Source organism: Blastococcus sp. SYSU D01042 (assembly GCF_054050515.1).
Genome location: NZ_JBJGZM010000001.1, coordinates 730,312 through 828,020, shown reverse-complemented (window position 1 = coordinate 828,020; position 97,709 = coordinate 730,312). Strand labels below are relative to the sequence as shown.

Below are 97,709 nucleotides of genomic sequence, written 5' to 3'. Positions count from 1 at the left end.
AGTTACGGCGGCCATGGCGAGAGGGAAACGCCCGGTCACATTCCGAACCCGGAAGCTAAGCCTTTCAGCGCCGATGGTACTGCCCTGGAGACGGGGTGGGAGAGTAGGACGCCGCCGGACAACCATTCCCGGAAGGGCCCCAGCACACGTGCTGGGGCCCTTCCGTCGTCGTCGTGGAGTGCCCCGCCTTTCCGCGGGGAAGCGGCCCGCACAACCGCGGAAAAGCAGGAGTGCAGGGAGGCGTCAGCGGCGGCAGCCGGGGACGAGGGTGCCGTCGAGGACGGCGCTCGCGCTCTCTGCCGCGGCGACCACCGTGGAACAGCGGCACTAGGGTTGCGCAGGAACCGCCCGAACCGGAGGAGTGCCGTGCCCCGTCGTCTGCTGCTGGCGCTCGCGGTGGTCGTGGCGCCCGCCGTGAGCGCGTGCGGCGCCGTCGAGCTGGCCGGTGAGACCCTGTCGGCCTCCGAGGTCGCCACCACCGCCGAGAACGCCCTCGAGGCGGAGGTCGGCGCCCGGCCGGACGTCACCTGCGAGGAGGGACTGGACAAGGAGGAGGGAGCGTCCACGCGGTGCACCCTCACCGCGGGCGACGACCGCACGAAGTACGGCGTCACCGTCACGGTCACCTCGGCCGAGGACGACGACACCCGGCTCGGCGTCGAGGTCGACGACGAGCCGATGGACTGACCGCTAGAGCGCCGCGGCCAGCGCCTCGAGGTCCTCCACCGTGACGTCGAGGTGCGGCGAGACCCGCAGCACGGGACCGGTCATCTCCCCGGGGGCTCGCTCGGGGCCGAGGGCGCTGAGCACGATGCCGTGCTCGGTGAGCAGCCGCGTCCGGGTGGCGACGACGTCCACACCGTCGGGCGGCCGCAGCGTCGTGGTCGCCGTCGGCTCGTCGGCGGGCTCCACCACCGTCCAGCCGGCCACCCCGTCCAGCGCGGCCCGCGTCGCACGCCCCACGCCGGCCAGTCGCGCACGGACCCGGTCGGGGCCGGCGGCCAGGTGCTCGCCGACCGCCACGATCAGCCCGATCCGGCCGGCGACGTGCCCCTCGCGGCTCTCGAACGCCCGCATGGTCGGGTCCTCCGGGGTGTCGGGCAGCACGGGGACGAGCTGGGCGGCGATCGCCGGGCGGGCGACCAGCACGCCGACCCCGCGCGGACCGGCCAGCCACTTGCGCGACGTGCCGTAGACGACGTCGGCGCCGACGTCGGCGTCCGCGTGACCGAGCGACTGGGCGGCGTCGAGGACCAGCGGCACCCCGGCCGCCCGGCACAGCGCGGCCACCTCCGCGGCGGGCTGCAGGACGCCCCGGTGGCTGGGGATGTGCGTCAGGTGCACGAAGCGCGGCGGATCGGTGCGCAGCAGGTGCTCCAGCCCGGCGAGGTCGACCCGGCCGATGCCGTCCACCGGCAGCGGCTCCGGGCTGAGGCCGTAGGCGCCCAGCAGCGCGATGTTCGGCGCGTACTCCCCCGGCAGGCAGGCCACCCGCGACCCGGCCGGCAGCCGCCAGCCGGTCAGCAGGGCGGACAGCGCCGCCCGCGCCGACTCGACGAAGGCGACGTCGGCCGCCGCCATGCCGACCAGCCCGCCGATCACCGAGCGCCCCTGTTGGAGCAGGTTCTCCGCCGCGGCCTCGGCGACGTAGCCGCCCAGCTCCGCCTCGTGCCGGGCGTGGTGGGCCGCCGCCTCCAGGGCCCGCGAGCCCTGCCGGCTGCTCGACGCGCTGTCCAGGTGCCGACCGGCGGGGCGGGGCCGGGCCTTGCGCCAGGATGCACCCAGGTCCGCGAAGGGGATCGTCACGCCGGCGGCCCCGTGCAGGGGCCCGCCGCGAGCGTGCGATTGGTGGGGGGCACGGGGTCCTTCATCTAGGCGTCGAGATCCCCCCGGGCCACCGAGACCCCCGAGTGCGTCGGATCGCCGTCCAGCGGCTCCACCGAGACGTCGAGCAGCGGGAACTCCGCCAGGTCGACGCCGGCGGGCAGCTCGACGGTCTGCCGCCCGGGCGTGACGACGCCGAGCGGGAACATCCCCTCGACCGACCGGTCGATGATCCACACCTCGTAGTAGGCGTCGTCCAGCTCCGGGGCCTCGAGCTCGAGCTCGAGCACGCGGGAGCCGTCCGCCCGCACGACGACGTCGGCCGAGCCGGAGGCGTCGGCGTCGGGCAGCGGGGCGAGCGCGACGGTGGTGACCGCCTCGCCGTCGTCGGACCCGCTCCGCTGGACCACGGCCACCGCGCCGGCGCCGACCACGGCCCCGGCCACGACTGCGGCGGCCGCCAGCAGGAGCGGGCGGCGCCGGGAGCGCAGCGGCACCACGGTGCCCCCTGCCGGCTCGTCCGGCACGCGGACGTCGGGCGCCACGGGCTCGGGCACGGCGGAGAAGGCCGGGGCGGTCCCGGCAGGGACTGCGGTGACCGCCGTGGCCGCAGCGATCGCGTCCCAGACCCGCGGCGGGGGTGCCACGGCCGGGCCGGCGGTGCTGAGCTGCGGCACGGACAGCAGATCGGGGGCCCGGCGGAGGGCGGCGATCTCGGTGCGGCAGGCGTCGCAGGCCGCGACGTGCGCCGTGTCGGCGGCGGGCAGGGGTTCGCGCAGCGCCGCGAGGGCGAGCTGCTCAGGCGTGCAGTGCTGCACCGTCCACCTCCAACCGGGTCCGCAGGCGCTCCAGTGTGCGCCGGATGTGGCTCTTGATCGTGCCCAGCGGCAGGCCGGTGCGTTCGGCGATCTGCGCGTGGGTGAGGTCCTCGAAGAAAGCGAGCTCGATGATGCCGCGCTGCGGCTGGCCCAGGTGGTCCAGCTCGTCCAGCAGCAGCACCCGGTCGGTCGCGGCCGTGTCGACGCCGGCGGTGACCGGGCCGCCCGGACGTGCCTGCGCCTCGGTCATCGCGGCCTCGGCCTCGCGGCGCTGCTTGTCGCGGCGGGCCCAGGCGTCGGCGATCTTGTGCCGGCAGATGCCCACCAGCCACGCGGGCAGGGGCGAGTCGTCGGGCCGGAAGCGCGCCCGGCCGGTCCAGGCGGCGACGAACACCTGCTGGGTGACGTCCTCGGCATCGGGGCCCGGCCCGAAGGCGCGCACGGCCATGCCGTGGATCTGGCCGGCCCACCGCGCGTACGCGTCGGCGAGCGCCTGCTCCTCGCCTGCGACGAAGCGGCGGCCCAGCTCGACGTCGTCCGGGTCGGCGCCCGCACGCGCCCCGGGTGCCTGGTCCACGGCCCAGACGCTACCCAGGTTCGTGCCGCGGACGGCCAGTGCCCCGCTCACGGGATCGGCTCCGCCACCACGACGACGTTGTCGCGGTAGCTGCGGTACTCGGGGAGGAACGGGCCGCCGCAGGTCACGACGGTCAGCCGTGGGGCACCGTCGCGGGCGAAGATCCGGTCCAGCGGCAGCGCCTGCTTGGTGATCAGCTCGCGGGAGACCACCCGCCAGCGGGTCGTCGTCCCCGCTGCGTCGGTGACGGCCACCTCGTCCCCGACGGCGGCCTCGCGCAGCGGGAACAGCGCCCCGGCGCCCTGCTCGCGGTCGTCGACGTGCCCGGCCAGGACCGCCGAGCCCGCCGAGCCCGGCGCCGGGCCGTAGCGGTACCAGCCGACGCGCGAGACGTCGTCGGGGAGCTCCATCTGGCCGTCGGCGGCGATGCCGACGGGGTCGACCAGGGCGTCGACGCCGCGCGCCGGGAGGGTCAGGCGGACCGGTGCGGGGGCGGTGCGCGCCGCGGCGGGGGAGGCGTCGCGGGTCGTGACGGGTGGGAGGGAGGCCGCGGTCCCCGCGCCGGCCTCGGCGGCCGGCGCGGGGAGGGCCTGCTCCACGGGGATGCCCGCCGCCGCGTCCGGCCGGGTCAGCACCCAGGCGGTCGGGGCGCCGACGGCCAGGGCGAGGCCCAGGACGGCGGAGGCGGCGGCGGGTCGCACGGCTGCGGTCCGGTCAGCCGCGGCTGCGGGCGAGGCGGACCGCGCCGGCACCGGCGACGGCGAGGCCGGCGACCGAGAGCGCGGCCACCGCCGGCAGCGAGCTGCCCTCGTCGGCCAGGCCGGCCGAGCCGCCCGGGACGCCGGAGGGCGACGAGTGCGTGCCGCTGATCGTCTGGACGGCGAGGTCGTAGCCGGCCTCCTGGCTGCCCCAGGCGTAGACGACCGTCGAGGTGCCCTCGGCCAGCGCCAGGTCCGCCGGGCCGATGGCCACGGTGCTGGTGCCCGCGAGGACGACGTCGGCGCTGACCGTGCTGGCGGGCACGGTGAGCGTCCGCTCGTCCGGGTTCGTCAGACCCTGGATCACCGGGGTGCCACCGGCGCGCACGTCGACGGCCGGAGCCGCGGCGGTGTGCCGGACGGTGACCCGCGCCTGGCCGGCGGGGACGGCGGAGGTGTCGTTGACGAACGGCGTCAGCGTGGGGGAGCCGTCCTCCTTGAGGTGGGCCACCACCGTGGCGTTGGCGCCGGCCGGGACGGCGACGTCGTCGGCCTTCAGCAGCGGCTCGCCGGAGCCGTCGGGGGCGTCGGCGGGGAAGAGCGCCAGGTCGTAGGCGCCGGCGGGGAGGGTCAGCGGGTCGGTGAGGGTGCCCGGCTGGAAGTCGTCGATCAGCCGCTCGCCGTTGGCGTAGACGTCGACGGGGGTGTCCGGGACGCCGTGCAGGACCGAGACCGTGGCGGTGTCCGCCGCCGTCGCCGGGGTGGCGACGAGGACCAGACCGCCGACGACGGCAGCCGCGCCGGCGGCGCTGCCGAAAGTGCGCAGGGTGCTCATGGATCGTCCTTCCAGAGGGTGGAGGTGCCTGTCACACCCTCTTTCCGGACCGCTTCCCGATCCGGATGCAGTTGAGAGCAGAACTTGTTCCCGGCCGACGCGTGGGGGGCAGGATGGGCTCGTGACCACCCGCGACCGGGATGCCGAGGGCCGTGCCCGGAACGCCCGTCCCCGGGACGCGCTCGGCCGGCCGCTGCCGCACGACGCGGTCGGCGAGCCGCGGGCGCCGGAGGGGGTCGTGCGGGCGCCGCAGGTCGCGCTGGCCGAGGCGCAGGAGCTGCTCGACGCCGGCCGGCCGTTCCACGCGCACGAGGTGCTCGAGGACGCCTGGAAGTCCTCCGTGCCCGAGGAGCGGCAGCTGTGGCGCGGGCTGGCGCAGCTCGCCGTGGGGCTCACCCACGCGGCGCGGGGCAACGCCCGCGGGGCGACGACCCTGCTGGAGCGCGGCGTGGGCAACGTCGTCCCCTACGCGGAGGCGCCGCCGCACGGCCTCGACGTCGCCGGGCTGGTCGCGTGGGGTCGGGCGCTGGCCGCCGACCCCGCGTCCGTCGCCGATGCCGCGGCGGCCGCGCCACGGCTCCGGGGCTGAGGACCGCTCAGCCGGCGCGGACCCGCGCGTAGCGGTCGAGGGAGACCTGGCGCTCGTGCGCGTGGTCGACGACCGGCTCGGGGTAGCCGTCGGGGATGCCGCCGGGCGCCGTCCACGGCTCGTGCACGTGCCGCGGGTCGAGGTCGCGCAGCTCCGGGACCCACCGCTTCACGTAGGAGCCGTCCGGGTCGAACTTCTTGCCCTGCGTGATCGGGTTGAACACCCGGTAGTAGGGCGAGGCGTCGGTGCCGGTCCCGGCCACCCACTGCCAGCCGTGCTGGTTGCTGGCCAGGTCGCCGTCGACCAGGTGCTGCATGAACCAGCGGGCGCCGAGCGTCCACTCCTGGTGCAGGTCCTTGACCAGGAACGAGGCGACGATCATCCGGACCCGGTTGTGCACGTACGCCTCGCCGAGCAGCTGCCGCATCCCGGCGTCGACGATCGGGAAGCCGGTGCGGCCGGTCTGCCAGGCGCGCACCAGCGCGTCGGCCTCGGGGCCGCTGTCGTACCCCATCCGCTGCAGCTCGGGCTTGAGGTACTCCCGCGCCGACTCCGGGCGGTGCCAGAGGACGTCGGCGTAGAAGTCCCGCCAGGCGACCTCGTCGGTGTAGCGGCGGGCGGACTCGGACTCCACCCCGGCGAGGTCGGCCACCAGCGTCCGGGGGTGGACGCAGCCGTACTTGAGGTAGGCCGACATGCGGCTGGTCCCGGCCGTCCCGGGGAGGTTGCGGCCCTCGGCGTAGCCGGTCAGCCGTTCGTCGCGGAACCGGGCCCAGGCATCCAGCGCGGCCTGCTCGCCCGCGGGCGGGAGGGCGGCGTCGACCTCGGGCGCCGGAGGCGGGTCGTCGGAGCGGACCCCGGTCCGCCAGCGGATGCCCTCGGGGGCGCCGGCCGGTGCCCGCCAGCCGTGCTCGCGCCAGGCGCGGGCGAAGGGGGAGAAGACCTGGAAGGGGGAGCCGTCCCGTTTGGTGACCCGGCCGGGGGTGACCAGGTAGGGCGAGCCGGTGCGCACCAGGGGGACGTCGTCCAGGGCGCGCTCGACGGCCTCGTCCCGGCGCCGGCCGTAGGGCCCGGCGTCGGCGCTGATGTGCACGCTCGTGGCGCCGACCTCGCGAGCGAGCTGCGGCAGCACGGCGGCCGGGTCGCCGGAGCGCAGCACCAGCGCGCCGTCGAGGTCGGCGTCCAGCGCGGCGAGGCAGTCGAGCAGGAAGCGGCGTCGCGGCTCGCCGGAGGGGCCGTAGAGGCGGTCGTCGAAGACGAACACCGGGACGACGTCGCCGTCGGTGCCGGCGGCGTCGCGGGCGGCGAGCAGCGCCGGGTGGTCGTGCAGCCGCAGGTCGCGCCGGAACCAGAGCAGCGACGTCGGCACGCGGCGAGCCTAGGAGCGCCTGCCTCCCACCGCTCGCCGGGAAGCACCCGATCGGGGACGGCGCGCCGCGCCGATCCGCGCGATCATGGTCGACGTGCCCGAGTTGCCCGAGGTGGAGGCGCTGGCCGCCTTCCTGCGCGCGAACGCCGTCGGCCGGGTCCTGACCCGGGCCGACCTGGCCGCCGTCCAGGCGATCAAGACCTTCGACCCGCCGCTGTCCGCGCTCGGTGGGCTGGAGATCACCGGCGCCGGGCGGCACGGCAAGTTCCTGGACCTCGACGTCTCCGGCGTGCACCTGGTCGTGCACCTGGCCCGGGCGGGATGGCTGCACTGGCGGGAGAACCTGCCCACCGCGCCGCCCAAGCCCGGCAAGGGCCCGCTCGCGCTGCGCGTGCACCTCGACGACGGCAACGGCTTCGACCTCACCGAGCAGGGCACCCGCAAGGGGCTGGCGATCTACGTCGTCCGCTCGCCGGCCGAGGTGCCCGGCATCGCGCGGCTCGGACCCGACGCCCTCGAGGTGGACCGGGAGACCTTCGCCGCGCTGATGGCCGGCCGGTCGGGCCAGCTCAAGGGCGCGCTCACCGACCAGACGCTGGTCTCGGGCATCGGCAACGCCTACTCCGACGAGATCCTGCACGCCGCGCGCCTGTCGCCGTTCAAGATGGCCGACAAGCTCAGCGACGACGAACTGGTCCGTCTCTTCGACGCGGCGCGCGCCACCCTCACCGAGGCGCTCGAGCGCCAGGTGGGGCAGCGGGCGGCCACGATGAAGGGGGAGAAGCGCTCCGGGCTGCAGGTGCACGCGCGCACCGGGCTGCCCTGCCCGGTGTGCGGCGACACCGTGCGCGAGGTGAGCTTCGCCGACACCTCGCTGCAGTACTGCGCGACCTGCCAGACCGGCGGCAAGCCGCTGGCCGACCGCCGGATGAGCAAGCTGCTGCGCTAGGTCACCCGAGGATCGCGCGGGTGACGGCGGACTGCTCGGTCAGCACACCGCTGATCACCGTCTGCGTCTCGTTGATCCGCTCCACCGCCGCGCTGATCGCGGCCAGCGCCGTCACCACCTGCTCGACCTGACCCTGGATCGCGGTGACCTTGGCGTCGACGTCCGTCGTCGCCCGGGCGGTCTCGGCGGCGAGCTCCTTGACCTCGTTGGCGACGACGGCGAAGCCACGGCCGGCCTCGCCCGCGCGGGCGGCCTCGATGGTCGCGTTGAGCGCCAGCAGGTTGGTCTGGTCGGCGATGCCGCGGATGGTCTTCACGACCTTGCCGATGTCGGCGCTCGACTCGCCGAGCCCGGCGATGTGCGCGTTCGCCTCCTCGGTCAGCCGCCGTCCGTCGCCGGCGACGGTGGAGGAGGTGAGCACGTTGCGCTCCACCTCGGTGATCGACTCGAGCAGCTCCCGGCCGGCGCGCTCCAGCGCGTCAGCGGCGGCGAAGCGCTCCATCGCCTGCCCGAGCAGGAAGGCCGTGTTCCGCAGGGCGTCCTCGCGGCTGGCGGAGAGGGTGAGGGTGGTGGTCGCGAAGAAGTCCATGGTGCCGACGACCTGGCCGCGCACCACGATCGGCAGGCAGACGCCGGACTTCACGCCGGCCCGCTGCGCCGCCGGTGCGCGGACGCAGTCGGTCACCTGGGCCAGGTCCTCGACGAAGACCAGGTCGCGGGTGCGCCAGGCCCGGCCGGAGAGTCCCACCCCCTCGGCGAACGAGGCGCGGAGCGTGACGTCGCGGAACTCCTGCCCGGCCGTTCCCGACTCCTGGACGAAGCGCAGGGTGCGGTCGGCGTCGTCCACCCGCCAGTAGGAGCCGTACACCCAGCCGAAGCCGTCACGGATGGTGTCGAGCGCGCGGGCCATGGCGTCCGCCGCCGACGGAGCCGCGGAGACCTGGCGGAGCACCTGGTTGACCGCCGCGGTGTCGCGGGCGGCCTCGGCCTGGACCTCGGCGGCGAGGACCCGCTCGAGCGCCTGGGAGACCAGCCGGCCGATGGCCCGCAGCGTCTCCAGCCGCTGGGGCGAGGGGGCGAGGGTCTCGGTGGCGAAGAAGTCCATGGTCCCGGTGACCTCGCCGCCCTCGAGCAGCGGGAAGCAGATGCCGCTGCGCACGCCCACCCGCTGGGCGGCCGGCGCCCGCACGCAGTCGGCCAGCTGCCCCAGGTCGGGCACGAACACGAGGTCGCGCGTCCGCCAGGCACGGCCGGCCAGGCCGACGCCCTCGCGGAAGGAGGCGGCGAGCGTGACCTGGCGGAACTCCGCTCCGGCGTCCCCCGACTCCTGCACGACGTGCAGCGCCCGGTCCTCGCCGACCCGCCAGTAGGACCCGTAGGCCCAGCCGAACCGCTCGCGGACGACCGACAGGACGGCGGCGACGGCGTCGGTGACGGTGGCGGCCTCGGCCACCACCTGCACGACGGCGGTGATGGCGGCGGCGTTGGTCTGCGCCTCGTCCGCGGCCTCGACCTCTGCGACGGCGGTGCTCCGGCGGCCGAACTGCAGCATCACGGGGTTCCTCTGCTCGTGGTCATGCCTCGGGGGTCGGCGTCGTGACCAGGGGGAAGGAGCACAGGGTGGCGCGACCACACCCGTATTGGTTGTGCGCCACGCAGTTGAGCGGTCAAACGGAACGTGAAACCCTAAAACTCGTGGGCTGCGTCACGCTCAGGCGCGCGGCAGCAGCGCCGTGAGCCGGGTCAGGGTGCGGGCGAGCACCGAGCTGCCGACACCGTCCCCGCCCGCGACGGCGCCGGTCGCATCGGCCGAGCCGACGGCGCTCCACCAGTCCCTCAGCGGCGGCGGGTCCAGGACGTCGACCCGCTCGCCGGGGCGCGGGACGACGACGGTGAGGTCGCGCGGGCGCGCCGCCGCGAGCAGCCGCTGCACCGGCTCGGGCCAGCGGTGGAAGGCGAGGTTGAACGTGGCCCAGTGGATGGGCAGCAGGACCGAGCCCCCGAGGTCGCCGTGCGCCCGCACCGCCTCCTCCGGGTCCATGTGGATGGCGTGCCAGGCGTCGTTGTAGGCACCGATCGGCAGCAGCGTGAGGTCGAAGGGCCCGAGCCGGGCACCGATCCCGGCGAAGGCGGGGGTGTAGCCGGTGTCGCCACCGAAGTAGACCCGGTGCCGGGGGCCGGTGATCGCCCACGAGGCCCACAGCGTGGTGTTGCGGTGCAGGTACCGGCCGGAGAAGTGGCGCGCCTCGGTGCAGGTGAGCGTCAGGCCGGCCACCTCGACGGCGCCGTCCCAGTCCAGCTCGACGATCCGCTCCTCGGGCACGTGCCACTTGCGCAGGTGCTCGCCGATGCCCAACGGGACGACGAACGGCGCGTCCTGCGTGGCGAGCAGCGCCCGGACGGTGGGCAGGTCGAGGTGGTCGTAGTGGTCGTGCGAGATGAGGACGGCGTCGACGGGCGGCAGGTCCTCGACCGGCATCGGCGGCTCGTGCAGCCTGGTCGGCCCGAACACCGGGGAGGGCGAGACGCGGTAGCCCCAGACCGGGTCCACCAGCACCCGCCGGCCGTCCACCTCGAGCAGCGCGCTGGCGTGCCCGAACCAGGTCACCGCGAGCTCGGCGGCGTCCTCGGGGAGGTCGGGCTCGGCCAGCGGGATCGGACCGCCCGGCAGGCCGACGTGCCGCTCCTCGTGCCACTGCCGCAGCAGCCCGTCGCGGGTGTTGGCGGGGGCCAGCGCCGGCGTGGGGAGCGTGTTGGAGAAGACCCCGTCGGCGAAGTGCGGTGAGCCCGCGACCACCGGCCGCAGGCGGCGGCGGTGGGCCCCCAGCGCCGTCGGCAGCCCCCACGCGGCGGCGGTCAGCCAGCCGACCGGCCCGGCGAGCACGGCGGCGGTGACGGCGGCACGGCGGAGGCGGGACGACACGAGTTCAGTGTCCCAGCCGCCGGCCGGGCCGGACGAGGTTCCACGTGCAACGTCACACCCCTGCTTTTCCGCGGTAAGGCAGGCTGCCTTACCGCGGAAAAGCAGGGTCAGACGGCGGCGATGGCGGCCACCGGTGCGGTGCGGGCCGCCCGGCGGGCCGGCAGCACCGAGGCGAGCAGCCCGGCCACGGTGGCGACGACGACGATCGCGGCCACCTGCAGCCACGGGACGTCGAGCACGATGTCGCCCATCTCGCCGAGCACGGAAGCTGCGCCGATGAGCCCGTAGGCCCCGCCGACCAGCACGCCGAGCACCGCCGCGACGCCGGCCACGAGCACCGCCTCCCACGCGAGCAGGCCGCGGAGCTGGCCGCGGGTGAGCCCGAGCGCCCGGAGCAGCCCGTTCTCCTGCCGCCGCTCCACCACCGAGAGCGCCAGCGTGTTGCCCACACCGATGAGCGCGATGACCACGGCCACCGACAGCAGCCCGGTGACCACGAGCAGCAGGATGTCCAGGATCTCGTCGAGCTCGATGCGCATGGTGACCAGTCCGGTCACCTGCGCCTCGGGGGCGGCCTCGCCGACGAGGTCGGTGACCTCGTCCACCGCGGCGACCTGCGCGTCCGGGTCCGACCCGGACAGCATCACCCAGACCTCGGCCAGACCGGTCGCGCCCGCCAGGGAGCGCAGGTCGCCGGCGTCGAGCAGCGGCACCTCGTCCTCGTCGGTGACCACGACCCGGAGGGCCAGCGAGCGCTCCTCGTCGGTCAGCGTCAGGGTGTCGCCGTCCCGCACCGCGTAGGCCTCGCTCGCCCACTCGGAGAGCACGATCTCCCCCGGTCGCGGCAGCACCGCCTCGTCCGTCGAGCGCATGACGGCGGCCGCGGCGGCGGCGTCCACGCCGTGCGCGTAGAACGGTTCGCCGTCGGGGTCGGTGACGTCGGCGGCGATCACCGGCGCGGTCCGGGTGACCTGCTCGAGGTCGCCGAGCGCACCGGGCAGCGAGGTGGGCAGGTCGTCGGAGAAGTCCTGGACGACGACGTCGGTGGGGAACTCCGCGTCCAGCCCCGCGGTCGCCGTCGCCCGCGTCGAGGCGGCGCCCACGACGAAGGCGCTGGTGAGCGTCACGCCGATGAGCAGCGCGGTGGCCGTCGCCGCCGTCCGTCGCGGGTTGCGGGTGGCGTTGCCCGACGCCAGCCGGGCGGGAACCCCGCCGAGGCGGGCGGCCAGCCGGCCCGCTCCCGCGACGACCGGCGGCACCGCCCGCTGCGCCAGCAGCACGATGCCGAGGAAGCTGAGCACCCCGCCGGGGAGCGCGACCAGCACCTCCTGCACGAGCGCTCCGCCGACCAGCAGCGCGGAGCCCGGGACGGCCAGCAGCAGGCCGAGCACCAGCCGGAGCAGGCCGGGGCGGGAACGCAGCGGTGCGGGGTCGGTCGGGCGCAGGGCCGCCAGCGGCGCGACCCGGGTGGCCGCCCGCGCCGGGGCCAGCGCCGCGAGCACGGTGACGACGGTGCCGACCAGCACTCCGGCGAGCACGGCGTACGGCGGCACCGCGACGCCGGAGAGCGGGATCGCGGAGTTGCTGCCCACCACGGCCGAGATGAGCGCGGCCAGCCCGATGCCCGCCGCGACACCGACCGCCGAGGAGACCAGGCCGGTGACCAGCGCCTCGCCGAGCACGCTGCGCCGCACCTGCCGGGCGGTCGCGCCCACGCAGCGCAGCAGCGCCAGCTCGCGGGTCCGCTGGGCGAGCAGGACGGCGAAGGTGTTGGCGATGACCAGCCCGGCGACGACGACCGCGACGGTGCCGAACACGAGCAGCACGGTGGCCAGCGCGGTGGCGTTGCCCATCAGGTCGGCGGCCGTCTTCTCCGCCTGCTCCTCGCCGGTCCGCACGACGGCGTCGCCGGACACGGCGGCCGCGACGTCTCCGCGGACCTGTTCGGGGGCGAACCCGGGGCCGGCCGCGATCCGCAGCTCGACCGGGTCGGCGGCGCCCCAGGCCAGCGCCTGGTCCTCGGTCACGAAGGCCCGGCCGTAGAGCCCGGCCTCGGGGTCCCCCTGCAGGTCGACGACGCCGGTGACGGTGACCTCGGCCGCCGTCGTCTCGCCGTTCTCGTCGTGGAGGGAGACGGAGAGGACGTCGCCGACCCGGGCGCGGGCGCGGTCGCTCACGGCGACCTCACCGGTGCCGGAGGGGAGCCGCCCGGTGGAGAGCTCCTGCCAGCGCAGCTGCGGGGCCTCGGCGATCGACTCGACGAAGAGGTACTGCGAGCCGGTCCGCCCGGGCACCTCGGCCTGGACGGAGGTCTCGTAGGAGGGTGCGACGGCGCCGACCGAGTCGAGCGCGGCCAGGGGTGCGACGTCGGCGGCCAGGGACTCGTAGGACGGGGAGCTGACGACGGCGGCGGAGTCGACGTACCGGGCGCCGACGGTGTCCAGGACGGTGCTGCGGGAGGTCTCGTTGAGCACCAGCGTGGCGACGACGAAGCCGACGGCGATGACGACGGCGAGCGTGGAGGCGATCAGCCGCGCGGCGTGGGTGCGCAGCTGGGCGAGGACGACGGTGCGCACCGGTCAGGCCCCCAGTCCGCGCAGCGCGTCGAGCACCGTCTCGGCGGTGGGCTCGGCCAGGTCGCCGGCCAGACGGCCGTCGGCGAGCAGGACGACGCGGTCGGCGTAGGCGGCCGCCGACGGGTCGTGGGTGACCATGACGACGGTCTGGCCGGTCTCCTTGACGCTGGAGCGCAGCAGGCCGAGGACCTCGGCGCCGGCCCGGCTGTCCAGGTTGCCGGTGGGCTCGTCGGCGAAGACGACGTCGGGGCGGGGCAGCAGGGCGCGGGCGATGGCCACCCGCTGCTGCTGGCCGCCGGAGAGCTCGTGCGGGCGGTGGCCCAGCCGCTCGCGCAGCCCCAGCCGGGCGATGACGGCGTCGAACCAGGCCGGGTCGGGGCGCAGGCCGCCCAGCTGCATGGGCAGCACGATGTTCTCGCGGGCGTCGAGCACCGGCAGCAGGTTGAACGCCTGGAAGACGAAGCCGATCCGCTTGCGGCGCAGCGTGGTCAGCTGGTCGTCGCGCAGGCTGGTCAGCGGGGTGTCGCCCAGCCAGACCTCGCCGGCGGTGGCGGTGTCCAGGCCGGCCAGGCAGTGCATGAGCGTCGACTTGCCGGAGCCCGAGGGCCCCATGATGGCGGTGAACTCGCCCGCGGCGAAGGTGACGTCGACCCCGGCGAGGGCGTGCACCGCGGTCTCCCCCGTCCCGTAGGTCTTGCGCAGCCCGGCCGCGCGGACGGCGGCGGTGGTCCCGGCGGCGCGCGGCTCGCCGGGGACGGTCATGACGGGGACGGACACTTCGGACCTCCGGTACGGGGGGAGCGGGAACGGTGATCACGCTCCCGCCCCGGCCCGTCCTCCCGCATCGGAGCGGAGGCTGGTCCTGGCGGGCCCGGTCGTGCCCCCCGGGACGGACGACGCCGTCCCCCCTCGGTCGTACGACCCGGACCTCCTGCACCGGAAGTCCGCTTCTCCGCGGAAGAGCCGGCTGCCTTTCCGCGGAAAAGCGGGTCTAGGCGTCGCGGAGCAGGTCGGCCGGCTGCACGAGGCCGGTCCGGTAGGCCAGGACGACGGCCTGCACGCGGTCGCGGGAGCCGGTCTTGGCCAGCACCCGGCCCACGTGGGTCTTCACCGTCGCCTCGCTGACCACGAAGGTCTGCGCGATCTCGGTGTTCGAGGCGCCCAGCGCCATCTGCACCAGCACCTCGCGCTCGCGCGGGGTGAGCTCGGCCAGCGCGGCGTCGTCGCCACCGCCGGGGGCCGACGCCGGCGCGCCGCGCAGCATCGGCGCGACGTGCTGCAGCAGCCGCCGGGTCGAGGACGCCGCGATCACCGAGTCGCCGGCGTGCACGGTGCGGACGGCGGACAGCATCTCCTCGGGCGGGGCGTCCTTGAGCAGGAAGCCGCTGGCCCCCGCGCCGATCGCGGCGACGACGTACTCGTCGAGGTCGAAGGTGGTGAGGACGACGACGCGCGGCGCGTCGGGCAGCGCGGTGACCTGCGCGGTCGCCTCGATGCCGTCGGTGCCGGGCATGCGGATGTCCATGAGGACGACGTCGGCCGGGGTGCCGCGCACGAGCTGCACCGCGCTCGCGCCGTCGCCGGCCTCCCCCACGACGGTGAGGTCGGGCTGGGAGTCGATGACCATCCGGAAACCGGCGCGGACCATCTGCTGGTCGTCGACGAGGAGGACGCGGATCGGGGCGCTCATCGACCTGGACCGTAGGGCAGCGCGGCGTGCACGCCGAACCCGCCGCCGTGCCGCGGCCCGGCCTCGAGTCGCCCGCGGTGCAGCTGCGCGCGCTCGCGCATCCCGCGCAGCCCCTGGCCCCCGCCGTCGGCGGCGGCCCCGTGGTCGGAGCTCAGCGCCGCCGAGGCGCCCCGGCCGTCGTCGAGCACCGACAGCTCCAGCGCGTCGGGCCGCCACTGCAGCCGCACCCAGGCGCGCGAGGCCGGGCCGGCGTGCTTGAGCACGTTGGTCAGCGACTCCTGCACGATGCGGTAGGCGGCCAGCTGCGGGCCGGCGGGCATCGGGCGCGGCTCGCCCTCGACGATGAGGTCGACGTCCAGGCCGCTGGACCGCACGTCCTCGACCAGCGCCGGGATGGCGTCGACGTCGGGCTGCGGGGCGTATTCCTCGCCGCCGCCCTCGCGCAGCACGCCCAGCAGCGAGCGCATGTCGGTGAGCGCCTGCCGGCCGGTCGCCGCGATCGCCTCCAACGCGCCGGTGGCCGCCTCGGGGTCGGCCTTCCCGGCGTACCGGCCGCCGTCGGCCTGCGCGATCACGACCGACAGGGAGTGCGCGACGACGTCGTGCAGCTCGCGGGCGATGCGCGCCCGCTCGGTCGTGGCGGCCAGCCGCATCTCCTGGTCCCGCTCCAGCTCCAGCAGCTGCGCGCGCTCCTCGAGCGCGGCCAGCTGCTCCAGCCGGGCCCGGCGCAGGTTGCCCAGCGCCCAGGCCGCGACCACCGAGACGCCGATGGCGGCCGCCGTCGGCACGAGGGAGGACGCCAGGTCGCTCCAGTACCGCGCCGCCGCCAGCACCGCCCCGGCCAGCCCGGTGGCGAGGCCGGCCTGCGAGGCCCAGCGGGGTGCGTAGGCGGCCAGCGCGTAGACCATCAGCAGCACCGCGACGTTCGCGACGAGGAAGTCCGGCGAGGCCACCAGCTCGAGCAGCCCGGCCACCACCACGACGGCGGCGGCCGGCACCGGGGCCCGCCGGCGCCAGGCCAGCGGGGCGACCAGCAGCGTGCCGAGGAGGAAGGCCGGCACCCGCTCCTGCCAGTAGGTCTCCGCCGGCACCACGACCGCGAAGAACCAGACCGCCCCGGCGAACGCGGCGTCGACCGCGAACGGATGCCGGCGCCACCGGTCGGCCGGGCGGTCGAGGGCGTCCACGGCGTCGAGCCTAGGCAGCGCCCGCCCGGATCTCGTCGTCCCCAGGAGGGAACCGCGCGTCCACCCCAGGTCTGATCAGGTCGGGTCCTCGGCCGGGTCGGGGAAGTCGAACGGCGCTGCGGGGTCCTGCCCCTCGGCGGCCACCATCGCGTCCACCGTCACGGAGCCGGCGTCGTCGAAGACGAAGGTGACGGGGATGGACTGGGACGAGCGGAGTTCACGCCCGAGGTCCTCGAGCACGATCGTCGGGGCACCTTCGGCGCCGACGTAGACGTTGTCGTCCTCGGGGACCGGGATGCTGCCGGCTCCGTCCGGGCCGGTGAGCGCGGCGTCGGCGAAGTCGGGTCCCCGGACGTCGACGAGCTCCACCGGCTGGTTGCCGCTGTTGGTGACGGCGAGGTACAGCTCGGCGTCGTCCCCCGCCGCGTGGACGCCGTCCTCGGGGAAGGCGAGCTGCACCTGGCGCAGCCCAAGGTCGTCGGTGACGTCGACGTCCGGGCCGACGGCGCCGCCGCGCACCTCCTCCCCGGGGACGTCGAGCGGGGCGTCCTCGCCGCACGCGGTCAGCGAGAGGCCGACCGCCAGGACCGCGGCGGAGGCGCGCGTGCGCGCGGACATCGGGATCCCTCCTCTGGTGCTGTGCATGCCTGAGGGGTACCCAGGGCCGTGCGGGCAGCGGCCGATGTCACCGGACCGCAACGGGATCGCAAGGAGCGCGCATGAGCTCGAGCGACGAGGAGGGCGGCGACCCGGCCTGCTGGCTGCGCCGGGTCTGCCCGGAGTGCGGCCGGATGGCCGACGAGGACCCGCCGACGACCTGCGCCGAGTGCGGCGCGCGGCTGCCGGCCGGCTGACCCGGGCTCAGGCGGCGGCCTCCCGCCGCCGGCCCAGCGCCGCGAAGTCGCACAGCGCCTGCCGCAGCGCCACGCCGCGGGCATCGGCGGGCACGTGCACCTCGTCGCGCGGGTCCAACGGCAGGCCGGGCAGCTGCAGCGCGGCCTGCGAGCGGATGTCCTCCTCGAGCACCTGCCGCTGCAGCGCCACCTGCTCGGTGAGGGTCGCGGGCGCCGGGAGCCGCTGCCCCGGGCCGGCGGCCAGGAGCAGGCAGACGTAGATGCGCGTGGAGTCGGCGTCCTCGGGCTGCAGCAGGTAGAGCAGCGTCGTCGTCGCACCGGAGTCGAGGAACTCCTGCCGGAGGCGCAGCTGGAACGGCGCGCGGTGCACGTAGGTCGTGCGCCGGCGCTGCCGCAGCGGGCGCTCGCCGGTGGCGACACCGGGGTCGACCGGGTTGTCGACCTCCTGCTCCTGAACGCTGCGGAATCCGCCGGGCTCGCGGACCAGCTCGTAGGGCCCGCTCGCGGGCAGCGCGGCCAGCGTCGTGGGGTGCACGAACGGGCCGTGCGTCGCGTCGAGGAACGTGTCCGCCAGCGGGCCCGCCGGGCCGGGGGAGCGCAGCGGCGGCAGCCAGCCGGCGACGAAGGAGCGGTCGCCGGCCTCGGGGACCTCGAGCTCCGCGTCGAGCGGCTCGGCCGGCGCCAGCCAGATGACACCCAGCCGCTCGCGGACGCCGAACGCGGGCGGCGCGGCCCGGACCGAGCCGTCGTCGTCGCGGTGCAGGGTCCAGGTGCGGCCGAGCAGGCGGACCTGCAACCAGCCACCGGGTCGCAGCTCGCGGACGAGCGCCACCGGGTGCCAGGCGTGCCCCAGCGACGGGTCGAGGTTGCCGAACACCGTGCCCCGCGGCGGGCGGGGCGCGCGCGGCGGCTCGGGTGCCGGGGCGGCCGAGGGCCGGGGCGGGGAGGTCGCGGTCCGCTCGGGGGCGATCCACACCCAGCCGTGCCGCACCTCGACCGCCCACGGGGTGGGCAGGTCGGCGCGCGGGGGCGGCGTCCCGTCGGCATCCAGCGAGGGGATCTCCGTGCAGCGGCCCTCGCCGTCGAAGCGCCAGCCGTGCGCCGGGCACTGGAGGCGCCCGTCCACGACGGCCGCCGTCGCCAGGGGCACCAGCCGGTGCGGGCACCGGGCCGGGAAGGCGCTGACCTCACCGCCGGGGCGCAGCCGGACGACGACGTAGCGCTGGTCACCGGCGGTGACCGGGACCGGTGCCGTCCCGACCTGGGCGGCGCGGGCGACGGGGAACCACCGGGGAGGAACAGCCATGAGGCATCGCAGCACCGCCGCGTTGTCGGGCGGTTACGGCTGCGGGACGGTCGTGGGTCGTCCTGGCTGGTCCAGCCCGCGTCCGCGCTCTTCCCTACGCGCGGGTAGGTCCTAGAGTGACCTGCGCCACACCCAGCCGACGGGGAGGACCCAGTGACCACACCGACCGAACGCCGGAAGCTGACGCCGGAGGAGTATCTCGCCGCGCAGAACTCACCGGAGTTCCAGGAGCTCAAGCGCAGGTTCCGGCGCTTCGCCTTCCCGATGACCTTCGCCTTCTTCGCCTGGTACCTGGTCTACGTCCTGCTCTCCACCTACGCGCCGGACTTCATGGCCACCGAGGTGTTCGGCAACGTCAACCTCGGGATCCTCCTGGGCCTGGCGCAGTTCGTGACCACGTTCGTCATCACGCACCTCTACGTGGCGCACGCGGACAAGCAGACCGACCCGATCGCCGACGACATGCGCGAGCGCCTGGAGCGGCACGACTTCGCGCCCGGGGACGCCGGTACCTCTGCGGGGACCACCGCCGGCACCACCGAGGAGGCCACCCGTGCCTGATCTCCTCGCCGCCGAGGACACCATCGGCGAGCCGGCCGTCAACATCTCGATCTTCGGCGCGTTCGTCCTGGTCACGCTGTTCATCACCTTCCGCGCCAGCCGCACCAACAAGAGCGCCGCGGACTACTACGCGGCAGGTCGCAACATCAGCGGCACCCAGAACGGCCTGGCCATCGCCGGTGACTACCTGTCGGCGGCGTCCTTCCTGGGCATCGCCGGCGCCATCGCCGTCTACGGGTACGACGGCTTCCTGTACTCGATCGGCTTCCTCGTGGCCTGGCTGGTGGCCCTGCTGCTGGTCGCCGAGCTGATGCGCAACACCGCCCGCTTCACCATGGCCGACGTCCTGGCCTTCCGGATGCAGCAGCGGCCGGTGCGCATGGCGGCGGCGATCTCCACCCTGGCGGTGTCGCTCTTCTACCTGCTGGCGCAGATGGCCGGCGCCGGCGGTCTGGTCGCCCTGCTGCTCGGGGTCAGCGGGGACGCCGCCGAGGCGCTCGTGGTGGTGCTGGTCGGCGCGCTGATGATCTTCTACGTGCTGGTGGGCGGCATGCGCGGCACCACCTACGTGCAGATGATCAAGGCGACGCTGCTCATCGCCGGCGCGTTCGTGATGACCGTGTGGGTGCTGGGCGAGTACGGGTTCAACCTGTCCTCGCTGCTGGGCGGCGCGCAGGACGTCGCCGTCGAGGGCCGCGACGTCCTCGCCCCCGGTGCGCAGTACGGCGCGACGGACACCTCGAAGCTGGACTTCGTCTCGCTCGGCCTGGCCCTGGTCCTGGGGACGGCAGGGCTGCCGCACGTGCTGATGCGCTTCTACACGGTGCCCACCGCCAAGGACGCCCGGCGCTCGGTGGTCTGGGCGATCTGGCTGATCGGCATCTTCTACCTCTTCAGCCTGGTGATCGGCTACGGCGCCGGTGCCCTGGTCGGGCCGGGGGAGATCCTCGCCGCCCCGGGTGCGGTCAACGCCGCGGCACCCCTGCTGGCCTTCGAGCTGGGCGGCACGGTGCTGCTCGGCATCATCGCCGGCGTCGCCTTCGCCACGATCCTGGCGGTGGTGGCCGGCCTGACGATCACCGCCTCGGCCTCGTTCGCGCACGACGTCTACGCGTCGGTGATCAAGCGGGGCAACGTGCCGCCCAACGGCGAGGTGCGGGTCGCCCGCATCACCGCCGTCGTGATCGGGGCCATCTCGATCGGGCTGGGCATCCTCGCGCTGCAGGCCGGCATCAACATCGCGTTCCTGGTGGCGCTGGCGTTCGCGGTGGCGGCCTCGGCGAATCTGCCGACGATCCTCTACACGCTGTTCTGGAAGAACTTCACGACCCAGGGCGCGCTGTGGTCGATCTACGGCGGGCTGATCGCCTGCATCGGGCTGATCATCTTCTCGCCCGTGGTGTCGGGCGCGCCGGTGAACGAGCTGACCGGGAAGAGCACGTCGCTGATCCAGGACGTCGACTTCTCCTGGTTCCCGCTGAACAACCCGGGCCTGGTCTCGATCCCGCTGTCGTTCTTCCTCGGCTGGCTCGGGTCGAAGCTGTCGAAGGAGGAGCCCGACGAGCTCAAGAACGCCGAGCTCGAGGTGCGCGCCTTCACCGGCATCGGGGCGGAGAAGGCCGTCCAGCACTGACGACGGCGCCGTGCCGGGATCAGCTCACCTGATCATCGAGCGTCCTCCCTCACCTCCCACGGTGAGGGAGGACGCTGCACGCTCAGGTCCGCTGATCGTCGGGCGCCCGGGACGGGGTCAGGCGGCGGCAGCGGGGGCGACGGCGGGTTCGGACGGCAGGACGGCGTCCACGGCGTCGGCGCCCGCCGCGACGGCCAGCGGGACCGGGGCGGCAGCGGGACGGCGGCTGCGCAGCGTCCAGCGGGCGACCAGCCCCGCGAGGACGACGAGGCCGGCGAGGGTGTGCGCGCCGGGATGGGCGAGCGCCACCGCGACGGCCGCGGCGTGGACGACCGAGAGCAGCACCGCGGGAACGGGCAGGTGCGGGAGATGCAGGTGCACGGCAGGACCTCCGGGGCGGGCGTCCCGCCGGCCGGCGACCGGGCCCTGTGCGGCCCGGTCGCCGGCGCGGCGACGGCGCGGTGGAACGGGGGGAGCAGACCCGGAGGGCCTACTTGAGGAGGTCCTTGGCCTTCTGGAGCATGGTCTGGGCGTCGGTCTGCGGCGTCGCGTACAGGCGCGGGTCACCCGGGGGCAGGATCGGCGCGTCCGCGGTGGCCTCGATGGGGCGGGCCGCGTACTCGGCCCGGCCGTCGTAGGACGGGCCGCTCGCCCAGCGCCCGGAGGCGGCCAGCGGGCCGTCGGAGGCGTCGATGAACGTGTAGCCGAGGTCGCCGATCTCGTCCGTCAGCGGGAACGCCTCGGGTACCGGCACGCCCTCCAGGCCGTCCTCCTTGAGCTCCTCGAGCGCGTGCAGCCACTGCTGCTGGTGGTAGTGGTCGCGGGTGATGAGGAACCGCAGCATGTCCTTGACGCCCGGGTCGTCGGTCATGTTGTAGAGCCGGGCGACCTGCAGCCGGCCCTGCATCTCGGCCGTGGCGTTGTACATGAAGTCGGCGTACAGGTTGCCGCTGGCGGTGACGTAGGCGCCGGTCCAGGGGTTGCCCATGCTGTCCATGTACGACGCGCCGGCGCCGTTGACGATCGGGTGCTGCGGGTTGTGCTGGCCGTAGCCCGCCGCCGCCTCCTTGGTGCGGTCGGCGGCGTCCGGCTTCAGCGGGATGTGGTCGAGCAGCCGGTCGATCATCGTCACGATCATCTCGACGTGGGCCAGCTCCTCCGTGCCGATCGCGAGGAGCAGGTCCTTGTACTTGCCGGGCAGCCGGCAGTTCCAGCCCTGCAGCAGGTACTGGGTGGCGACGGTCATCTCGCCCCACTGACCGCCGAGGACCTCCTGCATCTTGCGGGCGAAGTCCGGGTCGGGCCCGTCGGGCTTGGCCTCGTACTGCAGGGCGTGGGTGTGCGTGAACATGCGGGCTCCCTGGTGCGTCGTCGCGCCGCCGCCGATGCGGTGGCACCAGGGATCTGCCCGCCCCCGCTGGCCCGCCCGTGCCGTCCCGTGGCCCGCCGGTGCCAATGTGCCGGAGGCACGGTCGTGGCGAGTGGGGCCCGGAGGGTTGCACGCAGCCGCGACGGACGCGCTCGTCGCAGGCCGGGACGGCTCCTGGCCGCGGTGTCGTCCGGAGGACGACGATGTCATCGGTCGGGGAGCGCGACGGTCAGCGTGAAGAGCCCGCCGTCGTCGTCCCACGTCAGGCAGCCGCCCAGCTCGTGGGTCTGCCGCTGCACCGACCACAGGCCCAGGCCGGTGAGGTCCAGCGGCGGACGGGTCTGCCGCAGGTGCCCGACCACCCGGTCGACCGGGACTCCTGCCTGGGTCACCGACAGGCGCACCCAGCCGCCGCGGAGCGTGATCCGCAGGCCTACCGGGCGGCCCCCGCCGTGCCGGTGCGCGTTCTCCAGCAGGTTGGTGAGGATCCGCTGGACGCGGGCGTCGGCGACGGGGACGTCCCCGGCTCCGTCGAGCACCTCCACGGCCAGCTGCGCCCGCGGGAGCCCGGCGGCGCCGACCGCCGCGACGACGACGTCGCGGAGCAGCCGCGGACCGGTGCGGCGGACCGCGCCACCCGTGGCGTCCGCCGTGCGCAGCATCGAGGACAGCTGCGCGGTCTGGGCACGCGCGAGGTCGAGCAGCTCCCGAGCGCGGTCGGGCGGGCCGTCCAGCGACCCCAGCGCCGCCTCCAGCGACGCCAGGGGGCTGCGCATGTCGTGGCAGAGGGCGCGCAGGACGGCGTCCTCGGGCGTGGGCTCGTCGCCGGCGTCGACGGCCGGCCGGCGGCGCGGCAGGTGGGTGCGGAGCACCCGGGTGAGGTCGGTGAGCAGGGCGCGGATCGGGCGGGACATCGGTGCGTCAGCAGCGAGCGTCATGGGCAGTTCTCCCGGAGAGCCGGTCGACAGCGCCCGGCACGCGGCGGTCGACGGGAGGGTGATGTCGGAGACCGACGGCGCGCTCGCTGCTGAACGCGGGACCCCGGTGGACGTGGTCGTCGTCGACGACCACCCCCTCTTCACCCGGGGGCTGAGCCTGCTCCTGCCGGGCCTGAGCGGCGGCAGGGTGCGCGTGGTGGGGACGACGGACGACGCCTCGGCGGCGGCCGCGCTCGTGCGCCGGCACCACGCCGACGTCGCGATCGTCGACCTGCACATGCCGCCGCCCGGCGGGACCAGGGCGATCGCGGCGATCCGCCGGGCGGACCCGATGGTGCGGGTGGTGGCGCTGTCCGGGCTGGCCGAGGCCGACGCCGCGATCGAGGCGCTACGAGCCGGCGCGGCGGGGTTCCTGCCCAAGACGGCCGACCCCGAGTCGCTCGTGCGGCCGCTGCTGGCGGTCCTCGACGGCTGGTCGGTGGTACCCGAGGCGCTGCTGCGCCAGCTGCTGGAGGAGGCGACGCCGGCCGGCGAGCAGGGCATCGCCGACCAGCTGACCGCCGACGAGCGCCGGTTGTGGCGGCTGGTCGCCGAGGGCGTCAGCACGGTCGAGATCGCGACGACGCTGCACGTCTCGGAGCGGACGACGAAGCGGCTGGTGGCCCACCTGCTCCGGCGGCTGGACGTGACCACCCGGGTGGAGGCCGCCGCGCTGGCCGGCCGCGTCGGCCTCGAGAAGGGCCCCGGGCACACCCGCGCAGCGGGGGGCTGGGCCGGGTGAGCGGGGCGCGACCTCATCGAGGGCCCCGCTACCCGCTCAGGTGACCCTCACTCCTGGTTCCGGAACGGTTCGTCACGCGTTCGCCTGCGGGTCGTGGGGGACGGCGCCGCTCGGCAGCAGCTGCGCGGCCCACGGTTCCGACGCGGCGACCGCGAAGGCGGCGACCTCGTCGGCGGCGAGGTCGAGCGCGATGTAGCCGCCGCGGCCGGCACCCACGCAGGCGACGGCGGAGGCCAGCCCGGCCCGCCGCTGGAACCAGGACTGCCTCACCTGCCAGCCGACCACGGCCCGCCGCTCCAGCACGGCCCGTTCGCGCACCAGCCAGCCGACGCGCACGGCGAAGGTGCGGGGCCCGGTCGCGTGGCCGAGCGAGGCGTACCGGCCCAGGCCGAGGGGGACGCCGAGGACGCTGAGCACGACGCCGGCGACCAGCAGCGGCCACCAGCCGGAGGTGGCCGTGAGCACCGCGCCGCCGGCGGTCACCAGCAGACCGGCGGCGACCGCGCGCGTGATCCGCCGGCGACGGGCCGCCGGAGGGTGGGCCACCAGCGGCCCGGGGTCCTCGACCAGGCGCCGGCTCAGGTCCTCCGCCGCCGCGCGCGGCCCCAGCGGCAGCAGCTGCCCGCGGCGCTGGGCGTCCCCGAGCCCGGTGACCAGGGCGTTGACCCGCGCGGCGCCGACCAGCCGCATGCCGGCGCCGTCGGCCACCGCGACGCCGCGGATCCGGTCGACCTCCAGCTCGGTGTGCCGCCGGGTGAGCAGGCCGCGCACCGCCACCAGCGAGTCCCCGCGCCGGACCAGCCGGAACCGCCAGTTGACGACGGCCGCGCCGATGACCGCGCCGGCGGCCAGCAGCACCAGCGCGATCGCGATGGAGGCGACGACGAGGCCGGGGGTCACCGCGGGGCCGTCCACGTCGGGCAGCACGCTGTCGGGGACCTCCTCCAGCACCCGGGACAGCGCGCCGACCGCCGCCAGCGGGACGGCGAGGTAGCCCCCCACCAGCGGCGCGTACAGCAGCCAGCGGTTGTCGAAGCGGGCGAAGGTCTCCTCGGGCTGCTCGACGGGCGCCGGTCGCGCGGCGCCGTCCCCGGACGGCGGCTGCGGCAGGCGGCTGCGCTTGGTGAGCACCGCGGTGCGGAGCCGGTCGCCCTCGACGCGGGGGAGGCCGTCGATGAAGACCTCCTCGTCGCTGCTGCCCGTGCCGCCGGCCGCGGCGTCGATGCGCACCCGGACCAGGCCCAGCAGCCGGTGCAGGGGGGGTGCCTCGATCTCCACGCCGCGGATCCGGTCGTTGGGGACGGTCCGCACGGAGCGGGACACCAGGCCGCGCGTGACGACGACGGAGCTCGGGCCGTCCAGGTAGCTGAACCGCCACCAGGACAGCGCCGCCGTCGCCAGGGAGACCAGGGTGACCGCCACGACCAGGCCGACCACGGTCCACCGGCCGCCGCCCAGGCCGATCGCGGCGAGCGCCGGGATCGCGTAGGGGACCAGCCGCCGGGCCTGCCGGAAGGTGACGGTGTGGACCAGGACGACCCGCGGCGACGTCCGCCGGGCGAGCGGCGGGGCGACGGGCGGAGCGGGGGCCGGCTCGCTCACGTGGCCTGGTCCCGCACCCGCTCGGCGCGGGCGGCCAGGTCGTCGGCGACCCGCTGCGCCATCCCGTGCTCGAGGTGCCAGATGCGCACGGTGCCCTGGCTGGAGGCGGTGAAGACGGCGACGGTCGCCAGCCCGAAGACCTGCTGCAGCAGCCCGCGGGTGACGTCGACGGTCTGGATGCGGGAGACGGGGACCAGCGTCCAGGTCTGGCTCAGCCAGCCGGTGCGCGTGGAGGCGACCTCGTCGGTGACCTCCCACCGGTAGGTGCGGTGCTTGAACCGCGGGCGGACGCCGATCGCGACGACGGCGTAGAGGACCAGCGCGATCGGGGCGGCCCAACGCAGCAGCGGGAGCGGGCCACCGGCGTCCGAGGGCACGAAGACCAGGAAGGCGCCGACGCCGAGGGCCAGGAACAGCGTGCTGATCACGCTCTCGGCGACCCACAACCCGATCGCGGACCGGGGCAGCGACCAGGCGGGCTCCCGCACAGGAGTGGAGGCGGTGATCATCGTGGGCCATCCTCGCAGTCCGCGGCCGCCGGGCGCCCCGTGCCACGATGGAGCGCGTGATGCCGCAGCAGGTTCCCACCGTGTCCGTCAGCGACCTGCCCGAGGACGCCGTGATCCTCGACGTCCGCGAGGACGACGAGTGGGTGCACGGCCACGTCGAGGGCGCCACCCACATCCCGATGGGCCAGGTGCCGTCGCGGCTGGACGAGCTGCCCGAGGGTGACCCGCTCTACGTCACCTGCCGCAGCGGCGGGCGCTCGGCGCGGGTGGCCGCGTGGCTGAACCAGAACGGGTTCGACGCGGTCAACGTCGCCGGCGGCATGGGTGACTGGGAGGCCGCCGGCCGCCCCATGGTGAGCGAGACCGGCCAGCCGCCGTTCGTCAGGTAGCCGTCCTCAGAAGTCGAGCAGCTCTTCCAGGATCGACTTCCGGCGCTTCTTCTTCGCGTACCTCTCGTCGTAGCCGCGGCCGTAGTACCGCTCGTCGTAGCGGTGCTCGCCGTAGTGCCGCGGGTCGCGGTCGTAGGGGTCGGGCACCGGCGGGCGCGGGGCCTGCGGTGGCGCGACCGGCAGGCCTTCCTCGGCGTCGATGTAGGCCCGCTCGGCGGCGATGAGGTTCTCGAGCTCGCCGCGGTCGAGGAACAGGCCCTTGCACTCGGTGCACTGGTCGACCAGGACCCGGTTGCGCTCGTACTGCGCCATCACGTTGTGGCACTTCGGGCACAGCAGCTGCATGGCGCCGAGGCTACCGCTGCGCCGCCGTCCGACCCCCGTCCCACCTGCTTTTCCGCGGTAAGGCACCCCGCCTTACCGCGGAAAAGCGGGTCAGGACTTGAGCTCGTACTCCGCGAACTTCGCCCGCAGGTCCTTCTTCGAGAACTTGCCGACGCTGGTCTTGGGCACCTCGTCGATGAACTCCACGGCGTCCGGCAGCCACCACTTGGCCACGAGCGGCTTCAGGTGCTCGAGGATCTCCTCCTCGCTCGCCGTCTCGCCCTGCTTGAGGACGACGCAGGCCAGCGGGCGCTCGTCCCACTTCGGGTGCGGCACCCCGACGACCGCGGCCTCGGCGACCTTCGGGTGGCTCATGATCGCGTTCTCCAGGTCGACCGAGCTGATCCACTCCCCGCCGGACTTGATGAGGTCCTTGGTGCGGTCGGCGATGCGGATCGAGCCGTCGGGGCTCATCGCGGCGACGTCGCCGGTCTTCATCCACCCGTCGGCGGTGGTGAGCTCCACGCCCGCGTCGGGGTTGTAGTAGTCCTTCGCGCACCAGTTGCCGCGCACCTGCAGCTCCCCGGTGGCGGTGTCGTCCCAGGGCTGGGGCTCGAGGGTGTCGGCGTCGACGATCCGGGCCTCCACGCCGAACAGCGGGATCCCGGCGCGGGCGCGCACGTCGGCCTTGGTGGCGTCGTCGGCGTCCTCGTAGCGCTTCGGCAGCACGCCCGAGGAGGCCACCGGCGAGGTCTCGGTCATGCCCCAGGCCTGCAGGATCGGCAGCCCGACCTGCTCGCGGTAGGCCTCCGACAGCGCCTTGGGCACCGCGGAGCCGCCGCAGCCGATCTCGCGCAGCTTGTGCTCCTTGCCGGCGAGGTGGGGGAGGACGCCCTGCCAGATGGTCGGGACGCCGGCGGTGAAGGTGACGCCCTCGTCGACGATGATCTTCGCCAGCGCCTCGGGCTGCATCATCGGGCCGGGGAAGACCAGCGCGGAGCCCGCCGCCGGGGCCGCCTGCGCGATGCCCCAGGCGTTGGCGTGGAACATCGGCACGACCGGCATGGCGACGTCGCGGACGCTGAGCCCGAAGGCGTTCGGCGAGAGCGCGGCCATGGTGTGCAGCACCGTCGAGCGGTGCGAGTAGACGACGCCCTTGGGGTTGCCGGTGGTGCCGCTCGTGTAGCACATCGAGGCGGCCAGGCCCTCGTCGCGGACGTCGAAGTCGACCGGCGAGGCGGCGGCCAGCAGGGTCTCGTAGTCGCTGATCCGCGGGTCGTCGGGGAGCTCGGCGTCGCCGCCGTCCTCCATGACCACGACGTGCCGGACCGTGGTCATCGTGTCGACCAGCGGCCAGAACAACGGGAAGACCGACCGGTCGACGAAGACGACCTCGTCCTCGGCGTGGTTGGCGATGTAGGTGAGCTGCTCGGGGAACAGCCGGATGTTGAGTGTGTGCAGCACGCGGCCGGTGCAGGGGGCGGCGAAGTAGAGCTCGAGGTGCCGCTGGCTGTTCCAGCCGAACGTGCCGACCCGGCCGTCGGCGCTGATGCCGAGGGTGTCCAGCACGCCACCGAGCCGGCGGGTGCGGTCCGCCCACTCGCCGTAGGTGCTCCGGGTGGCGCCCTGGGGGCTGTTGGTCACGATCGCCACGTCGCCGTAGTGCTGCTCGGCGTGGCGGAAGATCGTGTCGATGGTGAGGGGGCTGTCCTGCATCAGGCCGCGCATGCTGCGGATCCTGCCAGTGACGGCGCTCACGATCTAGCCGAGGACGACCGGCAGCGTCTCCAGGCCGCGGATCACGAACTCGGGACGGCGGACCGGCTCGCCGCCCAGCTCGAACGTCGTCGTCCGGTCCAGCAGTGCGCCGAAGGTGGCCTGCAGCTCGACGCGGGCCAGGGGCGCCCCGATGCAGAAGTGGATCCCGGCGCCGAAGGTGATGTGTCCGTTGTCGGTGCGGCCGACGTCGAAGGTGTCCGGGGCGTCGAAGACGGCGGGGTCGCGGTTGGCCGCACCCAGCAGCGCGGCGATCTTCCGGCCGCGTTCGACGGTGACGCCGCCGATCTCGACGTCCTCGGTCGCGGTGCGCTCGAACAGCTGCAGCGGGGAGTCGTAGCGCATGAACTCCTCGATCGCCGTCGGCAGGAGCGCGCGGTCCTCGCGCAGGCGCTGCAGCTGGTCCGGGTGGCGGAGCAGCGCGAGCGTTCCGTTCCCGCTGACGTTCACCGTCGCCTCGTGGCCTGCGTTGAGCAGCAGGATGCAGGTCGTGACCAGCTCGTCCTCGGTCAGCTTGTCACCGTCGGCGTCGCGCATGGACACCAGGTGGCTGACCAGGTCCTCGCCGAGGCGCTTCCGCCGCTCGGCGGCCAGCGCGCGCAGGTAGGCGACGAACTCGTCGGCGGCGCGCTCCGCGGCGTCCTCGGTCTGCGCCGTCCGCCCGTACTCGTACATCTTCACGATCGCGTTGGACCAGGGGCGCAGCAGCGGCCGGTCGGCGTCCGGCACGCCCAGCAGTTCGGCGATGACCGCGACCGGCAGCTGCTCGGCCATGCCCGACAGCAGGTCGACCGGCTCCGAGCCGCCCGAGCGCTCGACCAGCTCGTCCACGAGCCGGCGAGCGAGGTCCTCGACCCAGGGCCGCAGCCGCTCGACGTGCCCGCGGGCGAACGCGGAGCTGATCAGCCGCCGCAGCCGGGTGTGCGCCGGCGGCTCCATCTCCAGGATGGCGTTGCGGTGGATGAGGTTGAAGCTCTCGAAGCGCTCGGCGGGCGCCTTGTCCGACCAGATCCGGCCCAGCCGCCGGTCGCGCAGCACCGCGTTGGACTCCGCGTGGGTGAACGCCAGCCACAGCCCCATGCCCTCGTGCCACTGCACCGGCGCCTCGGCCCGCGCCCGCGCGAACGACGGGTAGGGATCGGCCACGACGGCGGGGTCGGTGAGGTCGAGCGGTGCAGCGGGTCCCATGGCCCGCAGCGTAGGTCGGCGCGGTCAGCCGGCCTTCGCGAGCGCGGCGACCCCGAGGACGGCGGCGGCGATGGCGTCGGGGCGGTCGACGGGAACGAACGTCGCCGCCTCGTCGACCCACGTCACCGAGGTGCTCAGGAGCGCGGCCAGGCGCTCGGCGTCGCGTGCGGGGAACACCCGGTCCCGGCGTCCCCACACGACCGCCGCCGGCGCCGCGAGGCCCCGCAACCCGGCGGCAGCGGCCAGCGAGGCGGAGGGGTGCACCGTCCGCAGGAAGGCCACCAGGTCGGCGCGGACCGCGGCATCGGTGCGGGCCGGGTGGAGCAGATCCCCGGTCAGTTCCCTGCCCAGGCCGCGCGTCGAGAACAGGTTCGCCCGGCCCGGGTCTGCGAGCACAGCGGGAACGGAGAACAGCCGCAGGAGGAGGGCCGCCGCGCCGGGGACCGGGGCGAGCCACGGCAGCGGGCGGATCAGGGGCGGTGGGAAGTGCTCGAAGGCGTCGCAACCGGTCAGCACCAGCCCGCTCACCCGGTCCGGTGCGTCGGCGGCCGCGATCTGCGCGAGCGCCCCGCCGGTGTCGTTGCCCAGCAGTACGGCGGTGTCGACGTCGAGCCCGTCGAGCACGTCGACCAGCGCGCCGGCGACGCCGTGGGGGGTGAGCAGGCGCCGGTCCGGAACCGCCCGGCGGTGCGCCCCCAGGGGCAGATCGGGCATCACCAGCCGCACGCCGCTGTCGAGGTGATCAGCGGTCGCGTCCCACAGCCGTCCGTCCAGCAGCAGGCCGTGGACCGCCAGCACCGCCTGCCCCTCCCCGACGACGCGCACCGGCAGCGGCCCCAGCCTGGTCTGGATCTCGTGGCGCTCCATGGCTCCTCCTCGCTTCGTGTAGCGGTCGCTACATCCCCTTGAACGTAGCATCTGCTACATGGGTGGGGAAGAGGAAGCCGGCGGGGGCGGACGCGGCCGTCCGGAGCAGCGGGCCGCACTGCTCGACGGCGTCGTCGAGTACGTGCTGCGCGAGGGGGTGGCCACGCTGTCCCTGCGGCCGCTCGCCGCGGCGCTGGGCACCAGCGACCGGATGCTGCTGTACTACTTCGGCTCCCGCGACCGGATGCTCGTCCTCGTCCTCACCGCCGTAGGGGAGCGCCTCCGGGCCGGCCTCGAGGCGGTGACGCCGGCGCAGCGTGCAGCACCCGGTCGCCTGCTGGCCGCCCTGCGCGCGGCCTTCGAGCTCGACGGGGCCGAGCCGATCCTGCGGCTCTACGTGGAGGTCAGCGGACTGGCCGCCCGGGGGCGCGAGCCGTTCGGCGCCATCGCCGCCGCCATCGCCGAGGACTGGCTGAGCTGGGCCGAGCAGCGCCTGGACGTGCCCGCCCCCCGGCGTCGGTCGGCCGCTGCCGGTGTCCTGGCGGTGGTCGACGGGTTGCTCCTGCTGCGCTTCGTCGCCGGTGAGACGGCCTACGAGCAGGCCGCCGACTGGCTGGCGGGCACGCTGGACCTCACGGAGCCGGACTGACCTCGCAGGCTGACGGGGCGAGCCACATACGCTGGCGGGCATGTCGTCCCGCAAGCGCTCCACCGCCCCCGCCGCCGCGCCGGAGGGCGTCAACCCCAAGGCTCCCTGCCCGTGCGGGTCCGGCCGCCGCTACAAGCACTGCCACGGCTCGGGCTACGCGCCCCCGGTGATCCGCGCCTTCGAGGGGCTCCCGGGCGAGGCCGACTGGGTGGCCCTGCGCGAGCTCGTCCCGGCAGCGACGGCGGCGCTGCGGACGACGGAGGGCCGTGACGTCACCCTCGCCAGCGTGCTGCCCGGCGGCGCCCCCGCCCTGGTGCGGGCCAACGGCGAGATCGTCCTCGGCGTCCAGCTGCAGCAGTCCTCCGACGACGTCAGCCGCGACCTCGGCACCGCCCTGGCCGCCGCGCTCGAGGCCCCCACCGGCGCGCCCGTCGACCCGGGCCCGATCGGTGGCGCCGGGTCCGCCGGCCCGCGGCTGCAGGAGCTGCTCGACCTCACCGCACCCTTCGAGGTGACGGTGCACGACGACTTCGGCTTCTGGCTGGAGGGCACCGACCCCAACCCCGCCGCGCAGGCCGGGCTGCAGGCGGCCAACGAGGCGATCCTGCCGACCGTCCGGCTGGCCGGGCTCGAGGCGGCCTACTGGGTGCGCCCCGGCGACGAGCGCGCCCACCTGCGCTGGGTCCGCCCGGAGCCGGAGGAGAAGCTGCTCGACGCGCTGGCCCGGCTGCGCGCGGCCGGCGAGCCGATGCTGCTGGGCGAGGGCACCCGCTACGCCGGCGCCTTCCGCGCCCACGGGCTGGTCGTGCCGGTGTGGGACCTGCCCGCCGGCACCCCCGCGGACGAGTGGATCGAGCCGGCCACCCAGTGGCAGACCCGCGTCGAGCAGGCCCTGGCGGTGACCGAGCCGCTGGACGCCGACGAGCGCCGCGCCCGCGCCGGCCTGCTGTCCCGCCAGATCACCATCCGCTGAGTCGCTCCCCGGTTCCCGGGTCGGCCGGCTGGGGGAGCGGCGCCCGGGACACCGGCGAGGACATGCACCGCGGTCCGCCGCGGCCGCTGCCCAGCTCGGAGCCGGCGATCCGGATCACCTCGATCCCGGCGGCCTCGAGCGCCGCGTTGGTGACGGTGTTCCGCTCGTAGGCGACGGTCAGCCGGGGCGCCAGGGCCAGGGTGTTGTTGCCGTCGTCCCACTGCTCGCGTTCGGCGGTGACCGGGTCGAGCCCGGTGTCAATCACGCGCAGCTCGTCGATGCCCATCGAGTCGGCGGCCGCCTCGACGAACGGCCGCGGGCCGGTGACCGTCAGCTCCACCGGGTCGTCGTCGTCGGCCACGCCCTCGGGTGCGGTGACCGTCCACGCCCGCAGCGAGTCCGCGACGGCCGGGTACATGACCATCGCGTCGACGTCGACCATCGTGGCGATCGTGTCCAGGTGCATGGTCGCCCGCTGCTGGGCGATCGGGACGACGAGCACCGTGCGCGCGAGGCCGCGGGCGAACAGCCGGCGGGCCAGCCGCTCCGCCCCGCCCGGCGTCGTCCGCTCACCGACCCCGACGGCGACCACGCCCGGGGCCAGCAGCAGGACGTCGCCGCCCTCCAGGTGCTCGAGGTTGGCGGCGTAGAGCTGCTCGACCCCGGCGAACCGGGGGTGGTGGGTGTAGACGGCCGCGGTGATGGTGCTCTCGCGGTGCCGGGCCGGCATGGCCAGCGAGGTGACCGCGACCTCGTCGCCGATCCACACCGAGGAGTCGCGGGTGAACAGCAGGTTCGGCAGCGGGGGGACGACGAAGTCCGAGCGGTCCATGACCTCGTAGGCCAGGCCCCGGCCGCCGCGCAGCTCGTCGTGCGCCAGGCCGGCGATCAGCGTGGCGGCGAGGTCCTCGGGCGGGAGCCAGGCCAGGTGCCGGGTCGCCGCGCGCTGCAGGCCGGCGCCCAGCCGCGGGTCGTCCACCGCGGCGCCGATCAGCTCCGCCCGCGCCGACGGGAAGGACAGCACCTCGGCCAGCAGCCGGTCCAGGTGCAGCACCTCGACGCCCCGGGCCGTGAGCGCCTCGGCGAAGGCGTCGTGCTCCTCCTGGGCGCGGTCCACCCACGGGACGCCGTCAAAGAGCAGCTGGTCGTTGTTGCGCGGGGTCAGCCGGCGCAGCTCGTCGCCGGGGCGGTGGAGCAGCACCGTCTGCAGCGAGCCGACCTCGCTGGTCGCGCCCGGCACGGGGGACGGGGTCATGCGCCGAGGCTGGCACAGGCCCGCGGACCGCACGCTCGCGGGAGGGGCCGGAGGCGGCTGGCTAGGGTGCGGGACGGGCCGGCAGCGCTGCCGGGCCCCGACGACGGAGGTGCGGCGTGGACCTGTTCGACCTGACCGGCAAGGTGGCCGTGGTGACCGGGGGCACCCGGGGCATCGGCCTGATGATCGCCCGGGGCTTCCTGCAGGCCGGAGCGGCCCGCGTCTACATCAGCTCCCGCAAGGCCGACGCGGGCAAGGCCGCCGTGGCCGAGCTGGCGGAGTTCGGCACGGCCATCTCCATCCCGGCCGACATCTCCACCGAGGCCGAGTGCATCCGGCTGGCCGAGGAGGTGAGCAAGCGGGAGGAGCAGGTCGACATCCTGGTCAACAACGCCGGTGCGACCTGGGGCGAGGACCTGGAGAAGTTCCCCGAGTCCGCCTGGGACAAGGTGCTCGACCTGAACCTCAAGGCGCCGTTCTTCGTCACCCGCGCGTTCCTGCCCCTGCTGGAGAAGGCCGCCTCGCACGAGGACCCGGCCCGCGTCATCAACATCGGCAGCATCGCGGGCCTGCAGCCCTCCGCGGCGCGCACGTACTCCTACTCGACGTCGAAGGCCGCGATCCACCAGCTCACCCGCAACCTGTCCAAGGAGCTCGCCGCGCGCCGGATCACGGTCAACGCGGTCGCCCCGGGGCCGTTCGAGTCGAAGATGATGGCCGCCACGCTGGCCGCGGCCGGCGACGAGATGACCAAGCGGGTGCCGCTGGGCCGCATCGGCCGCCCCGACGACATGGCCGGCATCGCGGTCTTCCTGTCCTCGCGGGCCGGCTCCTACCTGACCGGCACGATCATCCCGGTGGACGGCGGCATCGCGACCTGAGCGCCGGGCGCGCGTGCCCGCGACGCCGGGGTTGGCACGCGCGCGAGGTGCGAGTCGGCCAGCGCCACCTGGTGCGGCGAGCCGACGAGCACGCCCTGTTCCCGGGCGCCGGTCCACCAGCGCCGGGCGCCGTCGAGGTCCCCGCGGCGCTCGGCGATGCGACCCAGGAGCTCGTCGTAGGCGCCGAGGGTGAGCGCGGGCGTGCCCAGCACCGCCTGCCGGCCGCGGAAGGGCAGCAGCGACTCCGCCGCCGCGGCCCAGTCCGGCTCGTCGCCCAGCCACAGCGAGCTCTCCGCCTGCAGGTACAGGGCGACGTCGCTGGCCCAGTCGCGCACCAGGGTCCGCCCCCAGCGGGCCCGCAGCCGGCGCGCCTCGGCGACGTCCCCGGACTCGGCTGCGGCGAGCACCGCCATCTCCTGCAGCAGCGGGTTGCCCTCGTCGCCGGTCTCGACCAGCAGCGGCAGCGCCGCGGCCTCCCGGTGGTCGGCCCGCCGCAGGGTGAACTGGTGCGCCGCGTAGGCGTGCCGCGCGTGCGGGGTGACCCGCCGGAACAGCTCGTAGGCCTCGGTGGTCAGCTCCTCGGCGCGGGCGGCGTTCCCGCGGAGCCAGGCCAGGCCGCCGGCCTGCCACAGCACGTGCGGCCGCACCTCCGGCCCGCTCAGCGAGACGGCCAGCCGCCGCGCCGAGTCGTGGTCGGCCTCGAAGCCGGCCTGGTCGCCCAGGTGCAGCCGGATGGCCGCCCGGTGCACGTGCGCCATGAACTCCGTCCGCCGCGGCAGCCCGCGGCCGGACAGCGCCAGCGCCTCGTCCGTGGCGGCCAGCCGCAGCTCGGCGGCGCCCGGCCGCCCCCACACGGCGAGGCAGAAGTTGTTGAGCGTGCGACCCAGGAGCTCGGTGTCCCCGATCCGGCGGGCCATCGCGATCGCCCGCTCGGCGGCCCGCACCCCGCGGTCGTCGGGCCCGAAGGCCAGCTCCACGCCCAGCGTGCCGAGCAGCCGGGCGGTGGTGGGGTCGTCGCGGTCCCCGCGCTCGGCGAGCAGGTCCTCCAGGACGCCGACCATGTCGGCGTCGACCACCCCGTGCGGCCGCCAGTTCCACAGCGTCACGCTGCCCCACACCGCCGCCGACTCGGCGAGGCACTCCCGGTCGTCGAGCTGGCGGGCCAGGCCGATCGCCTCGGCGACGACGCCGCGCGCCTCGGTCAGCTGGCCGCTGCGCAGCAGGTCACCGCCCAGCGCGGTGAGCAGGTCGTGCCGTGCGCGGGCGGCGTCGGGGGCCTCCGGGTCGAGCAGCGCCAGCGCCTGCCGGCCGTGCGCCGCCGCCTCGCCGTGCGCCAGCCGCGCACGGGCCGCGCGCGCCGCCGCCCCGAGGTAGACCAGCGCGGGACCGGCGCCCACCACCGGCAGCGCCGCGACGAAGTGGTGGGTGAGCCGCTCGACCAGGCCGTCGTCGGTGGACCCGGCCAGCCGGCGCTCCAGCGCCTCGCCGATCCGGGCGTGCAGCCGGGCCCGGCGGATCGCCGGCAGGTCGCCGGCCAGCACCTCCTGCACCAGCGCGTGGGTGAACCGCCAGCGCCACGGCCGGGAGCCCTCCACCACCAGGCCGACGGCGAGCGCGGAGTCCATGGCGGTCAGCGCGTCCTCGGCCGGGGTGCCGGCCGCCTCCAGCAGGTCCAGCGACACCTCCCGCCCGGCGACGGCGGCGAGCTCGAGCACCTCCCGCGTCCCCTCCGGCAGCCGGCCCAGCCGCGTGCGGAGCACCTCCCCGACCGACGGCGGCACCGGGACGTCGTCCAGGTGGAGGTCGTGGGCGCCGCCCATCCAGCGGGACAGCTCGACGACGAAGTACGGGTTGCCGCCGGTGCGGTCGTGCACCGCCGCCGCCAGGGCCCGGTCACCGGGGGCGCCGAGCTGCGCGGCCAGCAGCGCCCCGACGTCCTCGGCCTCCAGCCCGCCCAGCCGCAGGCTGGTCGCCGCCGGCTCGCGGGCCAGCCGGCCCAGGCAGTCCGCGACGGCCTCCGGCAGCTGCTCGCCCACGGTGCGCGCGGTGACGATGAGCAGCAGCGGCGCGCGGGGGAGGTGGCGGGCGAGCAGGCCGAGCAGCGCCACCGTGGTGGTGTCGGCGCCCTGCAGGTCGTCGAGGACGACGAGCGTCGGGCGGACCGCGGCCGCGGTGAGCCGGGCGCGCAGGTCCTGGAACAGCCGGAAGCGGGCGGCGTCGGCGTCGTCCCCGGGCGCCGCGTGCGGAGGATCGAGCTCGGGCTGGCCCAGCTGCTCGAGCACCTGGGTCCACGGCCACAGCGCGGGGGCGCCTGCATCGTCGGCGCACCGGCTCCACGCCACCGGCCAGTCCAGCAGCCGGGCGCCGTCGGCCACAGCCTCCGCCAGCCGGGTCTTGCCGATGCCCGCCTCGCCCTCGACCACGACGACGGCCGCGCGGCCGCCGGCCACCTGCTCGGCGACGGCGCGCACCCGGTCCAGCTCGGCCCGCCGCCCCACCAGCGCGTCCACCGACGTGCTCGGCACCGGGGCGGGCGCCGCCGGCAGCACCGGCCGGGGGAGCCGCTCCAGCAGCCGCGGGTCCTGCCGCAGCACGGCCTGCTCCAGGTCGCGGAGCTCCGGGCCGGGGTCGATGCCCAGCTCGTCGCGCAGCAGCTCGGTGCACCGCCGGCAGGCCTCCAGCGCGTCGGCCTGCCGGTCGGCGGCGTACAGCGCGGTGACCAGCCGGGCCCACAGCCGCTCGCGCAGCGGGTGCTCGGCGACCAGCCGCTGCAGGTCCGGGACGGCGGCCTCGGGGCGGCCCTCGGCCAGCAGCGCGTCGCAGCGCCGCTCGCGGGCGCGCACGTGCAGCTCGGTCAGCCGGAGCCGGTCGCTGGCCGCGGCCGGGGCGTCGCCCAGCTCGGCCAGCGGCTCCCCGCGCCACAGCGCCAGTGCCTCGTCGAAGAGGGCGACACCTCGCCCCGCCGCGCCCTCGGCCACCGCACGGTCGCCGGCCTCCACCAGCTCCTCGAACCGGAGCAGGTCCAGGTCGTCGGCGTCGGCGCGCAGCAGGTAGCCCGGCGACCGGGTGACCAGCACGGTCGGTGCCTCGCGCGGCCCGCGGTCGGGCTCCAGCACCCGCCGCAGGTGCGAGACGTAGGCCTGCAGCGTGCCGGTGACCGTCGGCGGCGGCTCCTCGCCCCACAGCGTGCTGACGATGCGGTCGATGCCGACGACGCGGCCGGCGTCGGCCAGCAGCAGGGTCAGCAGCGCCCTCGGCTTGGCGCCGCCGACGTCGAGCAGCGCACCGTCGGGTCCGACGACCTCGAGCGGACCCAGGGCTCGGAAGCGCACGTCGGGCCATGTTCCTCGCGTCGCCCCGGCGTGGGCACCCCTTTCTGCCCGCCGCTTGCAGGGAGCGCTGCAAGTCGCGTGCAAGTGGCGGCCAAGCGGGGCGTCGCAGGCTTCCCCCGTCCCAGAGCCGCGGCCTCCGCGGCACCCCGATCCGCGGCTCCGACCGCGGCCGCGAGAAGGAACCCGCATGTCTCTCCCCCAGCCCCGCCGCCCCGAGCCGCCCGTCGTCCTGCGGGACGCGGTGGCCGCCGGCGCCGTCGCCGTCGCCACGCAGGCGCTGCCCTTCCCCGCCGAGGACGTCGAGCAGCTGCGCAGCCGGGTGCACGGCCCGGTCTACGCCGCCGGTGACGACGGGCTCGCCGCGGAGGTGGCCACCTGGAACCTGGCGGTGCAGCACACCCCGGCGATCGCGGTGGGGGCCACGTGCGCCGCCGACGTCGCCGCCGCCGTCTCCTGGGCCGTCGCCCACGAGCTCGGCGTCGCCGTCCAGGCGACCGGGCACGGGCCGGTCCGCAACGCGGCCGGCGCCATGATGATCACCACCCGCCGGATGCAGGGCGTCTCCATCGACCCCGAGCGGCGCACCGCGCGCGTCGAGGCCGGCGTGAAGTGGAAGCGGGTCATGGAGGCCGCGGCCGAATTCGGCCTCGCCGGGCTCTGCGGCTCGTCCTCCGACGTCGGCGTCGTCGGCTACACCCTCGGCGGCGGGCTCGGCTCGCTGGGCCGCAAGTACGGCTTCGCCGCCGACGCCGTCCGCTCGGTCGAGCTGGTCACCGCCGACGGCCGGCAGCGCACGCTGTCCGCCGACTCCGAGCCGGAGCTGTTCTGGGCCGTCCGCGGCGGCAAGGGCAACCTCGGCATCGTGACGGCGCTGGAGCTCGAGCTGGCGCCGGTCGGCGAGCTGTACGCCGGGGGCATCTTCTTCGCCGGCGAGGACGCCGCCGCGGTCATGCAGGCCTGGCGCCGGTGGGCGCCCACGATGCCGGAGGAGGTCGGCACCTCGATCGCGCTGCTCCGGCTGCCCGACGAGGAGTTCCTGCCGCCGCCGCTGCGCGGGCAGACCGCCGTCCACCTGCGGTACGCGTACTGCGGGACCGACCTCGCGGAGGGCGAGCGGCTGGTCGCCCCGATGCAGGACGCCGGCCGGGTGCTGCTCGGCGGGATCGGGCCGATGAGCACCGCCGCGATGGACGCCATCCACATGGACCCGGTCGACCCCATGCCCGCCTACGAGAAGGGCATGCTGCTCGCGGACCTGCCGCCCGAGGCGGTGGACGCGCTGCTGGCGGCCGCGGGCCCGCAGCTGGACATCCCGCTGGTCATGCTGGAGATCCGGCTCATGGGCGGCGCGCTGGCGCGGCCGGCCAAGGTGCCCAACGCCGTCGCCGGGCGCTCCGGGGCCTACGCCGTCTTCGCGATCGCCCCCGGTGTGCCGGAGCTCGCGCAGGTGGCGCCCGCGGTCGTCGGCGGTGTCCTGGGCGCGCTCGAGCCGTGGCGCTCGCCCGAGACGGTGATCAACTTCCTCGGGGCCGTCTCCGGCCCCGACGAGGTGGCCGCGGCCTACCCGCCCGGTGTGTACGGGCGGCTGGCCGAGCTCAAGGCGGCGGTCGACCCGCACCGGGTCTTCTCGTTCGGCTACGCGATCTAGCTCTTCCGCCACGCGACGCCGCGGACCCCTGACCCCGGTCCGCGGCGTCGCCGCGTGCGGTGAGATCTGCACACTCGTGGCCTTCAGGGGGCTGAAAGGCCCGAGTGTGCAGATCTCGCCGACTAGTCGGGGAGCAGGACGCCGGGGTTGCAGATGCCCTTGGGGTCCAGCCGCGCCTTGACCGCGCGCAGCACCTCGACGCCCAGCGGCCCGATCTCCCGGTCCAGCCACGGCCGGTGGTCGGCGCCGACGGCGTGGTGGTGGGTGAGCGTGCCGCCGGCGGCCAGCAGCGCGTCGGTCGCGGCCCGCTTGGCGCCGAGCCACTGCTGGATGGGCAGCTCCTCGTCGCGGTCGGCGAGCACGGTGAAGTACAGCGAGGCGCCGGTCGGGTAGCCGTGCGAGACGTGCGTCATCACCAGCGGACGGCGCCCGCCGCCGGTGAGCGACTCGGTGAGCGCCCGCCGGACGGAGTCGTACACGGTGGGCAGCGCCGACCAGGTGGCCGCGGTCTCCAGCGTCTCGACCAGCATCCCGGCGTCCAGCAGCGAGTCGCGCGTGTAGGGCGCCCCGAACCGGTGCTTGCGCCACGACTCGCCCACCTGGTGGCCCAGCCGGATCGCGCCGCCGGACCGCAGCAGCGACGACGCCGCCCGCGTCCGCGCCCGCACGATGTCGGGCAGGCCCTCCCAGCCGACGACCAGCAGGCAGCCCTCGCGGTGCCCACGGGTGCGCAGCATGCCGCGCAGCAGCCGGGCGCCGGTGCCCCCGGCGTTGAGCAGGTTGGCCCGGGTCTCGTCGACGTCGGAGAGCCGGACGACGTCGGGCAGCAGGTCGTGCCGGGCCAGCCGCTGCAGCGCCGCCAGGCCGGCGGCCCAGGTGCGGAACGACCAGCCCTCGTACGACGTCGTCACCGGCTTCGGGCGCACCCGCAACCGCAGCTCGGTGATCACGCCCAGCGTGCCCTCCGAGCCCAGCGCGAGGCCGAGCAGGTCGGGCCCGGCGGCCGACGCCGGCGGGTGCCCCAGCTCCAGGACGCCCGACGGCGTGGCCAGCGTCAGCCCGGCCACCAGGTCGTCGAACCGGCCCACCCCGGTGGACGCCTGGCCCGAGCTGCGGGTCGCGGCGTAGCCGCCGAGGGTGGCGAACTCCCAGCTCTGCGGCAGGTGGCCGAAGGTCAGGCCCTGCTCGCCGAGCGCCGCCTCGAACGCCGGGCCGCGCATGCCCGGGCCCACGGTGACCATCGACGAGGCCACGTCGATCTCCTGCACCGAGGCCATGCGCCGCAGGTCGAGCGCGACCGCCGGCCGGTCGTCGGGGTCCACCCCGGCCAGGCCGCCGACGACGCTGGTGCCGCCCCCGAACGGGACGACGACGACGTCCTGCTCGCTGCACAGCGCGAGCAGCGCCGCGGTCTCCTCGGTCGTGCCCGGCAGGACGACGGCGTCGGGTGCGTCGGAGGCGTCGCCCGCCCGCCGCCGCAGCAGGTCCAGGTAGCTCTTGCCGCCCGCCCGCAGCAGCCGGGACTCCCTGTCGGTGCGGACGTTCTCCTCGCCCAGGAGACCGGTGAGGGCGGCGAGGGTGTCCGGCGTCAGCCGCGGCGGCGCCAGCCGGATGTCCTCCACCGGCACCGGCGGCGTGTGCCGGGGGGTCCAGCCCAGCTCGCGGGCGAGGTGGCGGCGGGCCGCCTTGGGCAGGGTCTCCTCCAGCGCAGGAGCGCGGTCGCCCGCGGCGTCGGCGGCGTCCCCGGAGGCGGGACCCCAGCCCTGGATCGTCAGTTCCGGCTGCTCGGGCACGGCTACAGTCTGCCGGGTGCCCGTGCCTGGGGAACTGCGGTGATCGGCTCGCTGTCGTCCGCGCGGCGGACCCGGGACCTCGAGGAGGCCGCCGGCCCGCCGGTGGACGTCGTCGTGGTCGGCGGCGGGGTCACCGGCGCGGGCGTCGCGCTGGACGCGGCGGCGCGCGGGCTGTCGGTCGTGCTGCTGGAGCGCACCGACCTCGCCGCGGGCACCAGCCGCTGGTCCTCGAAGCTCGTGCACGGCGGGCTGCGCTACCTGGCGCACGGGGAGATCGGGCTGGCGCGGGAGAGCGCCCGCGAGCGCGCCGTCCTGATGGGCACGACCGCGCCGCACCTGGTGCGGCAGCTGCCCTTCCTCATCCCGGACGCCGCCGGCCGGGACGTGAGCGCGCTGGGGGCGGCGGGCGGTCGGCTCGGCGACCTGGTCCGGTTCTCCGTCGCGGGCGGGCGCGGCTCGCTGCCGTCCACGCGGCGGGTGGGGGCCGACGACGTCGCGCGGATGACCCCGGCGGTGCGGCCCGGTCGAGGCGGCGCCGTCTTCTGGGACGGGCAGCTGAGCGACGACGCCCGGCTGGTGGTGGCCCTGGCGCGCACGGCCGCCGCGCACGGCGCCCGCGTCCTGACCGGAGCCACGGTGACCGGCGTCGACGGGGACGAGGTGCACGCCGACGTCGACGGCCGGGCGCTCGTGCTGCGGGCCCGGACGGTGGTGAACGCGGCGGGCGTGTGGGCGCAGCGGCTGGCGCCGGGCATCCGGCTGGTGCCCTCGCGCGGCTCGCACCTGGTGCTGCGGGCAGACCGGCTGGGCTCGCCGTCCGCGGCCCTCACCGTGCCGCTGCCCGGCTCGCGGTCGCGGTACGTCTTCGCCCTGCCGCAGGCCGACGGGCTGGTCTACCTCGGCATCACCGACGAGCCGGTCGAGGGCCCCGTGCCCGACGACGACCCGCAGCCCTCCGACGGCGAGGTGCAGCAGCTGCTGGACACGGTGAACCAGGTCCTCGCCGAGCCGCTGACCCGCGACGACCTGGTCGGTGCCTACGCCGGCTACCGGCCGCTCGTGCTGCCGGAGTCGGCCGGGACCGGGCCGGGCGACGCGACGGCGGACCTCTCGCGCAAGCACCTGCTGACGTGGGACGGACCGGTCCTCTCCGTCGTCGGCGGGAAGCTCACCACCTACCGCGCGATGGCCGAGGAGACCGTCGACGCCGTCGTCGCCCGGCTCGGCGGTACCGCCCGCTCGACGACCGCGCGGCTGCCGCTGGTCGGGGCCGCGCCCCGGCGGGTCCTCGACGCGCTCCCCGCACCCGGCCGGCTGGTCGCCCGGTACGGCACGGACGCGCCGCAGGTGGAGGCGCTCGGGCCCGACCTCGTCGTCGCCGGACGGCCGGAGACGGTGGGAGAGCTGCGGTTCGCGGTGCGGCACGAGGGTGCGCGCACGGTGGCCGACCTGCTCGACCGCCGCACCCGCATCGGGCTGGTGCCCGAGGACCGGGCGCGGGCCGTGCCCATGGCCGAGCAGGTGCTGGCCGAGGCCTGACGTTTCCCATAGAGCGGGAAGCCGGTTCCGTTGGATGGGACTGCAGGTGTAGACCTGCCGGCGTGGACACGTACACGCACGGGCACGCCGAGCCCGTCCTGCAGTCGCACCGCTGGCGGACGGCGGAGAACTCCGCGCCGCACCTGCTGCCCCTCCTGCGACCGGGGCTGGACCTGCTCGACGTCGGCTGCGGGCCCGGCACGATCACCGTCGACCTCGCCGCGCGGGTGGCACCGGGCCGGGTGCTCGGGCTCGACCTCTCCCCGGATCCGCTCGACGAGGCCCGCGCCGCCGCCGAGCGGGCCGGGGTCGAGGTGACCTTCGCGGTCGGGGACGTCTACGACCTCGACCTGCCCGACGGCTCGGTCGACGTCGTCCACGCCCACCAGGTGCTGCAGCACCTCACCGACCCGGTCGCGGCGCTGCGCGAGATGGCGCGGGTCTGCCGGCCGGGCGGGGTCGTCGCGGTGCGGGACGTCGACTACGCGGCGCTCACCTGGTTCCCGGACAACCCGGGGCTGGACCGCTGGCTCGCGCTCTACGGCCAGGTCGCGCGGGCCAACGGCGCCGAGCCCGACGCCGGCCGCCGGCTGGTGGCGTGGGCGCACGCGGCCGGCCTGCGCGACGTCACCGCGACGACGTCGGCCTGGTGCTACGCCTCGCCGGAGGAGCGGCAGTGGTGGGGGAACTCGTGGGCCGGCCGCGCGACGGCGTCGTCCTTCGCGGAGCAGGCGGTGGCCTACGGGCTGGCCACGCGTGAGCAGCTCGAGGACGTCGCCGACGCCTGGCGCACCTGGCGGGACGCCGACGACGGGTGGCTGGGGATGCTGCACGGGGAGCTGCTCATCCGCGTCTGACCTCAGGGGGAGACGGCGGGCGTGCGCTCCTCGGCCTGGAGCGCGGCCAGGCTGCGGCGGACCCCGACCGCCACCGCGCCGAGGGCGAAGAAGCCCTCGTCGTCGTCGACCGAGGACTCGCGCAGCAGCCCCACCAGCCGGTGCAGCGCGGCACCCGCGCGGGCGATCTGCTCGTCGCGCTCGTCGGGCGTCGAGCCGTCGGTGGTGTGGTACGGCGTGCAGACGACGCCGGCCAGGCTGTCGAGCGCGTCGGCGAGCACCCAGCCGGTGCCCGCGTCGGCGTGGTCGATGCCGCGGCGGTGCGGGTGGAACTCCACGACCAGCGAGGTGAGGTCGTCGACCAGGACGGCGACGCGGTCGACGGCCCGGGCCTCCTCGCGGATCTCGGTGGCCCGGCCCTGCCAGCGGCGGGCGCGGGGGTTGGCGCGGCGGGCGCGCTCGACCCGCGTGGCGGCGAACCGCATCCGGTCCAGCGCGCGGTCCAGCCGGCGGTTGCGGTCGGTCCACTCGGACACGTCCGGCACCCGGCCGTCGCGCAGCGTGGCCGCGATGTCGCCCAGGTGCCGGGCGAGCAGCGAGCGGGTCGCCCCGATCTGCTCGACCGCCCGCGTGAGCTGCAGCGGCGGGAACAGCACCGTGGTGACCAGCACGCCGATGGCCGCGCCCAGCAGGGTCAGCCCCGCGTAGCGCAGAACGTAGGTGTCGGGGTCGTCGAGGCCGACGGTGAGCATGAGGACGGCGGCGAAGCTCACCCAGCTCGCCTGCTCGCGCCACAGCTTCAGCTGCTCGATGAGCACCGCGAGCGCGACGATCGCGGCGACGGTGAGCGCGTTGGGCACCGCGCGGGTGAGCTCGTAGACCACCACCGACAGCGCGAACCCGGTGAGGATCGCCAGCACGCTGCGCCACGCGGCGCTGGCAGAGTCGGCGATCGTCGGCAGCACGGCGATGACCGCGCCGAGCGGGGCGTAGTACGCGTAGTCCGAGAGAACCGGCGGCAGCAGCACCGCCACCTGCCAGGCCAGGCCGGCGGCGATCGCCGCCCGCACGCCGCGCTGGACGCCGGATTCGCGCAGCAGCGCCAGGATGCGGTTCATCTCCCCCGCCAGCATGACGGGTGGCGGACCGCACAGCCCGTGCGGGTGGCGAGACTCGCACCGGATCGCCGTCCGCCCGCGAGATCTGCACACTCGTGGTCTTCCGGGCGCTGATGGGCCCGAGTGTGCAGATCTCGCGGAGGGTCAGCCCTGGCGGGCGGCGTTGGCCTGGACGGCGGTGCTCACGTACCGCGCGAGCCCCGGCGCGACGCGCTCGTAGTACGCCGTGAACCGCTCGTCCTCGACGTACATCCGGCCCAGCGCCGCGTGCATCTCCGGCGGGCAGTCGTAGTAGGTGCCGGTGATCTGCTGCCGGTGCTCCTCGGCGAGGTCCATCGCCCGCTCCGACTCCGCGGGGACGCCGTCGGCGAGCGCGGCCGCGAACCGCGCCTCCAGGTCCTCCGCCGCGGACCGGATCCGCAGCCAGTCCTCCTTCGTGTAGCCCGACGTCCGCCGCTTCGACTCCGCGTAGGCGTCGGTGTCGCCCCAGCGCTCCTCCACCTCGGCGTCGTGCTGCGCCGGGTCGTGGTCGCCGAACACCTCGAACCGCTCCTCCGGGCTCAGGGAGATCCCCATCGCTCGTGCCTCCATCTCCTTCTCGACGGCCGCGACCATCGCCGACGTCCGGTCCAGCCGGTCGAGCAGCAGCCGGTGCTGGCGGCGCAGGTGCTCGGCGGGATCGGCGGACGGGTCGTCCAGCAGGGTCGCGACCTCCTCGAGGGAGAACCCCAGTGCGCGGTAGAGCAGCACCTGGTGCAGCCGGTCCAGATCGGCCGGTGCGTACCGGCGGTAGCCCGCCGACGTCCGGCCCGACGGCTGCAGCAGCCCGATCCGGTCGTAGTGGTGCAGCGTGCGCACCGTGACGCCGGCCAGCGCCGCGACCTCACCCACGTGCACCGTGTCCTCCCTCCTGTGACGAGGAGCAGGGAACAGCCTGACGCCACGTCAGGGTCAAGCAGCTCCTAGGGTCGGCCCGTGAGCGGCGAGGGACCACGCGGTTGGGGAGCGCCGATCCACGCGGCGGTCCTCGACGCTACCGGCGTGGGCGCGGGCACCACCCTGCTCGATCTCGGCTGCGGCGCGGGGCACCTCGCCCGCGCGGCGGCCGACCGCGGCGCCGTCGTCACCGGCGTCGACATCGACGCCGACGCCGTGGCCCGGGCGGCCGCCGAGGTACCGGAGGGCACCTTCGTCGTCCGCACCGCGCAGGACCCGCCGGCCGGGCCGTTCGACGTCGTCGCCGCCGTGCAGCTGCTCATGCACGTCCGGGACCCGCTGGCGGTGCTGCGCCGGGCCGGCCGGGTGGGGGGCGTGGTCGCCGCGACCGCGTGGGGCCGGGAGCGGGAGTGCGACCTCTCCGTGCTGGACGACGCCTTCGCTCCGTGGCTCGGGCCCCGCCGGCCGGGCCGCAGCTCTCCGGTGAGCGAGCCGGCCCGGCTGCGCGCGATGGCCGAGCGGGCCGGGCTGGTGGTCGAGCGGCTGGACGAGGTCCAGGTCCCGTTCGAGTACCCCGACGACGACGCCCTGCTGCAGCCGCTGCTCGCCTCGAGGTCCGCCCGCGCCGTCGCCCGCCGGGTGGACCCGGTCACCCTGCGCGACGCGCTGCTCGAGCGGCTGGCGCCCTACCGCACCGGCGACGGCGGCTACCGGCTGCAGAACCTCGTGCGGGTGCTGGTCGCGCGGCCCCGCTGAGTCAGCGGCGCTTCTTCCCCGCCCGCAGGGACTCGACGGTCGTGGCGACGCGGGCCGCCCGGGTCTCCGGCTTCTTCGCCTCCTCCACCCAGCGCACCCACTCCTTCCTGTGGCTGGGCGCCAGGCCGTCGAAGGCGGTGGCGACGGCGTCGTCGAACGCCGCGGCGAGGTCCTCGGGGAGCGCGACCTCACGCGGCGCCGGATCGTGCTCGACGACGACGTCGACCTCCTCGCCGGCGCGCACGCCCGCCGCCTCCCGGTGCTCGGCCGACAGCGGTACCCAGTAGGCGCCGCCCATCGACGCCACCGTCGTCCGGTAGCTGTGCCCGCCGACGCGCACCACCACCGGCGGACGCCGGCCGGCCCCGAGCGCGGTGACCACCTCGTCGGGCACCTGCAGCCCGGTCGCCGTCTTGCCGGCGAGCACGACGGTCGTGCGGAACTCCATGCCCGGAACCTAGCTCAGACCAGCGCGCGGACCGTCTCGACGACGGCCACGACCGCGAAGACCAGGAACAGCACTGCCGCCACCCGCCGGATGAGCGCGATCGGCAGCCGCTCGGCCAGGTTCTTGCCCAGGAAGACCGCGAGCCCGGAGACGACCAGCAGCGCGGCCCACGCGCCCACGAACACCGACAGGGGCTCGTCGTAGCGGGCGGCGAGCCCGGCGGTGGCCAGCTGCGAGAGGTCGCCCCACTCGGCGGCGAAGAGCACGCCGAAGGAGATGGCGGCGACCCGCAGGAACGACGTGCCCTCGCGGCCCTCGCCCGCGTCGTCGGCGTCCTCCGGGCCGCTCGTGGCGCTGCGCCACAGGATGACCGCACCCACGAGGAAGAGCACCGCGACGACGCCGCTGACCAGGGCCTGCGGGAGCAGCGAGAGCAGCGAGCCGGCCGTGACCGCGATGGCGACCTGCAGGCCGAACGCCGTCCCGACGCCGACGAAGACCGGGAGCGGGGGGAACCGGGTCGCCAGCACCAGGCTGGCGAACAGCGTCTTGTCGGGCAGTTCCACCGGGAGCACCAGGACGAACGCGGCCAGGACGACCGACAGGACCACGAGACTTCTCCTCCGCTGGGCGCCGCCGAGCGGAGTCAGGGCAGCCTCCGACCGGGCAGCGCAGGCTGCTGGTCGAAGGTCTCGCCCATCCGCGCCGGAGCGCGGACCCGCTGACCGGGCGGCCCGCGAGCGGGCGCCAGCATGTCGACCAGCGGACGGGGGGCTACTCCCCTTCGCCGGGAAGAGTAGCGCCCGCCGGCTCGGAAACCGGTCGCGGGGCGGGGCGCCCGGGGCTAGCGTGCCGGCATGCGCCGACATTGATCCCCCTCGAACGCTCTGCCACCGTCCGCCCGGCCCCTCGCCCGGCTGGCGGTGGGTTGGGCCGCGCTCTCGGAGTTCGTGCCCCTCTACCCGCTGTACGCGCTGCTCTTCCTGGGCACCGGCCTGTCGACGGCGGAGATCTCCGGGCTGTTCGCGGTCTGGTCGGTCACGGCCGTGCTGGCCGAGGTGCCGGCCGGCGCGCTGGCCGACCGGTGGTCCCGCCGCGGCGTCCTCGCCTGCGGCGGCGTCCTCCAGGCGGGAGCCTTCGCGCTGTGGACGGCGGCACCGGGCACGGCGTCGTTCGCCGCGGGCTTCGCGCTCTGGGGCGTCTCCAGCGCGCTGTGGTCGGGCACCGCCGAGGCGCTGGTCTTCGACGGCCTGCGGGACGTCGGCGCGGAGGACGCGTTCGCGCGGGTCAACGGCCGCATGACCGCCGCCGAGCTGCTGGTCCAGGTGCCGACGGCGCTGGCCGCCGCCGGACTGCACGCCGTCGGCGGGTTCGCGCTGGTCGGCTGGCTGAGCGCGGCGATGAGCCTGGTGGCCGCCGCGCTCGCCCTGCGCTTCCCGGAGCCGCCGCGCGAGCGGGCGGGCGCGCTGCTCGCCACGCTGCGGGCCGGCGTCGGCGAGGTGGCCCGGCGCGCGCCGCTGCGGCTGGCCGTGGGCGCCGTGGCCCTGGTGGGCGGGCTGGACGCGATGGAGGAGTACTTCCCGGTGCTCGCCGACGACCGCGGCGTGCCGACCGGTGCCGTCCCGTTCGTCGTCCTGGTCGTCTCGCTCGCCGGTGCGGCCGGGGCCGAGCTCGGTGGCCGGGTCGACGGGCTCCGCGACGGCGTGCTCCCGGCCCTCCTCGTCGCGGCGGGGCTGCTGCTGGGAGCGGCCGCGGTGCTCCCCGGGCCGGCCGCGCTCGCCGCGCTGTCCCTGGCGTACGGCCTCTACCTGGCGGTGCTGGTCGGCGCCGAGGCCCGGTTGCAGGAGCGGATCGAGGGCCCGCACCGGGCGACGGTCACCTCGGTCGCCGGCCTCGGCATCGAGATCTCCGGCCTGCTCGTGTTCGCGGCCTGGGCGGTGGGCGGCGCGGCGGCGACGGCGCTGCTCGTGCTCGCCGTCGTCCCGGTGGTGGCGTCGGGGCTGAGGACCCGCGTCTAGGCCGCGGTGGCGTGCGGCTCGGGCGGGAGGACGGTCAGCGGTGGCAGGAGCAGCTGGACCAGCGGGCCGATGGCCAGCGCGTAGACGACCGTCACGACGCCGAGGCTGCCGCCGAGCAGCCAGCCCGAGACCACCACGACCACCTCGATGGCGGTGCGGACAGGCCCGACCTTCCGCCCGGTGCGCCGCACCAGCCCGGTCATCAGCCCGTCCCGCGGGCCGGGACCCAGCCGCACGCCCACGTAGGCGGCGGTGGCCAGCGCGTTGCAGGCGATGCCGCCGGCGGCCAGCGCGATCCGCACCGCCAGCGACGACGGCGGGTCGACCAGCCCGAGTGCGGCGTCGGCCACCAGCCCCACGACGACGACGTTGCTGACCGTGCCGATGCCCGGCCGCTCGCGCAGCGGGATCCAGGCCAGCAGCACCAGCACGCCGACGACGATGATCACGGTGCCCAGCGACCAGCCGAGCTGCCGGGCGAGCCCCTGGTGCAGGACGTCCCACGGCATGACGCCGAGGTCGGCGAGCACGAGCGCGGCGATGGAGACGCCGTACAGCGCCAGGCCGACGTAGAGCTGGACGAGCCGGCGCGGCAGCCGCCGCCCCGTCACCGAGTTGATCATCGTCGGGGTGCGCGGTCCCGCGGCGCGTCGGACGGTGTCGCGGGCACGGGGACGATGATCAACTGGGGGAGGGGTGGGCGGTCAGCGCTCAGCGGGCGGCGCGTCGGGCGACGCGGGCGGCGAAGACGCCGGCCGACCACCCGTTGTCGACCTGCGACACCGCGACGCCGGGCGCCGCGGCCGACAGCATGGTCATCAGCGCGCCCAGGCCACCGAGGCCCGCGGGCTGGCCGGCCGACGTCGGCACCGCCACCACGGGCACGTCGGTGAGCGCGCCCAGCGTGGCGACCAGCGCGGCGTCCATCCCGGCCACCACGACCAGGCAGTCGGCGTCGGGCACCCGCGCCGGGTCGGTGAGCAGCGCGCGCACCCGGCTGCCGGCGACGTCGTCGTGCCGCACCGCCGCGCTGCCCGCGACCCGGGCGACGAAGGCCACCTCGGCCGCCACCGGGGTGTCCGCCCCGCCGGCGCAGACGACGGCGACCCGGCCGACCGGCTCGGGCAGCGGGCCGACGGCGGCGGCCATCGCGGCGGCGTCCATGGTCGTGTACGCGTCGTGCTCGCTCGCCAGCGCCACCAGCGTCTCCGCGCCCGCCCGCAGCACCAGCGCGGGGCGGTCGGGGTGCTCCCTGCGGGCCTCGCGGACCAGGGCCAGCACCTGATCGGTGGTGCGGCCGGTCGCCCAGACGACCTCGGGCTCGGGCGTCGCCGGCGCGGCGGCCGAGGTGACCGGGCCGAGCAGCGGCTCACCGGGCCGGTCGACGCCCAGCGGCGGATCGGCCGGGGCCGGCGCGACCAGCAACGGCGCGAAGCCGTCGTCGTCGGGTGCGTCGTCGGGTGCGTCGACAGCCGGCTCCGGAACCCCCGAGGAGCCGCCGAAGAGCACGTCGAGCGGCGCTCCGCCGGCGCGCTTCTGGGTGACCCCGGAGAGCCGGACGACCCGGTCGCGGCCGCTGCGCTTGGCGTCGTACAGGACCCCGTCGGCGGCGGCGAACAGCGTGCGGCGGTCGTCGCCGCGGGCGGCGGACGCGATGCCGACGCTGATCGTCACCGGCCGGCTCAGCCCCAGCGCCGCCCAGTCGTGCGCGGCGACCTTGCGGCGGGTGCGCTCCAGCGCGCGCTCGGCCTGCTCCGCGGTGGTGTCGGGCAGCAGGACGACGAACTCGTCGCCGGCCCAGCGGCACACCTCGTCGGTGTCGCGGACCCCGGCGATGAGCAGCTCGGCGACCGCGCGCAGCACGGCGTCGCCGCCGGGGTGGCCGATGGCGTCGTTGATCGACTTGAACCGGTCCACGTCGACGACGGCGAGCGCGGGCACGCCCCCGCCGGCGAGCAGGCCGTCCAGCCGCGCCTCGGCGTAGCGCCGGTTGGGCAGGTGGGTGAGCGGGTCCTCGTAGGCCTGCCGGCGCAGCTGGCCCGCGGCCCGCTCGGTCTCGAGCAGGCTCTTGCGGCGGCCGAACAGCTCGACCCAGCGGGTGCGCCGCTCGTCGACCCGGTCCAGCTCGTCGGCGAGGTAGGCCTGCAGGTAGGGCAGCGCGCGGCCGGCGTCGTCGAGCTCGGCGTGCAGCGTGCACAGCTCGCGCAGCGCGGCCCGCCGCAGCCGGGGCAGGCCGTGCTCGGTGGCCAGGTGCAGCGTGGAGACCAGGTGCTCGTCGGCGCCGCCCGCATCCCCCTGCCGGCGCAGCGTGCGACCCAGCGCGAGCTGCGCGGCGGCCCGCTGGGCCCGGTCGTCGGCGGCCGAGGTGAGCCGGACGGCGGCGCGCAGCGGCCCGGTCGCGGCGGCGTGCTCGCCCAGGCCCACCAGCGCCCAGCCGTGCACGATCTGCGCGGCGACGACGCCGGCGGCCTCCGGCGGCAGCAGCTGCAGCGCCTCCTCGGCCAGCTCGCGGGCCTCGGCGAAGTGCGGGACCGCGCTCTCCGGCAGCCCGTCGTCCAGCAGGCCCTCGCCGAGCTCGGCGCACAGCTCGCCCAGCCGTGTCGCGGCCTCCGCGACGAGCACGTCCGGGTCGCCGTCGCCCGGCTGCAGCAGAGCGGGGTCCGCGGCGGCCGACCGCGCCGCCTCGTGCGCCCGCCGCTGGAAGTCCAGCGCCAGGGGCATCAGCTCGAGGTCGGCCAGCACCCCGGCCAGCGTGCCGAGGGTGTCCACCAGCAGCCGGCTCGGCGGCAGCCCCGGGTCGAGCAGGCTGGCCGCCTCCACCGCCTCGTCCATGGCGGCGTCGATCCGCCGGGAGAGCAGCTCGATGCGCGCGTGCCGGGCGAGGCCCGCGGCGCGCTGCAGGCCGTCGTCCGTCGCGTCGAAGGCGGCCTTGGCCGACCGGACCAGCGCGATCGCCAGCGCCGCCCGCGAGGCGGACTCGGCGCGGATGTCGTGGGTGGGCTCGGGGTTGCCGTCGATCAGCTCGGCCACTCCGGCGTGCAGGTCCAGGGCGGGCTCCCGCTCGCCGTCGGCGCCGCCGGTCCCGACCGGGTCGCCGACCAGGGTGAACCCGGCGACGCGCAGCCGACGCACCAGCAGCTCGGCGCGCAGGGTGTCGGCCCAGGCGCGGCCCAGGTCGCCTGCACCGGCGTCCGGCTCGGCCGCCTGGTAGGGCGAGGGCTCGGTGTCGACGCCGGAGAGCAGCTGCTCGGCGTCGTCGAGCCGCCAGTTCGCGAGGGCAGCGGTCACCCGTTGGTGCAGGGCTCCGGGTGGCACGAGCGCACTGTGCACCGCACCCCCGGCGCTGTCGAGGACGTCGTCGGGAACGCGCCGTCCGCCGTCCGTCGTGCCCCACGAGTCCCAGCCGGCCGCGGTGCTCACGTGTCCGCCTCGCTGGCGCTCGTCGGCCGCGTTCGCGGGGCTGCTCTGCTCATTCGTGAGCTCGCAAGCTCGCTCACGCCCCGGCCCGCCCGTCGAGCGGCCCGCCGCCGGGCGCGCGGACCCGGTTGCGGCCGCTGCGCTTGGCGGAGAACAGCAGCAGGTCCGCGGTGTCGAACAGCGCCCGCCAGCCGGCCACCGGCTCGGGCTGCTCGTCGTCCACCTCGGGCGCCGTGGCCACCCCGACGCTCACGGTGACCGGCTCGGTCAGCCGGAGGTCCGACCAGTCGGCCGCGGCCACGGCGGCCCGCAGCCGCTCCATGACGACGACGGCCTGCGCCTCGGTCGCCGTCGGCAGCAGCACGAGGAACTCGTCGCCGGCCCAGCGGAACACCTCGTCGCCGGTGCGGCTGTGCTCGCGCAGCAGGTCGGCCACCCGGCGCAGGACGACGTCGCCCTGCGTGTGCGAGGCGCCGTCGTTGACCGCCTTGAACCGGTCGACGTCGACGACGGCCAGCGACAGCGGCTCGTCGCCGAACCGGAGCCCGGCCAGCCGGCGTTCGGCGCTGCGCCGGTTGCCCAGGCCGGTGAGGGGGTCCTCGAGGGCGTGCCGGCGCAGCACGGCGGCCTGCCGCTCGGCCTCCCGCAGCCGGCTGCGGCGGACGAACATCTCCGCCCACAGCTGCCGGCCGCGGGCGTGCGCCCGGCCGGTGTCGGCGCGGTAGGCCTCCAGCCAGTGCAGCGCCTCGGCCGGGCGGCCCAGGTCGGCGGTGTTCTGCCCGAGCTCGAGCAGGCACTGGCGGTAGCGGCGCCGGTCGCCGGCGGCGGCGAAGGCGCCGGCGGCGTCCACGAGCAGCTGCACGGCCTCCTCGCCGCGCACCCGGTCGCCGTCGCGGGCGGTGAAGCGGACCAGCAGCCGGGCCAGCACGAGGTCGGTGTAGCCGCGCAGCCACACGTCGCCGTCGGCCTGGACGTGGCGGTGCACGCGGCGCAGCGGGCTCAGGGCGGCCTCGAGGTCGTCGGTGCAGGTCAGCGCCCACGCCTGGAGCACGTCCAGCAGGTCGGCCTCGGCAGGCGCGGGCTCGCGGTCCAGCTCGCGGGCGGTCGTGGCGTGGCCGATGGCCTCCTCGGCGAGCTCGCGGGCGCGCTGCTCGTCGCCGCGGCGGCGCAGCGTCTGGGCCAGCTCGACGTGCTGCTGGGCGCTGAGCACCAGCGTGTGCCACCGGTCGTCGACGTCGGGCAGCTCGAGGGCCACGCGGTGGGCCCGGGCGGCGTGCGCGACCGCGAGTTCCTCGAGGTCGAGGCCGGCGAGGGTGAGGGAGAGCCACCGGTGCGCCTGGAGCAGCGGCCGCGAGGGTTCCGCGGCCGCGGGCTCCTCGGTGAGCAGGCTGGCGTCGACCGCCATGAGCATCGCGGCGTCGACGTGGTCGGCGGTGACCTCGACGTGCGCGAGGTAGGCCAGCGCCAGCGCCGTCCAGGTGGAGGGCAGGCAGTCGTGCAGCGCCTCGCGCGCCGCGGTCACCGCCGCGGCCGCCGACTCGTGGTCGCCGTCGGCCAGGCCGCGCCGGGCGGCCAGGGCGGAGCGCCAGGCGGTCCGGTACGGGTCGGAGGCGCCGGTCAGCTCCTCGTCGGCCTCGTCGAGCAGGCCACCGACGGCGGCGTCGTCCCGGTCGCCGGCGGTCAACAGGCGCCACAGGGCCGCGTCCAGCCGGTCGGTCCCGACCGGCGGTGGGCTGGGGGAGGCAGCGGCCGGGAAGGCGGGGGGCACGCCACCTCCAGTCGCGGGTCGTCGTCCGGGCTCCCCGGAGCTGCCGATCAGCGAGGCAGCTTCCCCCGGGTCGCGCTCTCGCCGTGACCCGCCCGCACTACCCTCGTCGGATGCCCGGGATGCACCCCAGCACGTCTCCTCCGCGGTTCGCCTATCTCGGGCCCGAGGGTACCTTCGCCGAGGCCGCGCTGAGCAGGGCCGTTGACCCCGGCGAGGGAACGACGACCCCCCGGCCGAGTGTCCCGGCCACGCTGGCCGCCGTCCGTTCGGGCGAGGCGGACGCCGGGCTGGTGCCGCTGGAGAACTCGGTCGAGGGCTCGGTGCCGGCGACCATGGACGGCCTGGCCGACGGCGACCCGCTGATCATCACCCGCGAGGTGTTCCTGCCGGTGGCGTTCACCCTCGCCGTCCGGCCGGGGACGACCCTGGACGCGGTGCGCTCGGTGGCCAGCCACCCGCACGCCCTCGCCCAGACCGGGCGGTGGCTGGAGGCGAACCTGCCCGGCGTCACGCCGCTGCCCGCGAGCTCCACCGCCGCCGCGGCGGCGGCGGTGGCGGCCGGCGAGTTCGACGCCGCGGTGTGCGCGTCGATCGCGGCCCGGCGGTACGGCCTGGACGCCCTGGCCGACGACATCGCCGACCACGCCGGCGCGGTCACCCGGTTCGTGCTGGTGTCCCGCCCCGGCCCGCTGCCCGCGCCCACCGGCAACGACAAGACGTCGCTGGTCGCCGTCGTGGGGGACCGGACGGGCGCGCTGCTGGACCTGCTGGCCCAGTTCGCCGCCCGCGGCATCTCGCTCACCCGCATCGAGTCGCGGCCCACCCGCCAGCGGCTGGGGGTCTACTCGTTCTCGCTGGACTGCGAGGGCCACATCGCCGACCACCGCGTCGGGGAAGCGGTCGCCGCGCTGCACCGGGTGTGCGACGACGTCCGCTTCCTGGGCTCCTACCCCCGCGCCGACGGGCGGGAGAACCGCGCGGTGCCGGAGGAGTCGGCCGACGCCGCGTTCGCCGAGGCTGGCGACTGGCTGGACCGGGTGCGCGCCGGAGACGTCTGAGCGGGCGGTCCGCCGCTACGCTGCGCCGCCGTGGTGCACGCTCCGCCGGTCGACCGGCACCCCTCTCCGGACGCCGCTCGCCGGGCCGCCGCGATCGAGCTCGGCGTCCTGCAGGGCCTCTACCTGCTCTTCCTGCTGCCGTGGTTCGTCCTGGCCGTCGGCGGCACGATGGGCCTGGCGAACTGGGACTCGGCGGCGGCCGCGCCGATCGTCCTGGGCTGGTTCGCCTACCCGTTCGTGGCCCTCGGCACGACGATCGCGGCCTGGGTGCTCTTCGCCTCCCGGCAGCACGCCGCCGCGCGGTGGGTCGACCGCGTGCCCCTGGTGTGGGTGGTTGTCGGCGTCGTCCTCGTCGGCTGGATCCTCCTCGCCGGCTGACCTCCGCGAGATCTGCACACTCGGGGTGTTCAGGGCGCTGAAGGGCCCGAGTGTGCAGATCTCGGGCCGTGGGCGAGCCGGCTGGGCCACCACACCCGGTCGCCGAGCAGGTGCACGGCGGCGGGCACCAGCAGGGTGCGGACGACGAAGGTGTCGAGCAGGACGCCGAAGCCGACCAGGAACCCGAGCTGGATGAGGATGACCAGCGGCAGCACCGTGAGCGCGCCGAAGGTGGCCGCGAGCACCAGGCCCGCGCTCGTGATCACCCCGCCGGTGACGGCCAGCGCGCGCAGCACCCCCTCGCGGGCCCCGTGCCGGAGCGACTCCTCCCGCGCCCGGGTCATGAGGAAGATGTTGTAGTCGATCCCCAGCGCCACCAGGAACACGAACCCGATCAGCAGCACCTGCGGGTCGCTGCCGGGGAAGTCGAAGAGGTGGTCGAACGCCAGCGCGCCGACGCCGACGGTGGCCGCCGTGCTCAGCGCCGTGGTGGCGACCAGCAGGATCGGCGCCACCACCGCGCGCAGCAGCAGGGCCAGCACGATCGTGATGACCAGCAGCACCAGCGGCACGATGACCAGCAGGTCGCGGGCGGCGGTCTCCTGGGTGTCGAGGTCCTGCGCCGAGGAGCCGCCGACCAGCGCGTCGGGCTCGACGTCGCGGACCGCCGTCCGCAGGTCGGAGACGGTGCTCTGCGCCGCCTCGCTGTCGGGGGCGTCGCCGAGCGTCGCCTCCAGCCGGACCAGGCCGTCGACCTCGAGCGGCTCGCCGCCGGCGCCGGGCGGGCCGGACTGCTCGCCGGTGAAGGGGGCGACCTCGGCGACGCCGTCGGTCGCCGCCGCAGCGTCCGCGACCTCCTGCCAGCCCCCGGCCGGCGTGATGATCACCGCTGGGCTGGCCGCGCCGGCCTCGAAGTGCCGGGCGATGGCCTCCTGGCCGGCGCCGGACTCGGAGCCGCCGCGCACGCCCTCGGACAGCGGGATGCCGTCGGAGTCGAACATCGGCAGGAAGAGCGACAGGGCGAGCAGCACCCCGCCGCTGATCAGCAGGTAGCGGCGCGGGCGGCGGCCGACCGAGGTGGCGATCCGCTCCCAGCCGCGGCCGTGCGCCTGCTCCTCGCCGAAGCGGGGGCGGAACGGCCAGAAGGCGGCGCGGCCGAACAGCACCAGGACGGCGGGCAGGAAGGTGAGCGCGGCGAGCATGGCGAAGGCGATGGAGACCGCCGAGATCGGGCCCAGGCCGCGGTTGGAGCCGAGGTCGGAGAACAGCAGGCAGAGCACGCCGAGGATCACCGTGCCGCCCGAGGCGAGGATCGGCTCCCACGACTGCCGGAGCGCGATGCGCATCGCGGTGGAGGTCGAGCGCTCCTGCCGCAGCTCCTCCCGGTACCGCGCGACGAGCAGCAGCCCGTAGTCGGTGGCCGCGCCCACGACCAGGATGGAGGCGATGCCCTGGCTCTGGCCGTTGACGTCGATCCAGCCCCGGTCGGCGAGGAAGTAGGCCACCGCCAGCGAGACGACCAGCGCCATGCCCGCGGTGCCGATGACCAGCAGCGGCAGCAGCGGGCTGCGGTAGACGACCAGCAGGATCAGCAGCACGACGCCGAACGCCGCGAGCAGCAGCAGGCCGTCGATGCCCGAGAACCCCTCGGAGAAGTCGGAGAAGACCGCCCCGGGGCCGGTGACGAAGGCGGTGGTGCCCTGGATCCCGTCGAGGGCGCGCAGCTCGGCGACGATCTCGGGCAGGGCCTCGCCCAGGTCGGGGTCGAAGGGCAGCACCGCCTGCAGGGCCTCGCCGTCCTCGGAGGGGATGACCGGTGACGGCTCGCCCCGCAGGGCGCCGGCGTCCTCGGCGATGCGGATGGCCTCGTCGAGCCGTTCCTGCGCCTGGGGGAGTGCGGCGGCGTCGAGCGGGCCGTCCTCGCTCTCCCACAGCAGGATCACCGGCAGCGCGCGCTCGGTCTGGAACTGCCGCTGCAACTCGGTGACGCGCGTGGATTCGGCGCTGTCGGGCAGGAAGGCGGCCGAGTCGTCCTCCGACACCTCGGCGAGCCTCCCGCTGAACGAGCCGAGCGGGCCGGCCAGGCCGATCCACAGCAGGGCGACGACGGCGGGGAGGATCCAGCGGAGGGCGCGGCGAGGCATGATTTTCCTTGACGGTCGATTATCTCGATCATCGAGATGATAGGCAGGGTGTGCCGGGTCCCGCCCGGGAAGGGGTCGCAGGTGGTGTCCGACGACGGCGAGCGCCGTGAGCTCGTGCTGCTGCTGCGCCGGCTGTCCGTCGAGCTGGACGCGGTCAGCCAGCGCTTCGCCGAGGAGCACGGGCTCGGCCGCACCGACGTGCGCGCCCTCGTCGCGATCATGGACGCGGCGCGCCGCGGGGAGGCGCTCACCGCGGGGCGCCTGGGCGAGGCGGTCGAGCTGCGGTCGGCGTCGGTGACGGCGCTGGTCGACCGCCTGGAGCGGGTCGGCCACGTGCGACGCGAGCGCGACCCGGAGGACCGGCGCCGGGTGTCCCTGCACCTGTCCGACTCCGCCCGCACCGCCGGCTCGGAGCACTTCGGCGGCCTCGCGCGCGACCTGGTCGCCGCGCTGGAGGGCTACACCGACGAGGAGCTCGCCGTCGTCCGCCGGTTCCTGGTCGACATGACCGAGGGGGTCGCCCGGCACGCCCGCACCGACCCGCCGCCGGCGGCCCCGACCCAGGCATAGGTACCTCTGCCCGCGTTCCAGGGCCCGGGACCACCGGTAGAGGTACCCAAGCCTGGGTGGGCTCGAGCAGTTGCGCTGGAGTGCGCTCCAGCTCCTAGCGTCGCCGGCATGCGATCTGTGACGGGGTACGCGGCCACCGAGCCGGGTGGGCGGCTGCGGCCGATCGAGTTCGAGCGGCGGGACCTGCGGGCCGACGACGTCGCCGTGCGGGTCACCCACGTGGGTGTCTGCCACAGCGACCTGCACGCGGTGGAAGGGCTGGCCGCCGGTGCTCCGCCGCTGGTGCCCGGCCACGAGTTCACCGGCGTGGTCAGCGGGGTCGGCTCGGACGTGACCCGCCTGCGGGTGGGCGACGCCGTGGCGGTCGGCAACATCGTCGACTCGTGCGGGGAGTGCGAGAACTGCCTCGCGCACCGGGAGTCCTACTGCGTCGGCTTCCCGGCGCTGACCTACGGCGGCCGCGACCTGCGCGACGGGAGCCCGACCCAGGGGGCGTACTCGACGGAGTACGTCGTCCGCGACGCCTTCGCATACGCCCTGCCCGAGGGGCTCGACCCGGCCGGCGCCGCCCCGCTGATGTGCGCGGGCGTGACCACCTGGGCGCCGCTGCGCCGGGCGGGCGTGGGCCCCGGCCGGCGGGTCGGCGTCGTCGGGCTCGGCGGGCTGGGCCACCTCGCGGTCAAGTTCGCCGTCGCGCTGGGGGCGGAGGTCACGGTGTTCACCACCTCGGCGGGCAAGGAGGACGCCGCCCGCGCGCTCGGTGCCGCGCAGGTCGTCGTCTCCACCGACGAGGCGGCGATGCGCGCGGCGTCCGGCCGGCTCGACGTCGTCGTGGACACCGCGTCCGGGGCGCACGACGTCTCGCCCTACCTGCGCACGCTGCGGCTCGACGGCACCCTCGTCGTCCTCGGCCTGCCCGAGCGGTACTCGGTCGAGGCGTTCAGCCTGCTCGGCCGCACCCTCACCGTCTCCGGCTCGGCCGGCACCGTCGAGACGCGGGAGATGCTCGACTTCTGCGGCGAGCACGGCCTCACCGCGGACGTCGAGGTGCTGCCGCTCGCCGAGGTGAACACCGCCTTCACCCGGCTGGCCGACGGCGACGTGCGCTGGCGGTTCGTGCTCGACGTGACCGCCTAGCGTGGTGCCCGTGATCACGGATCCGGGCATCCGCGAGGTGTCCGAGCAGACGGGGCTCAGCATCGACACGCTGCGCTGGTACGAGCGGGAGGGGCTGATCCCGCTCGTGCAGCGCACCGCCGACGGCCGCCGCCGCTACCCGCCGGCCGCCGTCCGCTTCATCCGGCTGGTGCAGGCGCTGCGCCGCACCGGGATGCCGGTGGCCGACGTGCGGGCGTTCGTCCAGCTGGGCGGCGGGACGCCCGACGTCCACCCGCTGCGGCTCCGGCTGCTCGAGCAGCAGACCGAGGCGATCGAGGCCCGGCTCGCGCAGCTGCGGGAGGACCTCGCCGTGGTGCAGGCGAAGACGGCGGAGTACCGGCGGCTGATCGCGCTCGGCCTGGACTGCGAGGACGAGGTGGCCGACCGGGAGGCCGTGGCCTGACCCCGAGGTGACGGCCGCTACCGCGGAGCCCGCGGCCCGGGCAGGATGGCGCCCTCGGGACGGGGGCGCGGACGGTGGACTTCGAGTGGGTGCTCCGGGCGTGGCTCCCGGCAGCCCTGGCGTTCCTGCTGTCCGGGTTCGGCTGGGCGGCAGGCCCCTGGCCGGTCCCGGCGCCGGCCCCCGTCGTCCCGCCGGACCTCTTCGCCGAGCGGCCGGAGCTGCCCGACTGCGGCCGCGCCCGCCTGGTCGTCCTCCAGGACCGGGTGACCGGCGCGGCGGCCGACTGCTTCGCCGCGGCGGTGGCCGCCGGCCGGACCGCGGAGCTGGTCGTGCTGGTGCACGGGGTCGACAGCCTCCCGGTGCCCATGTACCACCGGGCGCTGCCCGACGGCACGGGCGAGGTGTTCGTGGACAACCGGCCCGACAGCTACCGCAGCGTCGACTGGCAGCACCTCGTGTGCCCCCGGGCGCAGGTCTTCCCGGACGTCGACGACTGCGAGTTCCGCGACCTCTGAGCTAGAGGTAGAGCCCGGTCGACTCCTCGATCCGCTCGGCCGCGACGGCGTGCACGTCGCGCTCGCGCAGGATGATCAGGTCCTCGCCGTGCACCTCGACCTCGTGCTGGTCCTCGGGCGAGAACAGCACCTGGTCGCCGACCTTGACCTGCCGCACGCTCGGGCCCACGCCCTTCGCCTCGCCCCAGACGAGCCGCTTGGCCACCTGGGCGGTGGCGGGGATCAGGATGCCGCCGCTGGAGCGCCGGTCGCCGTCCTCCTTGCGGAGCGCGACCAGGATGCGGTCGTGCAGCATCTTGATCGGCAGCTTGCCGGTCGCGGCGATGTCGTCGGGCACGTCCTCCGACGCTACCCGCCCGCCCCTTCCTGCTTTTCCGCGGTAAAGCGGCGTGCTTTTCCGGGATGGAGCAGGCTGCCTTTCTGGGGAAAAGGCAGGCGGTTTCAGCCCCAGCCGAGCTCGTGGAGGCGGTCCTCCTCGATGCCGAAGTGGTGCGCGATCTCGTGGACGACGGTGATCGTGACCTCCTCGACGATCTCCTCGGCCGTCTCGCAGATGTCGCAGATCGCCTCGCGGTAGATCATGATCCGGTCCGGCAGCGCCCCGCCGTACTCCCAGCCGCGCTCGGTCAGCGCGTACCCCTCGTAGAGCCCGAGCAGCTCGGGCTCGTCGGGGTTCCGGTCCTCGACCAGGACGACGACGTTGTCCATGAGGGCCAGCAGGTCCGGCGGGACCTGGTCCAGCGCGTCGGCGACCAGCGCCTCGAACACCGGCAGTGGCAGGACCCTCACCAGGACGTCGGCAGCGGGCGGCCCTCCTCGTAGCCGGCCGCGCTCTGCACCCCCAGCACCGCCCGCTCGTGCAGCTCGTCGACGGTGCGGGCGCCCGCGTAGGTGCACGAGGACCGCACGCCGGCCACGATCTGGTCGATCAGGTCCTCGACCCCCGGGCGGGCCGGGTCCAGGTACATCCGGGACGACGAGATGCCCTCCTCGAACAGGCCGGCCCGCGCCCGCTCGAAGCCGGAGGCGCTCGCCGTCCGCGCCTTGACCGCCCGCGCCGAGGCCATGCCGAACGACTCCTTGTAGAGCCGGCCCGAGCCGTCGTCGTGGATGTCGCCGGCCGACTCGTACGTCCCGGCGAACCAGGAACCCACCATCACGTTCGCCGCGCCGGCGGCCAGGGCGAGCGCGATGTCGCGGGGGTGCCGCACGCCGCCGTCGGCCCACACGTGCCTGCCCAGCGAGCGGGCCTCGGCGGCGCACTCCTCCACGGCGGAGAACTGCGGCCGGCCGACACCGGTCATCATCCGGGTGGTGCACATCGCGCCGGGGCCCACGCCCACCTTGACGACGTCGGCGCCGGCCTCGATCAGGTCGCGCGTGCCCTGCGCCGTCACCACGTTGCCGGCGACGACCGGCGCGGACCCGGCCACCGACCGCACCGCGCGCAGCGCCTCGATCGCCTTGTCCTGGTGCCCGTGCGCGGTGTCGACCACCAGCACGTCGACGCCCGCCGCGAGCAGCGCGCCCGCCTTGCCGGCGACGTCGCCGTTGATGCCCACGGCGGCCGAGGTGAGGAGGTGCCCGTCCTGGTTGACCGCCGGGGTGTAGATCGCCGAGCGCAGCGCGCCCTTCTTCGTGACGACGCCGACCAGCCGGTCGCCCTCGACCACGGGGGCCGCGCTGATCCGCTCGCCGGAGAGGACGTCGAAGATCTTCGGCAGGTCGGTGCCGGCCGGGATGGTCAGCGGCTCGCGGGTCATCACCTCGGACAGCTGGGTGAACCGGTCCACACCCTGGCACTGCCCGTCGGTGACGACGCCGACCGGCGAGCCGTCCTCGACGACGACGACGATTCCGTGCGCGCGCTTGGTGAGCAGCGACAGCGCCTCGCCGACCGTCGAGTGCGGGGAGAGCGTGATCGGGGTGTCGTAGACCGGGTGCCGCTGCTTGACCCAGGAGACGACCTCGGCGACGACGTCGACCGGGATGTCCTGCGGCAGCACCGCGAGCCCGCCGCGGCGGGCAGCGGTCTCGGCCATGCGGCGACCGGAGATCGCCGTCATGTTGGCGACGACCACGGGGATCGTCGTGCCCACGCGGTCCGGCGTGGTGAGGTCGACCTCCAGCCGGGAGCCGACCGTCGAGTGGTTGGGCACCATGAAGACGTCGGCGTAGGTGAGGTCGTGGTCGGGCCGCTGCAGGAAGCGCATGCCCCCAGTGTCCCTGAGCCGCCCCTCCGCCGGGGAGTCCGCGCCTGCCACCTCGGGGGGAGGCGCTCAAGCAGTCCCGGCGAGTGGCCGATGCGGTTCCGGTGACGGCCCGACCCACCTCCGCGCCCCGCCGGGACGCGCCCACCCTGCGCGTGCTGCTGCGCCGGCCGTTGCTGGTCGGGCTGGCGGCGCTCTCGGTGGTCGCCGTGACCACGGTGGCCCTCGCCGTCGTCGCCGTCACCGTGCTCGGCTCCCGGGTCGACCGGGCGAACCACCTGCTCAGCGACCTGCAGGACGCCCACGTGGCCATGGTCGACCAGGAGACCGGGCTGCGCGGCTTCCTCGTCACCCGGCAGGTGCGCTTCCTGCAGCCCTACTACCGCGGCGTGTCCGAGCTGGCCCGGACGACGGCCTCGCTCGACGAGCAGGCCCGGGGCGACCGGGCGACGACCGACGAGCTCGAGCGGCTGCGCGCCGCCCAGGCGGACTGGGTGGAGACCTGGGTCCAGCCGCTGCTGGTCTGGCAGCCGCCCGTCGACGACGGCGCCGCCCTCGCCGAGCTGCTCGAGGAGGACAAGGCGCTGTTCGACGCCTACCGCGCCGTCGCGGCCGAGGTGCACGCAGCCGTCGAGGAGCGCCGGGACCGGGCGGAGACGCTGGGCGACTGGGTCGTCCTGGGCGGCGCCGGCCTCTTCGTCGTCGTCGTGGTCGCCGTCGGCACGGGCGTGTGGCGCGCCCACCGGCGGGTCACCGGCCTGCTCGCGCCCCCGATCGACGGCGTCCGCAGCACCCTGGCCGACCTGGCCGCCGGCGACCTGGACAGCTGCCTGGTGCCCCGCGGCCCCGCGGAGCTGCGCGAGATCGCCGAGGACGTCAACGTGCTGGGCAGCGCGCTGCGGCAGCACGAGGAGACCGTCGCCGCCCGCGAGCGGGAGCTCGTCGAGGCCCGCGACCAGGCCGAGCGCGCCGGGCAGGCCCGGGCGGCGTTCCTGGCCACGATGAGCCACGAGATCCGCACGCCGCTCAACGCCGTCCTCGGGCTCACCGACGTGCTGCTCACCACGGAGCTGACCGACGGCCAGCGCGGCCACCTGGAGACCATCGCCGGCAGCGGCGACAGCCTGCTCGCCGTCATCAACGACATCCTCGACTTCTCGAAGATCGAGGCCGGCGAGCTCGAGCTGGAGCAGGCGCCCTTCGACCTGCCCGGCGTGCTGTACGACGTGGCCCGGCTGCTCGCCCCGCAGGCGGCGGCCAAGGGCCTGGACCTGCTGGTCGACGTCGACGCCGACTGCCCGCAGGAGGTCATCGGGGACAGCGTGCGGCTGCGCCAGGTGGTGCTGAACCTGGTGAGCAACGCGCTGAAGTTCACCGAGCACGGCGAGGTCGTCGTCGGGCTCTCCGCCCGCGTCGACGCTGGTGCGCTGCGCTGCCGGGTGTCGGTGACCGACACCGGCATCGGCATCCCCGCCGCGCAGCAGCAGCGGCTCTTCCGCGCCTTCAGCCAGGTCGACGCCTCGACCACCCGCCGCTACGGCGGGACGGGTCTCGGCCTGGCCATCAGCCGGCGCATCACCGAGGCGATGGGCGGGGACATCGACGTCGTCAGCATCCCGGGGGAGGGCTCCACCTTCACCGCCACGGTGCGGCTCCGGCCCGGCACCGGGGCCGGCGAGCCCGGCGATCGACCGGGCCTGACCGGCCGCCGCCTGCTGCTGGTGGACGACAACCCGACCAACCTGCGCATCCTGGAGCAGCAGCTCACCCGCGCCGGCGCCGAGTGCGTGCTCGCCCACAGCGGCGCCGAGGCGCTGGAGCTGCTCGCCCGCGGGCCCGCCTTCGACGCCGGCCTGCTGGACCTCCGCATGCCCGATCTGGACGGCGCCGAGCTGGCCGGTCTCCTGCGCGCGGCCCCCGCCACCGCGTCGCTGCCGCTCGTGCTGCTGAGCAGCTCGCCGTCGGCACCGGCCGGGGACGGCCTGTTCGCCGCCCGGCTGCACAAGCCGGTGCGCCCCGAGCGCCTGGTGACGACGCTCCGCTCGGTGCTCCGCACGGCCGCACCCGCGACCGGGCGCCCGGGTGCCCCCGCACCGGCCGACGACCGCACCGACCGGCCGCTGCGCGTGCTGGTCGCCGAGGACAACGACGTGAACGCGCAGCTGGTCGGCCTCTACCTCGACCGGCTGGGGCACCGCAGCGACCGGGTCGCCGACGGCCGGCAGGCCGTCGAGGCCGTGCGGACCGGGCAGTACGACGTCGTCCTCATGGACGCGCAGATGCCGGTGCTGGGCGGGGTGGACGCGACCGCCGCGATCCGCGCGCTGCCGGTGCGGCAGCCGCGCGTCCTGGCCCTCACCGCCGGGGTGCTGGCCAGCGACCGGGCCGCGTTCCTGGGCGCCGGCGCCGACGACTTCCTGACCAAGCCGCTGCGCATCGGCACCCTCCGCGCGGCGCTCGAGGCGTGCCGCCCGGCCGACGCCGATCCCGCGCCGACAGACGTGCCCGACGTCCTCGACGTGCCCGACGTCCTCGACGTCGAGATCGTGGAGGAGATCCGCAGCCTCGGCGAGGAGTCCTTCGACGAGCTGTACGCGGGGTACGCCGACAGCCTCGCCGCCGCGCTGGCCGCCCTCGACGCCGCCGCGGCCGCCGCGGAGGCACCCGCCGCCGGCCCCGGCTCGGTGCCCGGCCTGGCTCACCGGCTGAAGGGCAGCAGCGCCACGATGGGCGCCCTGCGGCTCGCCGAGCTGTGCGGGCAGGTCGAGCACGCGGGCGCGCCCGGCGAGCGCGACCGGGCCCTGCTCGAGCTGCAGGAGGAGAGCGCGCGGGTCCAGGACGCCGTCCGGGCCCTGCTGCGCGGCGTGGGCTGAGGCCGCGCCACCTACGATCGGGTCGTGATCGACCTGCGACTCGTGCGCGAGAACCCCGACCTCGTCCGTGCCAGCCAGCGGGCGCGGGGCGACGACGAGTCCCTGGTCGACGCGCTCCTGGCCGCCGACGCCGCCCGCCGCGAGGCGGTCAAGCGGGGCGACGACCTGCGCGGCGAGCAGAAGGCCGCCTCGCAGGCGGTGAAGAAGGCGAGCCCGGAGGAGCGGCCCGCCGTCCTGGAGCGGGCCAGGGCGCTGGCCGCCGAGGTCAAGCAGGCCGAGGAGGCCCAGCGCGAGGCCGACGCCGCGCTGCGCACCGCGCACCTGGCGATCGCCAACGTCGTCCACGACGGCGTCCCGCCCGGCGGCGAGGACGACGCCGTCCCGCTGCGCACCGTCGGCGAGGTGCCGGCCTACGACTTCCCCGTGCGCGACCACATCCAGATCGGTGAGGCGCTGGGCGCCATCGACATGGAGCGCGGCGCGAAGGTGTCGGGCTCGCGCTTCTACTTCCTGACCGGCCCCGGCGCGCTGCTCGAGTTCGCCCTCGCCCAGCTCGCCATCAGCCGCGCCGTCGCGGCCGGGTTCACTCCGGTCATCGCGCCGGCCCTGGTCAAGCCCTCGGCGATGGAGGGCACCGGCTTCCTCGGCGAGCACGACGAGGAGGTGTACCGGATCGAGCGCGACGACCTGTACCTCGTCGGGACCTCCGAGGTGGCGCTGGCCGGCATGCACGCCGACGAGGTGCTGGACCTCTCGACGGGCCCGAAGCGCTACGCCGGCTGGTCGTCCTGCTTCCGCCGCGAGGCCGGCTCGTACGGCAAGGACACCCGCGGCATCATCCGCGTGCACTGGTTCGACAAGGTCGAGATGTTCAGCTTCTGCGCCCCCGAGGACGCCGCCGCCGAGCACCTGCGGCTGCTGCAGTGGGAGGAGGAGTTCCTCCAGGCGCTGGAGCTGCCCTACCGGGTGGTCGACATCGCCGCCGGCGACCTGGGCAGCAGCGCCGCCCGCAAGTACGACATCGAGGCGTGGTTCCCCACCCAGGGCACCTACCGGGAGCTCACCAGCACCTCGGACTGCACCACCTTCCAGGCGCGGCGGCTGGCCATCCGCTACCGCGACGCGGAGGGGAGGAACCAGACGGCGGCGACGCTGAACGGCACCCTCTGCGCCATCGCCCGCACCATCGCCTGCCTGCTCGAGGTGCACCAGCGCGCCGACGGGTCGGTGCACGTGCCGGTCGCGCTGCGCCCCTGGCTGGGCGGGGTCGAGGCGCTGACGCCGGGCATGACGCTGGCCGCGCCGGTGCCCACCGCATGAGCGAGCGCCCACCGCGCGCCATCCGCGCCCACGGCGTCCTCGACGGCGCCGAGCGGGTGGTCGAGCTCGGCGACGTCGGCTCCTGGCGGCCCAAGCTGGTGGCCAGCGACCTCGACGGCACGCTGCTGGACGCCGACGGCCTGGTCAGCCCCCGCACGCGCGCCGCGCTGGAGGCGTGCTGGGACGCCGGCATCCCCGTCGTCGGGGTCACCGGTCGCGGTCCGCGCCTGCTCGAGACGGTCAGGGCGGCCCTGGACCACCGCGGCATCGCGGTGCTGTCGCAGGGCGGGTTCGTCGTCGACCTCGAGCGCGACGAGGTGCTGCGCGCGGTCGCTCTCCCGCGGGACCAGGCCGTGCGGGTCATCGAGCAGATCGAGCGGGCCGCCGGCGAGGTCGTGCTGGCCGTCGAGGAGGCCGCCGAGCAGGGGCAGGTGCACGCGCGGCTGCGGGTGCAGCACGGCTTCGACTGGCCCTACCCCGAGCCGTCCCAGCTCCTGGAGCGGGGCGAGGTGCTGCCGCCCGGCGCCGTGCTCAAGGTGTTCCTGCGCTCGGCGACCCACGGCCAGGACGAGCTGCTGGCGCTGGCGCGGTCCGTGGTCGACCCGGTCGACGCCGAGGTGACCCACGCCGGCCTGGGCTTCATCGAGGTGCTGCCGCCGGGCATCACCAAGGCCAGCGGGCTGCAGCTGGCGCTGGACCGGTACGGCGTGGGCTTCGGCGACGTCCTCGTGTTCGGCGACATGCCCAACGACCTGCCGATGCTCGGCGCGGTGCGCGAGGCCGGCGGCCGCGCGGTGGCCGTGGCCAACGCGCACCCCGCCGTCCGCGCGCTGACGCCGGACCTCACCAGCGGGCACCAGGTGGACGGCGTCGCCCGCTACCTGGAGGCGGTCCTGGGCGATGTCTGACTGGCAGCCCAGGCTGGTCGCCAGCGACATGGACGGCACGCTGCTGCGCTCCGACGACACCGTCAGCGACGCGACCGTCGCCGAGCTGGGCCGGTGGCGCGATGCCGGCGTGCCGTTCGTGCTGGCCACCGGGCGCCCGCCGCGCTGGATGCACCGCATCCGCGAGGTCCTCGGGTCCGGGACGGCGGTGTGCTGCAACGGCGCCGTGCTGCTCGACCTGGAGCCGATGGAGATCGTCGACGAGGCGCCGCTGACGCCGGATGCGCTGCGGTCGATCACCGCCGAGCTGCGCGTCCGCCAGCCCTCCACCTGGTTCGCCGTCGAGCACGGCTGGGAGTTCCGCCACGAGCCGGTCTACCGCCCGCGGTGGGACGTCGACGCCCCCGGTGTCGCCGTCGCCACGCTGGAGGAGATGACCGCGGCGCCGGCGGCCAAGCTGCTGGCCCGCCACGAGTCGATGGCCCCCGATGCCTTCGTCGAGCTGATCGAGGAGATCGTCGGCGACCGGGCCACCGTCACGCACTCCTCCACCGACGCGCTCGCGGAGATCTCGCGGCCCGGCGTCACCAAGGCCACCGGGCTGGCGCGGGTCGCCGAGCGGCACGGCGTCGGGCCGGAGGAGGTCGTCGTGTTCGGGGACATGCCCAACGACATCGCCGCCTTCGAGTGGGTGCGCGACGGCGGCGGCCGGGCGGTGGCCATGGCGCACGCGCACCCGGACCTGCTCGCCGTCGCCACCGACGTCACCGGCGGCAACGACGAGGACGGCGTCGCCGCGTTCCTGCGCACCCTCTGACGTCGCCGCTCTGCTCAAGTTCGGCCGCCGGCGGCCGATGGTCACAGCGTCGGGATCCCGATATCCAGTCGTGCAGAAAGCGAGCAGGGATGATGCAGGTCGACGACCAGGTGGTGGGGGCGGACGGGACGCCGGTCGATGAGGACGCGCGACGCTCGCGCTTCGGCCTGCGCAGCCGGATGCTGGGCGCCATCCTCGTCGTCGCGCTGACGACCGTCGGCGTCGGCGCGTTCGGCATCAACCGGATGTCCGAGCTGAGCGGCAACGCCCAGGAGGTCTACGACCAGGGCGCCGTGCCGCTCGACGGACTGCGCCGCCTCGAGGCCGACTGGTGGCAGCTGTCGGCCAACGTCGCCCGCTCGAACGTCACGCTCCTCCCGCCGACGACCATCGCCACGGCGAAGGAGAACGCGGCCACCTACATGCAGGTCCTGGCCGACCGGACCGCCGCCGTCGCCGCCATGGACCTGCCGGCCGAGTCCCGCGCCGCCTTCGACGAGTTCGCCACCGCCGTCGAGACCTACCTGCCGGCCCTCGCGGAGCTGTCCACGCCGGGCTTCATCGCCGGCAACCCGGCTCGCGCCATCGAGCTGCTCGGCATCATGGGCGAGCAGGAGGCGGTCATCAAGGACTCGATCACCGTCGCCACCGCAGCGGCCGCGGAGGCCTCGTCGGCCACCGCCGCGCAGGCCGCCGACGCCTACGAGCAGGCCCGCAACCTCACCCTGGCGATCATGGCCGCCGGCCTGGTCATCAGCGTCGTGCTGGCCCTCGTCGTCGCCCGCGGCGTCACCGGCCCCGTGCAGCGGATCCGCGAGATCCTCGGGCAGGTGGCCGCCGGTGACCTCACCGTGCGGGCCGGCCGCACCGGCGGTGCCGAGCTCGGTGAGATGGCGCAGTCCCTGGACGAGACCCTCGACGCCATCGGCCACGTGCTGCTGCTGGTCAACGACTCCTCCGCCCGCCTCGCCGCCGCCTCGCAGCAGCTCAACGCCGCGGCCGAGGGCATCTCGGTCAACGCGCGCACCGCGGCCGGGCAGGCCGACGACGTCGTCAGCTCGGCCGGCGCCGTCGCCGCCAGCGTGGACACCGTCGCCACCGGCTCGGCGCAGATGGAGTCGGCGATCCGCGAGATCTCGCAGAACGCCAGCGAGGCCAGCCGCGTCGCCAGCCAGGCCGTGGACGTCGCCGAGAACACCACCCGGACCGTCGGCAAGCTGGGCGACTCCTCGCAGGAGATCGCCACCGTCATCAAGCTGATCAACGGCATCGCCGAGCAGACCAACCTGCTCGCGCTCAACGCCACCATCGAGGCCGCCCGCGCCGGCGAGGCGGGCAAGGGCTTCGCCGTCGTCGCCAGCGAGGTCAAGGAGCTCGCGCAGGAGACCGCGCGGGCGACCGAGGACATCTCGCAGCGGGTCGAGGCCATCCAGGCCGACACCGCGGGCGCCGTCGAGGCGATCAGCCAGATCTCCACCGTCATCGGCGAGATCAACGACTTCCAGGCGACCATCGCCGCGGCCGTCGAGGAGCAGACCGCCACGACCAACGAGATGAACCGCAACGTGGCCGAGGCCGCCAGCGGCACCCAGGGCATCGCCGCGGCGATCTCCGGGCTGGCCGCCGGCACGCAGGAGACCAACCAGCGCGTGGTCGACGCCCAGGCGGCGTCGGCGGACCTGGCCCGCATGAGCGGTGAGCTGCAGGAGGCCGTCGCCCGCTTCCGCGTCTAGGGAACCGCACGACGACGGCGCCGCCTCCGGGGTGACCCCGGGAGCGGCGCCGTCGTCAGTGGGGCGCGGGTCAGAGGTACTGGCCGCCGCCGGGGCGCAGGTCGGGCTGGGCGCCGGAGCCCTGGCCACCGGGCAGGGCCTTGCGGCGCATCTCCTCGAGCTGGGCACGGGCGGCCATCTGCTGGGCGAACAGCGCCGTCTGGATGCCGTGGAACACGCCCTCGAGCCAGCCCACCAGCTGCGCCTGCGCGATCCGCAGCTCGGCGTCGGTGGGGGTCTGGTCCTCCTCGAAGGGGAGCGTGATCCGCTCCAGCTCCTCGCGCAGCTCCGGTGCCAGGCCCTGCTCGAGCTCGCGGATCGACGAGGCGTGGATGTCGCGCAGCCGGTTGCGGCTGGCCTCGTCGAGGGGCGCGGCGCGGACCTCCTCCAGCAGCTGCTTGATCATCGTGCCGATCCGCATGACCTTGGCGGGCTGCTCGACCATGTCGTTCACCTGCATCGGGCCGCCGTCGTCGCCGTCGTCGGACCCGGCGCCGAGGGCCACCGGGAGGGTGCCGACGGGCTGGCCGTCGGGCCCCACGACGACGACCTGCTGCGGACGTTCGCTGCCGTTGCCGGGTGCAGTCATGCCTCCATCCTGCCCCGCTGCCGGGCCCGCCGAACGCCTGCCCCGGCGACGCACGGCACGGCGCCGGAGCCCTCAGCGGGTGCGGCGCCGGGACAACTAGGGTGCGGACCATGGAGGCCCGGCTCGACGTCGCTCGGGTCCGCGGCCTCTTCCCGGCGCTGGCCGACGGGTACGTGCACGTCGACGGCCCGGGCGGCTCGCTGCTGCCCGAGGACGTCGCCCGGGCGGTCGGGCACGCCCTGCGGATGCCGGTCGCCGAGCGCGGCGGGGTGTTCGCGGCGTCGGCCCGCGCGGAGGGGCTGGTGTCCGCAGCACGCGCGGCGCTGGCCGACCTCGTGGGCGGCGCGGCCGGCGGCGTCGTCCTGGGCGCGAGCATGACCGCGGTGACGTACACGCTGGCCCGGGCGATCGCGAAGAGCTGGCGGCCGGGCGACGAGATCGTGGTGAGCCGGCTGGACCACGACGCCAACATCCGGCCGTGGGTGCAGCTGGCCGCCGAGCGCGGCGTCACCGTCCGCTGGGCCGAGGTGGACATCGAGACCGGGGAGCTGCCGGCCTGGCAGTACGACGACCTGCTCACCCGCCGCACCCGCCTGGTGGCGCTCACGGCGGCGAGCAGCGCGATCGGCACCTGCCCGGAGGTGGCCGAGATCGCGCACCGGGCGCACGCCGTGGGGGCGATGGTCTACCTGGACGCCTCGCACGCCGCGGCGCACATGTACCTCGACCGCACCGCCCTGGGCGCGGACTTCGTCGCGCTGTCGGCGTCGAAGTGGGGCGGGCCGCACGTGGGCGCGGTGGTGGCCGATCCGCAGCTGCTGGCCCACCTGCACCCGGACAAGCTGCTGCCGATGACGGACAAGGTGCCCGACCGGTTCGAGGCCGGGTCGGGGTCCTACGAGCTGTACGCCGGCGTCTCCGCCGCCGTCGACCACCTCGCCGCGCTCGGCGGGGAGGTCCCGGGCTCGCGACGGGACCGGCTGCGCGCCTCCCTGGCCCTGGTCGCCCGCTACGAGGGCGAGCTGTTCGGCTGGCTGGACCAGGCGCTGCGCGCCATGCGGCACGTGCAGGTCCTCGGCCGCCCCGAGCGGACGACGCCGACGCTGGCCTTCCGCGTCGAGGGCATGCGCCCGCGCCAGGTGGCGGCCGAGCTGAACCGGCAGGGCATCTGCGTGTGGGACGGCGACGCCTACGCCCGCGAGCTGTTCGACGCGCTCGGCGTGACCGAGAGCGGCGGCGCCGTCCGGCTGGGGCTGATGCACTACAACACCGCGGACGAGGTCGGCCTGGTCATCGACGCCGTCGCCGCCCTGCGCCCCCGCCCGCAGCCCCGCTGACGCGCGTCAGTCCGCCGGGAGCAGCAGCACCTTGCCGACGTGCTCGCTGGCCTCGACGACCCGGTGCGCCTCGGCCGCGCGGGACATCGGCAGCCGGCGGTCGACGACCGGGCGCACGGTGCCGCGCTCGATGTCCGGCCACACGTCGCGCCGCACCGCCTCGATGATCTCGGCCTTGCCGCCGCGCCCGGTCGCCGGGCGCGAGCGCAGCGCGGTGGCGTGCACCGATGCGCGCTTGGCCAGCAGCTTGCCGAGGTTCAGCTCGGCCTTGGTGCCGCCCTGCATGCCGATGATGACCAGCCGTCCGCCGACGGCGAGGGCGTCGACGTTCCGGTCGAGGTACTTGGCGCCCATGTTGTCGAGGACGACGTCGACGCCCCGGCCGCCGGTGGCCTCGCGCACCTGCTCGACGAAGTCCTGGTCGCGGTAGTTGACCAGCACGTCCGCGCCCAGCTCGCGGCAGACGTCCAGCTTGGCCTGCGTGCCGGCGGTGGTGACCACGCGGGCGCCGGCGCGGGCGGCCAGCTGGATCGCCATGGTGCCGATGCCGCTCGAGCCGCCGTGCACCAGGAACGTGTCGCCGCGGGCGAGGCCGGCCAGCATGAACACGTTGGACCACACGGTGCAGACGACCTCGGGCAGCGCGGCGGCGGTCGCCAGCTCCACTCCCGCCGGCTTGGGCAGCAGCTGCACGGCCGGGACGGCGACCCGCTCGGCGTACCCGCCGCCGGCGAGCAGGGCGCACACCTCGTCGCCCACCGACCAGCCGGTCACGCCCTCGCCGACCTCGCTGACCACGCCGCTGCACTCCAGCCCGAGGATCTCGCTGGCCCCCTGCGGCGGCGGGTAGAAGCCCTGGCGCTGCATGAGGTCCGCGCGGTTCACCGCGGTCGCGGCGACGTCGACGACCACCTCGCCGGGGCCGCACACCGGGTCGGGGACCTCGCTCCAGCGGAGGACGTCGGGGCTCCCGGGTTCGCTGATCGTCACCGCGCGCATGGGCGAGACCTTAGAGCGCCGCCACGGCGCGGGCTCCGGAGACCGAGACGCAGCGGCCCACCTCGTCCGCGCCGGTGGCCAGCCGGGCGAGCACGCCACCCAGGGCCTGCCGGGAGACCCGCATGCCCTCCACCGATCCGTCGGTCGACAGCGCCGCCGGCTCGTCGCCGTCGGTCAGGTAGACCGGCTGCACGAGCGTCCAGTCCAGTCCGCTGCGGCGGACGACGTCCTCCTGCACGCCGTGGTCGGCGATCTGCGGCCGCAGCAGCAGCGCGAAGACCAGCCGGGCCGACAGCGGCAGCAACGCGCGGGTCTCCCCGACGCCGTACGAGGACTGCACGACCAGCCGCCGGACCCCGTGCGCCCGCATGGCGGTCACCAGCGCGGCGGTGCCCCGCGACCGCACGTCCAGCGGCGTCCCGGCCGGCCCGCGCAGCCGCACCCGCACCGGGCTCTCGGCGATGCCCAGCGCCACGACGACGGCGTCCTGTCCGCGGACGGCGGCGTCCACGGCGGCCGCGTCGGTGACGTCGCCGTCGACCGGCCGCACGCCGGGCGTCCCGGCGAAGGCCGCCGATGCCCGGCGGGCGAAGGCGGTGACCTCGTGCCCGTCCGCGACCAGCGCCTCGACGGCCGCCCGGCCCGATCCCCCGGTTGCTCCCACGACCAGCACCTGCGTGACCCGCTCCTCCCTGGTGGGCGCCGGCTGCTGCCGACGCCGATCCACCGTGGCCCGGACGACCGGTGGCGGAGAACGGCCCGGAGTCCGGAAAGCATGACCGTTCGTCCAGCGCCTCTGGACGCCCGCGCGATCGGCGGCACGATGACGGCATGGACGAGGCGATGCCCTGGGCGCCGGTGGACCCGTTGGGCGGTGTGCTCGGCGACCTGCGGATGCGCGGCACCTTCTACTGCCGGGCCGAGGGCGCCGCGCCGTGGGGCGTCGAGATGCCGGCGTTGGAGGGCTGCATGAGCTTCCACGTCGTCACCGAGGGCGGCTGCCTGCTCGAGGTCGACGGCGAGGTGCACCAGCTGCGGGCCGGCGACCTGGCCCTGGTGCCGCACGGGCGCGGTCACCTGCTGCGCAGCGGCCCGGGCGCCCCGATCGCGGGCCGGGCGGACCTGCTGCCGCAGGACTACGTCGGCGAGCACTACTCGGTGCTCCGGGTCGACGGCGGTGGAGCGCCCGCCGGGCTGGTCTGCGGTGTCCTGGAGCCGGAACGGCCCGGGCCCGCGCACCTGCTGGACCTGCTGCCCCCGGTCCTCGTGGTGGAGGCGGGCGACGCAGGCCGCGGTGGCTGGCTGCCGGTGCTGCTCGGCATGATCACGGACGAGGTGCGCCACGAGCGGCCCGGCGCGGAGGCGGTGGTGACCCGGCTGGCCGACGTGGTGGTCATCCAGGCGATCCGCGGCTGGCTGGACACCGGGGCCACGGGGCCGGGCTGGCTGCGCGCGCTGCGCGATCCGCAGGTCGGCCGGGCGGTGGCGCTGGTGCACCGGGACCCCGGATCGGCCTGGACCCTGGACCGGCTGGCCCGCGAGACGCGGATGTCCCGCTCGGCCTTCGCCGCCCGGTTCAGCGAGCTGGCCGGGGAGCCGGCGCTGCGGTACGTCACCCGCTGGCGGATGCACGTGGCGACCGCCGAGCTGGTCCGCGGGGCCCGGGTCGGCGAGCTGGCCCGCCGGCTCGGCTACGACTCCGAGGCGGCGTTCTCGCGCGCCTACCGCAGGGTGACGGGCGTGCCTCCGGTGGCGGCGCGGACCCGGCCGGTCACGACCGGTGGACCCTGAGCACCGACGTGCCGTGCGGTCCGCCGGGCGGCTGATCCCGCACGCCCTGAGGGCCGGTGCGCCGGGTGAGCGGTGCCAGGGTGGACGGACCGCCGGCAGCTGCCGCGGTGTCCGCGGCCCGGCGGCGCCAGGAGGTGCCCCATGGCCGCCGACCCCCCGATCCCGCGTCCTCCGGTGGGCCCGCCCGCCGCAGCCTGGGTCCCGCCGCCGCCCCCGCGGGCCGGCGTCGGCCGCATCGTGGCCGCGGTCGTGGGCGGTCTGCTCGTGCTGCCCGCCCTCGGCCTGCTGGGCGGAGGTGGGGTGCTGCTCTGGGCCGACCAGCAGGAGCGCTCCGACGACGGCTACCTCTACACCGCGTCCGACGACTTCGCGACGCCCGGGCACGCCCTGCTCAGCGAGCGGATCGACCTGGACACCGGGGCCGACTGGGTCGGCGTCCAGACGGCACTGGGCACGGCGCGCGTCGAGGTGACCGGTGCCGACCCGGCGACCGAGGTCTTCGTGGGCATCGCGCCGTCGGCCGACGTCGAGGCCTACCTCGGGGGCGTGCAGCGCACGGTCGTCGACGACCTCGGGATCGACACGTCGGCCGCCGACCGCGTCCTGCTGCCCGGCGGGGCGCCGAGCGGGCCACCGGCCGACCAGGGCTTCTGGACCGTCCGGGCCGCCGGGACGGGCACGCAGCAGCTGGGCTGGGACCCCGACGACGGCTCGTGGACGCTCGTCGTGATGAACGCCGACGGGTCGGCCGGGGTGGCCGTGGACGCCCGCATCGGCGCCACGATCCCGGCGCTGACCGGACTGGCCTGGGGCGTCATGGGCGCGGGGCTGGCCCTGCTGCTGCTGGCCGTGCTCCTGCTGGTGCTCGCGCTGCGCCGTCCCACCGTCCCCGCGGGGCCCCCGTGGGCCGGGCCGGTGGGCCCGCCGTCCTGGGCGCCGCCGGCGCCGGTCGACCGCAGCACGGCGGCCGACGCGCAGCAGGGCAGGACCAGCGGCTCGCCCCGGGGCCAGCAGAGCGGCTGACCCCGGGGCCCGTGCTCAGCCGCGCGCCTTGAGGTCCTTGCGCAGGATCTTGCCGGCCGACGACTTCGGCACCACGTCGATGAACTCGACGAAGCGGATCTTCTTGTGCGGGGCGACCTTCTCTGCCATGTAGGCCATGACGGCCTCCTCGGTGAGCTCGGATCCCGGGCTGCGGACGACGAACGCCTTGGGCAGCTCCTCGCCGCTCTCCTTGTCCGGCACACCGATCACGGCGGCGTCGGCGATCTCCGGGTGGTTGATCAGCACGGCCTCGAGCTCGGCCGGGGCCACCTGGTAGCCCTTGTACTTGATCAGCTCCTTGACCCGGTCGACGACGGTGTAGATGCCGTTGTCGTCGACGACGGCGACGTCGCCGGTGTGCAGCCAGCCCTCGCTGTCGAGGGTGGCGCGGGTGGCCTCCTCGTTGTTGAGGTAGCCCTTCATGACCTGCGGGCCGCGGACCCAGAGCTCGCCCCGCTCGCCCGGAGCGGCGTCCTCACCGGTGCCCGGGTCGATGAGCCGGCACTCGGTGTTCGGGATGGCGAAGCCCACCGATCCCTTGGGCACCTCGCCGGAGAACCCGGGCGGCATGGCGTCGGGGTCGGGCGTGGTGTGCGAGACGGGGGAGAGCTCGGTCATGCCGTAGCCCTGAGCCACGGTGACGCCGCTGTCGGCGCCCTTGCGCAGCCGCTGCTCGACCGCGAGCGCCAGCTGCTCGTCGAGCGGGGCGGCGCCGGAGAGGATCGACTGCAGCGAGCTCAGGTCGTAGTTGTCGACCACGGGGTGCTTGGCCAGCGCCAGCAGGATGGGCGGCGCCACGAACGCGCGGGTGATCTTGTACTCCTGGATGGTGCGCAGGAAGTCCTCGAGCTCGAAGCGGGGGAGGGTCACCACCGTGCCGCCCAGCGCCAGGCCCTGGTTCATGAGCACCGTCAGGCCGTAGATGTGGAAGAACGGCAGGACGGCGATGATCCGCTCCTCCGCGCCGGTCTTGAGCAGCGGCAGGCACTGCGTCACGTTGGCCACCAGGTTGCGGTGGGTGAGCATGACGCCCTTGGGCAGGCCCGTGGTGCCGCTGGAGTAGGGCAGCGTGACCAGGTCGTCCGCCGGGTCGATGTCCACCGTCACGGCGGGGGCGTCGGCGCCCAGCAGGTCGAAGAGGTTGGCGTGCCCCTCCGCGCCGTCGAGCACGACGATCTCGTCCACCGGCGACTTCTCGACCGCGGCGCCCGCCCGGTCCATGAACATCGAGATGGTGATGAGCAGCTTCGCGCCGGAGTCCTTCAGCTGGAAGGCGATCTCGTCGGGCGTGTAGAGCGAGTTGATCGGGCTCATGACGCAGCCCGCGGCGGCGATGCCGTGGAAGACCACCGGGAACCACTGCGTGTTCGGGCAGAAGACCGCGACGACGTCGCCCTTGCGCAGCCCGCGGGCGTGCAGGTTGGCGGCGACCCGCTCGACGTAGGCGGCCAGCTGGCCGTGGGTGATCACGTCACCCTTGAGGCCGTCGATCAGCGCGGGCGCGTCCGGCCGCTCCCGGCCGGCGGCGAGGACGGACTCGGGGACCGACAGGTTCGGGATCTCGACGTCGGGATACGGGCTGGCCAGTGCCACGGGGTGCCTCCTCGATGCTGGTGTGGCGCCAGTCTCACATCCGGCGTGTCGGGCGGCACAAGGGGGTTCTCCGCCATCCGGCCCGGTTCAGCGCGGCCAGAGCACCGACTGCGTGCAGCGGAACAGCGCGACCGTCTTCCCCGACTCCGCGTTGCGGACGACGGCGTCCCACACCTGCGTCGTCCGCCCCGCGTGGGCGACGGTCGCCTCGCAGCTGATCCGGCCCTCGCGCGCGGTGCCCAGGTGGTTGCTCTTCAGCTCGATGGTCGTGAACCCGGTCGAGCCCTCGGGCAGCAGCGCGCGGGTGGGCAGGCCGCAGCTGGTGTCGGCGAGCGTGACCACCGTGCCCGCGTGCAGGTACCCGTTCGGCGCCAGCAGCTCGGGGCGCACGTCGAGGTGGCTGGTCAGCCGCCCGGGCTCGTGGCTGTCGACGACGATGCCCAGCAACCCGGGGAAGGTGCCCGGGAGGAGGTCGTTGAGCTCGTCGGCGGTGAGGAAACCCGTGGCGGACATGGGGGCAACGTAGTGACCGCCCGGGCGACGGGTGCTCCCCCCTCGGCCGCCCCGATCCCTCACGGGTCGCTCCACGCACACCGGTAACGGAGGGTGCTGGATCTAGCACGCGGCATCGCCTAGACACTCTGCGTGGCCGACCCCTACGACGAGTACCTCCTCGAGATCTACCGCCATGCGGGCGAGAACGCGCGCATGTACGCGACGTCCCGGTTCTCGAACCTGACCGGCTTCCTCACCTACGTCAGCGTGCTGACCGCCGCGCTGGCCTTCCTCTACGGAGGGGAGGAGCGAGCGGTCGACCTGTCGTTCGCCGTCCCGCTCGTCGCAGTCCTGGGTTGCGTCCTCTCCGTTCTCTTCCTCGCTCTCGAGGTCCGCCACCACTACTGGTGGGAGTACTACGAGCTCGACGTGGTGGCCGAGCTCGAGCGGCAGATGGGCCGGAGCCAGTACCCCGACGACGTCCGGTCCGGCGGGTCGCGGTCGTTCGTCGGCAAGGGGCGACGATCCCCGTTCGGGCTCAGCGCCACGCACGCGACGTACGGCATCTACCTGACGTCCCTGACCTTCTTCCTCGTGGTCGGGGTGGCCTCGGCCGTGGCGTGAGGCAGGCGACCGCTCCGGGTCAGCGTGCGGTCTCCCAGAGGCCGACGACGTTGCCCTCGGGGTCGGAGAGGTAGGCGGCGAACCCCATGTCGCCCACCGGCGTCTTCGCGGAGACGACCGTGCCGCCCAGGCCCGTGATCCGCGCCAGCGCCTCGTCGATGCTCGGGACGTCCACCACGACGACCGGGTACCGGGTCACGGACATCTCTCGCGAGAGCATCCCGCCGTTGATGAAGCCGGCCTCGCTGGGGCCCTGGTCGCCGCTCGGCCCGGTCATGACGAGGGTGTAGCCGCCCATGTCCGGCAGCTGCACGATCTCCCAGTCGAACGCGGCCTTGTAGAAGCTGCGCGCCCGGTCGCCGTCGTCGTAGGGGATCTCGAAGTGCACGACCCGTCCGCTCATCCCGCCACCTCCGGTGCTCGCCAGGGACCTGAGGCCGCGGACGCTAGACCCGCCGCCGCGGGCCCACCAGGGACCTCTGCACGCCCGTCCGCCGCTCCTCCGCGAGATCTGCACACTCGGGGTGTTCAGGGCACGGATGGCCCCGAGCGTGCAGATCTCGGGCTCAGGCCAGGCCGCGGACGGTGCGCAGCGGCGGGCGGGTGCCCTTGATCGAGGCGACCATGTCCAGGGTCTGGCGGGTCGGCGCGACGTCGTGCGCGCGGAACACCCGGGCGCCCAGCCAGGCGCTCACCGCGGTCGCCGCCAGCGTGCCGGTGAGGCGCTCCTCCAGCGGGACGCCGAGGGTCTCGCCGACGAAGTCCTTGTTCGACAGCGCCACCAGCACCGGCCAGCCGGTCGCGACCAGCTCGTCGAGCCGCCGGGTGGCCTCCAGCGAGTGCCGGGTGTTCTTGCCGAAGTCGTGCCCCGGGTCGACGATCACCCGCTCGGGGTCCACGCCCGCGGCCACGGCGGCCTCGGCCAGCGCCGTCGTCCGCCCCACGATGTCGGCCACGACGTCGTCGTAGGTGACGCGGTGCGGACGGGTGCGCGGCGGCAGCCCCCCGGCGTGGGTGCAGACGATCCCGGCGCCCGCCGCGGCGGCCACGCCGGCGAGCTCGGGGTCGACGCCGCCCCAGGCGTCGTTCACCACGTCCGCGCCGGCCGCGAGCGCCTCCACCGCGACCTCGGCGCGCCAGGTGTCGATCGAGATCGGCAGCCTCGGGTGGGCGTCACGGATCGCGGCGACCAGGTCGACGGTGCGGCGGATCTCCTCGGCGGGGGAGACCTCCTCGCCCGGGGCCGCCTTGACGCCGCCGACGTCCACCATGTCGGCGCCCTCGGCGACCACGCGGTCCACCCGCTCCAGCGCGGAGGCCATTCCGAAAGTCGCGCCGCGGTCGTAGAACGAGTCGGGTGTCCGGTTCACGATCGCCATCAGGACGAACCCACCGTCTGGCACGTCCAGCGCACCGATCCGGAGCAACCCGTTCCCTCCTCCGTGACGCCGGTGTGGTGGAGTCAGCCAACCAGACTCCAGCGGAAGGACGAGCAATGGCGCAGACCACCGTCGACGGCGTCGAGGGCGTGCAGAGCCTGGTCGGCCAGCACCTCGGCTACAGCGACTGGGTGACGATCACCCAGGAGCAGGTGCAGCAGTTCGCCGACGCCACCGGTGACCAGCAGTGGATCCACACCGACCCCGAGCGCGCGAAGGAGCACAGCCCCTTCGGCGGCCCGATCGCGCACGGCTACCTGACGCTGTCGCTGCTGCCGTCGCTGGTGCCGCAGATCGTCACGATCACCGGCTTCAGCATGGGTGTGAATTACGGCACGGACAAGGTGCGCTTCCCCTCCCCGGTGCCGGTGGGCGCGCGGGTGCGGGCCGGCGCGTCGATGGAGTCCGCGACCCCGTTCGCCGGCGGTGTGGCGATGAACCTCGCCGTGACGATGGAGATCGAGGGCGGCACCAAGCCGGCCATGGTCGCGACCGTCGTCTACCGCCGCTACGTCTGACCCGCCTCCCTGCTTTTCCGCGGTAGAGCCGTCGGCTTCTCCGCGGAAAAGCAGGGAGCTTGGGTCGCTCCGTCAGTCGACGAGGGCCTGGTTGACCAGCTGGCGCAGGTGGTTGCGGATCGGCAGCGTGCTCGAGGGCAGCAGCTGGGTGTAGAAGCCGACGGTGATGTCCTCCACCGGGTCCACGTAGAAGCCGGTCGACGCCGCGCCGCCCCAGCTGTAGTCGCCGGGGCTGGAGAGGACGCCGTAGGCAGCCGGGTCCAGCACCATCGAGAAGCCCAGGCCGAACCCGACGCCGCGCATCGGCGACTCGGCGTGCAGGGGCCGGCCGAACTGCTCCAGGTCAGCGTTCCCGGGCAGGTGGTTGGTGGTCATCTGCCGGATCGTGCGCGGGCCGAGGATCCGCCCGCCGTCGTAGGACCCGCCGCGGCGCAGCATCTCCAGGAACCGCAGGTAGTCACCGGCGGTGGAGACCAGACCGCCGCCGCCGGACAGGAACGTGGGCTTGGTGTGGGCGCCGCGGTCCATGCTCTCGCTGAAGGTCATGCCGGACGACGGCCCGCCCGGCCTCCCCGGCGTGGCCAGGTACAGGCGGGCCAGGGACTCCGGGTCGTCCTCGGGGCGCAGCCCGAACGAGGTGTCGCGCATGCCCAGCGGGGCGAAGATGCGCTGCTCGAAGAAGTCGTCGAGGGTCTGGCCGGAGACCACCTCGACCAGCCGGCCCAGGACATCGGTGGAGACGCCGTAGTTCCACTCGCTGCCGGGCTGGAAGACCAGCGGGGCCGAGGCCCACTGCCGGCAGACGTCGGCGGAGTCGGCGCCCCGCGGGCTGCCCCACTCGTGGCCCATGGCACGGTAGATCGCGTCCACCGGGTGGGCGTGGTGGAAGCCGTAGGTCAGCCCGGAGGTGTGGGTGAGCAGGTGCCACACCCGGATCGGCTCGACCTGCGGGACGGTCACCGGCTTCTGCGAGGAGCCGGCCACGTAGACGCGGGTCTCGGCGAACTCGGGCAGCCACTTGGTGATCGGGTCGGAGAGCTCGAAGGCGCCCTCCTCGTACAGCATCATCGCCGCGACCGAGGTGATCGGCTTAGTCATCGAGAAGATGCGCCAGCGGGTGTCGTCCTCCACCGGCAGGCCGGCCTCCACGTTGCGGAAGCCGGTGCGGCCCACGTGCACCAGCTTGCCGTGCCGGGCGACGGTCACCAGGAAGCCGGGGAGCTGCCCGTCGTCGACCCACCGGGCCAGCCGCCGGTCCAGGCGTTCGAGCCGGCCGGCGTCGAAGCCGACCTCGGCCGGGTCGGTGCTGACGGTCAGATCACTGCCCACGTGGACCTCCGCTGCCCTGTGCGCCGACCGCCGTCGGGCGGCGCCTGCACCCGCATCCTGACCCATGACGCTGTGGTCCGGGCCACACGGGTGCGGCGCGACGCCCGACGGCGGGCGGCGGAGCGCTCAGGTCAGGAGACCGGGACGGCGCTCGCAGCCTTCTTGAGGTTCGAGCCGGCGGTCACCTTGACGGTGTTCGCGGCCGCGATCTCGATCGACTCGCCGGTCTGCGGGTTGCGGCCCGTGCGAGCGGAGCGCTGCGTGCGCTCGACGGTCAGCAGGCCGGAGACGGCGACCTTGTCGCCGCGGGTGATGGCGTCGACGAGCTCGTCCTGCAGTCCGGCGATGACGGCGTCCACCGTCGAGGCCGGCACGTCGGCGCGCTTGGCGATGGCGGAGACCAGTTCGGCCTTGTTCATCGAGCTTCCTTTCCGTTGGGGTGGCAGGTGCCTGGATTCGACACCCGGCCGGCGCCCCGGACGCGGTGTGCGCCGTCGGGGTGTCCGTCTCCGCGCGGGAGGCGGGGGCCGGACCCGGCCACGCGAGCGGCCGGACCCCGGGCACGGTGCCACGTCGGCCTGACAATCCGCCACTTCACGGCCTTTTCGCCCCCCGCGGACGGCTCGCAGGTCACATCCGCACCACTCCCCGTGGCGCGCCGGTGACCCCCGCCACGCCTAGCGTGGGGGCATGCCGCAGCTCCCCGGGACCGACCTGACCGTCAGCGACCTCTGCCTGGGCGGCAACGTCTTCGGCTGGACGGCCGACGAGCCGACGTCCTCCGCCGTCCTGGACCGGTTCCTCGACGCGGCCGAGCCGCAACCCGCCTTCGTCGACACCGCGGAGATGTACGGCAACGGCGCGTCCGAGCAGATCCTCGGCAACTGGATGGCGGCCCGCGGCGTCCGCGACCGGGTGGTGGTGGCCACCAAGGCCTCGCCCGGGACGAAGGAGCACCCGCTCGCGGCGGGCGAGATCCGGGCGGCGGCGGAGCGCTCGCTGCGGCTGCTGCAGACCGACCGGATCGACCTCTACTACGCGCACTACGACGACGCGACGACGCCGCTGGAGGAGACGCTGACCGCATTCGACGAGCTGGTGCAGGCCGGCAAGGTGCGGCACGTCGCGGCCTCGAACTACTCGGCGGCCCGGCTCACCGAGGCGCGCGCGACGGCCGACCGGCTGGGCGTGCGCGGGTACGCGGCGCTGCAGACGCACTACAACCTGGTGGAGCGCGGGAGGTTCGAGGGCGAGCTGCGCGACGCCGTCGTCGAGCAGGGGATCGGCACGCTGCCCTACTTCGGGCTGGCCAAGGGCTTCCTCACCGGCAAGTACCGCGCCGGCGAGCAGATCGACTCGCCGCGGGCCAGGGGTGCGGCGGCCTACGTCGGGGAGCGCGGCGACCGCGTGCTCACCGCGCTGGGCGCGGTGGCCCGCGAGCACGGGGTGCCCGTGCCGGCGGTGGCCCTGCGCTGGCTGGCCGACCAGCCGACCGTCGTCGCGCCGATCGCGTCGGGGCGGTCTGTCGAGCAGCTCGCCGACCTGCTGCCCATGCGTGACCTGGTGGTCACCGACGAGCAGCGCGAGGCGCTGGACGAGGCCAGCGCCGGCTGAGCGCAGGCCCCCTGCTCCTGCAGGGGGCCTGCCCGCCTCAGACCAGCACGCGGATCGCCGGGAGGACGAGGGCGTCCGAGTCGGTCCCGGGCTCGGCCATGCCGTGGCCCTCGACGGCGTGGCGCCTGGTCTGCGCCAGGATGCCCGCGTCGTCGGCGGCGGTGAACGTGGCGTCGCAGCCGGGGATGATGTCCCCGCAGGCGAAGCGCTTCATGGGTGGACTCCTTGTCGGTGGGTCGGTCGGTGCCGTGATCGGTTGCCGGCCACCCTGCTGGACCGGGGTCTGTGGTCAGCGGCCGGAGCGGGCCGCCGTGACGAGGTCCTCGACGCGCAGGATCCCGAGCACGTGGCCGGAGGGATCGGTGCAGACCACCGGCTCCCACCGGTGCGCCGGCGGCCGGGTGAGCGCGCGCTGGAGCGTCTCGTCGATGCCGGTCGAGGGGTGCACGCGCAGGGACACCGGTGCCGTGTAGATCTCCGACGTCCGCGGGTCGCCGAGCAGCAGACCGGCCGGCTCGCCGTGCGGGCCGAGCAGCAGGGCCGGCGGCAGGCCGGTGACCGGCTCGCCGGAGGCGCACTGCCGGATGGGGCGCAGCAGGCTGGCGACGCTCTCGGTGAGCCGCGCCCGGGCGACCTGGGCGCGTACCAGCGTGGTCACCTCGGCGGCCAGCGGGGCGAAGACGGGTGCCGGGCGGCCGAGCAGCCACCCCTGGGCGAGCGGGACGCCGAGCTGCGCGAACGCGGCCAGTTCTGCGGCGGTCTCGACGCCCTCGGCCAGCAGCCAGGCGTCGATGCGGCCCGCGAACTCGCCGACCATCTCGGCCAGCGCCATCCGCACGGGGTCGGCGTCGGCGTCGGCGACCAGCGCGCGGTCGAGCTTGACCATCTGCGGGCGGAGGGCGGCCATCTGCTGCAGGCCCGAGTAGCCGCTGCCGGCGTCGTCGAGGGCGATGAGGGCGCCGCGCGCCCGCAGCGCGTCGGTCTGCGCGCGGAGCGCGCCGAGGTCGTCGACGGGGGTGTGCTCGGTCAGCTCGACGACGACGCGGTGCAGGTCCGCGCGGCTGCGCAGCGCGTCCTGGACCGGCGTCGTGCCGAGCAGGTGCGGGCTGACGTTGACGGTGAGGAAGGTGTCCGGGGGCAGGTGGGGGACGGCGGCGAGCGCCTTGTGGATGGCCAGCGCCTCGAGCTCGGCGGCGACCCCGGCCTCGGCCGCGGCGGCGAACCACACGTCGGGCCCGGCGGCGCCGGGGAAGCGGGCCAGCGCCTCGTAGCCGGCGACACCGCCGGTCTCCAGGCCGACGATCGGCTGGAAGACCAGGGTGAGGTCGTCGGGGTCGGCCAGCAGGGGACGGCAGTCCGGCAGGCCGGCCGTGCGGGTGCCGAGCATGCTCTGTCCATCGGTCGGCGCGGCGCCGTCCTTGAGGCCGGCCGGGCGGGTCACCCGTGGGAGGGAGCCGGTGCCACGGACGGCGTCGTCCCGTATCCGGGCGTGCGGCGTGCGAGCATGCTCCGTGCGGTGACCGTCCCGGTGCCGCCGTCACAGCTGGAGGGGGGCCCGACGTGCCCGGCTCCCAGGTGACCGCCGCGGTCGAGGACGCCCTGACCGATCCCGTGCGCATCGCCGCCGCCCGCCGGCTGCTGTCGGAGGTCTCGGGGCCGGCCGCCTACGACCGGCTGTCCGGCCTGGCCGCCCGGCTGGTCGGGGCCGGCCACGCGAAGGTCACGCTGTTCACCGATGCGGACCTCGTGGTCGGCGGGCACGGGCTCCCGCCGGGCGTGGTGGGCGGGCCGGCGCTGCTCACGGGCCCGTTGTCGGCGATGGTCGTGGCCAGCGGCAGTCCGCTCGCCGTCCCGGATGCGCGCACCGACGACCGCGTCACGGACCTGCCCGCGGTCACCTCCGGCGAGGTCGGCGCCTACCTCGGCTCACCGCTGACGACCGCGGCCGGGCTCGTGGTCGGGGTCCTCGCGCTGTACGACCCGGACCCGCGGCCGTGGACCGGTGACGACGCCGAGCTGCTGCGGCAGCTGGCGAGCTCCGTGGTGGCCGAGCTGGAGCTCGCGGCCGCCAAGGCCGCCGTCGCGTCGTCCACGCGGCGCCTGGACGTCGCCCTGGAGGCCAGCTCGGTCGGCATCTGGGAGGTCGACCTGCGGCGCGGTGAGATGGACTGGGACGAGCGCAGCGCCGCCATCTTCGGGCACGAGGGCGCGCTGCGGCTGCCCATGGACCTGCTCATGTCCGAGTACGTGCACCCCGACGACCGGGAGTCCGCCGAGCGGGGCATGGGCGAGGCCATCGCGGCCCGCGCCCAGTACACGATCGAGCTGCGCGTGCTCCGGCGCGGCGGCGGGGTCCGCTGGATCGTGTGCCGGGGACGGGTCCTCTCCGACGTCGACGGCGAGCCGGAACGGATCCTCGGCACCGTCCTGGACGTGACCGAGGCGCGGGACCAGGCCGCGTCGCAGCTCGTGGCGGTGCAGCGGACGGCCGCGATCGCGGCCGTGGCGGCGGAGGTGGCCAACGCCGCCCACATCGGGCAGCTCGCCGAGATCACCCTGCGTGGGGCGGAGGTGCTCGGCGCGGTCTCCGGTGGTGTCGCCGTCCGGGAGCCCGACGGCGCGACCGCCCGGCTGTACCTCGGCCAGCGGCTCGTGGACGCCTACGGGGCCGAGCTGCTGCCGACCGACGGGGTCCTGATCGAGCTCGACGACGAGCTGCCGACCCAGTACACCGCCCGCACCGGCGAGCGGGTCCTGCTCGGCAGCGCCGAGGAGGGGGTGGAGCGCTTCGCGGCGATGGCCGCGGTGACCGAGGCCCTCGGGCTGCGTGCGCTGGCGTCGCTGCCGCTGGTGGTCGAGGGCCGGCTCCTGGGCAGCTTCGTGGCCTACTGGACCAGCGACCACGCCTTCGACGCCGACGAGCTCCGGTTGCTCGAGGGGCTGGCGGCGCAGATCGCGGTGAGCATCTCGCGGCTGCAGGCCGACGCCGCCCGCGACAGCGCCGTCACCGCGATGACCGGGGCCAACCAGCGGCTCGAGCTGCTGGCCGAGGCCGGGCAGGTGCTCTCCAGCACGCTGGACATCGGTGAGCAGCTCCAGCGGCTGGCCTCCCTGGTCGTGCCGGGCCTGGGGGACTGGTGCTGGATCGTCACCACCGACGAGCACGGCCGGCTGCAGGAGTCGGCCAGCGCGCACCGCGACCCCGGCCGTGACGAGCAGGTCGCGGCCTACGTGCGTCTGATGCTGCAGGCGGTCACGCCGGACAGCGCGCCGAAGGTGGTCTTCCGCACCGGGCAGCCGCTGGTCATCCCCGGTCTGACCCCCGAGCGCATGGCGCAGTCGCTCTCGCACCCGGAGGCGCGCGAGGCGCTGCTGGCTCTGGCCCCGAGGTCGGTCGCGGCCGTGCCGCTCACCATCCGGGGGCAGACCGTCGGTGTCCTCTGCCTGCTCAACGGCGCGGAGCGGGGCCCGCACTCACCGGCCGACGTGGAGACCGCCGTCGAGGTCGGCCGCCGCGCCGGGATGGCGCTGCACCACGCCCGCCTGTACGGCCAGCAGCGCGCGCTGGCCGACGCCCTGCAGCGCAGCATGCTCACCGAGCCGCCGCGCATCGAGGAGTGCGAGATCGTCGTCCGGTACGTGCCGGCGGCGGAGGGCGCGGAGATCGGCGGCGACTGGTACGACGCCTTCCAGCAGGCCTCCGGCACCACCGTGCTGGCGATCGGCGACGTCGTCGGGCACGACACCCGGGCCGCCGCCGCCATGGGGCAGGTCCGCGGCCTGCTGCGCGGCATCAGCTACTCCAGCGGGGGCTCACCGGCGCGGGTGCTCACCGAGCTGGACGCCGCGGTGGCCGGGCTCGGGCTGCGCACCATGGCGACGGCGCTGGTCGCGCAGCTCGAGCCGGAGGGCGACGGCGCTGCCGTGCTCCGGTGGTCCAATGCCGGGCACCCGCCGCCGGTCGTGCTCGACGTCGACGGCGGGGTGCGGCTGCTCGACGGCGACACCGCCGACCTGCTGCTCGGCGTGGACCCCGCGACCGGCCGGGAGGACCGGACCGCGCGGCTGGACCGCGGCGCGACGGTGCTGCTGCACACCGACGGGCTGGTGGAGCGGCGCGACCGCGACATCGACGAGGGCACCGACGAGCTGCTGCGGGTGCTCGGCCAGTGCGCCGGCCTCCCGCTTGAGGAGCTCTGCGACCGGGTCCTGGCGCGGATGTTCCTCCCCGGCGCCGAGGACGACGTCGCCGTCCTCGCGTTCCGCCTCTGCTGACCGGCGCCGTCCCCTCTCGACTCGACCGTCGAGGCCTACTGGCCCGGGGGGACGTCGACGGCGGTGGCGGTGCCCGTCGGGGGCTCCTCGCCGGTCTCCGCGCGCAGCTCCGCGTCGTGGGCGGCCATGGCCTCCTGGCGGTCGGGCTCCTCCTCCAGGATGGCCGCGGCCTTCCACGCGGCCGGGATGGCGAAGCCGTCGACCAGCGTGATCATGTGCGGCCGCAGCTCCTTGAGCAGCTCGTTCACCGTGGCGGTGAGCAGCTTGGCCCGCGCCGGGGTGAGCTGGCCGTGCTCGAGGAACCAGGCCTTGTCCGCCTCGATGGTCGAGAGCGCGTAGAGGTCGCACAGCGTGTCGAGCAGTTGCCGGGCGGCGGGCTCCTCGGTGCGGTCGACGCCGGCGACGAAGGACTCGAGCACGATCCGGTCGATGTGCGTCTGGGCGGCCTTGAGCACGTGGTCCTGGACGTCGTTGAACATGTCGAACGGCGCCATGCCCTCGGTGGTCGAGTTCTTCCGCAGCCGGCGGATCGCGCCCTCGAGCGAGTGCTTCTCGCGGAACTCGAACATCTTGAGCTGCCAGCCGCGCTCGAGCATCGGCACGTCGTCCACGCCCGGGACGGCGTCCACGAGGCGGGCGATCAGCGCGCGGGCCGCCGTCCGCTCCAGCACGGTCTCGCGGACCATGTCGGCGACGAAGCCGACCCGGCCCCAGCCGTCGAGCGAGCCGAAGTTGTCGCGGTAGCCGGTGAGCAGGCCCTTGGCGACCAGCTGCAGCAGGACGGTGTTGTCGCCCTCGAAGGTGGTGAAGACGTCGGTGTCGGCCTTGAGGTGCGGCAGCCGGTTCTCCTGCAGGTAGCCCGCACCCCCGCACGCCTCGCGGCACATCTGGATGGTGGCCGTGCCGTGCGCGGTCTGCGCGACCTTGAGCCCCGCGGCCCGCGACTCCAGCTCCCGCTGCGCCTGCTCGTCGATCTCCTGACCGTGCACGTGCACCGCCGTCTGGACGTCGTGCATCGTCGAGACCAGCTCGCCCTGCGCGAAGTGCAGCGCGTAGGTCCTGGCCAGCGCGGGCAGCAGCTTGCGCTGGTGCACGAGGTAGTCGTTGATGACGATCTCGCGCTCCTCGCCGGGGGCGGCGAACTGGCGGCGCACGTCGCCGTAGCGGACGGCGATGTCGAGGGCCAGCTTGGTCGCCGAGCCCGCGGAGCCGCCCACGCTTACCCGGCCGCGCACGAGCGTGCCGAGCATGGTGAAGAAGCGGCGGGTCTCGTTCTCGATGGAGCTGGTGTAGGTGCCGTCCTCGGCGACCTGGCCGTAGCGGTCCAGCAGCATGTCGCGCGGCACGCTCACGTGGTCGAAGGTGAGCCGGCCGTTGTCGACGCCGAGCAGGCCGGCCTTCGGGCCGTCGTCCTCGATCGTCACGCCGGGCAGCGGGTGGCCCTCGGCGTCCCGGATCGGCACCAGCCAGGCGTGCACCCCGTGGTTGGTGCCCTGGCTGACCAGCTGGGCGAAGACGACCGCCATCCGGCCGTCCTGGGCCGCGTTGCCGATGTAGTCCTTGCGGGCCGCCTGGTGCGGGGTGTGCAGGTCGAAGGTCTGCGTCGCCGGGTCGTAGGTGCAGGTGGTGCGCAGCTGCTGGACGTCGGAGCCGTGGCCGGTCTCGGTCATCGCGAAGCAGCCGGGCAGGTCGAAGCTCATGACGTAGCGGAGGTAGGCCTCGTGGTGCCGGCGGGTGCCGAGCAGCTCCAGCGCACCGCCGAACAGACCCCACTGGACGCCGGCCTTGACCATGAGGGAGAGGTCGGCGAAGGCCAGCATCTCGATCGAGGTGACCGACGCGCCCGAGTCGGCCTCGCCGCCGAACTCCTTGGGGAAGCCGTAGCCGACCCGGCCGGACGCGGCGAGCGTCCGGGCCGCCCGGGTGACCCGCTCGCGGGCCTCGGCCATCGACTCGCCGTAGACGGGGAGGAAGTCCTCGTCGCCCAGGTTCTCGCGGGCGTCGCGGCGGATGTGCGACCAGCGGCCGTCCAGGACCTCCCGGAGCACCGCGGGGTCCACCGGGGTCTGCTGAGCCTTCGTCACTGCTCCTCCAAGCTGTCTGGTGCGGGTGCCACGACGCCGGACAGGCCGGCCCAGGCGAGATCGGTCAGGTGTGCGGCGAGCTCGGTGCGCAGCATCGGTCGCCCGGCGCGCAGCCACCAGTCGGCAGCCGAGCGGACCAGGCCGACCAGGCCGTGCCCCCAGGCGCCTGCGGCACCGGGATCGCGGCCGGCCTGCTCGAGCGCGAGCGCCATGAGCGCTGCGGCCTCCTCGCCGACGAGGTCGGCGAGGGTGTCGATGGGGTCGGCGCCGCCGGGCGCGTGCTGCGAGACGACGAACCGGTAGACCTCGGGCTCGGCCTCGAGGAACGCCAGGTACGTCCCGATCGCCGCCGCGGTCATGGCGCGGGGGTGCCCGCTGCCGCCGATCGCCGCCCGTAGCTGGGCGAGCAGCCGCCCGGCGACCTCGGTGCACACCGCGAGGTGCAGCTGCGACCGGTCGGCGAAGTGGCGGTAGACGACGGTCTTGCTCGTGCCGGCCTCGGCGGCGATCTCGTCCATGCCGACCCCGGCGCCGTGCCGGCCGACGGCGGCGAGCGTCGCCCGGACGAGTTGTTCGCGGCGAGCGCGGCGGTGCTCGTCCCACCTCGAGTCGCGGCGGTCGCGCACGCGGGTGACAGTGCCCGGGGCGCGGCGGTCGGCGGCCGTCCCGCCGCCGTCCTGCGAGGAGCGTCTCACCGCCTCAGCTTTCATGTGATCGACGGTACCGCGTACTCTTGGTACCGGCCACTCACCCGACCTCGGAGGTCCCCATGGCTGACACCACGGCACCCGCGCCCCGCAAGGCCGCGATCGTCGGCGGGAACCGCATCCCGTTCGCCCGGTCGAACAGCGCCTACGCCCAGGCGTCCAACCAGGACATGCTCACCGCCACCCTCGACGGGCTCGTCGCCCGGTTCGGGTTGCAGGGCGAGCAGGTGGGCGAGGTCGTCGCCGGCGCCGTCCTCAAGCACGCCCGCGACTTCAACCTGACCCGCGAGTCGGTCCTCGGCTCGACGCTGGCCGCCACCACGCCGGCCTACGACGTCCAGCAGGCCTGCGGCACCGGCCTGGAGGCCGCGGTCCTCGTCGCCAACAAGATCGCCCTCGGGCAGATCGAGTCGGGCATCGCCGGCGGCGTCGACACCACCTCCGACGCCCCGCTGGCGGTGGGCGACGACCTGCGCCGCGTGCTCATCTCGCTGAACAACGCGAAGACCGTGGGCGACCGGCTCAAGGCGCTGGCCCGGATCCGTCCCGGCCAGCTCGTGCCGGACATGCCGCGCAACGCCGAGCCGCGCACCGGCCTGGCGATGGGTGACCACCAGGCGATCACCGCCAGGGAGTGGGGGATCGGCCGCGAGGAGCAGGACGAGCTCGCCGCCCGTTCGCACCAGAACATGGCCGCCGCCTACGAGCGCGGCTTCTTCGACGACCTGGTGACGCCGTTCCTCGGCCTGACCCGGGACAACAACCTGCGCCCCGACTCCACCGCCGAGAAGCTGGCGAAGCTGAAGCCGGTCTTCGGCAAGGGCGAGGGCGCCACCATGACCGCCGGCAACTCGACGCCGCTGACCGACGGCGCCTCGGCCGTCCTGCTCGCCTCCGACGAGTGGGCCGCCGCGAAGGGCCTCCCGGTGCTGGCGCACCTGGTGGACGCCCAGACCGCCGCCGTCGACTACGTGCACGGCGGTGAGGGCCTGCTCATGGCGCCGGCCTACGCGATGCCGGTGATGCTCGCCCGCAACGGCCTCACGCTGCAGGACTTCGACTTCTACGAGATCCACGAGGCGTTCGCCTCCACGGTGCTCGCCACGTTGAAGGCCTGGGAGGACCCGGCGTTCTGCAAGGAGAAGCTGGGCCTGGACGCGCCGCTGGGCTCCATCGACCGGTCCAAGTTGAACGTCAACGGCTCGTCGCTGGCGGCCGGCCACCCGTTCGCCGCGACCGGCGGCCGCATCGTGGCGTCGCTCGCGAAGATGCTGCACGAGGCCGGCCCGGGCAAGCGCGGCCTGATCTCGATCTGCGCGGCCGGCGGCCAGGGCGTCGTCGCCATCCTCGAGTCCTGACCCCTCCCCCTGCTTCTCCGCGGTGAAGCGGTCTGCATCACCGCGGAAGAGCAGGGGCGTTCTCCGGAAGGAACAGCTCCAGTGGCTGACTGGTACACCAACTTCGCGAACTCCGGCTTCGGCACGACGGTCACCAAGCAGCTCGGCCTGCCCCGGCCCGGCGTGCTCCGCCGCTACGAGCCCGGCGGCCCGCTGCTGGAGGGGCCGGCGGTCGTCGGCTCGGCCGGGCAGGGTCGGCTGCGCGACACCGTCACCGCCGTCCTCCAGGACGCCGGGGTCACGGTGCTCTCCCCGGTGGTCGCCGACGGCGACGCGACCGGCGAGAAGCTCGGCGCGGTCGTCCTCGACGCCACCGGCGTGATCGGCCCCGCCGATCTGGCCGCCGCGCACGACTTCCTCGCCCCGGCGATCAAGCGGCTGCGCGCCAACGGGCGGGTGGTCATCCTCACCGACCCGCCGGCGGCCGCCGACTCCCCGGCGCAGGCCGCCGCGAGGCAGGCCGTCGACGGGCTGACCCGCTCGATCGGCAAGGAGCTGCGCGACGGCTCGACGGCCAACGCGATCTACGTGCCGGAGGGCGCCGAGTCCGGCGTCGCCGGCCCGCTCACCTTCTTCCTCTCCGGCCGCTCCGCCTACGTCGACGGGCAGGGCGTCACCCTGTCGGTGGCCGACGTCCCGGACGGTCAGGACGACGCGAAGCCGCTGGCCGGCAAGGTCGCCGTCGTCACCGGCGCGGCCCGGGGCATCGGTGCCTCGATCGCCGACGTGATGGCCCGCGACGGCGCGCACGTGGTCGCCGTCGACATCCCCGCGGCCGGCGACAGCCTGGCCGCGGTGGCCAACCGCATCGGCGGGACCGCGCTGCAGCTCGACATCACCGCCCCCGATGCCGCGCAGCGGCTGGTCGAGCACCTCCGCGAGCGGCACGGCGGGGTCGACGTCGTCGTCCACAACGCCGGGATCACCCGCGACAAGCTGCTGGTCAACATGGACGCCGCCCGCTGGAACTCGGTCATGGCGGTCAACCTGCAGGCCCAGCTGGACCTCACCCAGGCGCTGCTGGACGGCGACGTCCTGAACGCCGGGGCGCGGGTCGTCTGCGTCTCCTCGCAGTCGGGCATCGCCGGCAACCGCGGGCAGACCAACTACGCGGCGTCCAAGGCCGGTGTCATCGGCATGGTGCGCGCGTGGGCGCCGGCCTTCGCCGAGCGCGGCGCGACGATCAACGCGGTCGCGCCGGGCTTCATCGTCACCGAGATGACGGCGAAGATGCCCTTCGGCACCCGCGAGGTCGGGGCCCGGCTGAACTCGCTGCAGCAGGGCGGGCTGCCGGTCGACGTCGCCGAGACGATCGCCTGGCTCTCGCAGCCGGCCAGCGCCGGCGTCAACGGTCAGACCGTCCGGGTCTGCGGCCAGTCGCTGCTGGGTGCCTGACGTGGCCACCACCGTCCTCGACGGCCCGCCGAACCTGGCCGCGCTGTACGCCAGGGCCGCGCTCACCGGGCGCGGGCGCGGCGGTGACCTGCCGGACACCCACCTGGCCCGGCGCGGCGTCACCGTCGACCGCGACCACCTGGCCGCCTACGCCCGGGTCTGCCGGATGCCGTTCGACGACGTCCTGCCGGCGACCTACCCGCACATGCTCACGTTCCCGCTGCAGATGGCGCTGATGACCGACCGCGCCTTCCCGCTGGCCACGGTCGGGCTGGTGCACGTGCGCAACCGCATCGAGGTGCTGCGCGCCGTCCGCGCCGAGGAGCCGCTGGACCTCGAGGTCTGGGCGGAGCGGTTCGCCGCCCACCGCAGCGGGGCGACGGTCGACCTGTGCGCGGCCGCGACCGTCGCGGGGGAGGAGGTCTGGCGCTCGCGCTCGACCTACCTGTCCCGGGGCGCGACGGCGCCCGACGGCGCTCCGGCGGCCGACGTCGAGGTGACCGTCGGCGCGCTGGAGCGCCCCGCCGCCACCTGGCGGGTGCCCGACGACGCGGGGCGGCGATACGCCAAGGTCTCCGGCGACGTGAACCCGATCCACCTGTCCGGCCTGACCGCCAAGGCGCTGGGCTTCAAGCGGGCCATCGCGCACGGCATGTGGGTCAAGGCCCGGGTGCTGGGCGCGCTGGCCGGCCGGCTGCCCGAGGCCTTCGACGTCGACGTCGCCTTCCGCAAGCCGCTGTTCCTGCCCTCGACGGTCACGCTCTCCACCGCCGAGGTGGCCGGGGGCTGGGAGGTCGCCGTCCGCAACGCGGGCAGCGGCACCGAGCACGTCGTCGGGACCGTCCGAGCCCGCTGATCTACCCTCTCGTCGCCGTCCGCCCCCTGAAGGAGCACATCCCGCATGGCCGTCTCGTTCGAGCTCACCGAAGACCAGATCGAGCTGCAGAAGTGGGTGCACCAGTTCGCGGAGGACGTCATCCGCCCGGCCGCCCACGAGTACGACGAGCGCGAGACCACCCCCTGGGACGTCATCCAGGAGGCGGCGAAGATCGGGCTGTACTCGATCGACTTCTTCGCGACGCAGTCCTTCGAGGAGTCCGGCCTCGGCATCCCGATCGCGATGGAGGAGCTCTTCTGGGGTGACGCCGGCATCGGCCTGGCCATCGTGGGCACCAGCCTCGCCGCCGCGTCGGTGAGCGCGAACGGGACGCCCGAGCAGGTCGGGCAGTGGGTGCCGCAGATGTTCGGCACGGAGTCCGAGCCCAAGCTGGCCGCGTTCTGCTCCTCGGAGCCCGACGCCGGGTCCGACGTCGGTGCGATGCGCACCCGCGCGGTCTACGACGAGAAGACCGACGAGTGGGTGCTCAACGGCACCAAGACGTGGGCCACCAACGGCGGCATCGCCGACATCCACGTGGTCAACGCCGTCGTGGACCCCGAGCTCAAGGCGCGCGGGCACGCGAGCTTCGTCATCCCGAAGGGGACGAAGGGCATCGCCCAGGGGCAGAAGTTCATGAAGCACGGCATCCGCGCCTCGCACACCGCCGAGGTCGTCCTGGAGGACTGCCGCATCCCGGGCGCGAACCTGCTCGGCGGCAAGGAGAAGCTGGACGAGCGCCTCGCCCGGGCGCGCGAGGGAGCGAAGACCGGCCGCACCCAGCCCTCGATGGCGACCTTCGAGCGCACCCGTCCCGCGGTGGGCGCCCAGGCGATCGGCGTCGCCCGCGCCGCCTACGACTACGCGCTCGAGTACGCCAAGCAGCGCGAGCAGTTCGGCCGCGCGATCATCGAGAACCAGTCGATCGCGTTCATGCTCGCCGACATGAAGACCTCCATCGACGCCGCCCGCCTCCTGGTGTGGCGGGCCGCGTGGATGGCGCGCAACGGTCAGCAGTTCACCGCGGCCGAGGGCTCGATGTCCAAGCTCGTCGCCGGTGAGACCGCCGTCCGGGTCACCGAGCAGGCCATGCAGATCCTCGGCGGCAACGGGTACACCCGCGACTACCCGGTCGAGCGCATGGCGCGCGACGCCAAGATCTACACGATCTTCGAGGGCACCTCGGAGATCCAGCGGCTGGTCATCGCGCGCACCATCTCGGGCGTGCACGTGCGCTGACCGTGCCCGACCCGCCGCGTCGCAGCGGCCCTCGCCGTCGACCGCGAGGGCCGCTGCCGCACCGCGAGGTCGGTGACGGGAGGCGCGGTCGGGACAGCGGGGGACTGCTGGGGCGCGGTGGGGCGGCGGAACCGGGCGCAGCTGTTCCGTTGACCTAGCATCCGCAGCGCCGGCCGGAGGGGTGACGGCAGGACGGCGGACCGGGGGACACGGCACATGGCGGACCCGGACGGCGATCCGCGAACGGACCGGACCGAGCGATGGGACCGGGTGCCCGTCCCCGGCGGCGTGCCGCTGCCCGGCCGTCCTCCGGTGCCTCCCCCCGCGGACGACCGCATCGACTTCTGGGGCGACGACCTGGCCCCGGACCACGACCTGTCCTGGGCCGAGGCGCCGCGCCGCCGCGGACCGCTCCGCGCCGCAGCGCTCGGGGTGGGAGAGCTGCTGGTCACCGCCGGCCTGGTGCTGCTGCTGTTCGTCGGCTACGAGGTGTGGGTGACCGACCTGCTCACCGCCCAGCGCCAGGACGAGCTCGGCGAGGAGCTCCGCGAGGAGTGGGCCGCCGAGCCGCCGACGACGCCCGGCACGATCACGCAGGTCGACGTCGGCGACGCCTTCGGAGTGCTGCGGATCCCGCGGCTGGGCGAGGACTACACGCGCGTCATCCTCGAGGGCACCGAGGAGGAGCAGCTCTCGCAGGGCCCCGGGCACTACGTCGGCTCGGCCATGCCCGGCGAGGAGGGCAACGTCGCGCTCGCCGGTCACCGCGTCGGCAAGGGCTCGCCGTTCCTCGAGCTCGACGCGATGCAGCCCGGTGACCCGATCGTCGTCGAGACCGCCGACAGCTGGTTCGTCTACTGGGTGCTCGACGACGCCGACCCCAGCGGCATCCCCGGCATGCACGTCGTGAGCCCCACCGCCGTCGAGGTGGTGTCGCCGACGCCGAACGCCGCCGCCGGTGCCGCGCCCACCGGGTCCTACCTGACGCTCACGACCTGTCATCCTCGCTACTCCGCACGGCAGCGGTTGATCGTCCACGCCCGGCTCGACGGCGGGGCGCTGAGCAAGGCGCAGTACCCGGACGGCCCCGCTGCCCTGCACGACCGCTGACACGGGAGACCGGACATGTACGGCTGGATCTGGCGCCACCTTCCCGGCGGCACCGCGAGCAAGACGCTGCTCTCGCTGGTCCTCGTCGCGGCGGTGGCCGCGCTGCTGCTCTTCGTCGTCTTCCCGTGGGTGGAGCCCCGGCTGCCGTTCAACGACGTCACCGTCGACTGACGCCGGGCACCAGGGGCAGGTTGCGAAAGCGTGACGATCGCGCCGAGGCGCTGCTCCAGGTAGCCGACCTGCGCGGACGGGTGTTTGGTCGAGGTGGACGACGACCCTCGATGCACCGGAGGCCCCCGTGCGCGCCACCCGACCCCTCGCTCTCGCCGCCGCCGGCACCCTCGCCCTGAGCGCCTGCGGGGGCGGCGACTCCGTGGACACCGGGGGCGGGGGTGGAGGCGGCGGCGGTGACAACACGCTGGTCGCCGCCGTCAGCGCCCAGCCCGACCAGCTCGACCCGCACGTCACCACGGCGTACGCGAGCTTCCAGGTGCTGGAGAACGTCTACGACACCCTCGTCGTCCCCGATCCCGAGGACCTCACGATGCAGCCGAGCCTGGCGACGGAGTGGGAGACCAGCGAGGACGACCTGGAGTGGCGCTTCACGCTCCGCGACGACGTCACCTTCCACGACGGCAGCGAGTTCGACTCCGCCGACGTCGTCTACTCCTACAACCGGATCATCGACGAGGAGCTGAGCAACTCCTTCCGCTTCCAGAACGTCGAGTCCGTCGAGGCCGACGGCGCGCAGACCGTCGTCATCCGGCTGACCCAGCCGACGCCGAACCTGCTGGAGCGGATCGGCTCGTTCAAGGGGATGGCGATCCTCCCGGAGAACGCCGACGAGGACCTCGACCTCACCACCGAGGCCAACGGCACCGGCCCCTTCCAGCTGGAGAGCTCCGACGCCAGCAGCACGGTGCTCACCGCCTACGAGGACTACTGGGGCGGGGCCCCGAGCATCGACGGCGTCGAGTTCCGCTACATCACCGAGCCGGCCGCGGCGCTCACCGCGCTGCAGAACGGCGAGGTGCAGTGGACCGACAACGTGCCGCCGCAGCAGATCGAGTCCCTCGGCGGGGACGACTCCGTGGAGCTGCAGACGACGGCCAGCGTCGACTACTGGTACATGTCCATGAACTACGGCCGCCCGCCGTTCGACAACCGCGACGTCCGGCGCGCCATCTCCTTCGCGATCGACCGCGAGGCGGTCGCCGAGGCGGCCTGGTTCGGCGCCGCGCAGGCCAACCAGACGGCCATCCCCGAGGACAGCTTCTTCTACTACGACTACGCGCCGTTCGAGCGCGACCCCGAGCAGGCCCGGCAGCTGCTCGCGCAGGCCGGCGTGACGACGCCGCTGACGATGGGGCTGATGGTCACCGACGAGTACCCGGAGACGGTGACGGCGGCGCAGGTGATCGCCAGCCAGCTCGAGGAGGTCGGCATCACCGTCGAGATCGAGACGCTGGACTTCGCCACCTGGCTGGACCGCCAGGGCGCCGGTGAGTACGACGCCTTCTACCTGGGCTGGCTGGGCAACCTCGACCCGGCGGCGTTCTACCAGGAGCAGCACCAGACCGACGGGCCGAACAACTACCAGGGCTACAGCAACCCGCAGGTCGACCAGCTGCTGCAGCAGGGTGCGACGG

At 75.1% G+C, this 97,709-nt stretch carries 91 protein-coding genes and 1 rRNA gene (1 of these 92 running past the window's edge); 42 read left to right on the top strand and 50 right to left on the bottom strand.

All coding sequences use genetic code 11. The features are described from left to right. Window positions 1-3: 3 nt before the first annotated feature. Both rrf and ACI79H_RS04135 read left to right on the top strand, forming a co-directional pair. Window positions 4-120, top strand: a 5S ribosomal RNA gene (gene rrf, locus ACI79H_RS04140). A gap of 246 nt (window positions 121-366) precedes the next feature. Then, window positions 367-687 (top strand): DUF4333 domain-containing protein, encoded by a 321-nt coding sequence (locus ACI79H_RS04135; protein ID WP_456553097.1) that lies wholly within the window; start codon window positions 367-369, stop codon window positions 685-687. Window positions 688-690: 3 nt separating this feature from the next. On the opposite strand, the gene egtE is transcribed toward ACI79H_RS04135, so the two are convergent. The 5 genes from egtE to ACI79H_RS04110 form a co-directional block, all read right to left on the bottom strand. Beyond that, a complete protein-coding gene (gene egtE, locus ACI79H_RS04130; protein WP_456553096.1) occupies window positions 691-1,806 on the bottom strand; it encodes an ergothioneine biosynthesis PLP-dependent enzyme EgtE in 1,116 nt (371 codons plus the stop codon). Window positions 1,807-1,871: 65 nt separating this feature from the next. Next, window positions 1,872-2,642 (bottom strand): anti-sigma factor, encoded by a 771-nt coding sequence (locus tag ACI79H_RS04125; RefSeq protein WP_456553095.1) that lies wholly within the window; start codon window positions 2,640-2,642, stop codon window positions 1,872-1,874. After that, window positions 2,623-3,219 (bottom strand): RNA polymerase sigma factor, encoded by a 597-nt coding sequence (locus tag ACI79H_RS04120; RefSeq protein ID WP_456553094.1) that lies wholly within the window; start codon window positions 3,217-3,219, stop codon window positions 2,623-2,625. The genes ACI79H_RS04125 and ACI79H_RS04120 overlap by 20 nt, the downstream gene beginning before the upstream one ends. A gap of 47 nt (window positions 3,220-3,266) precedes the next feature. After that, window positions 3,267-3,920, bottom strand: coding sequence for a class F sortase (locus tag ACI79H_RS04115; RefSeq protein WP_456553093.1), 654 nt, complete (start codon window positions 3,918-3,920; stop codon window positions 3,267-3,269). 13 nt (window positions 3,921-3,933) lie between these two features. Next, complete coding sequence (locus tag ACI79H_RS04110; RefSeq protein ID WP_456553092.1) at window positions 3,934-4,752, bottom strand: DUF4397 domain-containing protein; 819 nt, start codon at window positions 4,750-4,752, stop codon at window positions 3,934-3,936. Between the two features lie 121 nt (window positions 4,753-4,873). Between ACI79H_RS04110 and ACI79H_RS04105 the strand changes: the two genes are divergently transcribed. Beyond that, window positions 4,874-5,341 carry a DUF309 domain-containing protein gene (locus ACI79H_RS04105; protein ID WP_456553091.1) on the top strand — a complete coding sequence of 156 codons (468 nt, stop codon included), beginning with the start codon at window positions 4,874-4,876 and terminating at the stop codon, window positions 5,339-5,341. A 7-nt stretch (window positions 5,342-5,348) separates the two neighbouring features. Here the strand turns inward: ACI79H_RS04105 and ACI79H_RS04100 are convergent, their stop codons facing one another. Then, a complete protein-coding gene (locus ACI79H_RS04100; protein ID WP_456553090.1) occupies window positions 5,349-6,710 on the bottom strand; it encodes a cryptochrome/photolyase family protein in 1,362 nt (453 codons plus the stop codon). 94 nt (window positions 6,711-6,804) lie between these two features. Between ACI79H_RS04100 and ACI79H_RS04095 the strand changes: the two genes are divergently transcribed. After that, window positions 6,805-7,659 (top strand): Fpg/Nei family DNA glycosylase, encoded by an 855-nt coding sequence (locus ACI79H_RS04095; RefSeq protein ID WP_456553089.1) that lies wholly within the window; start codon window positions 6,805-6,807, stop codon window positions 7,657-7,659. 1 nt (window position 7,660) lies between these two features. Here the strand turns inward: ACI79H_RS04095 and ACI79H_RS04090 are convergent, their stop codons facing one another. The 7 genes from ACI79H_RS04090 to ACI79H_RS04060 form a co-directional block, all read right to left on the bottom strand. After that, complete coding sequence (locus ACI79H_RS04090; protein ID WP_456553088.1) at window positions 7,661-9,211, bottom strand: GAF domain-containing protein; 1,551 nt, start codon at window positions 9,209-9,211, stop codon at window positions 7,661-7,663. A gap of 159 nt (window positions 9,212-9,370) precedes the next feature. Next, entirely contained in the window at window positions 9,371-10,582 is a 1,212-nt protein-coding gene (locus ACI79H_RS04085; protein WP_456553087.1) for an MBL fold metallo-hydrolase, read from the bottom strand. A gap of 107 nt (window positions 10,583-10,689) precedes the next feature. Next, window positions 10,690-13,158: an FtsX-like permease family protein gene (locus ACI79H_RS04080; protein ID WP_456553086.1), complete on the bottom strand. Its 2,469-nt coding sequence runs from the start codon at window positions 13,156-13,158 to the stop codon at window positions 10,690-10,692. 3 nt (window positions 13,159-13,161) lie between these two features. Further along, entirely contained in the window at window positions 13,162-13,935 is a 774-nt protein-coding gene (locus ACI79H_RS04075; RefSeq protein WP_456553085.1) for an ABC transporter ATP-binding protein, read from the bottom strand. A 214-nt stretch (window positions 13,936-14,149) separates the two neighbouring features. Beyond that, window positions 14,150-14,848 carry a response regulator gene (locus ACI79H_RS04070; RefSeq protein WP_456553084.1) on the bottom strand — a complete coding sequence of 233 codons (699 nt, stop codon included), beginning with the start codon at window positions 14,846-14,848 and terminating at the stop codon, window positions 14,150-14,152. Then, entirely contained in the window at window positions 14,845-16,035 is a 1,191-nt protein-coding gene (locus tag ACI79H_RS04065; RefSeq protein ID WP_456553083.1) for a sensor histidine kinase, read from the bottom strand. Before ACI79H_RS04065 ends, ACI79H_RS04070 begins: the two co-directional genes overlap by 4 nt. Before the next feature lie 75 nt (window positions 16,036-16,110). Then, window positions 16,111-16,653: a hypothetical protein gene (locus ACI79H_RS04060; RefSeq protein WP_456553082.1), complete on the bottom strand. Its 543-nt coding sequence runs from the start codon at window positions 16,651-16,653 to the stop codon at window positions 16,111-16,113. A gap of 101 nt (window positions 16,654-16,754) precedes the next feature. Here ACI79H_RS04060 and ACI79H_RS04055 point away from each other — a divergent pair, with 101 nt between their 5' ends. After that, on the top strand, window positions 16,755-16,889 hold the full coding sequence (locus ACI79H_RS04055) for a hypothetical protein (protein ID WP_456553081.1): 135 nt from the start codon (window positions 16,755-16,757) through the stop codon (window positions 16,887-16,889). Between the two features lie 7 nt (window positions 16,890-16,896). Here the strand turns inward: ACI79H_RS04055 and ACI79H_RS04050 are convergent, their stop codons facing one another. After that, the gene (locus tag ACI79H_RS04050; RefSeq protein WP_456553080.1) at window positions 16,897-18,195 is read right to left on the bottom strand and encodes a Rieske 2Fe-2S domain-containing protein; all 1,299 of its coding nucleotides are present in this window, start codon (window positions 18,193-18,195) and stop codon (window positions 16,897-16,899) included. A gap of 153 nt (window positions 18,196-18,348) precedes the next feature. On the opposite strand from ACI79H_RS04050, the gene ACI79H_RS04045 reads away from it, so the two are divergent. Both ACI79H_RS04045 and ACI79H_RS04040 read left to right on the top strand, forming a co-directional pair. Then, entirely contained in the window at window positions 18,349-18,756 is a 408-nt protein-coding gene (locus tag ACI79H_RS04045) for a DUF485 domain-containing protein (RefSeq protein ID WP_456553079.1), read from the top strand. Further along, window positions 18,749-20,389 carry a solute symporter family protein gene (locus ACI79H_RS04040; protein WP_456553078.1) on the top strand — a complete coding sequence of 547 codons (1,641 nt, stop codon included), beginning with the start codon at window positions 18,749-18,751 and terminating at the stop codon, window positions 20,387-20,389. Before ACI79H_RS04045 ends, ACI79H_RS04040 begins: the two co-directional genes overlap by 8 nt. Window positions 20,390-20,506: 117 nt before the next feature. On the opposite strand, the gene ACI79H_RS04035 is transcribed toward ACI79H_RS04040, so the two are convergent. The 3 genes from ACI79H_RS04035 to ACI79H_RS04025 all read right to left on the bottom strand — a co-directional run bounded on the left by ACI79H_RS04035 (window position 20,507) and on the right by ACI79H_RS04025 (window position 22,696). Then, on the bottom strand, window positions 20,507-20,770 hold the full coding sequence (locus ACI79H_RS04035; protein ID WP_456553077.1) for a hypothetical protein: 264 nt from the start codon (window positions 20,768-20,770) through the stop codon (window positions 20,507-20,509). 109 nt (window positions 20,771-20,879) lie between these two features. Then, a complete protein-coding gene (locus ACI79H_RS04030; RefSeq protein WP_456553076.1) occupies window positions 20,880-21,740 on the bottom strand; it encodes a manganese catalase family protein in 861 nt (286 codons plus the stop codon). Window positions 21,741-21,964: 224 nt separating this feature from the next. Next, on the bottom strand, window positions 21,965-22,696 hold the full coding sequence (locus ACI79H_RS04025; protein WP_456553075.1) for a sensor histidine kinase: 732 nt from the start codon (window positions 22,694-22,696) through the stop codon (window positions 21,965-21,967). Here ACI79H_RS04025 and ACI79H_RS04020 point away from each other — a divergent pair. Continuing rightward, window positions 22,695-23,477, top strand: a complete 783-nt coding sequence (locus ACI79H_RS04020; RefSeq protein WP_456553074.1) for a response regulator — start codon at window positions 22,695-22,697, stop codon at window positions 23,475-23,477. The genes ACI79H_RS04025 and ACI79H_RS04020 overlap by 2 nt on opposite strands. A gap of 72 nt (window positions 23,478-23,549) precedes the next feature. Here the strand turns inward: ACI79H_RS04020 and ACI79H_RS04015 are convergent, their stop codons facing one another. Together ACI79H_RS04015 and ACI79H_RS04010 are read right to left on the bottom strand one after the other, a co-directional pair. Then, window positions 23,550-25,079: a PH domain-containing protein gene (locus ACI79H_RS04015; protein ID WP_456553073.1), complete on the bottom strand. Its 1,530-nt coding sequence runs from the start codon at window positions 25,077-25,079 to the stop codon at window positions 23,550-23,552. Further along, the gene (locus ACI79H_RS04010) at window positions 25,076-25,588 is read right to left on the bottom strand and encodes a PH domain-containing protein (protein WP_456553072.1); all 513 of its coding nucleotides are present in this window, start codon (window positions 25,586-25,588) and stop codon (window positions 25,076-25,078) included. Before ACI79H_RS04010 ends, ACI79H_RS04015 begins: the two co-directional genes overlap by 4 nt. Window positions 25,589-25,668: 80 nt before the next feature. Here ACI79H_RS04010 and ACI79H_RS04005 point away from each other — a divergent pair, with 80 nt between their 5' ends. Continuing rightward, window positions 25,669-25,977: a rhodanese-like domain-containing protein gene (locus ACI79H_RS04005; RefSeq protein ID WP_456553071.1), complete on the top strand. Its 309-nt coding sequence runs from the start codon at window positions 25,669-25,671 to the stop codon at window positions 25,975-25,977. Window positions 25,978-25,983: 6 nt separating this feature from the next. Here ACI79H_RS04005 and ACI79H_RS04000 read toward each other — a convergent pair whose 3' ends face one another. From ACI79H_RS04000 to ACI79H_RS03985, 4 genes are all read right to left on the bottom strand, one after another. Beyond that, window positions 25,984-26,322, bottom strand: a complete 339-nt coding sequence (locus ACI79H_RS04000; protein WP_456553070.1) for a TFIIB-type zinc ribbon-containing protein — start codon at window positions 26,320-26,322, stop codon at window positions 25,984-25,986. Window positions 26,323-26,412: 90 nt separating this feature from the next. Then, window positions 26,413-28,029, bottom strand: coding sequence for a long-chain fatty acid--CoA ligase (locus tag ACI79H_RS03995; protein WP_456553069.1), 1,617 nt, complete (start codon window positions 28,027-28,029; stop codon window positions 26,413-26,415). 33 nt (window positions 28,030-28,062) lie between these two features. After that, window positions 28,063-29,265 carry a cytochrome P450 gene (locus tag ACI79H_RS03990; protein ID WP_456553068.1) on the bottom strand — a complete coding sequence of 401 codons (1,203 nt, stop codon included), beginning with the start codon at window positions 29,263-29,265 and terminating at the stop codon, window positions 28,063-28,065. 24 nt (window positions 29,266-29,289) lie between these two features. Then, window positions 29,290-30,132, bottom strand: a complete 843-nt coding sequence (locus ACI79H_RS03985; RefSeq protein ID WP_456553067.1) for an alpha/beta fold hydrolase — start codon at window positions 30,130-30,132, stop codon at window positions 29,290-29,292. A gap of 58 nt (window positions 30,133-30,190) precedes the next feature. On the opposite strand from ACI79H_RS03985, the gene ACI79H_RS03980 reads away from it, so the two are divergent. Further along, on the top strand, window positions 30,191-30,781 hold the full coding sequence (locus ACI79H_RS03980) for a hypothetical protein (RefSeq protein WP_456553066.1): 591 nt from the start codon (window positions 30,191-30,193) through the stop codon (window positions 30,779-30,781). Window positions 30,782-30,821: 40 nt separating this feature from the next. Further along, on the top strand, window positions 30,822-31,754 hold the full coding sequence (locus ACI79H_RS03975) for a DUF5926 family protein (protein WP_456553065.1): 933 nt from the start codon (window positions 30,822-30,824) through the stop codon (window positions 31,752-31,754). Here the strand turns inward: ACI79H_RS03975 and ACI79H_RS03970 are convergent. Then, window positions 31,741-33,009, bottom strand: coding sequence for an arginine deiminase (locus ACI79H_RS03970; RefSeq protein ID WP_456553064.1), 1,269 nt, complete (start codon window positions 33,007-33,009; stop codon window positions 31,741-31,743). The genes ACI79H_RS03975 and ACI79H_RS03970 overlap by 14 nt on opposite strands. A gap of 116 nt (window positions 33,010-33,125) precedes the next feature. Here ACI79H_RS03970 and ACI79H_RS03965 point away from each other — a divergent pair, with 116 nt between their 5' ends. After that, on the top strand, window positions 33,126-33,890 hold the full coding sequence (locus ACI79H_RS03965) for an SDR family oxidoreductase (protein WP_456553063.1): 765 nt from the start codon (window positions 33,126-33,128) through the stop codon (window positions 33,888-33,890). On the opposite strand, the gene ACI79H_RS03960 is transcribed toward ACI79H_RS03965, so the two are convergent. After that, complete coding sequence (locus ACI79H_RS03960) at window positions 33,842-37,222, bottom strand: BTAD domain-containing putative transcriptional regulator (protein WP_456553062.1); 3,381 nt, start codon at window positions 37,220-37,222, stop codon at window positions 33,842-33,844. The genes ACI79H_RS03965 and ACI79H_RS03960 overlap by 49 nt on opposite strands. Window positions 37,223-37,409: 187 nt before the next feature. On the opposite strand from ACI79H_RS03960, the gene ACI79H_RS03955 reads away from it, so the two are divergent. Further along, complete coding sequence (locus tag ACI79H_RS03955) at window positions 37,410-38,870, top strand: FAD-binding oxidoreductase (protein ID WP_456553061.1); 1,461 nt, start codon at window positions 37,410-37,412, stop codon at window positions 38,868-38,870. Window positions 38,871-38,992: 122 nt separating this feature from the next. On the opposite strand, the gene ACI79H_RS03950 is transcribed toward ACI79H_RS03955, so the two are convergent. Then, entirely contained in the window at window positions 38,993-40,663 is a 1,671-nt protein-coding gene (locus ACI79H_RS03950) for an FAD-binding oxidoreductase (RefSeq protein ID WP_456553060.1), read from the bottom strand. 39 nt (window positions 40,664-40,702) lie between these two features. On the opposite strand from ACI79H_RS03950, the gene ACI79H_RS03945 reads away from it, so the two are divergent. Both ACI79H_RS03945 and ACI79H_RS03940 read left to right on the top strand, forming a co-directional pair. Continuing rightward, window positions 40,703-42,202 (top strand): glycerol-3-phosphate dehydrogenase/oxidase, encoded by a 1,500-nt coding sequence (locus ACI79H_RS03945; RefSeq protein ID WP_456553059.1) that lies wholly within the window; start codon window positions 40,703-40,705, stop codon window positions 42,200-42,202. Between the two features lie 62 nt (window positions 42,203-42,264). Then, window positions 42,265-43,059, top strand: coding sequence for a class I SAM-dependent methyltransferase (locus ACI79H_RS03940; protein WP_456553058.1), 795 nt, complete (start codon window positions 42,265-42,267; stop codon window positions 43,057-43,059). Window positions 43,060-43,061: 2 nt separating this feature from the next. On the opposite strand, the gene ACI79H_RS03935 is transcribed toward ACI79H_RS03940, so the two are convergent. Both ACI79H_RS03935 and ACI79H_RS03930 read right to left on the bottom strand, forming a co-directional pair. Beyond that, on the bottom strand, window positions 43,062-44,156 hold the full coding sequence (locus ACI79H_RS03935) for an FUSC family protein (protein WP_456553057.1): 1,095 nt from the start codon (window positions 44,154-44,156) through the stop codon (window positions 43,062-43,064). A gap of 144 nt (window positions 44,157-44,300) precedes the next feature. Then, the gene (locus tag ACI79H_RS03930; protein WP_456553056.1) at window positions 44,301-45,053 is read right to left on the bottom strand and encodes a MerR family transcriptional regulator; all 753 of its coding nucleotides are present in this window, start codon (window positions 45,051-45,053) and stop codon (window positions 44,301-44,303) included. Window positions 45,054-45,131: 78 nt separating this feature from the next. Between ACI79H_RS03930 and ACI79H_RS03925 the strand changes: the two genes are divergently transcribed. Continuing rightward, window positions 45,132-45,848: a class I SAM-dependent methyltransferase gene (locus ACI79H_RS03925; RefSeq protein WP_456553055.1), complete on the top strand. Its 717-nt coding sequence runs from the start codon at window positions 45,132-45,134 to the stop codon at window positions 45,846-45,848. 1 nt (window position 45,849) lies between these two features. Here the strand turns inward: ACI79H_RS03925 and ACI79H_RS03920 are convergent, their stop codons facing one another. Both ACI79H_RS03920 and ACI79H_RS03915 read right to left on the bottom strand, forming a co-directional pair. Beyond that, a complete protein-coding gene (locus ACI79H_RS03920; protein WP_456553054.1) occupies window positions 45,850-46,296 on the bottom strand; it encodes a YdeI/OmpD-associated family protein in 447 nt (148 codons plus the stop codon). Window positions 46,297-46,310: 14 nt separating this feature from the next. Continuing rightward, on the bottom strand, window positions 46,311-46,907 hold the full coding sequence (locus ACI79H_RS03915) for a TMEM165/GDT1 family protein (RefSeq protein WP_456553053.1): 597 nt from the start codon (window positions 46,905-46,907) through the stop codon (window positions 46,311-46,313). A gap of 312 nt (window positions 46,908-47,219) precedes the next feature. On the opposite strand from ACI79H_RS03915, the gene ACI79H_RS03910 reads away from it, so the two are divergent. Further along, window positions 47,220-48,314: an MFS transporter gene (locus ACI79H_RS03910; RefSeq protein ID WP_456553052.1), complete on the top strand. Its 1,095-nt coding sequence runs from the start codon at window positions 47,220-47,222 to the stop codon at window positions 48,312-48,314. On the opposite strand, the gene yczE is transcribed toward ACI79H_RS03910, so the two are convergent. From yczE to ACI79H_RS03895, 3 genes are all read right to left on the bottom strand, one after another. Next, window positions 48,311-48,937, bottom strand: coding sequence for a membrane protein YczE (gene yczE / locus ACI79H_RS03905; protein WP_456553051.1), 627 nt, complete (start codon window positions 48,935-48,937; stop codon window positions 48,311-48,313). The two genes, ACI79H_RS03910 and yczE, sit on opposite strands and share 4 nt — an antisense overlap. Before the next feature lie 88 nt (window positions 48,938-49,025). Beyond that, complete coding sequence (locus ACI79H_RS03900; RefSeq protein WP_456553050.1) at window positions 49,026-51,629, bottom strand: diguanylate cyclase domain-containing protein; 2,604 nt, start codon at window positions 51,627-51,629, stop codon at window positions 49,026-49,028. Window positions 51,630-51,807: 178 nt separating this feature from the next. Then, window positions 51,808-53,499 carry a diguanylate cyclase gene (locus ACI79H_RS03895; protein ID WP_456553049.1) on the bottom strand — a complete coding sequence of 564 codons (1,692 nt, stop codon included), beginning with the start codon at window positions 53,497-53,499 and terminating at the stop codon, window positions 51,808-51,810. Window positions 53,500-53,609: 110 nt separating this feature from the next. Between ACI79H_RS03895 and pheA the strand changes: the two genes are divergently transcribed. Beyond that, window positions 53,610-54,557 carry a prephenate dehydratase gene (gene pheA, locus ACI79H_RS03890; RefSeq protein WP_456553048.1) on the top strand — a complete coding sequence of 316 codons (948 nt, stop codon included), beginning with the start codon at window positions 53,610-53,612 and terminating at the stop codon, window positions 54,555-54,557. Window positions 54,558-54,587: 30 nt separating this feature from the next. Continuing rightward, window positions 54,588-54,935, top strand: a complete 348-nt coding sequence (locus ACI79H_RS03885; protein WP_456553047.1) for a hypothetical protein — start codon at window positions 54,588-54,590, stop codon at window positions 54,933-54,935. Between the two features lie 29 nt (window positions 54,936-54,964). Here ACI79H_RS03885 and ACI79H_RS03880 read toward each other — a convergent pair whose 3' ends face one another. Continuing rightward, window positions 54,965-57,079 carry an MMPL family transporter gene (locus ACI79H_RS03880; RefSeq protein ID WP_456553046.1) on the bottom strand — a complete coding sequence of 705 codons (2,115 nt, stop codon included), beginning with the start codon at window positions 57,077-57,079 and terminating at the stop codon, window positions 54,965-54,967. Window positions 57,080-57,160: 81 nt separating this feature from the next. Between ACI79H_RS03880 and ACI79H_RS03875 the strand changes: the two genes are divergently transcribed. From ACI79H_RS03875 to ACI79H_RS03860, 4 genes are all read left to right on the top strand, one after another. Beyond that, window positions 57,161-57,649 (top strand): MarR family winged helix-turn-helix transcriptional regulator, encoded by a 489-nt coding sequence (locus ACI79H_RS03875; RefSeq protein ID WP_456553045.1) that lies wholly within the window; start codon window positions 57,161-57,163, stop codon window positions 57,647-57,649. 108 nt (window positions 57,650-57,757) lie between these two features. Next, a complete protein-coding gene (locus tag ACI79H_RS03870; RefSeq protein ID WP_456553044.1) occupies window positions 57,758-58,786 on the top strand; it encodes an NAD(P)-dependent alcohol dehydrogenase in 1,029 nt (342 codons plus the stop codon). Between the two features lie 10 nt (window positions 58,787-58,796). Beyond that, window positions 58,797-59,210, top strand: coding sequence for a MerR family transcriptional regulator (locus tag ACI79H_RS03865; protein WP_456553043.1), 414 nt, complete (start codon window positions 58,797-58,799; stop codon window positions 59,208-59,210). Between the two features lie 74 nt (window positions 59,211-59,284). After that, on the top strand, window positions 59,285-59,725 hold the full coding sequence (locus tag ACI79H_RS03860; RefSeq protein WP_456553042.1) for a hypothetical protein: 441 nt from the start codon (window positions 59,285-59,287) through the stop codon (window positions 59,723-59,725). Between the two features lies 1 nt (window position 59,726). Here the strand turns inward: ACI79H_RS03860 and ACI79H_RS03855 are convergent, their stop codons facing one another. From ACI79H_RS03855 to ACI79H_RS03845, 3 genes are all read right to left on the bottom strand, one after another. Then, complete coding sequence (locus ACI79H_RS03855) at window positions 59,727-60,062, bottom strand: GroES family chaperonin (protein ID WP_311347123.1); 336 nt, start codon at window positions 60,060-60,062, stop codon at window positions 59,727-59,729. 104 nt (window positions 60,063-60,166) lie between these two features. Continuing rightward, window positions 60,167-60,514 carry a metallopeptidase family protein gene (locus ACI79H_RS03850; RefSeq protein ID WP_456553041.1) on the bottom strand — a complete coding sequence of 116 codons (348 nt, stop codon included), beginning with the start codon at window positions 60,512-60,514 and terminating at the stop codon, window positions 60,167-60,169. Beyond that, window positions 60,511-61,938, bottom strand: coding sequence for a GuaB1 family IMP dehydrogenase-related protein (locus ACI79H_RS03845; RefSeq protein WP_456553040.1), 1,428 nt, complete (start codon window positions 61,936-61,938; stop codon window positions 60,511-60,513). Before ACI79H_RS03845 ends, ACI79H_RS03850 begins: the two co-directional genes overlap by 4 nt. A gap of 101 nt (window positions 61,939-62,039) precedes the next feature. Here ACI79H_RS03845 and ACI79H_RS03840 point away from each other — a divergent pair, with 101 nt between their 5' ends. The 5 genes from ACI79H_RS03840 to ACI79H_RS03820 all read left to right on the top strand — a co-directional run bounded on the left by ACI79H_RS03840 (window position 62,040) and on the right by ACI79H_RS03820 (window position 69,565). Continuing rightward, window positions 62,040-64,808 carry a response regulator gene (locus ACI79H_RS03840; RefSeq protein ID WP_456553039.1) on the top strand — a complete coding sequence of 923 codons (2,769 nt, stop codon included), beginning with the start codon at window positions 62,040-62,042 and terminating at the stop codon, window positions 64,806-64,808. Window positions 64,809-64,832: 24 nt separating this feature from the next. Beyond that, window positions 64,833-66,128 (top strand): serine--tRNA ligase, encoded by a 1,296-nt coding sequence (serS, locus tag ACI79H_RS03835; protein ID WP_456553038.1) that lies wholly within the window; start codon window positions 64,833-64,835, stop codon window positions 66,126-66,128. Further along, a complete protein-coding gene (locus ACI79H_RS03830; protein WP_456553037.1) occupies window positions 66,125-67,036 on the top strand; it encodes an HAD family hydrolase in 912 nt (303 codons plus the stop codon). Before serS ends, ACI79H_RS03830 begins: the two co-directional genes overlap by 4 nt. After that, window positions 67,029-67,832 carry an HAD family hydrolase gene (locus tag ACI79H_RS03825; protein ID WP_456553036.1) on the top strand — a complete coding sequence of 268 codons (804 nt, stop codon included), beginning with the start codon at window positions 67,029-67,031 and terminating at the stop codon, window positions 67,830-67,832. The genes ACI79H_RS03830 and ACI79H_RS03825 overlap by 8 nt, the downstream gene beginning before the upstream one ends. 92 nt (window positions 67,833-67,924) lie before the next feature. Further along, window positions 67,925-69,565 (top strand): methyl-accepting chemotaxis protein, encoded by a 1,641-nt coding sequence (locus ACI79H_RS03820; protein WP_456553035.1) that lies wholly within the window; start codon window positions 67,925-67,927, stop codon window positions 69,563-69,565. A 70-nt stretch (window positions 69,566-69,635) separates the two neighbouring features. Here the strand turns inward: ACI79H_RS03820 and ACI79H_RS03815 are convergent, their stop codons facing one another. Then, window positions 69,636-70,193, bottom strand: a complete 558-nt coding sequence (locus tag ACI79H_RS03815) for a bacterial proteasome activator family protein (RefSeq protein WP_456553034.1) — start codon at window positions 70,191-70,193, stop codon at window positions 69,636-69,638. Window positions 70,194-70,303: 110 nt separating this feature from the next. On the opposite strand from ACI79H_RS03815, the gene ACI79H_RS03810 reads away from it, so the two are divergent. Then, window positions 70,304-71,530, top strand: coding sequence for a cysteine desulfurase-like protein (locus ACI79H_RS03810; RefSeq protein WP_456553033.1), 1,227 nt, complete (start codon window positions 70,304-70,306; stop codon window positions 71,528-71,530). A gap of 6 nt (window positions 71,531-71,536) precedes the next feature. Here ACI79H_RS03810 and ACI79H_RS03805 read toward each other — a convergent pair whose 3' ends face one another. Together ACI79H_RS03805 and ACI79H_RS03800 are read right to left on the bottom strand one after the other, a co-directional pair. Continuing rightward, complete coding sequence (locus ACI79H_RS03805) at window positions 71,537-72,529, bottom strand: NAD(P)H-quinone oxidoreductase (RefSeq protein WP_456553032.1); 993 nt, start codon at window positions 72,527-72,529, stop codon at window positions 71,537-71,539. Between the two features lie 10 nt (window positions 72,530-72,539). Then, window positions 72,540-73,193: an NAD(P)-dependent oxidoreductase gene (locus ACI79H_RS03800; protein WP_456553031.1), complete on the bottom strand. Its 654-nt coding sequence runs from the start codon at window positions 73,191-73,193 to the stop codon at window positions 72,540-72,542. Window positions 73,194-73,360: 167 nt separating this feature from the next. On the opposite strand from ACI79H_RS03800, the gene ACI79H_RS03795 reads away from it, so the two are divergent. Both ACI79H_RS03795 and ACI79H_RS03790 read left to right on the top strand, forming a co-directional pair. Beyond that, window positions 73,361-74,320: an AraC family transcriptional regulator gene (locus ACI79H_RS03795; RefSeq protein ID WP_456553030.1), complete on the top strand. Its 960-nt coding sequence runs from the start codon at window positions 73,361-73,363 to the stop codon at window positions 74,318-74,320. Between the two features lie 141 nt (window positions 74,321-74,461). Continuing rightward, on the top strand, window positions 74,462-75,343 hold the full coding sequence (locus ACI79H_RS03790; RefSeq protein ID WP_456553029.1) for a hypothetical protein: 882 nt from the start codon (window positions 74,462-74,464) through the stop codon (window positions 75,341-75,343). 15 nt (window positions 75,344-75,358) lie between these two features. On the opposite strand, the gene ACI79H_RS03785 is transcribed toward ACI79H_RS03790, so the two are convergent. Together ACI79H_RS03785 and ACI79H_RS03780 are read right to left on the bottom strand one after the other, a co-directional pair. Further along, window positions 75,359-76,957 carry a 4-coumarate--CoA ligase family protein gene (locus tag ACI79H_RS03785; protein ID WP_456553028.1) on the bottom strand — a complete coding sequence of 533 codons (1,599 nt, stop codon included), beginning with the start codon at window positions 76,955-76,957 and terminating at the stop codon, window positions 75,359-75,361. An 87-nt stretch (window positions 76,958-77,044) separates the two neighbouring features. Next, a complete protein-coding gene (locus ACI79H_RS03780) occupies window positions 77,045-77,470 on the bottom strand; it encodes a PaaI family thioesterase (RefSeq protein WP_456553027.1) in 426 nt (141 codons plus the stop codon). A gap of 132 nt (window positions 77,471-77,602) precedes the next feature. Here ACI79H_RS03780 and ACI79H_RS03775 point away from each other — a divergent pair, with 132 nt between their 5' ends. Continuing rightward, window positions 77,603-78,076 carry a RipA family octameric membrane protein gene (locus ACI79H_RS03775; protein WP_456553026.1) on the top strand — a complete coding sequence of 158 codons (474 nt, stop codon included), beginning with the start codon at window positions 77,603-77,605 and terminating at the stop codon, window positions 78,074-78,076. A gap of 19 nt (window positions 78,077-78,095) precedes the next feature. On the opposite strand, the gene ACI79H_RS03770 is transcribed toward ACI79H_RS03775, so the two are convergent. Beyond that, complete coding sequence (locus ACI79H_RS03770; protein WP_456553025.1) at window positions 78,096-78,479, bottom strand: VOC family protein; 384 nt, start codon at window positions 78,477-78,479, stop codon at window positions 78,096-78,098. 163 nt (window positions 78,480-78,642) lie between these two features. Further along, on the bottom strand, window positions 78,643-79,455 hold the full coding sequence (gene folP, locus ACI79H_RS03765) for a dihydropteroate synthase (RefSeq protein ID WP_456553024.1): 813 nt from the start codon (window positions 79,453-79,455) through the stop codon (window positions 78,643-78,645). A gap of 116 nt (window positions 79,456-79,571) precedes the next feature. On the opposite strand from folP, the gene ACI79H_RS03760 reads away from it, so the two are divergent. After that, window positions 79,572-80,033 carry a MaoC family dehydratase gene (locus ACI79H_RS03760; protein WP_456553023.1) on the top strand — a complete coding sequence of 154 codons (462 nt, stop codon included), beginning with the start codon at window positions 79,572-79,574 and terminating at the stop codon, window positions 80,031-80,033. A 72-nt stretch (window positions 80,034-80,105) separates the two neighbouring features. Here the strand turns inward: ACI79H_RS03760 and ACI79H_RS03755 are convergent, their stop codons facing one another. Together ACI79H_RS03755 and ACI79H_RS03750 are read right to left on the bottom strand one after the other, a co-directional pair. After that, a complete protein-coding gene (locus tag ACI79H_RS03755) occupies window positions 80,106-81,362 on the bottom strand; it encodes a serine hydrolase domain-containing protein (RefSeq protein WP_456553022.1) in 1,257 nt (418 codons plus the stop codon). Between the two features lie 131 nt (window positions 81,363-81,493). Then, window positions 81,494-81,781 (bottom strand): HU family DNA-binding protein, encoded by a 288-nt coding sequence (locus tag ACI79H_RS03750; RefSeq protein WP_456553021.1) that lies wholly within the window; start codon window positions 81,779-81,781, stop codon window positions 81,494-81,496. 271 nt (window positions 81,782-82,052) lie between these two features. Between ACI79H_RS03750 and ACI79H_RS03745 the strand changes: the two genes are divergently transcribed. Then, window positions 82,053-82,976 carry an aldo/keto reductase gene (locus ACI79H_RS03745; RefSeq protein WP_456553020.1) on the top strand — a complete coding sequence of 308 codons (924 nt, stop codon included), beginning with the start codon at window positions 82,053-82,055 and terminating at the stop codon, window positions 82,974-82,976. Window positions 82,977-83,013: 37 nt separating this feature from the next. On the opposite strand, the gene ACI79H_RS03740 is transcribed toward ACI79H_RS03745, so the two are convergent. Together ACI79H_RS03740 and ACI79H_RS03735 are read right to left on the bottom strand one after the other, a co-directional pair. Continuing rightward, window positions 83,014-83,190 carry a DUF1059 domain-containing protein gene (locus tag ACI79H_RS03740; protein ID WP_456553019.1) on the bottom strand — a complete coding sequence of 59 codons (177 nt, stop codon included), beginning with the start codon at window positions 83,188-83,190 and terminating at the stop codon, window positions 83,014-83,016. 75 nt (window positions 83,191-83,265) lie between these two features. Beyond that, window positions 83,266-84,417, bottom strand: coding sequence for an EAL domain-containing protein (locus ACI79H_RS03735; RefSeq protein WP_456553018.1), 1,152 nt, complete (start codon window positions 84,415-84,417; stop codon window positions 83,266-83,268). Window positions 84,418-84,536: 119 nt separating this feature from the next. Here ACI79H_RS03735 and ACI79H_RS03730 point away from each other — a divergent pair, with 119 nt between their 5' ends. Continuing rightward, window positions 84,537-87,251 carry a GAF domain-containing protein gene (locus tag ACI79H_RS03730; protein WP_456553017.1) on the top strand — a complete coding sequence of 905 codons (2,715 nt, stop codon included), beginning with the start codon at window positions 84,537-84,539 and terminating at the stop codon, window positions 87,249-87,251. 35 nt (window positions 87,252-87,286) lie between these two features. On the opposite strand, the gene ACI79H_RS03725 is transcribed toward ACI79H_RS03730, so the two are convergent. Both ACI79H_RS03725 and ACI79H_RS03720 read right to left on the bottom strand, forming a co-directional pair. Beyond that, window positions 87,287-89,335, bottom strand: coding sequence for an acyl-CoA dehydrogenase family protein (locus ACI79H_RS03725; protein ID WP_456553016.1), 2,049 nt, complete (start codon window positions 89,333-89,335; stop codon window positions 87,287-87,289). After that, on the bottom strand, window positions 89,332-90,030 hold the full coding sequence (locus tag ACI79H_RS03720; RefSeq protein WP_456553015.1) for a TetR family transcriptional regulator: 699 nt from the start codon (window positions 90,028-90,030) through the stop codon (window positions 89,332-89,334). The genes ACI79H_RS03725 and ACI79H_RS03720 overlap by 4 nt, the downstream gene beginning before the upstream one ends. 74 nt (window positions 90,031-90,104) lie before the next feature. Between ACI79H_RS03720 and ACI79H_RS03715 the strand changes: the two genes are divergently transcribed. The 7 genes from ACI79H_RS03715 to ACI79H_RS03685 form a co-directional block, all read left to right on the top strand. Beyond that, on the top strand, window positions 90,105-91,400 hold the full coding sequence (locus ACI79H_RS03715; RefSeq protein ID WP_456553014.1) for an acetyl-CoA C-acetyltransferase: 1,296 nt from the start codon (window positions 90,105-90,107) through the stop codon (window positions 91,398-91,400). Window positions 91,401-91,481: 81 nt separating this feature from the next. Then, on the top strand, window positions 91,482-92,834 hold the full coding sequence (locus tag ACI79H_RS03710) for a 3-oxoacyl-ACP reductase (protein WP_456553013.1): 1,353 nt from the start codon (window positions 91,482-91,484) through the stop codon (window positions 92,832-92,834). Between the two features lies 1 nt (window position 92,835). Then, a complete protein-coding gene (locus tag ACI79H_RS03705) occupies window positions 92,836-93,690 on the top strand; it encodes a MaoC family dehydratase (protein WP_456553012.1) in 855 nt (284 codons plus the stop codon). 45 nt (window positions 93,691-93,735) lie between these two features. Then, window positions 93,736-94,950 carry an acyl-CoA dehydrogenase family protein gene (locus tag ACI79H_RS03700; protein WP_456553011.1) on the top strand — a complete coding sequence of 405 codons (1,215 nt, stop codon included), beginning with the start codon at window positions 93,736-93,738 and terminating at the stop codon, window positions 94,948-94,950. A gap of 312 nt (window positions 94,951-95,262) precedes the next feature. Beyond that, window positions 95,263-96,060 (top strand): class E sortase, encoded by a 798-nt coding sequence (locus ACI79H_RS03695; RefSeq protein ID WP_456553010.1) that lies wholly within the window; start codon window positions 95,263-95,265, stop codon window positions 96,058-96,060. Between the two features lie 15 nt (window positions 96,061-96,075). Then, entirely contained in the window at window positions 96,076-96,231 is a 156-nt protein-coding gene (locus ACI79H_RS03690) for a hypothetical protein (protein WP_456553009.1), read from the top strand. A 127-nt stretch (window positions 96,232-96,358) separates the two neighbouring features. After that, window positions 96,359-97,709 carry the 5' portion of an ABC transporter substrate-binding protein gene (locus tag ACI79H_RS03685; RefSeq protein WP_456553008.1) on the top strand. Its footprint extends 179 nt past the window's final position, so the window shows 1,351 of its 1,530 coding nt (coding positions 1-1,351); it begins with the start codon at window positions 96,359-96,361; its stop codon lies beyond the right edge, outside the window.

Coding starts and splice junctions, on each gene's coding strand:
- ACI79H_RS04110 (WP_456553092.1), bottom strand. CDS start 4,752: ATGAGCACCCTGCGCACTTTCGGCAGCGCCGCCGGCGCGGCTGCCGTC.
- ACI79H_RS04090 (WP_456553088.1), bottom strand. CDS start 9,211: ATGCTGCAGTTCGGCCGCCGGAGCACCGCCGTCGCAGAGGTCGAGGCC.
- ACI79H_RS04070 (WP_456553084.1), bottom strand. CDS start 14,848: ATGAGCGCCCCGATCCGCGTCCTCCTCGTCGACGACCAGCAGATGGTC.
- ACI79H_RS04060 (WP_456553082.1), bottom strand. CDS start 16,653: ATGTCCGCGCGCACGCGCGCCTCCGCCGCGGTCCTGGCGGTCGGCCTC.
- ACI79H_RS04055 (WP_456553081.1), top strand. CDS start 16,755: ATGAGCTCGAGCGACGAGGAGGGCGGCGACCCGGCCTGCTGGCTGCGC.
- ACI79H_RS04050 (WP_456553080.1), bottom strand. CDS start 18,195: ATGGCTGTTCCTCCCCGGTGGTTCCCCGTCGCCCGCGCCGCCCAGGTC.
- ACI79H_RS04030 (WP_456553076.1), bottom strand. CDS start 21,740: ATGTTCACGCACACCCACGCCCTGCAGTACGAGGCCAAGCCCGACGGG.
- ACI79H_RS04020 (WP_456553074.1), top strand. CDS start 22,695: ATGGGCAGTTCTCCCGGAGAGCCGGTCGACAGCGCCCGGCACGCGGCG.
- ACI79H_RS04025 (WP_456553075.1), bottom strand. CDS start 22,696: ATGACGCTCGCTGCTGACGCACCGATGTCCCGCCCGATCCGCGCCCTG.
- ACI79H_RS04010 (WP_456553072.1), bottom strand. CDS start 25,588: ATGATCACCGCCTCCACTCCTGTGCGGGAGCCCGCCTGGTCGCTGCCC.
- ACI79H_RS04000 (WP_456553070.1), bottom strand. CDS start 26,322: ATGCAGCTGCTGTGCCCGAAGTGCCACAACGTGATGGCGCAGTACGAG.
- ACI79H_RS03995 (WP_456553069.1), bottom strand. CDS start 28,029: ATGCGCGGCCTGATGCAGGACAGCCCCCTCACCATCGACACGATCTTC.
- ACI79H_RS03990 (WP_456553068.1), bottom strand. CDS start 29,265: ATGGGACCCGCTGCACCGCTCGACCTCACCGACCCCGCCGTCGTGGCC.
- ACI79H_RS03985 (WP_456553067.1), bottom strand. CDS start 30,132: ATGGAGCGCCACGAGATCCAGACCAGGCTGGGGCCGCTGCCGGTGCGC.
- ACI79H_RS03980 (WP_456553066.1), top strand. CDS start 30,191: ATGGGTGGGGAAGAGGAAGCCGGCGGGGGCGGACGCGGCCGTCCGGAG.
- ACI79H_RS03975 (WP_456553065.1), top strand. CDS start 30,822: ATGTCGTCCCGCAAGCGCTCCACCGCCCCCGCCGCCGCGCCGGAGGGC.
- ACI79H_RS03970 (WP_456553064.1), bottom strand. CDS start 33,009: ATGACCCCGTCCCCCGTGCCGGGCGCGACCAGCGAGGTCGGCTCGCTG.
- ACI79H_RS03955 (WP_456553061.1), top strand. CDS start 37,410: ATGTCTCTCCCCCAGCCCCGCCGCCCCGAGCCGCCCGTCGTCCTGCGG.
- ACI79H_RS03935 (WP_456553057.1), bottom strand. CDS start 44,156: ATGAACCGCATCCTGGCGCTGCTGCGCGAATCCGGCGTCCAGCGCGGC.
- ACI79H_RS03920 (WP_456553054.1), bottom strand. CDS start 46,296: ATGGAGTTCCGCACGACCGTCGTGCTCGCCGGCAAGACGGCGACCGGG.
- yczE (WP_456553051.1), bottom strand. CDS start 48,937: ATGATCAACTCGGTGACGGGGCGGCGGCTGCCGCGCCGGCTCGTCCAG.
- pheA (WP_456553048.1), top strand. CDS start 53,610: ATGCCCGGGATGCACCCCAGCACGTCTCCTCCGCGGTTCGCCTATCTC.
- ACI79H_RS03880 (WP_456553046.1), bottom strand. CDS start 57,079: ATGCCTCGCCGCGCCCTCCGCTGGATCCTCCCCGCCGTCGTCGCCCTG.
- ACI79H_RS03870 (WP_456553044.1), top strand. CDS start 57,758: ATGCGATCTGTGACGGGGTACGCGGCCACCGAGCCGGGTGGGCGGCTG.
- ACI79H_RS03845 (WP_456553040.1), bottom strand. CDS start 61,938: ATGCGCTTCCTGCAGCGGCCCGACCACGACCTCACCTACGCCGACGTC.
- ACI79H_RS03830 (WP_456553037.1), top strand. CDS start 66,125: ATGAGCGAGCGCCCACCGCGCGCCATCCGCGCCCACGGCGTCCTCGAC.
- ACI79H_RS03825 (WP_456553036.1), top strand. CDS start 67,029: ATGTCTGACTGGCAGCCCAGGCTGGTCGCCAGCGACATGGACGGCACG.
- ACI79H_RS03820 (WP_456553035.1), top strand. CDS start 67,925: ATGCAGGTCGACGACCAGGTGGTGGGGGCGGACGGGACGCCGGTCGAT.
- ACI79H_RS03815 (WP_456553034.1), bottom strand. CDS start 70,193: ATGACTGCACCCGGCAACGGCAGCGAACGTCCGCAGCAGGTCGTCGTC.
- ACI79H_RS03810 (WP_456553033.1), top strand. CDS start 70,304: ATGGAGGCCCGGCTCGACGTCGCTCGGGTCCGCGGCCTCTTCCCGGCG.
- ACI79H_RS03805 (WP_456553032.1), bottom strand. CDS start 72,529: ATGCGCGCGGTGACGATCAGCGAACCCGGGAGCCCCGACGTCCTCCGC.
- ACI79H_RS03795 (WP_456553030.1), top strand. CDS start 73,361: ATGGACGAGGCGATGCCCTGGGCGCCGGTGGACCCGTTGGGCGGTGTG.
- ACI79H_RS03790 (WP_456553029.1), top strand. CDS start 74,462: ATGGCCGCCGACCCCCCGATCCCGCGTCCTCCGGTGGGCCCGCCCGCC.
- ACI79H_RS03780 (WP_456553027.1), bottom strand. CDS start 77,470: ATGTCCGCCACGGGTTTCCTCACCGCCGACGAGCTCAACGACCTCCTC.
- ACI79H_RS03770 (WP_456553025.1), bottom strand. CDS start 78,479: ATGAGCGGACGGGTCGTGCACTTCGAGATCCCCTACGACGACGGCGAC.
- folP (WP_456553024.1), bottom strand. CDS start 79,455: ATGGCGATCGTGAACCGGACACCCGACTCGTTCTACGACCGCGGCGCG.
- ACI79H_RS03760 (WP_456553023.1), top strand. CDS start 79,572: ATGGCGCAGACCACCGTCGACGGCGTCGAGGGCGTGCAGAGCCTGGTC.
- ACI79H_RS03750 (WP_456553021.1), bottom strand. CDS start 81,781: ATGAACAAGGCCGAACTGGTCTCCGCCATCGCCAAGCGCGCCGACGTG.
- ACI79H_RS03745 (WP_456553020.1), top strand. CDS start 82,053: ATGCCGCAGCTCCCCGGGACCGACCTGACCGTCAGCGACCTCTGCCTG.
- ACI79H_RS03740 (WP_456553019.1), bottom strand. CDS start 83,190: ATGAAGCGCTTCGCCTGCGGGGACATCATCCCCGGCTGCGACGCCACG.
- ACI79H_RS03715 (WP_456553014.1), top strand. CDS start 90,105: ATGGCTGACACCACGGCACCCGCGCCCCGCAAGGCCGCGATCGTCGGC.
- ACI79H_RS03700 (WP_456553011.1), top strand. CDS start 93,736: ATGGCCGTCTCGTTCGAGCTCACCGAAGACCAGATCGAGCTGCAGAAG.
- ACI79H_RS03690 (WP_456553009.1), top strand. CDS start 96,076: ATGTACGGCTGGATCTGGCGCCACCTTCCCGGCGGCACCGCGAGCAAG.